The sequence below is a fragment of the Moellerella wisconsensis genome (assembly GCF_022592395.1).
GTDB lineage: Bacteria > Pseudomonadota > Gammaproteobacteria > Enterobacterales > Enterobacteriaceae > Moellerella > Moellerella wisconsensis.
The window spans coordinates 2,422,199-2,537,541 of record NZ_CP093242.1; the positions used below are offsets into that span (position 1 = coordinate 2,422,199).

A 115,343-nucleotide genomic window follows, 5' to 3' on the forward strand; every position below is an offset into this window, starting at 1 on the left:
CTACTCGAATAGTTTTATTATCATTAAATAAATAGGTCATCAATCTCTATCCAATTATAAATAATTTTATTAATATATCTTCAACTTGACTATCTATATGTATTGCTAGTAATTCATTTTTTTCTTTCCATACTTTCCATAATTCTGAATTTTTATTTAATTCAAAATAACAACAATTATTTTTTGGTGTTAATTCTTCAGGAAAATGATCAATTAAAATAATATCTATACCAGAAAGCCCATTGTTAACACAAGCAGCGATATCACTATTCCCAGCAATCTTCAACATTGCCGGTAATTTATCACGCAGTTCTAGTTTACTGCGTTTACATTCAATCTCTAAAATAAATTTACAATGTGAAATTTCAGATTTATTTAAAATATTGGCTCTGATTAATCGTCGAGATGTATATAAATGATAATCTAAAATTATTTCGCTCAAACTAATATTTTGACGATCTTTAAGATAATAATTAAGATCATCAATAACATTATTTAGCAAAGTATTTCTATTAATAATATTCCAAGCCGGATACTTTTTAGCGATTTTAAACTCACAAGAAAGCAGAGAGTTAGCTATAGAAATAAAAGTAAAATATAATTCTTTTAAAGTTATATTATTTACTCCCTTATATTGCTCTAATATTGTTAGCCCAGAATTTAAACTATTAAACCATAAAGTATCTTTTGTTCTTATTATAGTATGACTATGATCATTATTATTTAATCGATTAGCTAGTTTTATTAACTTAGCCGAAGCTAAAAAATATATATTTTCTATACTGCGTATTAAATAACCACTTACTTTAGTATTTAAACATAAAGGAATATAGTTTCTATCTAATACAATACTATTGTCAGAATTAACATTCTCGATCTTAACAATAGGTAATAATGCATAATTATCCAGTTCATCATTCTGTTTAATTAAAAAAATATTTAACTTTGCCAACTCTATATTACAATATTCTCGCTCAACTCTATTATTATCTATAATATTTTCCTCTACTTTAAGATAACGAAATTCCTGAGTAGTGGAAATTTGCTGTTTTTTAATATCTTCAAGATGAATAGCCAAGTAAATAACTTTTCCACTATCTTCTGGCATCAAATCTAAAGTAATAGCATGATTTAAAATAAATGGTGTTCTATCTGGAAAAATACCTTTAGCTGCAATAACTTTAACTTTTCCAATATGATATAGAGAATCATCAATTATCAACTCACTAATACCATAGTATTCAGGAAAGCTTTGTTTAATAACTTCGCGACAATATGACTCTAAATAATGAGTATTTTGCTGAAAATGCTGTGGATTAAGAAACATTCCCTCTTGCCAAATAACTGATAATAAATTATACATTCTCTCACCATTAATTTTTAATTGACACAACAGTTCCATCTAAATGAATTGCTACTCTAGCTCCTTTCGACGAATATAAACGCACTTTCTTTTTATTAGCTGAACTTCTATAATTTGAAAATTCAACAATAATAGCGATATATTGAGTTCCTTCAATTAAAGGTAATGTAATTTCTTTTTCTGAAGATGGATATATACTAGGAATAATCCGTTTAGATAACAAATCATTTTTTAATAAATCATCATCTTTATGATATAATTCAATGAAATTTCTTTCATCAAAAATCACATTATCTTTTAATTGATAGATTCTTAGTGTTACAGGTGCTGGTTGATTATTAATTGTTGGATTAATATTATCTTCAGCCCTAATACTAACCAATAATATGCCGCCTGTTCTAAACAAATCAATTAGACTACAACTTGAGATAAACAATCCAGAAACCAATAAAATAATAATGATTTTTATTTTTTTTATCATTGTATATTTCTATCTAGTATTTTAGATAACAGTTCACTATGAAAGCATGAAGTGAAATTAGTCTGTAAATTATCATTTTTCATTTGTCGATAATAATAACTTTTATAAGCCTTCCAAAAGTCTGGAGTTAAATTAAAAAAACCGGGTTTAAATATAGAAAAATAAGTTGATTCAATATTCTCTGGCGATAAATCCAATATTAATTTATTAACAGAAATTGCTATTGATTCATTTATCATTTTAATAAATTCAGATATAGAAATATTTCTATCATTAAACAATAACATTATCGGATCTTTAGATTTAACATATTCATTATCTAAAACAGAAAATGGATCTTTTAATATACCTTCATTATCTTTAGGTTCTACAGAATGTATTTCCATGCTATTTTCTGGTTTATAATTAAATATATCTTCCCGTATATTAGCATCCATATATAGAGTGTCAGCAATACTTTCAGCATTATCTTTATATGATAATGGATTAGGTACTTTATCTTCAAATGGATCATCTTCAAATAAACCACTACCTAAACTAGGTGTTTTTTTTGCTAAATTATTTTTAACCTTAACTGCTGAGTCAATAAGAGGCGCATTATTACTTATGGTATCTATATTGTCACTATTCAATTCAAAGCAAGATATTAATAATTGATAATCAGAAATTTTAATGACATCACCATCATTTAATATCATTGAATTATCCTTTCCTAAAGGAAATTCATCATTATTAATAAAGGTTCCATTAGTACTATTATCTGTAAGTTGATAACCTCGATCATTCTTTTTTATTGTGGCATGGATACCGGATATCGTACGATGACTATCATTTAGCTGTAAATTTACGCCGATCGAACGACCAATGATACCGCCTTCATCAGGGAGGTTATATTGCCATTGCTGTATGGATTCACCTTCGGGATGGCTAATAATTCGAATGATCAATCCCATTATGTCATACCTTTTTATCTTAATTAATATTATACAAATGAGTTCTGTATTTATTATATAACTCAGTTCATTTAGCTAATAATAACTACGGCAGATTTCAATAAAAATTTAGTCTAAAATCAGAATAGAAGGAAAAAGATAAAAAAATGACTATTTTTAATAAATAGCAATCAATATAATCTAAATAGGATTTTTATAACGAGATTTGAACTTTTTGCTTGTTTATTAAGCCGAGAAAGCAATTAACTGCCAACTGTCTTTTTTGTCTAACTCTATTATTTTTATAAAATTTTTCAATAAGAACAGAAGATATGTTCATCTTAATATTAATCTGTACATTCATTTTAAAATAAAAATTAGATGTTTGATAGATTAGTTTTATACGTTGCGGATCATTTAGCCATTCACTATATTGTTTTTCCGTTTCTATATTTATAATAACATTAACTCTATCTGCATATTGAAAACCATACTTTCCTAATAAACTATCCACACCTAAAACATGATTAATTAGACCCAATTTTGTAAGACTTTCATGCTCTAATAATACAGTTTGAGGGACCGCATATTCTAATTTAATGGGAATTTTAAAATAACTTTCTAACCAAAGAGCTAAATGAGCTATTTTTTTATTGTTTGGTGTTACTATTCCAATACCTCGATAATCTAAACTTTGGCATTCAGTAATGGTCTTCCCACCTAAACCATTCAATAAAAGATTAATTTTCACTATTTCCTGACTATATTTTCTCTTATCATATAAAAGACACCAATCATATTTAAACAGACTTTTAAATAACAAATTAAAATATATTTTTTCAAATATAGTTAAAAATTCCTCTACAGATTTATGATCATATGAAGATGATGATTTAATGCCGACCAAAGACATTTCTCTGGGTAATACTCCCTCACACCCCATTAATGCAGGTATTGATTGAATTTTATCTCGATCAATCTCAGACAATATTCCTTCAATAATTTGATTAAATTCGTTAGAGTTATTCGGTAAATCAACATCTGTCTTTGTTAATTTATTTTTCCATTTTGATATCAATAAATCTATCGCTATTTCTATACTATTTCTGTGATGGTTTGGCATCCTACTTTTCCTAAATAATCAATTTTTCTATGTATAACTCCTTCTGTATGAATACTTAACTGAATAAAAACTGTATCATCTGTTAAACTAGCTAAAAAATGCTGTAATACTTGTCCTAAAAAAGAAACTCCGCCCCAATCCTCAGTTAAATTTAATGTCACCACTATTTTAAAACCAGAAAAATATAATCTATTCTTCCCAATCTTTACAGGAGAAACACATCGCTTAGACGATACCTGATGAATACTTTTTATTAATGTTTTCAATTGATGGTTGTATTGCCTATCATACTGTAATAACCATTGCTGCAATTTTTCAGCAGGATTATCTGCCGCTAATAAGCTAGTTAAATTAGCACGAAAATGCGATAGGATAGTCAATATTGCATCGCTATCTTGATGGATCATCTCGCCGATTAATGGTTTAGTTTTTATTTTAAGTTTACCAGTAAAACCAAGGGTATCCATCGAACTTAACTCACTGTATTTATGCATTTCAGTCGCTTGCTTATGCTGAGTAACCTGTGCGTTAATTTGCCATATCCGGGTGCCTCCCTGGATATTATTACTTCCCGAGACACTTAGTTCTGCCATTCCTACTGATTTTTGATGGCTAATATTCCATCTCCAGTCATAAGCTAAGCTCGAAGGATGATTAATTTCATCATAGCTTTCGCGATATAATTGAGGAATATTAAATAGTGAATCACTAGTAATATCTTGTACATTATCAATCGAATGTAATAATAAGTCTTTCTGTGGATCTAAAAACAATTTATAATTTTTTTTAGTAAAATCAACAGCCATAGGTTCAGATAAATAAGGAAATAGATTTATTCCCGCGCAAGAAAATAAGCTTATATTGTCTTTATTTACCTGATTAACTAGCTCATCGGGCCAGCAAGAGAAATAAATTATAATTGAACATTCATGATCATTTATATTCTGTAAACTCTCAGCTAAATTTAATCTAAAAGAGAGATATCTTGCCGGGAATAGAAAGGCATCATGCAGTAATGTCCAGCCGGGGAAACTGGTATTATTTTTATTATTTGCAACAAGCTGGCTGATATCTTCTGCAACAAGTGCTGATTTAACTCGTTTTGTTTGATGATTTTTAGCTTTCACTTCAAAACCAATACTATCTAATGACAATAAATCATATAAACGCCAAATGATATTATCATGACCATTTAAATGAAGATTTAATTCAGAAATATTATACTGAGAAATATTATTTCCTTTATCTAACAAAGAAATAGTTAACTGTACAGCGCATGCAGCCGTAGGGTACTGACTAAATGGCGGTGATAACCAACTAACTGAAGTTAATTCAATTGGATATATCGTTACTTCAGTGGCTTGACGAAATATAATTTCTTGTCCTTGCTTATTGTTACCACTGAATAAGCTTCCCTGTGCAATTTTTTGTCCTGCAATCATTTTTGCATCTGGGATAAACTCCATCATACATATTGCTGGGGTTGGGCATAAATAATGAGGATAAATAAGTCCTAACATGTGCTCTGTAAACTCAGGATAATGATCATCTAATCGTTGTTCAATTCTAGCATTAAGATAAGCGACACTATCAATTAAATATTTTATTTGTGGATCGGTAATTTCTTGATGATTAATCCCTAATGCATCGGCTGCCTCTGGATATTCCTTAGCAAAGTTATATAGCTCATTCTGCAAATGGGTTATTTGCTTTTCAAAATAAGCTAATATCGATTCACTCTTCATAATAATCGATAACTTCCATTTGGCTAGCACTGAAATCAAGCTGTGAATCTAACGTGATAAAATGTCTATTATTATGCCCTTTTAATCCGGCTTTTATAATAAATCTTAATAATTTCTCTTTATATGCATCTTCTGCTAAAGCCACCTGAACCCATGAAAATCGAGGCTCGAAATATTCTAGCAATTGCTCTATTTCCTTAATAATAACCCCACCGTTATATTTACCCTGTGATCTGGCTGGATTATTAATTCCATAATTTACGATACTACGGCTTAATATTGGAGATAAATTTTTTTCTGACCAAATAGGTGCCTTTGCATTAATCAGATGAGAAATATTCTCGATAATTTCATTTCTAATTTCATCTTGTGCCGTACTTTTTTTGCCTGTTAATAAACGATTAATTAATCCCATTATATTTACCCTACATCTTGAGCTGCCAATGATACGGCAATTTGAATATCTGATTCATTTATTTCATATTGGTATTGTGGTCGTAAATTAATCTGGCACAGATAACGCGTCGGATCATCCGGGTCAGCTTCGATAGCTACCGCACATTGTTTTAATGGGTAATCAGCCATAATACTTTCTTCGCCATAATCTACTTCGCTCACATATTTTTTTAACCATTGTTCAATACTCTGTTTACAGTCATCAATAGTGTCATATAAACCAATATGATTACGAATACGCATTTTAATAAAATGCGCGAAGCGACAAGCAATTAAATTTGTTTGTAGCATCGACAATTGGCGATTATGTTTATAGTTTAGCTTTTGCACCGAGTAATTACTGAAAAATCCTTTTTGTCCTGATAAATAAATCGACGAAAAGGGAATAAAACCTTGCTCCGCCCAAAAATTTTCTTGTTCGCTGGGAATATCTATTTTTCCTATTATCGGCATGCCATTATTAAGTGATTGAATAATCGCACCATTTCGCCCATTTTCATCATAGGCTCGCAAGAAACCAAACCAACTAATACGCTCAAATTCACGAATGATATTCATACACAGTAAATATGCTGAATTACCCCATAATATTTGGCATGGATCGTTATCCGTATAAAAAATAAAGCCCATTACTTGTGTTTGATAATTTTTGCGTAAAATAAAATCCGGGAGCGTCAAATACAAATATTTCGCACTCGCATGCTCCCGTAATAAGTGCCACAAAGTATAATCTTCACTTTGTAATATTCGAGCCATTTTATTTAGATCAATCCATTGATTATTATTATTATCTCCTAAAAAAGTTAGATCACAGCTTAATACGATTGGACATAATGATTGTTCACCTAATTCAGCTAGTCGTTGCGCAGTATAGAGATCATCATATTCATCATCAGCATTAAATTTTAAACGATGATCAATTAAAACTAACCCAAACGGTAATCCCCCAGCCGTATTTAATTCTTGATGATAAATTAAATGAAATAGTCGGGTTTGTTTAATACTAAAAGCTGTGTTTAATTCAAAGGCCAATGGCTGCCAAGAATAATCTAATAACTTAATATTAACCCGCTGCTTAGCAACCGGAACATTAACTAACTCAAAAACACTCAGCCAACTAGCTTCCAGCCGGAGAAATTCAGTATGGTTTATTACTGCTGTTAATTGCTGGCTACAAAGAATATCAATATGGTATATCAGCCGGTTAATCGCCGCAGTTAATAAGATATTATTCGGAGGATATTTATCTACTCTCCCCGAATATGTCGGTATTTGCATGCCCTAGCCTATTAAACTAATCTACTAATTAGGTATTGTTGCAACCATTCTTAATGAGGTAGTCAACTCTTCCATTTGTAACCATGGACGAATATAAGCCACCGCAGAATAAGCCCCCGGGCGCCCTGCTTGTTCCTCCACCATTATTTTCGCTTCCACCAGCGGATGGGTAGCCTTGGCTTCATTACCGATAGCATTGGGATTAACATATTGATGAATCCAATTATTCAGCTCTTTTTCAACATCGGCAGGAGAAAGATTAGAACCAATTCTGTCACGACCAATCATCTTTAAATATTGTGCAACACGGCTACTGGCTAAAGTATAAGGTAAACGGGCTGCAATTGCGGCATTCGCTGTAGCATCAGGATCAGTATACGTTTTTGGCTGATAAGTGGTTTGCGCGCCCATAAATACGGCATAATTAGAGTTTTTATAATGAACTAATGGCATAAATCCTAGATCACTCAACTCTTTTTCACGCTCATCAGTCAAATTAACTTCTGTCGGACATTGTTGCACCAAATCATTACCATTATTACGATAGACAAAATTTGGTAATGACTCGACTTTCCCGCCATTTTCAGTCCCGCGGATCGCTGTACACCAGCCATATTTAGTATAAGCTTGGGTTAGTAATAGACCATATTCATAAGCCGCATTACTCCAAACAAAATCTTGTTCGCTATCAATAATAGGGATTTGATGCTGATTGGTAGCTAGCTCTTCAAAATGAAATGAATTAACACTACAACTATTCTTACCGTAAGGTAAACGCGCCAAAGTTCGAGGCAAAGTCAACGCAACATAGCGAGCTTCATCACTTTCTCTAAACGCATTCCAGCTTGCATACGCTGGCGATTCAAATCCTGCAGCAACAGGTTTTCCATCAGTAAACTTATTGAAGGTATCAAAATCAAACATAGCTGAATTAGCTGCGGCAATAAATGGTGAATGTGATGCGCTTGCAACTTCGCCAATATAGCGTAAAAGTGCTACATCCTCATCGCCATAGCCAAATTCATAGTCGCCTAATAAGGCGCCATAAGGCAATCCACCCGCGGTACCAAACTCTTCTTGATAGACCATTCCAAAAAAACGGCTACGATCAATAGCTGGCGCATTTTCAAATTGGTCGAGCAACTCGTCTTTAGTGAAGTCAGCTAATCTAATTTTAAGTTTGGTGCCTAATTCACTGTTTTTAATTAGTTTCTGTAACCCTAACCAGCTACCTTCCAGTTTTTGAAACTCTTTATTTTTCATGACAGAGGACAGTTGCAATGAAATTTGCTCGTCGATAGCAATAATGGCTTTTTCGATAGTTAAGGTTAAGTTTTTATCCCAAATTACCGTGCCATCTAAGGCTTGTGAAGTCAGTGTCGACATCAACATTTTCGTCGAATCTACAGGCGTTTGCAGCGTGGCATTAATTGCTTTATCCAGAAAGCTGACCTCTTGAATACTTTCTGTAGAGGCAATAGATGCGGATAAATGTTCTGTTGTCATGCATCTGTCCCCTTAGGAAGACCCAGCTCAACGGCTAATTGTTCTATCGCGCTGCTATTTTGTAGAATTTCTTTTAATAATTTTTCTAAGTCGCTTGAACGATCTGCTTTACTTAATAATGTTTTTAATTGATTTCGTGTTTCTAATAATTTTTTGAGCGGCTCTATTTGTTGAATTAAATTTTCAGGATGAAAATCATTAATAGTATTAAATTTCAAATTAACTTCAAATTCACTACCATCCTGAGATAGTTTATTATCCACTTTGTAGCTTAATTCTGGACCCACTTGAGACATCACTGAATCAAAATTATCTTTATCAATGCCCATAAATTCGCGTTTTTCCGCAGCGACTTTCTGCATGGGATCTTTATGCCCTGAATAATCCCCAACGACACCAATAACAAAAGGTAATTCTTTGGTTTCAACAGCACCATTAGTCTCAACATCATAAGTAATGCTGACTCTATTTTTTATAATACGTTTATGTTGTGAATTTAATGACATAGCAATCCCTAGCTATTTATATTCTAAATATACTGACTGTCTAATAATCAAGCACAGCGTTTCGGATTATCGCAATTTCAGCTCGATAATTATTGGCGAATATAGTAATAAATATAAGTATTAATAAAGGAGCCAATAATGACTCCCTTCAATGTTTTACTTATTTAGCACCTGACAGTAATTTACCTTGCGATAAGTTATAGGTCACAATTCCGCCTTCTTTTAATTCGCCGCCTTCTAACTCATAAGAGTGCTTTTGAGCAACTTCAATATAAGATAGAGTGATCATTTCATGAGGCTGACTACCATCATAACCGCTAACATTGTAAGAAATTAAACGGGCTTTAGATAATTTGATTTGAAAATAGACTTTAGCGCCAGAGCCATCCGCTTCAGGTTTAGTAAATGCTATTTCTACCGTTTTACCTTCTTTACCTGGGTTGAAAAGATAAGATAATAAATCTTCTGAGGCACCATCAATTTGTTTCGCGATACTGATAGGCTGAATTGCAACCATACCTGAATCTGCGTTATTACCATTACCAATATCCATAGCAACATTACGCGCTGCCCCCCAGTTATACGATTCAATAGCAAACCAATTTTCGCCATTTAATCCAACAACTGTTGCGCCGCCTTTAACGTCAACGCCTTCAATACGCATATAAATACTAGCCATAAATAACAATCCTTATTATTTTAATCAATCATTACCAACGCAGTGCTGATTTATCTTCAGCCGGTTGGCTATCCTTTTTGGTCATATCCCCAGTTAAGGGGTCTTCTGTTAATGTAGTTTCAATATTTACTGTTTGATAATATGCAGGTTGAAACTCATTATTAATATCACGAGCATTTTGCATCAATGTTGCTGTTACCTTAGGTAATTCAACCCATTCAGTTTCATTAACACCAGTGATATTAAAAATTCGCTCTATAAAATTATCATTTTTATCTGCTAATATTTCCTGCCATAATTCTTTTAAAGATAATTGTCCCCAACGAATTGACTTTTCAATTAAAAATGAAATAGGGCTATGAGGTTCATTAATTCTAAAATAATGAGCAATCTCTCTTAGTTGCAGGAAAGCTAATTGCCGAGATTTACATTCAAAATTTGAATTGTCATTTATATTACTACTATTCAATCCTATAAAGCTATTAGCTGATTTTACTTCTTTATAATCTAATGAGTTATCTATAATTTGATTATCGCTAATAATATTATTAACTTCTGGCTCTATAATAGAAGCTATAATTCCCTGTGAAATATTATCTAATCCTTTAATATAAGACTCAATTATTTTTATAAAAAATAAAAAACTACTTTTATTTTTCTGATATTCTGATTTGTTCAATATAGTTTGAATATGATGTAAACTTTTAACACACAATAATAATGTCTGTTGTTTTTGCCTAATAACCTGTTGTTCTTGTTTAACTGTCGATACTAAGCTCTGTTTTAACGCAGCACTTTCACCTCTTCTTTCAGCTTGAGTATATTGATAAAAACTCACTCTACCAACAAAGGGACTCAACATAAAAGGCGTATAGTATAAGCAGCTTTCTATACTGTCGCCCAAAAATAACTCTAATTCTTTATATTTTATTTGTTCACATTCCAGACTGTCTTTTTTATTTGAATTTTCAATATTCGGTTGCAGACTCTCCCATTGTTCTGTCAGTAATATTTCTAGCCATGACAAACTTAATTGTAATGATTTGAAGGAAGAGTCTAAAACTATCTGGCTACATAAAAACCAACCAATCAAACTTAAATCTCGAGCTTTATATTTAAAAATGGATAATAATTCTTCTGATAGTTTATTCCAATGCGATATATTTTCCTTATCTAATATATCTATTTCATCCTGTTGTGGATTTGAAATTAATTTTCTCAATGAAGTTTGTGATATATTAAATAAATTCCTTAATGGGCGATATAAAACATTATCTTCTTTTAGATAAACACCCTGTGGTGAATTATTAGTAATTGGCACTAATAATAATTCTATATCATCAGACTTTATTAACATTTATAATACTCTATTAGAAAATTAAACTATTTATTCATCAGGAACACTCTCCCAGGTTAAACTTATTATCGACATAGAATATTAAGTCTTTACTTTTATTTTTAATAGCTACAATAAAAAAGGCTGAATTTCATAAATTCAGCCTTCAACTAAAAAAATCTATTATTTAGCCACAATAACCATTGCCGGTCTTAATAAACGACCATTCAATGTATAGCCTTTTTGCATTACATCCATCACGTGGTTTGATTGATGTTCAGCAGATTCAACTAAAGTAATTGCTTGATGTACATCTGGATTAAACGGTACATTGGCTTCGGCTACAACCTCCACACCAAATTTAGCCACGGTATCTAAAAATGATTTCAGTGTAAGCTCTAAGCCTTCAATCATCGGCTTAGAGGCTTCATTTTCATGATCTACCGCTTCTAATGCACGTTCTAAGTTATCAATCACCGGCAATAATTCATTTGAAAAACGCTCTAACGCAAATTTATGCGCTTTTTCAACATCCATTTCTGCACGACGACGGATATTTTCCATCTCAGCTTTTGCTCGTAAGATCTCATCTCGCTCACGTTTTTGGGATTCTTCAAGCTGCTTTTCCAATTCAGCAATACGCGCCAAATCTACATTCTCTGCCGCTTGAGGATCTTCCTGCTGTGTCTCTTGCTGCTGCTCAACATGATCTTTGTGAGATTCTGTTTGCTCAGTGGCTTGTTCATCATGTATGTTTTGGTCTTTACTGCTCATGAATATCTCCGCGTATTTAGCATTATTCCCATATCAGGTTATTATGGGGATCAAAAATAGGGAATCAAGGGAAGTGATGTTATGAGAGGACAAAAATCGTGCTAACAGATACAATTATTGCTGAAAAACACTTTAATTCTATAGGGATAGTCGGACATCCTCGCCATCCCGAAGCCCTTGCGACCCATGAGCTTTTATATCATTGGTTAATTTCTAAAGGCTATCATGTCATTATCGATCAACAAGTCGCCAAAGAACTCAATTTAAACGATGCTATAACCGGTAGCCTCACGGATATTGGACAAATAGCCGAATTGGTTGTCGTGGTTGGCGGGGACGGTAACATGCTGGGTGCGGCGCGGATTTTATCTCGCTATAAAAATAAAGTTATTGGTATTAACCGAGGAAACTTAGGTTTTCTGACCGACCTTGATCCCGACAACGCCTTACAACAACTATCAGAAGTGCTGGATGGTCATTACCTTGAAGAATCGCGCTTTTTGCTAGAAGCGCAAGTAATTAAACAAGGACAAAAAGCGAGAAAAAGTAATGCAATCAATGAGATTGTGCTGCATCCGGGCAAAATAGCTCATATGATAGAATTTGAAGTTTATATCGATGATCGTTTTGCTTTTTCTCAACGCTCTGATGGCTTAATTATTGCTACTCCTACTGGCTCTACAGCCTACTCTTTATCTGCCGGCGGCCCTATTTTAACCCCAAATCTTGATGCGATTGTTCTTGTCCCAATGTTTCCACATACTCTCTCATCTCGCCCTTTGGTTATCAGTAGTAATAGTAGTATTCGATTGAAATTCCTACGTAATAATATTGATTACGAAGTCAGTTGTGACAGCCAAATCATGCTACCAATCCAAGATGGCGAAGAAGTATTAATTAAACGTAGTAATAAAAATTTAAATTTAGTTCATCCTAAAGATTATAATTATTTCAATACATTAAGCTCAAAACTAGGCTGGTCGAAAAAAACTTTTTAATTTTTTAATCCGTCCCTCTTCACTGTATAAAAAAACAGTTTATACTGTATGCATAAACAGCGTGTAATTATACACAGGAGAGACTGAGATGCTGACCCAATTAACTATTTCACATTTTGCTATTGTCCGCGATCTTGAAATTGATTTTCGCAGTGGCATGACAGCCATTACCGGTGAAACAGGTGCAGGAAAATCCATTGCTATCGACGCTTTGGGACTGTGTTTGGGTAACAGAGGCGATAGTAATATGGTTCGTCCCGGTGCCAATCGTGCAGATATTTGTGCTCGCTTTTCATTAAATGATGCACCATCTGCACATCAGTGGCTGATTGACCATCAATTAGATGACCATAATGAGTGTTTATTACGCCGGACTATCTCTGCAGATGGTCGCTCTCGTGGCTTTATTAATGGTACTGCCGTCCCTCTCTCTCAATTACGCGAACTTGGTGCCTTATTAATCCAAATTCATGGCCAGCACGCCCACCAATTATTATTAGATGGACGACATCAAAAGTTCTTATTAGATGCCTATGCTAATCAACAACCGTTATTAGCTGAAATGCGTTACGCTTGGAAAAATTGGCATCAAAGTTGTCAAGAATTAGCGCTATTTCAACAACAAATGCAAGAACGTGAATCACGTAAGCAACTGCTTGAATACCATTTAAAAGAATTAGATGAATTAGCACCATTGCCCGGTGAATATCAAGATATCGAACAAGAATATAAACGATTGGCTAATAGCGGGCAATTCTTATCATTAGGGCAAAATACAATAGAAATGCTTACTGATAATGATGATAGCAATATCATTTCAATGTTAAATACAGCTAAGCAAGAGATGGCAGAATTGATCTCAATCGAACCAAAATTTGAGAATTTGCTCAATATGCTCGAAGAGGCTGCTATTCAAGTCAGCGAAGTCAGTGATGAACTAAGACACTATTGTGATCAGTATGAACTTGATCCTAATCGTTTATTTGATTTAGAACAACGCTTATCAAAACAAGTAAGCTTAGCGCGTAAACATCATATATCTCCAGAGGAGCTGCCGGCACTTTATCAGCAATTATTAGACGAACAACAAAAACTGTTGAATCAAGATGATGATTGCCAACTATTGTCCGACCAAGTCAAAATATACCACCAAGCAGCACTTGATATTGCTGAAAAATTACATACTGCCAGATTACAGTTTGCCCAAGAATTAAGTGAATTAATAACATCGAGCATGCATCAACTATCCATGCCACATGGTCGATTTACAATTGATCTCAGCTTTGAACCAGAACATTTACAAATTGATGGTGCTAGCCGCGTCGAATTTAATGTCACCACTAATCCAGGGCAACCTCATCAATCACTAGGTAAAGTTGCTTCTGGCGGCGAACTATCACGTATCGCACTTGCGATACAAGTAATTACTGCTAAAAAAATGGATACACCAGCGCTTATTTTTGATGAAGTCGATGTTGGTATTAGTGGTCCAACCGCAGCTATTGTCGGAAAATTATTGCGCGAACTCGGAGAGTCAACACAAGTTATGTGTGTTACCCATTTACCACAGGTCGCAGGTTGTGGTCATCATCATTTTTATGTTAGTAAAGAAACAAATGGGCTCGAAACAGAGACTCATATGCAATTGCTTGATAAAAAACAGAGATTACAAGAGCTAGCGCGATTATTAGCTGGGGGACAAGTTACTAAAAACACATTAGCCAATGCAAAAGAATTGCTAGCAGCATAATATTTGACAACCTTTTCTTCTCCTTGTGGTCAGAGAGACAATGAGGAAAGGTTTTCAATTGAATCAATGTCGATTATCATTGATGTTCTGACTCCACAAGGAATGAGATAACCATGCGTTATAAACTGTTAACTGCTGCTGCAATGTCACTCGTTTTAATGACTACAGGTTGTTCTATGATGGAACGTCTTGTTTATCATCCTGATATTAATCAGGGAAATTATCTTACTGCGAATGATGTTGCGAAAATTAAGAAAGGGATGACTCAACAGCAGGTTGCCTATACGTTAGGATCACCAATGCTGACAGACCCATTCGGCACACAAACGTGGTATTACGTTTTCCGCCAAGAGTTAGGCCATGATCCTGTAACTCAAGAAACATTGACTCTAACTTTTGATAATAGCGGTGTTTTAACCGATATTAAAAATGAAAAAAATCTTGCTGCGCAAAAAGCGATGGAAGATAAGTTAGCTCAACAAGCACAAAATAAAGAATAGTGATATGTATTAGTCATCAGTATAGGAACCGGATTGTAGATATACGATTCGAAACTATTCCAGTACAGTAGCAGTACTTTTTCTCGCTAGTAACGTTACTAATGACAAAAAATTAAAACCAGACATAGTTAATACTGTCTGGTTTTAATTATCTATCTAGTAAATTTATCACTAAGCTAGATTGTACAATTAATTTCATTGTAAATAAACTTAGGTTGTAAACAGGCTAGAACAGTAATCCAAGATTACGAATGTTTTTTCTCTTCTTTCGATCTCTCTGCTCGCTGACGACGTAATTCTTTAGGATCAGCAATCAGTGGTCGATAAATCTCTATCCGATCACCTTCTTTAACTGCATCTGTCAGCTTGACGGCTCGACTATATATACCCACTTTATTCTTTTTAAGATCAATATCATCACGTAAAGATAAAATACCTGAAGCAATAATTGCTTGTTCAACAGTTGCGCCTTCAGCCACAGTAACATGTAATAAAAATTGCTTATCCGGTAATGCATAAGCGACTTCAATATTTAACTTAGACACGATAAACTTCTCTTGCTCGTTGAGTAAATGCTTGCACCATATTTCCAGCTAAGTCTTTGAAGATTTTGCCAAAAGCTAATTCAATCAGTTTATTAGTAAATTCAAAATCTAAACTAAATTCAATTTTGCAAGCCTCTGAGCTTAATGGGGTAAAAATCCACCCGCCCGTTAATTTCTTAAAAGGCCCCTCAACTAATTGCATTCGAATACGTTGACTATCTTCTAATAAATTGCGAGTAACGAATGTTTTGCTGATCCCCGCTTTAGAGACTTCAACCGCTGCCGTCATTTCTTCAGCCGATTGACTAATCACTCGGCTTCCAACACAGCCCGGTAAAAATTCCGGATATGAGACGACATCGTTTACTAATTGATACATTTGTTCCGCGCTATAAGGCACTAACGCAGAGCGGCTGATCTGTGGCATATTTGTTCCTATCACCAGAAATTAATTTTATTATATCATTGTTAATTAGCGAAACAAAAAGCAAAACCTAGACTGTGTAATAATCACACAATTGGAAAAATATCCTTACACAGAGATTTCTTTAAGCACAAGTTGCAGTATAATGGCGGAATTATGACAAAGAAAAAAGCCCATAAACCCGGTTCGGCTACTATAGCCATGAATAAACGTGCACGCCATGAATACTCTATTGAGGAGGAATTTGAGGCGGGATTAGTGCTGCAAGGCTGGGAAGTAAAATCGCTACGTGCCGGTAAAGCCAATATTAGTGAAAGCTATGTTTTGCTAAGAGATGGTGAAGCCTTTTTATTTGGTGCAACAATCACACCAATGCATGTTGCTTCTTCTCACGTTGTTTGCGATCCAACTCGCACGAGAAAATTATTACTTAACCAACGAGAGTTAGATTCGCTTTACGGGCGAGTCAATCGCGAAGGTTATACTGTTGTTGCACTTTCAATGTATTGGAAAAATGCCTGGAGTAAGGTTAAAATAGGCGTTGCTAAAGGTAAAAAAGACCACGATAAGCGCTCTGATATCAAAGAACGTGAGTGGCAATTAGATAAAGCACGTATAATGAAACATTCTGGACGCTAAGCCCTAGCTTTTTAGATGAATTTTCTGTTATACTTGCAAAATAGTACTTGGGGCTGATTCTGGATTCGACGGGATTTGCGAAACCCAAGGTGCATGCCGAGGGGCGGTTGGCCTCGTTAAAAGCCGCAAAAAAATAGTCGCAAACGACGAAAACTACGCACTAGCAGCTTAATAACCTGCATAGAGCCCTCTCTCCCTAGCCTCCGCTCTTAGGACGGGGATCAAGAGAGGTCAAACCCAAAAGAGATCGCGTGAATACCTTGTCTGGGGTTGAAGCGTTAAAACTAATCAGACTAGTTTGTTAGTGGCGTGTCAATCCGCAGCTGGCAGGCGAATGTAAAGATTTGACTAAGCATGTAGTGCCAAGGATGTAGTAATTTCGGACGGGGGTTCAAATCCCCCCAGCTCCACCAAATTATCTTCTAAGGACGTCCAAAGAAGACTGAAAAGCCCGCTAACTCAATGAGTTGCGGGCTTTTTTATGTCCTGCGCAGTCTGATGTCACCTAATTAAATCCAATCATCTTAGGCACCTTGATAGGCACCTCGCAAACCTTTATAGTTTTTGAGGTGCCTAAAAACAATGGAACATCAAAAATGGCAAGACAAACCAAACCCTTATCAGTAAAAGAGATCGACGCAGCAAAGCCCAAACAGAGTGATTATGTCCTCTATGATGGCGATGGATTAGAGCTATTAGTTAAATCCAATGGCAGCAAGCTGTGGTCATTTCGCTATACTCGCCCTATCACTAAAAAACGCGCTAAAAAGAGCCTAGGAGCTTACCCCGCAGTCAGCCTTGCTGATGCGCGTCGTTATCGCCTTGAAGCTCACACACTGCTCGCTAAACAGATAGACCCACAAGACCACCATAAAGAACAAATCCGTAACAGCTTAGAAGCTAAGACAAATACCTTTAAACTCGTTGCTGAACGTTGGTGGGAAGTGAAGAAGTCCACTGTAACAGAAGACTACGGTAATGACATTTGGCGCTCACTTGAACGAGATGTATTTCCCGCCATAGGCGATATCAGCGTTACCGATATCAAAGCACATATATTGGTTCAAGCAATACAACCTGTTCAAGCCAGAGGTGCACTAGAAACCGTTCGTCGCTTATGTCAGCGTATCAACGAAGTGATGATCTATGCTCAAAATACTGGCTTAATTGATGCCGTACCGAGTATCAATATTGGCAAGGCTTTTGAAAAACCCAAGAAAAAGAATATGCCAAGTATTCCCCCTGATCAGCTACCAAAGCTCATGCAGACAATGCGTACAGCTAGTATTAGCCTATCTACTCGATGCCTGTTCATGTGGCAGCTACTCACCATCTCGCGCCCTGCTGAAGCCGCTGAAGCTCGTTGGGACGAAATCAACTTTGAGACCAAGGAATGGAAGATACCGGCTGCTAGAATGAAAATGAACCGTGAGCACACTGTTCCATTATCTGACGCTGCTTTGGCTATCCTAGAGCTAATGAAACCATTAAGTGGTAATCGTGAGTTTATCTTCCCTAGCCGTATCAAGCCTACCCAGCCAATGAACAGCCAAACCGTCAATGCCGCACTAAAACGCGCTGGATTCGGAGGTGTATTGGTTTCTCACGGTCTTCGCTCAATTGCAAGTACCGCACTCAATGAGCAAGGCTTCCCACCTGATGTGATTGAAGCCGCCCTAGCCCACGTTGATAAAAACGAAGTTAGACGTGCTTATAACCGCAGTGATTACTTAGAGCAAAGACGACCAATGATGCAATGGTGGGCTGATTTTATTGAGGAGGCCGATAGGGGGAGTATTATTGATGGTGGGATCAGGGGGATGTCGCTAGTTGGATAATTTGTGTACCAGCTCAAATCTGAGCGGGTACAATAATAGTACAGAGCTAGGTATCATTTAGACGTCAGCTCTGCTCTGTGCTGTGAGTTCAAGAGGTCATTGTCTGAAGGCTCTGCCAGCTCGTTATTGTCCCATTTCGTGTTTTGGCTCGTTAGCTCAATCGAGAATTCTCACTCCTGCTGCCAGACAGATTCTTACCTATTTGCCTATGTTTGGCCTTACCAGAAATCGACTAACAATGTATGGGTATACAGTTATATTTAAATTTAGGCATTTTTGTACGATTTTAACACAGGATTAGTGCGCACCAATTCCATTCTAAATAAATAAAGCTTTATAAAATCAATTAACTATAGAATCTTAATTTTAGTTAATAGGTTTGAAAAACGAGTATGTGCGTTTTTCCAGATGGCGTATTTGGCAGAAAGCTGATAACTTATTTGTATACAGATAGTTAACCGTGCGCATTTTTACTGGTCTACCGGGGTAAATGCGCATGCGCATGAATAAAATATTAGGCCTATACAACATACTGCCATCACCATCGGGAATAAATATGACAGACGAGAAAGCAATAATCGTAGTTGATGCTGGTCACCTCGTTTCACCAATCGGTGAACTCAATGCGCAATTAGAGGGGTATCTCGTAAACGTTGGGCTCCCTGTTAATGATGTTGTTGCACCAATAGCTGAAAGAAAAAAGGTCATTGCACAACTCGCTGATGCTCTGGAAATACTTCCTCACGCTGATCGTGGAAAAGCCCACTACCTATCGCGCTTTACGATTGCAATAGCTGCTGGGCTTTTTGATGGCGCGCTAAATTATCTTTGGGACGAAACCGTCAGGGCTCTTCGCCGCCAAGTCATTAGCTTTGATATTCAATATTTTTATTCGGTTGCCGAGAAAATCAGCTCCCGCTACAAGTCGCTTTCAAAGCCAGAAGAAATCGATCAAGTTAGCGAGCATGATCTATTGGAAGGGTGCCGCCGAATTGGGTTGGTAACTGATGTTAACTACCAACGATTAGAGCATGTTAATTACATGCGCAATCATGCAAGTGCTGCACACCCAAACGACAACGAAATCGATGGCTACGAAATGCTTGGCTGGCTGGCGACATGTCTTAAACATGCCATCACCGCAGAGCCAGACCATTCTCTAATTTCCATCAAGCAACTTCTCCAGAACATTCGTACGGTAGCCATCCCAAGTGGTGACTTTTCTGTAATCTGTTCTGATTTAGCAAAACAACCGCAAGAGCGGATTGATGACTTCCTCTGGACGTTATTTGGTATATACACGGATGATAAATCAGCTCAGCATGCAAGAGATAATATTGAGGGCATTAGTCCGGACGTCTGGATTGCTGCAACCGAAGACAGAAAATACGAAATTGGCGCCAGATTCGGAATACTCCGAAAAAATGGAGAGGTCGCGAAGAAGGATGCCTGCCAGAAATTCTTGGAAGTAGTGGGTGGTCTCGCATACAAAGATGAAGACAGCCTTGCCGGCGAACTGATAGAAAAGCTTGAGAACCTCTATCGTGCGCACTTCGGATCAAACAATTTTTATAACGAATATCCCCATGCAAAAGCACTGAATGATAGTTTGCCCGCGACAGGAAAAATTCCCCGTGCGGCTCGGGCAATATGGGTCAAGGTAATTTCCATTTGCTATGTCGGCAACGGGCATGGATACAGGCAAGGAGTGGACGAGCAAGCCCTCCCGTATTATCAAAACTACATAAGTAATTTCACCGAAGGAGAAGCGGTCGAATTCATCAAACTCTTCTTAGAACCTGAATTTGCCAGCCCGCTATCACGAAGCACCCCAGATAAACGAGCCCGTGATTTGGCAACGATCCTGAAGACCAAACACACAAACGTTCATTTGCAGCGAGCGCTCGATTTAATCATTACAGCCCCCGCGAAGACTTTGTATGGTCTTTACAACACGACAGACTTCAAGAATGTTGTTCCAAATCTTCCAGCCTAACAAATCGTTCCAGAGAACTTCGAAAAAGCGTAGCTTTTTGAGGTTGTTGACGAAGCGGGATAAAAGCGCGGTTTTTCCCGCTTCGTGTTATCAGCCGAAAATCAATAAATTGATTTTCCTTGTTTATTTCAAAACCCCTAACGACTGCTGGCAAACATAATATGTTTGTCAGCAGTCTGAAAAAGCGTAGCTTTTTCTTTACCCCTGAACTCATGCGTTATGTTTAAGAGGTTAGTTTGAGCGGTATAAAAATAACTTTTGCTTATGATAGCAATGGTATCCGTGTGGATGCGGAGTCTTATGGGGCTCTCCCTATAGCTCATCCTCTTATAAGTCCAGATAAAAATGCTGAAGCGTTTTTGGAGCATGTGAATGGATATAAGCGTGAAAGCTACGGCAAACAGCAATTCATCCTGTCCATTTCCCCTAAAACAGAACAGTTAATATTAAATTTTCCCCCTAATTTTTTCAGGAACCATTTAGAAAATTCTAATTCAATATCTTTTTAACTATTTTTCATTCTAACCGTCTTTTCCATTGCTTTTTTAACCAAATTATTATCTTCTCTAGACCAATCCATTATTGTTCTATATAAATTCTCATACTCTTGCCCTACATAGTCATCTTCTTTTTGTAACGTCAGAATATAATTTCTCAATTCCAACTCTATAGCTTTCACTGCTATACTCTTTTTTTTCCATTTTTCATCTCTAGGCTGGCGTTCAAGTAACAACATGTATGCACGCTGTTGTATATCAACCATATATTTGTTACGTAATTTTCCTCCTTTTCTGCCAGCTTCAGTTCTTTGCTTGCTTAATCGATTTACTTCTTTGCTATAATTACTGAAGAGACCCAAACCAAAACACTCGCTTAGCATCTCAATACTTTTCAATAAAGATCGGATAGCAATAATTTTCAGATCTGCTAAGTCACTGTTATTACAACGCATTGCTAATCTATAATTAACACTTGACCAATAAATCCTGTCTAGCAAAAAGTCATTAACTCCTGTGTGCATATTTATTATTTTGGTATCTCTGCTTAAACACAACCTTTCGTGCAATTTGAATTTACTCCGATATTTTAAAATGCGTTCATATAGTTCACTGACTTTACCCTCTACACGATGATCTAGATGTATGTAACCAGCCCTATATAACTCACCCATTAAACCGATTGTGTCAGGCTCTAGAGTTACTAACATACAAATTGCATCATCTTTCGATTTTTTTGTTAATCCTCTCCAACCTTTATCTATTTCTTCAAATAATTGCCTCTGCTTAAAATGTACCTGTCGTTTTGCCTCATCAAAAAACACATTATAATCAATCACTTAAAAAATCCCGAAATAATAAATTAACTTAAATAGCAGAATTTTTGCTTGCTGTATATTTACTTTCTCTGATATCCATTAGACTAAACACACTTCAGATATCTCCTCAATAAAAGAGTGGAAAATACAATGAGTTCACCCAAGATCAAGATATTACGACTACCATATGTGATTCAACGGATTGGGATCGCACGGTCAACCCTATACGACTGGATAAACCCAACATCACCAAGGTATGACCCAACGTTTCCTAAACAAAAAAAATTAGGGAAGCAATCTGTTGGTTGGATCGAATCCGAAATCAACGATTGGTTACTTCAACGAGAGTCAACTTAGCTAGTCATCATTTTATCATTAACGATATTAATGTTTTATTGAGAATGTTTATTATTGTGAAGAAGTTAAAGAAGTAAAACCAAAACAGGCCTAAAATATCGAATATTGACTATTCAATAACGTTAAAAATTATTTATACAAAACTTAAGAGAGGATAATTATCATGTCTCAACGGATAACTATTACTGTAAAAAATGAAAACAGTTTAAAACAGATAGATGAGTACTGCTGTAAGCATAAAACTTCACGTTCATCTTTAATATCCAGTATATTAAAGAGTGCTTGCCCATTACTTTCAGAGATAAACCAATACACTCAATTAACTAACGAGCTTGAAAGTAAATTATTTTCCCCAGATAAATCTTCAATGAATTATCAAGGAAAAGCATCGACATTTTCTTTAGCTGAACATCTTTTAGATATATGGCAAACGCACATAATAGAAAAAGGTGTCATTATTGATCAACATGCTTATCCTCATGCATTTAAAAGTCCTAAAGTTGGTCTCAAAGAAAAAATAAGCATTCAAGAAGAACTAGAGCATTATATTAGCGAACCCAACATTAAGAAAGCCATCTTTATTTATACTGATAGGCATGTTCACTATAAGCTACATAAAGCAGGTGGATTATCAAATACAATTTTAATTAAAAATACTGAGTATAAAAATTACATTTTTGACTTTAATGGGATCATTAACATACCGATGAATGATATTGTTTTTTTTGGCATTGAAGAAGCGATAAAGAAAAGTAAGGTACAGTTAAAACATACCTATGAGGCTTTTATACCGATTTATCACACAAACCATCAGTGCATTCTAATTGGGGTTATTGATAGGAACAATGCCAACAAAAGAATAGACAAAAGCTCAAACACCATAATCATAAACCCACTATAACAGGTCATTAATACGTTTTTTGATACCTAAGGGAATAAAATGAGCCATTATGCATACATCCGAGTAAGACATGATGACACTGATGCCTTAGCAAATCTTGAGCAATACACACAGGAAATTGTCACGTTTTGCCCTGAGGTTAAGGATAATATCATCATTGAACGTCAACCATTGCTTGATGTGAAACTTCCTCCACGACAACTTATGGAACATATTGACCATATTTTAACACCAGAAGACACTTTAATAACAAGGAGTCTCTATGATATAGGAAATAATACTCAGCAGGCTGCACAGATTTTATCTCGATGCCACGAACTTGGTATGGCTGTTATCAGCCTTAATCAGTCTATCACGAATATATTTGAGCAGAAGTTTTTCTTGCTAGACGTGCTGAATCTATTAAATGATTTAGAAGAAAGCTATGAAGTACTAAAACTAAGCAGGCGACATTACATTTCGTTATCCCAAAATAAGTCATTAGGTCGACCAGCAGGAAGTAAGTATAAGGATTATATTTACGATCTGAAATGCAAGGGATATAAACAACGCGAGATAGCAAATAAGCTTAATATTAGTCTTTCAACTATAAAGCGCCACTGGAATAAAGATATTTTCGAATAGGACTAACTCCAGAGTCATTAATTAATAGAAAATGCAGTTACAGTGCGACTCTAAATATAGTTTTCGTGTTGGATAGGTATTATATATACCATCTATCATAGTTAGCAAACAATAAAGACTATAGGGGAAACTTATTATATAAAAACACCAAGGAGATGACATCCGATTTAATAAAAACTATTTTAAATCTTATTAACCAAATCATGAAAAAGGGATAACACAGATCCTTTACTTTATCCCTATATTACTTTAATCATATTAAAGGGTAAGTTAATATTGCCCTAGGAAATACTCATGTCTAAAAATGAATATAATGAATTTTATCTAGAATGCATTTCTGATACATTGAACTATGCTTTAAAGGAATACCCTCGTATCACGGTAATACGAGTTGACCTTCACTTTCCGCCTATTATCGATAATGGAGATATGCCGACATGTTTCCCTTATTTAGAAGGAAGTCCTATATCCCGATTTACTGATTCCTTAAAGGCTAAACTTAAGCACGATCAACACCGTAAAAAGCTTCAAGGTAAACGTACTTTTGAAAACAACATGCGTTATATGTGGGTAAAAGAAATTGCAACCGCGACACTCCCTCACTACCATGTATTTTTAGTCTTCAATAAAGACGCATACTACCATTTAGGGGACTACAATTTGTTCGAGCCTAGTTTACGGACCATGATCACCACAGCTTGGTACAATGCATTACAGCTCGAATTTGATCCTTCTTTTGATACAGGCACATTGGTACACTACCCAGAAAACTGCCGATATTGCTTAAATAAACTTTCATCATCATTTTCTGACGATCACCAATTAGTCATGAAACGATTAAGTTATTTAGCAAAAGAATACTCAAAGCAGTACAGTCCTGTGAGTCGTAGTTTAGGGCGTAGTCAGTATTAATAATACTTATGGTGGCCTTAGAGCCACCTATACAATAATCGATATTAGTAGCTACTCATACGGTGGAGCTAATACCTCACGATTACCATTGTAGTCTTGTTCACTAACTATGCCTTGTAATTCTAGCTGCTCTACAATCATTGCGGCTCTGTTATAACCGATCCGGAACTGCCGCTGGATCCCTGAAATAGAAACGCGCTGTTTTTCTACAACATACTCAGTTGCTTGATCAAATAATGGGTCAAGTTCTTCCTCTGCCACATCTTCATTCTGGGCATCCCCATAAAAATTAAGATAACTCGCGCTTCCCCATCGTTTACAATAATCGACTGTATCCCTGATATCTGAATCACTCACATAAGTACCTTGGATCCTAGTAGGTTCAGATAAACTCGGTGATGCGAATAGCATATCCCCCAAACCAAATAGTGATTCTGCACCATACTGATCAAGGATTAAATTAGAGTCAGCCCTAGATGATACAGAAAGAGCAATACGAGTAGGGATATTAATTCGAAGCTGTGAACCGATACTGGTGGATAAAGGGCTGCGAGTCGTTAGAATTAGATGAATACCAACCGCATGACCTTGCTGGCTCAATAGAACTAACATTTCCCCTATTTGTTTATACTCGCCAATGAGTTGAACGTAATCATCAACACAAACAATAATTTCAGGCTCATAGCCTAAATAAGGATGCTCACTATAATTCTCATTAGGACGCCAGAAGGGATCAGGTATAGGCCTACCTAACTCTTTCGCATTTGATATTACCTTATTGTATCCACTCAAATTACGTTGATTTAACGCTCCAAATAATTTTTGTCTACGCCTTGACTCATTAACCAAAAACGTTAATGGCTTTATTGATTCAACGGGATCAGAAGCGGAAGGAAATAATAAGTGGGGTATTTCGTTGTATAAACTGAGTTCAAGCTGGCTTGTATCAAACATCACAAAGCGAACTTTATCCGGCGAGTTTCTGTATAAAATGCTCATTATCAAGGAATGCATTAACATTGACTTGCCTGAGCGCGTCACACCTGCAATAAGTAAATGTGGCATTTGAGCTAGATCCCAGCCAACTGGATCCCCTATAATATCTTCTCCTAACATGATAGAAAGCGAAGACAACCCATTGTTTCCGCACCATTGATTAAAGCATTCAACAAAAGGCACCGCTCTACGATAGGTATTGGTCACGCGCAATCCGATATAAGGTGTACCCGCAATAAAATCAATAACTTTTATATCAATGACACTAAGGGAACGACACAATTCTGGCACTACCGCTGTCACTTGAGAGGCTTTTATCCCTCTGCCCAGTTCGATTCTAAAGAGTGTAAATGTTGCACCTTCATCATAACCGACAACCTCACCTCTTATTTGGTATTGCAGAAAGCAAGATTCAATAGCACGGGCCATAGCTTCTAGCTCTTGAGGTGACCAACAAAGCTCTGAGGTATGAATAAACGGTTGTGCCATAAAGTCCTCCCATCAAGGCGTGTTAGTTCAGCAAATTAGAGTAACCTTCGATATCTCAGCGATTACCCATCACCCCAACTGATATTTCTTAAAGTTCTCAGCTTGCTCCAGCACACTTTTATACACCTCATCATTAGCCACTGGAGGGAAACCATAACGGTGTAATAGCAGGATAAGGTCGACCTTTAGCTTCGCTTTAATATCTTCCCGGTTGCTCCAGTCAGGATATTGTGTGCTGTCATCAACAATCAGCTTCATATCCTTAGCCAGCGCCAGCATTTTGTCGTCATCGTAGGTAAAATCGTATTTCTGACACATGTGCTGCAAAATATCGAGGAAAGCTTTCTCCTCCATATCGATGCCAATATCCTCAAATGACATCATTTCCGCCTTGATGTCATAAATCATATCCGCCATTTGTGCCGTGAAATCGTCGAACTCTTCACCATTGAGCACATCATTCTCTTTACGTTGGTTATACTGCTCAACTAAGGCTTGGAATCGCTTGGAGAAATTGATCCCTTGGAGTTGGTTGACCTTTTGGAAATCACTAATGGCTTTTTGTAGCATCTTTTGCAGCAGCTGCATTTTGGTATTCGGCAACTTGATTTTGTTGATGCGAGCCATGTATTCATCATCAAAAATATCGATGGTTTCCGCTTTATCATCGCCCAAAGTAAAGATCTCTTCTACCCCTTCGGCTTTGAGGGCTTCGGCTATCATTTCGCGCACTTTTTGGTTCATCTGCGCCGTATCGGGGGCATCACCTTTCGTTAATTTATAGACGATAGAACGTACCGCGAGATAAAAATGGATGTACTCACGTTCATCTTGGGTGATATCTTCGCTGCCCACACACACATCATAAGCGGCTTTCAATCGCTTCACTAAGCCCATAAAGCGCAGTTCAGTTTTCTTAGTTTGCAAAATAAATTCTGCTGCTCTATTAAGGCAGTCTAATTGCAATGTTGGCGAACCTGAAAAGTAATCACGGCTATCGAATTTATGGAATACCTGTGAAAGCAAATTGAGGTGGTTACGCACCTCAACAATGGATTGCTGAACATCTTCAAAGTTAGACTTATCCGCTTTCGAATACATCGCCAGCGCCATGTTCATGCGGCTCTTAATACCAATATAGTCAACAACCAGCCCTTTTTCTTTCCCTTCAAAACGACGATTGACTCGGGAAATAGTTTGAATAAGGTTATGCTTTTGCAACGGCTTGTCGATATAAATGGTATCCAGCTCAGGCACATCAAAGCCCGTCAGCCACATATCCACTACGATGGCGATTTTGAAGTTGGATTTCGGGTTCTTAAACTGTTTATCTAACTCTCTGCGGTAGTCTTTCGTTCCCAGTAAGTTGTACATCGCCTCATGGTCATCTTTCCCACGGGTCATCACCATGTTGACCATCGGCAAACGCATCAATTCGCTTTTCTCTTGCTCAGTGAGTGTCGCACCGTCGATTGCCTGTTTTTCCTCAAACCACTCAGGCCGTTGTAATTTCAGGCTCTGATAAAACGCATAAGCAATGTCACGACTAGCGCAAACCACCATTGCCTTGCCTTTGATGGTAGAGCCTTCTTCCACTCGCTTTTCATAATGCTGTGCAAAGTCTTTCGCTAATGCATCGATGCGGTCAGGATCACCCAAAATGGAGTTCATATTCGCGGTGGCTTTTTTGCTTTCTTCTATCTGATATTCGCTGGTGCCTTGGGCTTCACATTCTTGATAATAGCGTTCGATCTCATCCAGTTTGCTATTATCAAGGGCAATTTTAGCCGCACGCCCTTCGTACACAATGCGCACGGTGATCTCATCATTCACTGATTCGGTCATGGTATAGCTATCGATAGTTTCACCAAAGACATCTAAAGTGGCGTCGATAGGCGTCCCCGTAAAACCGACGTAAGTGGCATTAGGCAGTGAATCATGTAGATATTTAGCAAAGCCGTAGGTCTTTTTAACCGTACCGTCTTCTTGGTTGATGATAATTTTTTGGTCGAGGTTGATTTGGCTACGGTGGGCTTCATCCGAGATACAGATGATATTACTACGCTCAGAAAGCAGTTGAATATCTTCGGTAAATTTATGAATGGTAGTGAGGAATACCCCACCACTGGCACGCCCGGCAAGCTTGTCGCGTAAATCTTGGCGACTGGTGACTGGCACAATAATTTCATCGCCAATAAAGGCTTTTGCATTGCAAAACTGTTTTGCTAGCTGTTCATCAAGATCGGTTCGGTCGGTGATTAAAATAATGGTCGGGCTGGCGAAATCAACACTCTTCATCAATAAGCGAGCTAAAAATTGCATGGTGTAGCTTTTACCACAACCTGTTGCGCCAAAATAGGTGCCCCCTTTACCACTACCTCCGATATTTTCACCGCCTGCGCTTATCTGTTTACGCTCTTTTTCGATGTTGTAATACAGCTTACGAGCCGCATAATACTGGGGATAACGGCAGCACACTTTGACTTCATACTTGCTGGTATCAGGGAAGAAAATAAAGTTTTTCAGTACGTCCAATAAACGAACGGGATGAAATAGCCCTTCAATCAGGGTATACAAGCCATTGATGCCTTGTTTTTCCGTTGATTCGTTGCCGCTGACTTTGCGCCATGCATAGTAGAATTCATAAGGGGCAAACAGGTTACCCATTTTGTTATTCACACCATCGCTGAGAATACACAAGGCGTTATAAACAAACAGTTTAGGAATATCGCGACGATAACGCACGCAAAGCTGTGTCCATGCATCAAATAAACTCGCCTCTTCCCCACGCACCGCCGATTTAAATTCAAACACCACCAGCGGTAACCCATTGACGTATAAAATTGCATCAGGGATGCGCAGTTGTACTCCACCATTCCGCGCTTGGCCTTCTATTTCTAACTGGTTAACTAACCGATAGCGATTATTATCTACCACGGATAGCATGTCTTCCCCTGCAAATAACCTCGCCAATTGGTCAGATAAAGTTTGGGTGTCCATCAATTCGATATACAGGTCTTTTTGGTTGCGGTCTTCGCGCTTGAGTAAGAAGCCGTTGCTGAGCCAATGACAAAAAGTTTTATTGCTTTGATACAGGTCACTGGCAGGCAGGGCCTGTAGCTGATGGATAATAGAATTAATTTCACCGTCCGTGATGCCATCCGCTTGATACTGTTTGGCGAGATACTGGCGCAAATCATCCACGATCAACACGTCGCTATTGTCTTTGCGCGGGATAGTATTGCCGAAATAATGCGGATAGCAAGTTTGCCCTGCATTGTTTGCATGTTGTCCTAGCAGTTCAATAATCGCCTGTTCCAGTTTGGCTTCAGTGAAGATATGGCTCATGTCAGTGGCTTCTTTTTGTTTTTAGCAAATTAGTTTTTATCGAGTTGTTTTAATTAAGATAGTTTAATTGATTCGATAACAAAAACCGCCTCACGACAATAAAAGTGTGAAGCGGTCACATAAATTAAATAAGCGTTTCTTCTAGATTGTCTATTTTTATCTCACTCAAAGACAGCTCGCCGGAGATCAGTTTAGGGAGGAGTGTGTTTCGGATATTTTCTAACGCCACCCTCTCTTTCGCATTTAACGTTACTTTATTAAGATAACGTTTAATTGTAACTGTATAGTTCTCAATCACCTGAGTATTAGGTATAACCATTGAGATACCCTTAAACGTTTTCTTACTAATTTCTGCAAAGGTTGTACCACCAGCAATTCCTTTAATTTCATCCATCGAAGAATTCAACCAATAAAGGATATATTCCTGTGAAAGCCTTTTTGTTGTCGTAATTGCGATGTATCCCTGATTAACCGCGACTGGAATTTTTGCCATAGCTAGGTAACCAATAGGTGCTCGTGAAGACATCAATACCGTATCAACAGGAAGTAATCCGGATGTAATTTTTTTTAATCCAAGTCCAGTGATTTTCCGCTCAGTATCAAGCATTATTTTCTCTTGGCTACCGGAAAGGTCTTTTGGAGATGTCCAGTGAATATTCCCATCCTCCCAAAAATCTGGATTTGCAGTGCTTGGGGTAGAACCACCTTTTACAGTAAGTTCATCATCTACTGTTGATACTTCCCAACCCTTAGGCACCCATCCCCCAAGTCCTAACGCAGACTCTGCACATTCTTCAAAAGCATTAGGAAATAATTGACGAATATCCTCCGGTAACGGCTTAAAATTATCACTTTCACGCACCGCTTTACGCACTTCAACCCGGCGCAGTAATTCATCAGAGAAATCTAAATCCTGCTCAAAAAAACCGGCATCCAGTGCGTTATCAACCACAGGGTCAAAGTCCACAAACCATGATTTAAATAGAGTTTGTGCCATTTGCTCTAGCGTTTGGTTGATTTGACTATTTAGTTCTATTTTATTACTTAAACTTAGAAGGCATCGATCGATCTGAATCTGTTCTTGATAAGGTGGCGCAGGAATTTCAAAATTTGGAATATCCGAACATTTTAAGCTATCAAATACAGCACCTGGATTTTTATATTTACTAACTTCATCCCACCAAATAGGGCTATTTACAGCCCATCGTAAATAACCAGGATGAATAATTTCTGGATTAGGACGTAATAAAACTAAGTTTTGACCTAATGCAAATTTTGCTCCTTCAGGTACATAAGCCGTTTCTCCAGGATTACATCTTCTAGAAAGAATAATATCACCAAATGTAGGGTTAGCTTTGACAGTCCAGAGATTGAAATCATCTTCTGAAATAAGTCTTGGGTTTGCTGAAAAATCTACAGCTCCATTTTTCATCTGTGGAATACCAATATACGGAATTCCATTATCTGTTGCTTTCGGAGTTTTATGTACACAGTCAATTAAACTAACTCCAAGATTTTTCAAACTATTTAGAGGCCATTTATTCCCCATAACCCAGCACCTCCATATTTTTACGGATCGCTTTATCTAATTCTGCCGCTTCATCCATCTGGCGATAAAGGGTTTGGGTCAATTCCTGCATCTTGGTTTCAAACGCCACACCGTCATCTTCAACCTCCGCAGCGCCCACATAGCGCCCCGGCGTTAATACAAAATCATTGGCCTTGATATCGTCAAGAGTAGCCACCTTGCAAAAGCCCGCCTTATCTTGATACTGCTCAATACCGATTTCTTTGGCAGCAATACGACGTTTCAGTTCGCTTTCGCTACTGCGCCATGCATGGAAAGTATCGGCGATAGTGGCGATATCTTGCGCAGTAAGCTCTTTTTGGGTACGGCTGATCATAGTGCCGAGGTGACGGGCATCGATAAACAAGGTTTCCCCTTGGCGATCACGATAACCATATTTGGCGCTGGCTTGTTTACTTTTACTAATAAACCATAAGCAAACGGGGATTTGCGTGGTAAAAAAGAGCTGGCCGGGTAGTGCAATCATGCACTCAATACGATCATCTTCGATGAGTTTTTGGCGAATTTCCCCCTCACCGCTGGTATTAGAACTCATCGAACCGTTGGCTAACACAAACCCCGCAACACCGTCTTCACTAAGCTTAGACAACATATGCAAGATCCACGCATAGTTAGCGTTGCCCGTTGGTGGAGTACGGAAACCGGCAAAACGTGGGTCGCTGGTAAGCTCGGCTTCATTACGCCAATCTTTTAAATTAAATGGCGGATTCGCCATAATAAAATCGGCTTTCAGATCAGGGTGTTGGTCGGCAAAAAAGGTATCCGCAGGGCGTTCGCCTAAGTTGCCCGTTAGCCCCCTCACCGCCAAGTTCATTTTCGCCAGTTTATAGGTGGTGCTGGTGAGCTCCTGCCCGTAAATCGCAATATCTTTGCTTTTCCCTTGGTGGCTTTCGACAAATTTCAACGACTGCACAAACATACCGCCCGAGCCGCAGCACGGGTCATACACTTTACCTTGGTAAGGTTCTAACATTTCCGCCAGCAGGGTTACTACTGATTTTGGGGTATAGAACTCACCGCCGCCCTTACCTTCACTTGCCGCAAAGCGCCCTAAAAAATACTCGTAAACGCGACCAACCAGATCCTCTTCCCCTACTCCACACTCCGTGGCGAGGGTATTGATGTTTTCAATGCTGTCGATAAGTGAGGCGAGCCTTTTCGGCTCAAGCCCTTGGCGTGAGAAATAGTTATCGGGTAATGCGCCCGTCAGCGATGTGTTGCTTTTTTCGATGGTGGATAATGCGGTATCAATAATGACTGCAATATCGTCTTGCTTCGCACGCTCTTGGACATAAGACCAACGAGACTTTTGCGGTAAAAAGAAAACGTTATCTTGTTGATAGAAAACGTCCATATCGACAAAGGCTTCCTGACCATTTTTGATTAATTCGCTACGTTTGGCTTCGAATTTATCACTGATAAATTTCAGGAACACCAAACTAAGCACCACATGTTTATATTCGGACGATTCAACGCTACCACGCAGTTGATTAGCGGTATCCCACAGGGTTTCTTCAAAGCCTTTGGTTGGTTTTTTCGCGGGAGATTTAGCCATGTCGATAGATTCTCTTTTCTTATCAGTTATTATCGGCAAGCACAGAGCTAGTGTCAGTTATTTTTACGCTAACTGCCGATAATGTATACAAAATAGGTTTGGATAAGATTATCGCATAAAATCAGGTCGGTTTGGGCGGCAAAAGTTAAATTATATCAACCTTTTTCGCCCAGTACTCATTGTTCAGAAGGAAAAGGAGAAAACTGGTAATCTACAATATAAGCGCCAATAGGTCCGGTTTTTGTTGTGACCCATACCATACCTGTGTTTTCTTTAGTTTTCGATTTTGGATTACTAATACAAAGTAATTTCCATTGTTCAGTATAGGTTTCCTTTATCCATATACCGTGGTCACATCGACCAAATCGGCTAGTACTAGGGGCTGTTGATCTTTGTGCTTTTTTTGAACGGCATGGTGATGTTGTATAATTGATTTCGCCAAAAATTAACAATACAAATAGTCACCATGCCAAGAACAATGTTAACAGAAAAACAGTGGGTTACGCTATCCCAACTGATGAGAAATACTCGACGGGTTTATAATAAATACGAACATAGAATGACGTTTGAAGGCATTCTATATCGAATGAGAACGGGCTGCCCTTGGCGAGACATTCCTAAAGCATTTGGTGAATGGAATACAATTTTTAGACGATTTAATCTTTGGTCTAGAAAAGGGATAATTCATATTTTATTCAATGAATTATCACGTATATCTGATAGCAAATATCTCTTCATTGATGGCACAATTATACGAGCACATCAACATGCTACAGGTGCAGCAACAAAAGAAAATGAAGAAATAGGAAAAAGCCGTGGAGGAAATTCAACGAAGATCCATCTCGCAGTAGATAGTCACGGTTACCCAGTTAATTTTGAACTTTCAGACGGTCATCGAAATGACATTGTTTTTGCAGAAGAACTAGTTGAAAACAGCCCAACATGTGATTTCACAGTAGCGGATAAAGGTTATGACAGTGAGAAATTTCGGGCTTATTTAACGAATATAAAAGGGTCGACGGCAATGATACCAAGGCGAAAAGTGAATCTATTAAACAATGATCATATGGACTGGGAGCTTTATAAGGTAAGGCATTTTGTTGAAAATGCGTTTGCGCGGATAAAGCATTTTAGAGCTATATCAAGTCGACATGATAAATTAGCAAGAAATTACTCATCAATGGTCGCTCTTTCATTAATCATGATGTGGATACCAAAATACCGATGAGTAATTTTTATACAAAGATCAACAGCCCCTAGGGCCCGGTGATGTGATTTCATATTCAGTTTGGTAGTGAATTGTTTTGTTTGTTAGTAAATATGCCAACACATCAAACGCAGGAACGATGAATACAAGAGCCATAAGTCCAGACCAGAGAAAGTTTTTAAATGCATGCTTTAGTGGGCGACGTAAAATGCTCCAAACCCCACTAATTACACTTACAATGGCAGCAAACGTAATAGAAATAGTCCATTTTGGAAACCATTCAAACATAACAGTTCTATGGCCTAATATTAGTGACCAATACATGAATGCTATCCAGATGACAACCGGAACAACAATCCAGTAAATAGACATTGTTTTGTTCTTGTTGACCCGACTGTATGATTTGAATTGATGTTCCATATATTCAGCAATAGTCTAATACCTTATACCAAAAGTTTAGCATAACAAACTATGCTGATGAAGCCATTCCATAATTTATCTACTCCATATTTTTATTTAACATATATTTAAAGCATTATATATTGTTTAAATAAATTACGTATAACATAGGAGATATTCATGAGTGAGTTACTAGGAAAAGCAATTAATTTTTTATCTGAAATGCTATCAGGAATGGTTTCTAATGGAGAATTGAGCAGCTCTCAGGCTATTTTTATTGTTTCTTTTACGATACTACTACTGGCTGCCATCTGGAAAGCCAAAGAAATAATTACCTTTTTAAAAGGTATGAAAAATTCAAAATTAGATGAGTATAATAATATGCTCAAAAATTACCCACTCGATGAGGATGATAAATTTTTTCTTAAATCGAATATATCAAACATTATTAGATATCGTATATCTGGCATTTCAGACTCAGGCATGCAACACATCGTGTTTAGGTTAGCATTTCAACATCAAGAACTAATTTCACCCCGTTTTTTTAAAAAATTCCGGACATTTTTATCCATTGAAAATGGAATAATGACATTCAATAAAGGACTAGGCTTCAGGTTTGAATGCTTTATTTACGGTTTATTTTCTATACAATACCTTGTACTTTCCTTCTTATTTATGGCTTTATCTATTTATAAAGGGGGAAGCATTGAACAATCACAGCATTTCATTTTATATGCAATGAGTTCATTACTTTTAATTTTATTTGTCAATTTCTTCAAGATGATACCAATGCCAAAAGAGTGCCGTTTGTTATCCCATATATTGGATACTCAAAATAACCAATAGAAGCCTTATTTTTGAGTATACAAAAGAAAAATTTAACTATTTTAATTTTGCTGAATATTTGCCTCTGTAAAATTAATAAGTGAAATAATAATCTACAATATTGAACTGGCTATTCCCTTTTTTGAAAAGCCAGTTCCCCCTGCAATATTAGTCATATTTAGATCTACACTGTGCTAATCACTATACTTACAAAAAATCTCAGATATATATTATCTCCTTGAATAACTATAATTTTCTTTTATTTCAAGGAGTAATATGTCTCAAAACTTTCAGTTTAAAACCATCCTATCTACTCTACCTCATTCATTCCAAACCTCTTTTTTCAACCAACTCAACCACCTAATTAACTACTCCCCCACCATCGGCCTGATGGGTAAAACAGGGGCTGGAAAATCCTGCTTAATCAACGCCCTATTCCAATCTGCCCTATCGCCCGTCAGTAATGTCTCTGGCTGCACACGACAAGCTCAACGCTTCAGTATGACGATGAAGAGCCATACGCTCACCTTTGTTGATTTACCCGGCGTGGGGGAAAGTATCGAACGAGATAAAGAGTACCACCAGCTCTATCGTAACTTATTACCAGAACTGGATTTAATCATCTGGGTACTCAAGGCCGATGATAGAGCATGGTCTTCTGATGAACAGTGTTATCGCTTTCTCACTGAGCAATGCAGTTATCAACCTGAACATTTTCTATTCGTGCTAAACCAAGCAGACAAAATAGAGCCCTGCCGCCAATGGGATGAACTATCCCACCAGCCATCCGCTGAACAAACGGCTAACTTAGAATTGAAGCAACAAGCCGTGGTAACAGCCTTTAAGCCGCATCATCCGGTGATGACGGTTTCTGCGGCAGAAGGTTTTCAACTCACTGAATTAGCAGATCAATTAATACAGGCGTTACCGGCACAAGCCAGCAGCGGGGTAGCTAGGCAACTGGACAACACTTATCGGACGCAATCTGTAGAAACTTCGGCACGTAACGATTTTGGGCAATGTGTCAGTGATATTGTTGATACTTTAATCGACATCATTCCGTTGCCACCACTGATAAAAAGTACGATTGGTACGGTCAAAAATAGCATCGTCTCCGTCGCTAAATCCCTGTGGAGCCTGTTCTTTTAACTTCTTAAATTAACACAACATTGATGACATCAAGCGCCACTCCTTAACGGGGTTGGCGCTTTTTATTTCTTTTTATTGGAGTATCAACTTATGAGTAACACAACTGAATCTGCTATCACAATGGAATTAGTCCCTGATGAACAACGCCTTGATTTTTGGTTCAACCATTTTGGTGCAGTGAAAGGCTGGGCTACCTTTGAAGTGGTGATCTTCACCACGATGGGTCAATTCTGCGATGAGTATCATGGCGGTTACTGGGAGTATGGCTCGCTTAGTAATGGCGGTGCCTTTATCTACCCCGATATCAACATGGACACCTTAACGCTATTTAACATGCACAACGGCAATGAAGCCACGGTGAGCCAAGAAGCGGCAGGGATTGTGGTGTGTCTGATCCTGTACAGCATCTGGTCATTCCAAACAGAAAGCGAAGTCATGTGCGACCGCTTTTATCAGCTGCGCGACTACGCTGCACAACATCCCGAATCCGCTGCTATTTTCCATTTAATTGATTAATCAGGAGTCTATCATGAGTTTATTAGCTTCGCGTTTTGGTTCAGCTAACAGTATTCGTCGTGACCGTCCACTGACCATTGAAGAATTATTTCGTACTGTACCGAGCATTTTCTCCGAAGATAAGCACGATTCTCGCAGTGAACGCTATACCTACATTCCGACCATTACCTTGTTAGATAGCCTGCAAAAAGAAGGCTTCTATCCGTTCTTTGCCTGCCAGACTCGGGTGCGTGATATCAGCCGTCGAGAGCACACCAAGCATATGTTACGACTTCGACGCCATGACCAAATCACTGGCGTACAAGTTCCTGAAATTATTCTGCTTAATAGCCATGATGGCTCAAGCAGCTATCAGATGCTGCCGGGACTCTTTAGAGCCGTGTGCTCTAACGGTTTGGTGTGCGGTGATGTATTAGGAGAAGTGCGTGTCCCCCATAAAGGGGATGTGGTGGGTAAAGTGATTGAAGGGGCGTATGAGGTACTCGATACATTTGAGCAAGTGGCTGAAAAACGCGAAAGTATGCAGTCGTTATTGTTACCGCCACCCGCCCAGCAAGCCTTTGCTGAAGCGGCTTTGACCTACCGCTTTGGTGAAGAGTTCCAACCTGTCACACGAGAGCAAGTTCTACAGCCTCGACGCGTTGAAGATAAGAAAGAAGACCTCTGGACAGTGTACCAACGTCTACAAGAAAACCTGATTAAAGGAGGATTATCTGGTCGCACTGCAAAAGGTAAACGTGCCCGAACTCGTTCGGTGAATGGAATTGATGGTGATATTAAACTCAATAAAGCCCTGTGGGTGATGGCCGATACTTTATTTAATCAACTCGCCCCTCGCCAACCCAACTAATTTTCCCGCCCTGACAGGTTGTGTCGTTACGCCTTACTTTCTTATCGTTCAAATAAAAAGCATAACGTTATTTATCAATGAATTGCTTATAGTGATTTTTCATTAAAATGCCTAATGAAAATTATTCCCAACAGACATAACCTGTCAATCCCCTAAGTTAAACTCCCTCATTCCTGTAATTTCTAACTGTCTGTTATTGAGAGCAATACGTTATGTTTCAGACCAACCGAAAATATGACCGCATGGCTGTGCGACTCTCTGCGTTGATTGCCCGCTTAATGGCAGGAGAAAGCCTTGTGCTCTCATGTTTAGCCCAAGAGTTCAATGTTTCTGAACGCACGTTACAACGGGATTTACGTGAACGTTTGGCTTATCTGGGTGTAGAAGGTCGACAAGGTTGTTATCGCTTGCCTATCAATACGCTAAAAGCATACCGAGACAAAGATGTTCTTACCTTTGTGAAACAGATTGGAATGACTCGGCTGTTTCCGGGGCTAGACAGTCGCTCGGGTTACTGTTAACCCAACAGCCTCATGCACCTTGTTTGATTTGGCATCATGCCCATAAGATTTCGGCTTTGCATGCCGACCATTTCTATCAATTGGTGTATGCCATTACCAGTAAGCAATCTATTAGCTTACTTACACCTGAGCGTCGTTTTAATCCGCTACAACCCTATCAACTGATTTACCGTGAAGGCCAGTGGTATTTACTGGCTGAATATCACCAGCAAGTGCATGTCTTGTTGTTAGATGATATCCAGCAAGTTCAGCCACTCAATACTCCCTTCACACCGAAACACGCAGTGATGCAACTGTCACAACAAAACAGTTTTATCGCGGCCTTACCGCATTTTAGATTGATATCACAATTACTTACCTCTCTTCCATCCCACAAAGAAAGGAGCCGACTATGACGTTATTAACCCCACTAGCATCACATCCAACACATTGCCCTCACTGTTCTTCTGAGCAAGACATCATTGCATGGGGTACGGGCTGGATGTGCCGCGATTGCGGTCACGAATGGATCATGCCTATTCAAAATAACCACCATACCGTGAATTCATCATCACATAAGGAAGCTTAAAAATATGAACACCGTTTCACACTTACAACTGGGTTTAGAACGCATCGCTATTGTTATCAGTATTTTGTTATGCCTTTGGATCACTGGCGCATTGTTAACATATTTCCAGCTTATCGCCCTCATCATGAACCCGTATGGGATCACATTGATGTACTTCGTTTTATATCTTTTGGCTTTGGTTATCCCACAACTCTTGGCGCAATTGGGCTTATGGGTTTTGAGTGCCTTTAAGGGGGTTGATTATAAAATCCATTTCAACCCCAAATTAATTGCCATTATCTCGTCCATCATTATCGGATTAGCCCTCTCTAGCCTACTGATTATCATGTCATCCGGTTGGCTATACGGTTTTACTGAAGGTATCGCCACCACGATATTACTGGTTGATTTGCTTATCGCCACTGGCACTGCCTTTTATCTTCATCGGCGAATTCGTCACTGGATTTCAGTGCGACTAAACCGTCAGTCATCACATTAACCATGATCAGCAATTTTTGTTGTGGATACCTTATTCACCATTCACCCGATAACCACCGAATACGCCATATCAGGGAAAGCCAAGCACCCATTAGACGGTGTTCATCAAGCGTCAATCTGACGTTTCTATTTATATTGATAGGAATTTATAATGAAAAAATATGTAGTTGTAACTGTATTGGCCTCACTGTGGTTGATGACATCACCCGCCTCTGCCACCAGCCAGCCCCTTAAAAATACCATTTGGGAATATAAAGGCGATGGCGGTAAAACCTTATGGCAAGTGTGTGGAAGCCAAAACAGTAGCTGTAGGATTGTGGGCTCAACCAAGCATTATGTTGCTGTACTGAATCATAAATCCGCGTCAGGTTGCGCATTTGGTGATTTTTATATTGTGGCAAGAACCGATGGAAATTGGCAACAACGCGATACAGGCACTTGTAGCCCTAATGCCTATGTCCAAAAAGGATACATTAATAACGGGCAATATTCGTCAGTTGATATTGGTGTCAACGGTACTATCGTCAAACGCTATCCGATAGGTTACTGGAACCAGCAAAAAGAATTATCAGGTAAAAAACGCCCACATTGGAAAGAAAAAGACCGTACTAAAGGTGGATTGCAAACCAATCAACAATAAATAACATTCTCGCTACCGTCACTTGCTGTAGCGGGTATGATAAAAGATAACTAAAGGTAACGTAATGAATAAGATAAAAAGCCTATTTGCGATAGGGCTATTGGCAGTGAGTACATTTAGTTTGGCTGAAGAACAACAGCGTTATGCAAGCATCACACATACGAGTTCAAATTTTATTAACCAAGGCTACTGTGGTTATTCATTTACCCTCGATAATGGTGGTAGCCATATGGCTCTAGACCACGCGGAGTTTGGTGCGCTTGAACTAACGCTGCGAATGAAAGATAGGCAAGGAAAAGTATTAGGGGATACAGTATTGGAAGTAGAACCTTTTGGCGACTCTAGCGCCACTCGTGCCACTTTTGCAGGATTAGAAATACCTTGTGAAGATGTTGCTGAATTTGAAGTGATTAAAGCGCTGGAAGATCAGAACGGGCGTAAGGTTGAATTACCGTTATCGATCTTTGAGGCTAGTAACCCAAAGTTAGCAAAAATGTCGGTGGCAGGGAAAAAATAATAATTTTTTAGTTATACACCAAAGAAACCAGTGGCAGATTGAATGATCTGCCATTTTTTTTGATTAGTCGGCTTTGAGCAAAGAGCTTAAGTTAACCAATTATTTTCTCAAAACATTGTATAGAAAATAATAGGTTAAATTGAGTTTTATAAAAACTCCTTGTTTACCTTATAAGAGCGGCTATTATAAACACATATCCACATTGTAGAAGTTGAGGTAAGAATGCAAGGATTTTGGGAAATTTTCGGCAGTGCGCCTTTTATAGCTATAGCTTGGCTCTGTACAGTCATCAGCTGCATCTATGCCTTTATTCAAAAAAATAATGTGAGCAATATAAAACAAAAATTCAATGATCTAAACGTTATACATAACACTGTAATGATTCAAAACAGCACTCTTCAGCAAAAGAACGTGGCCTTAGAAGTCTCCAATAATGAATTAAAAATCCAGAATACAAACCTTGAACAAAAAATAATCAAAATTGAGCAAAACGATATTCATGATAACTATCAAGAAGTGCATCAACATGGCCAAAGTAATTTTAACCAAGGTGTCATAAAAGGCGACTTTATTTACAATAAATAAGAGTCCTAGGCTTATCTATGTGCGAAACAAGAATTGATATCCAAAAAATAGAAGGTGACTTCTACAATATGGCAGCCCCAGAAAATAATGTTGACTCAATTATAAACATTATCATTGGTGATATTGCATCCACTAAGGTGAAAATTGACCGTAGCGATCGTTCTTTTCCCGCGAATGTTACAACAAAAATCAACCACAATCTGCTTAATAGCAGACGTAGAATAATCTTGCAATACAAATCATACTCTTCTCATATTGAAAGAGCCTATATTCTTGCAGAACAAAATATAATCAATGGAAAACAATCAGCTATGGAATTGCTAAATGAAATGTATTGCAATTCACTAGAAAAACATGGGATCGACTCTTTTGAACCTGACATAACAAAAGTACGACAACATGCTGATGAAATCATCAGCGATGTAATTAAGCAACTCAGGAAATTCGTTTATAGTTCAGCTAATGTAACTCAATACAAAGAACAAGTAGAAATTGGCATAAATGTTGTTGTTGCGCATGCCTTTGTTGAGTGTTGTGTCTTGGAGAATCCTAACCATGATACCGATTAAAGGCTCTCATCCAAAAATGAACGTACTCTATATAGGTGGCTTTATTCTGGAAAAGCTTCATGAGTGCAAAAAAAAGCGCATGACGATCACTCAACTAATGAAAATTGGGAATAAAGAGCTCTCAGTTTCTGTAGACCACATTATTTTAACATTAGACTGGCTATATATTATTTCAGCTATCAGTTACAATGAAAAAGAGATTTTTATCAATGAAGCTACTTAGGTTTCTCTTGGAAATAGACGGAAAAGAAATACGAGAAATATTATTTCTCAATAACTTAAATATAATTACAAGTAAAAAGAAATCTGATGAGCCGGGAAATAGCGTTGGTAAATCAACTTTAGGCAGAATTCTTGACTATTTGTTTGATGGTTCAATTAAACCCATCTACATTGATGAGGAATTTCAAACACCTAAAAAAGAAATTGAACAACTTTTTACTAATAGTGAAGTATATGCTTCACTAGAATATTTAGGTTTAGACAATCAACATACTGTTATCAAACGTAGACTTTCTGCAAATATAGATCTACAAAGTTATATTTTAAATGGACACGAAGTAAAAAGTAAAGAGTATATTTCTCACATTATGGCCAGTATTTTCAATGTATACTCTGCTAAACCAACTATCAGAAAACTTGCCCCAAAATTTTTTAGAACAACACAGCACCGTATGACAAAAACAGTCAATTTTGACAACAGTCAAAACGTTTCAAAGTCAGATATCAATACTGTTTTTTTATATTTATTCAACTTTAATGACACTGAAATTCTTAGTAAAGTCCATAAACTAAAAACAACTATCAAGCGTTATGAAAAAAATCTAATAGCATTCAATAGTGTAATTACTCAAGATAAAATAGTTGGCTCGATATCTAAAATAAAACAAGAAATTGCCAAATTAGAAAAGACACTTTTATCATCTGAAAAAGGTATCGACAAGCTAGAAATTGTATCTAGAATCAATGCGATTGATGATGAACAAAACTGCTTATCCGATGAAATTTTATCTTTAGACTTAAAGATAAAAAACATTTTGGAAACCAATAAAATACTTAAGAATAATGAACAGCTACATTTGCTAGATGAACTACAAGCAATTTATGAGTACGCATCGGTTAAAATAGAATCTACACTTGAAGATTATCAACAAGCTCTTGAGTTCCATGCCCATCTTCTAAACACTAAGCGTGAATTCGTTTCTCATGGATTAGATAAGCTTCAAGAGGAACATGCAAAAGCAATAGTTAAATTTAGTCAACTTAAAAATCAAAAACTGAACCTTTTCGACGAGCTCAAGTCAAAAAGGAAAATAGAAGAACTTTCTGATACGATTAAAGAAATTGGCAATTTAGATAAAGAATTAGCAAAATTAACTGCCATTATTGATAAAAAAGATGACATCGATTCAAAATTAGTAATTGAAAATCTACGCTTAACTGAGTTGTCAAAGGAACTAGAAAAAGAGCTTACTAGCGTAACCTCTTTTGAACAAAAATATATAGAAAATTTTAAAGATTACACTCTTGATTTTTATGGTGTTAAATACAATTTTAGCCTTCATTTAAACCAAGAAAAAGGCGAATGTTCCCCTCACGTAGATGATGTCGAATCAAACAACGAAGGGGGATTAAAGAGACTTGAAGTTGTTACGTTCGATCTGGCATATATAAAGACAGTTTGTGATGAACACGCGATGAGGCCTAACTTTGTACTGCATGACTCTATTGATGAAATCGACATCCAGTACATCCGCAAAGTTTTTGATGAGTCGATTAAACTATCAGGGCAACACATTGTATCAATGTTGTCTGATAAATTAGTTCAAAAAGATTATCAGAAATATAAGCCTTACATCATTCTTGAACTATCTCAAGATAACAAATTCTTCAAACTGTAACATTCATGGCTACTAAATTAGTAGCCTTTTCTGTAATGTTACTATTTACAGAATATCAGCAACTGAAGCAAAGTAGTAATTTCTATATAAACTGATAAAATGCAAAACCATATGTATAGCTATCCCACTAATATTAGCGTCTAAAAATCAATCAAAATATTTTTAGGCACCTTATTAGGCACTTTTGAAAAGTTGAATTGAACATTAGCACTATAAAATCATTTAGTTAAGCGACGAATTCAGACTCCCCCAGCCCACCAAATTATCTTCTAAGGACGTCCAAAGAAGACTGAAAAGCCCGCTAACTCAATGAGTTGCGGGCTTTTTTATGTCCTATACTGTCCCTATTTTATCCCACCCAAACTAATTCCTTTAGGCCCATTAATAGGCCCAACGAAAAGAACTAACATCTTTGTTGGGTCTAAACGCATGGAAATTTTTCATGGCAAGAAAAACTAAGCCATTGACCGATACCGAAATCAAAGCAGCTAAACCGCAGGACAAGGACTATCAGCTGTATGATAGTGATGGACTCAGGCTGCTAATCAAATCTAGCGGAAGCAAGTTATGGCAATTCCGTTACTACCGTCCTTTGACTAGTCCTGATATAGGTTGACAACTTTTCAGGGATAAAACGCGCGATGAACCTCATTGGGCGTTTTATAATTTAATGATAAATGCGGTCGCCTTTCATTATACAACTACATTGATTCTTCGACTAACTTTCTTGCCTGCTCCAAATTACTCGGCTTGATTAGTAAATACTCCATTTTCAATATTCCATTGACCCGTAAGTACGGCATCAGTTATCGTGAGCTTAAGGAAATGCTGGCAGAGCGTGGTGTCGATGTCGATCACTCTACCATTTACCGCTGGGTTCAACATTATGCGCCACAATTGGACAAGAAACTCCAGTGGTATTGGTATAATTCCCTCCCCCTCAAACCTAGTCTCTCAATCTCTAGTGAAGGTTTCTGAAGGATAGCGCATCGAAAAACAAAACGGCAAACACACGCCAAGCCAATACTGGATGAGTTTTACGAATGGATGACAACTCAACGATTGATAGAATCTAGCCCATTGGGTAATGGCCATAAAATACACCCTGGAGCAATGGCCTAAACTCATTCGTTCTATCGATGACGGTCACTTATCTATCGACAATAATCGGGCAGAACGCGCAATTAAACTGCTGATCATAGGCAGAAAAATTTAGCTCTTCTCAACCAATCCAAATGGCGCGGAAGCGAGTGCGATGCTTTACAGTATCGTCGAGACCGCGAAAGCCAAAGGGCAGTGATGTGACAACAACTATTAAAACAATATGTTAGCAAAGTTGAGCGGATAGTAACTTGACCCAGAATAGTCTTTAAACCGCACGTATAATGCATGTGCAGTTGAAGAATAAAAAAGCTCACTCCAGCCCTCCGGGCTTTTCGCCTTATATTCCCACTTGCACTGGGCGATGGTTTACGGTGGATCTTGCTAAATAAGCTTGAAACTTTTCCAATCTAAAATTGGTTAGTTAAATATTACTAGTCAATATAAATACTCAATACCATTCTGTTATCTAGCTATTTATTTTTAAGCGACCAAGTTAATCACAAAATATAAAAATAATTTAATATTCGCTCTTATTTACATGCATCTTTCAGACCTGCTTTACAGGATTTCTGTAATAATTCAGTTGATTTTTTTTCATTAAAATCAACACCTTCACCATCTCGATACATTTTTCCCAACATAAACATCGCTGAGGGATGGCCTTGATTGGCTGCTTTCTCGAACCATTCAGCTGAAATGATATAATTTTGTCTTACGCCAATTCCATCGTAGTACATTAAACCTAAATAATTTTGAGCATCTTTATTACCTTGCTTCGATGATTTTTCAAACCATTTTATAGCAGTCTCAAAATTTTGTTCCACGCCATGACCATTAAGATACATATCCCCCAAAAATACTTGCGCATCTTGATTACCTTTTCCTGCCGCCATAGTGAGCCATTTTTTAGCTTTTTTATAATCCTGCTTTACCTCTTGTCCTAAATAATAACTGACACCCAGTAATACTTGCGCTTTAATATCCCCTTTTGCCGCCACACTTTCAACTTGCTTAATAGTTTCCTGAGGTATGGCGGCTAAGCTAGTATTCATTACGATGAATAGCATAAAAATCATTAAAAAAATCGAGTTTATCATTCGCTTTAAGAGTATTTTCATTTTGTTATTAATATATCGCTTTAATAAAATTATTCGATGCTATCAAATATAACAAAATCATTACGTAAAGAAAACTATCAAGCCAGAGCAGCATGGGATAACCGCTAGTTATATAAATTATTTTTCACTTCCTTAATTAAATTAAAATCATCATTTATACTTTATAATAACTGAAGTAATTAAATAGTGGCTCAAAACCTAACCGTCGATATAGTTCAACCCCATAAGGTGACGATTCTAAATAACAACAGGTGATCTTTTTTTGTAGACACAAATCTAATACATAACGAATTAAATACGTCGCATTACCTTGTTTTTGATGATCAATATGTGTAGCAATATCATCTAATCTTGCCATTTTATTATGAATAGTTAATGTCAATGAGGTGACAGGAAATTGAGATTTAATTAATACAAAATGGTAAATCTCTATCTTCTTATTGAGTATATTCTGATGATATTCAATATATTGGTTGATGATATGAAGGTCATCAATTTCCTCACCTAAAAAAGCACTTTTAAGGGGTTGTGCCCACAATGATAAATTATCATTGACGAGCCTAATCACTAGAGATTTTTCTTCCTGCCATTGATTTTTTTTCGTGTATTTATTTAGTGCTAATCCCATTGCGGTTGTCATACTATCAGCTTTATAGCTACCACAAGTTAATATCGGCAATAAAGATGATATTGCACTGTCCTTTATAACCAGACAGTAAGCTTTATTTTTTTCATCAAAAACCTCCTGTGCTGCATGTAAAGTTTTTAGATTTATTGGTGCTCTTATAAGAATAAAATTAAAAATAGATAGATCTATCGAGGTTAAATAGCACTCTACTGAAGAGTTAATAACTTCATGCTTTTGGCAAAGAGATACCCAAAATAACTGCTCAATATCAAAATAATTTTTTATATTTACCATAATATGGTCATCGCTCCCAACTACCACTATTACAAATAAACACCTAAGTAATATTAATAGATAAAAATATATCTTATATGTTTGATTTACTATCATACACCACACGACACTCATAAAACGACAATATAATTGCAATAAAAACACATAATATCAGACAAAATTTATTTTATCTTGCGGCCTCAATTTGTTATAACCTATACCATAGTCTACTAATGAACATTTTTTATAAAAAACGGCTTCTTTATAAAAAAATCAATATAATTAATATATATAATCAGATTGAATTTAACTTATGATTGATGTTTTCATAAGAATGATCCCGTTTACCTTTCATTTAAAGCATTAAGAATAAAATAAAAAGTATTAATACAAAGATTACCCACTTATTTCATTGATTATCTTTGTCTCACTCACAGCAATTAGTTAATTAAATAACATGAAAAAATTAGAATATTTTTTAAAAATAATACGAACCAGCATTATTAGCGATAAAAATTACTTAACCAAAAAATTCATGAGAAAAATCAAGTACACACCGAACTTTGATTTCCCTACCAGCTTTAATGAGAAAATAAACCATCGAATTTTATATGATAGAAACCCACTATTTACTCAATTAGCAGATAAACTATTAGTCAGAGATTTTATAAAACAGAAGATTGGTGAAGATTATTTAGTCCCACTACTAAAAACTTATACTAAAACTCAACAAATACGATTAGATGAACTACCTGAGCAATTTGTACTAAAATGCAATCATGACAGTGGTAGCAGCATTATTTGTCATTCTAAGCGCCATTTTGATTTATCTAAAGCTACAAAAAAGCTTGATTTTTACCTTATGCGTAATTTTTACTATATTACGCGTGAAAAACACTATAAAGATATTAATGCTAAAATTATTTGCGAAAAATATATTGATTTATTTAGTAATAATAACCGCATGCTGACGCCAGAAACGTGTAGAATTCACTGTTTTAACGGAGCACCCCATTATTCTGAAATTGATTTTTCTGATGAAAATGGCAATGAATTTATTAATATTTATGATCCTGAATGGAACCTACAATCAGTTACGCTTGGATATCCTAATATGCGTCATAAGCTCCCTCAGCCAACGTTATATTCCAAAATGCTTGAGCTTGCTAAAATTTTAGCTGAAGGGTTTGATTATTGTCGTGTTGATTTCTTAATATCAGAAAATAAGATTTACTTTAGTGAATTAACATTTACACCTAATGCCGGACGCACTCCTATCGAACCAATATCATGGGATTATAAACTAGGCTCCCTTTGGCAACAGAAAATTTATACCGCTAATTAAAAAGTTATTGATTAACAATCAAAGCTTATAAATAAATGTGAATATTTATAAATAAAAAGGGTAGTCAAATAAAATGACTACCCTTTTCTATACGAATCAATCCAGTTATATATTTAACTAACCAGAATATGACTTTTACGTCGGACACTTGCAATCAGCATATAAATAGCCGTTGCGAGTAAAACCATAAAGAAAAAGTCCATTAATCCATTATTCTGAGCTATAAATCTACCGGCGCCGACAGGCCCAACTGCTGACCCAATGCTGTAGCTAAATAACATAACTTGAGTTGCCGCGACAATATAAGATGAGTCCAGATTATCGCATGCCAATGTAATAGCGATTGGATAAAGTGCAAAAGATGACATACCCAATAATGCCAAGGCAATAACCATGACTAAATAATCATCTGATAAATAAATCATCCCCATAGCAAAAACACCTAGCAAAGAAACCATAGCTAACAGTAAAGTTTTACTCATTAATAAGGACAATTTACTAATAACTGGCTGAATAACCATACCACCTAAAATAATAGCAGCCATCAAAACTCCCACCTGTTCAGTAGAGTAATGACCTTCTATTAATGATAATGGCATTAGACCATAGATAGTCCCCATCACAACACCGGATACCATACAACCGATAATCGCAGGTTTACTTAATTTACTGATTTTCTTGAGTGATAAACGATGATGCGTTGCACATGTAGGTTGTCCTTGACGTAAAAATAAAGGAGGCATAACCGCTAATAACAAAAGCCCTAACACTGCAACAAATGGGATAAGACCCTGGGTACCAATGACACCAATCACTAATTGTCCCACCGTTGTTCCGCCATAAAGAGCCGTCATATAAAAACTCAGACGTTTTGCTCGTTCCTTAGGGCTATCACCAATTAATAACCACGACTCAACCACCACGAAAATACCAGCAACAGCAATACCTGCAACTAAGCGAATCGGTAGCCAAAATTCAATTTTCGGAGCTATAGGCAACGCAATGACAGTAACTGATAGCATTAATAAAAAGCTAACAAATGATAAACGATGGCCAATTTTGGCGATCACTGGTTCAATCAGCATAGAACCAATAAGTAACCCAATATAATAAATACTAGCTAACCAGCTGGCATAACTTGTATCAATAGCAAAATTCCCCATGGATAAAGGAATTAAACTCATTAAATAACCGGAAGCAATAGCAAAAATAGTTAAGCCAGCGACAGGGACGAAAGCACTGTCATTGGTGCGCATAGCAGAGGCCTGTTTCACGACCATCTCTCCACTTTAAAAGTAATTACATGCGCTGCATCTTCATCGGGGGAATGCCATTAGGCCTTGTAATTCACACTGAGGAACAGTATAAATTCCGGCGACTGGAGCAGAATAAATAAAAGCTCAATAGCTTAATTGCGCGCAATATAGATCTTTCTATACATAAATTACAATGAGAAAATCTAATGCTTATAAGCAAAAATTTTTATATTGGATTTTAACTTAATTAATAAATTTTATTACCCATCTTAAAAAAACAAACATTACCAATGAAAACAAAACATTACAGATTACTAACTGATTGTTTATATGCTATAGATAGAGTCATGATTATCAATAATTAAGATATGCCCCTGTCAATTTAAGCTAATAAAACTTATATTTTCTTACAATTATACTAGCGGCCTAAGTATTTACTTTTTTTCTGATTTTAGAACAGAGAAATATTTTTATCTTTTATGAGTATTAAATAACCTTCTTATTATTTTACTCACTATTACGATTAAAACATATTATGATCTGGTTATCGATACTATATAGCTACACTGTCATAGTTGTACTGGCACTTAGATATGCGAATATTTAGTCACTTTTATTGAATAATCAACCACATAATTACCTTAATATATGATTATGCGCACAGAATTATAATTTTATTCATCATCTCTTTGTTTTTTATTCTATTATTATCATTAATTAGCACTTCACTAAATTAATTATACATAATTATGTTTCATAAATAATATAAATATGTTTTATTAATAAATGAAAAAATAAAACAACCCATGGGGTTTTAAATATCAAAATAATCAGATGAAATACTATCACTAACAATTAATATTGAAAATAGCACAATGGGAATTGAAAACTATAATTATAATAATTAACAAAATAAATTCAATAGATTAAAGTTGAAACATCATCAACAATGAAAATAAATTAATTAAATACATTATATAGATTTGATTATTATAAATAATAAAAACTATATTCACCTAATGGATTAGATACTAAATAAGGACGGTTTTATGGAAAAAATTTTTAATTTTATAGACTCAAATAATCGTAAGTCAAAGAAATCAATCGCATTATCGGGTATCTGTGCCGGAAATACTGCTCTCTGTACCGTAGGTAAAAATGGAAATGACCTGCACTATCGTGGTTATGATATTCAAGATTTAGCGGGAAAATGTGAATTTGAAGAAGTCGCCTATTTATTAATTCATGAAAAACTTCCTAATAATGCTGAACTAATTTGTTATAAAAATAAACTTAAATCTCTACGGGGCTTGCCCGCTAATGTCAAAATAACACTGGAATCGTTACCCGCAGCAGCGCATCCAATGGATGTTCTTCGCACTGGTATCTCTGTAATTGGCTGTATTCTTCCAGAGAAAATCACACATCCACACTCTGAAGCTCGTGATATTGCTGATAAATTGCTCGCTTCATTGAGTTCAATATTATTGTATTGGTACCACTTTAGTCATCATGGAAAACGTATTGAAACGGAAACTGATGATGATTCAATAGGAGGCCACTTTCTACATCTTTTACTCGGAAAACCTCCATCATTAGAATGGGTTAAACACATGCATAGCTCTTATATTCTGTATGCAGAACATGAATTCAATGCATCAACCTTTTCTAGCCGAGTCATTGCTGGAACGGGAAGTGATTTTTATTCTGCAATCACAGGAGCAATCGCTGCGCTTCGTGGGCCAAAACATGGAGGAGCAAATGAAGTTTCACTCGAGATTCAACAACGATATCATTCCCCAGAAGATGCCGAGCAAGATATTTTATCACGACTACAACAACAAGAAGTTATTATTGGTTTCGGTCATCCTGTATACACGCTAGCTGATCCTCGCCATAAAATAATTAAATCAATAGCCTATAAACTATCGCAAGAAACTAATAATCATAAACTGTACCAAATAGCCGATCGCATTGAAATGCTCATGGCTCAGCAAAAAAATATATTCCCAAATCTCGATTGGTTTTCTGCTGTTTCCTATCATTTGATGGGGATCCCGACAGCGATGTTTACTCCACTGTTTGTCATTGCACGTACTGCCGGGTGGGCGGCACATATTATCGAGCAACGTCTTGACAATAAAATTATTCGCCCTACTGCACATTATATTGGTCCTGACAATCAGCCATTTATTGCTCTAAAAGATCGCTCTTAACTCCTAAAATAGGAATAACTATGCCTATGCCAAGCACGTGCAATGAAAATAAATATGATCAGGTTATTGTTGATATTGTTGATTATGTAACCCAACAACCTGTTATTTCAGAACTTGCCTATGAAACCGCCTATTACTGTTTTTTAGATACGCTTGGTTGCGGTATGGAATCGCTCGAATATCCAGCCTGTCGAAAGCTATTAGGGCCAATTATTCCGGGAACCATTGTTCCTAATGGGACTAAAATCCCTGGAACCCAATTCCAATTAGACCCAATACAAGCAGCATTTAACATTGGGGCAATGAATCGTTGGCTAGATTTCAATGACACTTGGCTGGCTGCAGAATGGGGGCATCCCTCTGATAACTTAGGAGGTATTCTTGCTGTAGCAGATTGGTTATCACGCGAAGCCATCACAAAAGGGCACGCTCCTCTTACAATAAAAAATGTGCTAACCAGTATGATCAAAGCCCATGAAATACAAGGATGTATCGCACTAGAAAATGCCTTTAATGAGGTTGGTCTCGATCACGTTATTTTAGTTAAGGTTGCTTCAACTGCCGTAATTGCAGAAATGCTGGGACTCAATCGAGAGCAAATACTTAGTGCTGTTTCTCTCGCTTGGCTCGATGGCCATCCGCTACGCACTTATCGTCAATCCCCCAATACCGGCACCCGAAAATCATGGGCGGCAGGAGATGCTACAGCTCGAGCAGTACGGTTAGTCCTTAAAGTTCAAAAAGGAGAAATGGGTTATCCCAGTGCCTTAACAGCCAAAAAATGGGGCTTTTATGATGTGCTATTTAAAGGACAGCCATTTAAATTTCAACGCCCCTATGGCTGCTATGTAATGGAAAATATCTTGTTTAAAATCTCTTTTCCCGCGGAGTTTCATGGCCATACTGCCATAGAGGCTGCACTGCAAATATATAATCAATTAAAAGAACAAGGAAAAAATAGCGATGATATTCATTCAGTAATAATAAAAACTCATGAAGCATGTTTACGAATTATAGATAAACAAGGCCCATTATATAATTCAGCCGATCGTGATCATTGTATTCAATATATGGTAGCGATTTCTCTATTATATGGCAGATTAACCGCAGCCGATTACAGCGATACCATCGCAGCTGACCCACGAATTGATATCTTACGGAAAAAAATAAGTTGTACCGAGGAACCTCTATTTACACAAGATTATCATGATCCTGATAAACGTTCGATAGCCAATGCGATGTATGTTATTTTAAACAATGGTGAACATTTAGATGAAATAATTATTGAATATCCATTAGGCCATGCTCGTCGTCGTAAAGAGGGGATTCCGCTATTATTAAAAAAATTCAGGGTGAATATGGCGCGTCAATTTCCAGAGGCTCAGCAACAACAAATATTAGCCATGTCATTAGACCGCCGATATTTAAATAGTATTCCAGTAAATGAATACCTTGATTTATTAGTTATTTAATAAATATTAAGTGCCAATCAAAGTAATAGCGATTGGCACTATTTTAAATAAACTAGTCATTAATATTATTCAATTCTAGTGACCGAGTTTCTCTGTATTAATGTCGGGCAATAAATTAATGATTGAGCATATATTTCATCACCGCGAGATATAGCCAAAGCCAATTCTGTAGCTTTTTCAGCCATCATTTGTATGGGATAACGGACTGTAGTTAATCGAGGATGAATATAGCGCGCAATTAAAACATCATCAAAACCAACCACAGACATTTGCTGTGGCAACGCTATTCCATTCTCATCAAGTACCGACATGGCGCCTGCCGCCATAAAATCGTTATAAGCCACTACAGCGGAGATATTCAAGGATTTAGTCAATAAATTGGTCATCGCTTCTTCCCCTCCTTCTCCATACGGTGAACCGTACTCAATCATATTTTTTGAATAAGGAATATTATTATCTTTTAACGCGTCAAGATAACCTTGTAGTCGTTGTTCCGCATCTTCAATTTGATGGTTTGATGATATATAAGCAATATTCTTATGACCATAATTAATAAGATGTTCTGTTGCTAAATATGCGCCTTGATAATTATTAAGTGAAATACAACGCTCAGAAATTTGTGGAATATGACGATTAATTAGCACCATACTCGGCACTTCAGTGGCATAATCTATTAATTGTGTATCAGATAATGCTTTTGAATGGATAACCAAAGCATCACAGCGGTTATTAATTAATAATTCTATCGATTGGCGTTCTTCTTCTGCATTATGATAGCCATTACAAATCAAAATATGTTTACCATAACGATGGGCTACACCATCAACAGCTTTAACTAACGTACCGAAGAACGGATCCGAGACATCATTAACCAAGACACCAATTGTATGACTATTCTGACTTACAAGCGCTCTAGCAGCGGCATTAGGACGATAGCCAAGTTTGCTCATCGCTTGTTTTACAACAATAATTGATGCTTTGCTGGCTTTAGGTGATTCATTTATTACGCGTGAAACGGTCGCTACTGAAACACCTGCTTCCCGTGCAACATCTTTTATCGTTGCCATATTATGCCTCTTTGACAAATAACTCTATTAACCAATACATGACTTATTAATCCAACTATTTAGTCATAATCAGCATATGATTATATCACTGAAAAAACGATAAAAAACAATTCACTATTCGCTATAATATACCATAATAGCTAATTGATAAGTAAAATTGACAGATATTTAATAGCAAAAATTAAACGCGCTATTTAACGCGTTTAATCGGTAATTTCGGCCAACAATTATGGTAATTAGAAATGAAATTGATAGCTTGTGGAATTATGATAGGTTTTATTGGCTTGTTGTATGCCTCGATATCTTTGATCCCATTCAGGATGATTCGGTCCATCCGGTAAAAATTGTGTTTCCATAGCTATACCGAAGTAATTCGCATATTCATGTGATTTTCCGCGCGTTCCTTGTAAATAATTTCCACTATATAACTGCATGCTTGGCATCGTTGTCGCAATATCTAAGCGAACATCATCATCGGGAGAAAATAACGAAGCAATAATTGATTGGCCATCTGTTTTCTCTGTATCCAAAATCAGCGGATGATCGTAACCTCCTACCCGCCGTTGTTCGTCATCTTGTAAAAAATTACGGCCAATACGCCGACGCTGACTAAAATCAAAATGTGTTCCAGTCGTTTTTCGCCATTCTCCGGTTGGGAGCCCCTCAGCAGTTAACGGTAAGAATTGAGGTGCATAAAGCTGTAAATCATGTTCTAAACAAGTTCGAGTCGAATTCTCACCAGCTAAATTGAAATAACTGTGATTGGTTAAACTTACAGGGCAGTGTTTATTTGTTTGGCTGGTATAGGTAATAGTGACTCGATTATCATCCGTCAGACAATACCCTACAAAGACCTGTAAATCCCCGGGAAAACCTTGATCTCCATCTGGAGATAAAAGTGAAAATAAAACCTCATTTTGATTTTTTTTCTCTATTTTCCATTGACGATAACTGAAGTTATCAATTCCACCATGCAAACAATTAGGTGCTTGATTAATTGTTAAAGTAAATTCTTCACCCTCTAAAGTGAATTTTCCATGCGCTATTCGGTTAGCAAAACGACCAACGGTTGCACCCAGATAAACTTGCTGTTGTGATAAGGCTGATAATGATGGTGCTCCCAATAAAACATCTCTTGCTCCTGATTTTAAGGGAAGTATGCAACTCAGCCAAGTTGCACCAAAATCAGTAAGCTGTATTTTCATCCCGCCACGATTAGTCAGTGTGATAATTTGAGAATTAATATCTTCCATAAGAGCACCTGTTCTTAATTAACAACAATTGACGATGAATAACAAAATAAGTCGGGTAATAAATTATAGCGTATCGATTTATTTCAGCTAAAACTATTCACTATAAACACCCGCACCTGCACTCGGCTGACAAACATAAATTTCAGCCTGCAATCCGGTTGCTGTATGATAATTAGCGTCGATAGCTTCAATCACAGAATCGACTTTATCTTGCTTCATCAAGGCCACGATACAACCGCCAAAACCACCGCCGGTCATTCTAACACCGCCTTCATCTGCCAGTACCGCTTTAACAATATCCACTAATGTATCTATTTCTTGCACGGTAATTTCAAAATCATCACGCATAGATATATGCGATTGCTGCATTAATTGGCTTAATAATGGTAAATTATTGTCGGTTAATGCCTTCGCAGCAGCTAAAGTCCGAGCATTTTCACTGATTACATGTCGAGCACGCTTCGCCACTATGCTATCTAACTGACTGGCTTTTTTTACAAACTCATCCTCTGTGATATCACGTAGCGCTTTAATTCCTAATATTCTAGCGGCTTCTTCACATTGCAAACGACGAGTATTATATTCGCTATCAACTAATCCACGCTTTTTATTAGAATTAATAATCATCACTACTAAATCTTTTGGAATAATAACAGACGAGGTTTCTAGCGATCGGCAATCAATTAATAATGCATGCCCTTGCTCTCCACAAGCTGAAATTAATTGATCCATAATACCGCAATTACAACCAACAAACTGATTTTCTGCTTGTTGTCCATTAAGAGCAATCTCTTGTTGGCTAATATCTAATTGATAAAGTTCTTGAATAGTCTGACCAATAACAACTTCTAAAGAAGCGGAAGAACTTAGCCCCGTACCTTGAGGAATATTACCACTCACACTAATATCACAGCCGCCGAAATGATAACCACGGGCTAATAAAAACTTTATCACGCCACGGATATAATTAGCCCACATTTTATCGGCTAAAAATTCAATTTCTTGGTCCAAATTAAATTCATCGATTTCATTACCATAATCAACAGCAACAACCCGAATAATATTATCATCACGCTTCGCAGCTCCGACTAATGTTAGATAATTAATCGCGCAAGGTAGAACAAACCCATCATTATAATCTGTATGTTCGCCAATCAAATTCACACGTCCCGGCGCCTGAATAAACACCTGCGGTGAATAATTAAATGATTGAATAAACGATTGGATCACGTTCTGTTTTAATGTACTCATTAAAGTATCCTCTGATTAACGGTATAGCTCCCCCCAGCAAGCAAGATACTGACGAATAAGCTATGAATTTATCTAGATTCGGGGTTAACTCATCAATTTAATTTTGTTGTTTATAGTGGATATCGCTGACTGAACGCAATCTCTCTGCCGCTTGTTCCGGTGTTAAATCACGTTGCACTTCTGCTAACATTTCATAACCCACCATAAATTTTCGTACCGATGCGGAACGTAATAAAGGTGGATAGAAAATAGCGTGTAATTGCCAATGTTCAGTATCGCGACCATCGGTAAAATAAGGTGCAAAATGCCATCCCATTGAATATGGAAATGCACATTTAAACAAATTATCATAACGGCAGGTTAATTTTTTCAGCGCTAACGCCAAATCTTCTTCCATCGCCGCGGTTAATTTTTCCATTCTCTTAATCGGCAATTTAGGCAATAACATGGTTTCAAACGGCCATGCCGCCCAATAAGGAACCACCGCAACCCAAAACTCGGTTTCAACCACTACACGTTGGCCATCTTTTAATTCGTCAGCCACATAATCGACTAATAAATTCGTCCCATGCTGCTGATAATATTCCTGTAGATAATTATCTTTTCTGGCTAATTCATTAGGAAGAAAATTACTGGCCCAAATTTGTCCATGGGGATGAGGTTGAGAACACCCCATCATTTCACCTTTATTCTCAAATACTTGAATCCACAAATAATCATTACTAAGTTCTTCAATTTGTTGCTTCCATACAGTAATGACATTCTGAATTTCACTTACCGGCAATTCAGCTAAGGTTTTACTATGATCGGGAGAAAAACAGATCACTCGACTCAATCCACTCACAGCTTGCGTTTGAAATAAAGGCGATTGATGTTCTGGCTGCTGGCTTTGTTGCGGTAATAAAGCAGAAAAATCATTTTGAAAAACATGTGTATGAGGATAATTAGGGTTTTTTTCACCTGATATCCTCTCATTTCCAGGGCATAAATAACAGGTAGGATCATACGAAGGTAAAGTAATCGCACTCGGTTTTTCATCCATTCCACTCCATGGACGTTTAGAACGGTGTGGAGAAACTAATATCCATTGCCCTGTTAGCGGATTATAACGACGATGTGGACAATCTGACGGATTAAACTTTATTTTCTCCATAACAACCTCTTTTAATCTATTAATTTTGCAATAAAAATTAAGATAGATGCCCTACTGACTCATAGAATAACGATGCTTATTCATATCGTTATGCCTAAAATCATGGCAAATGATTATTTTATTCTCTGATACTGGAAGCAGTATATCCTGCAATTTATGGATATTCTGTGATCTCTCTCGCGTTAGTGTAAACGTTTACACGGAAGGCGAGAGTAAATTAATTTTCTATTTATTCATAGAGTTATGATTAAATGGAAAAATATATTAATAAAAGAAATATCGTTGATGTATCTTTTAATACAACACACCAACGATTTGAATATGAGGGGGGGTTGATCACAGGACTTATTTAATAAATATATCAATGCTTATAATTTTCATCGTAAGGATCTAAATGCGTCATAACATTTAAAATTTGTGGGTGCTCTAATAAACGATCTCTCACATTCACTGCAATATCGTGACCACACTGAATGCTGAGAGCACCATCAACTTCTAAATGTATATCAACCAAATAATAATCACCTGATTTTCTGGTTTTTAAATCATGAAATCCTTTAATTTCAGGTGTTTCTTCAAGGATCTGGCGAATTTCAACTAATGTCTCTTCATCAGCGCCTTTATCCATCAAATCTTGCATCGATTGATAAGTAAAAGTGTATCCCATACGGCCAACAAATGTTCCCACGATCAATGCCGCGATTGGATCGAATATTCTAAAACCACATAAACTACCAATAATACCTATGGCAACTACTAATGAAGATGCAGCATCAGAACGTGCATGCCATGCATTGGCCACCAACATGCTCGAATTGACTTTTTTAGCCACATTTAGCATATAACGAAATAATGTTTCCTTTGCAATTAAAGCACTTAATGCAGCAACCAGAGCAATACTATGAACTTCGGGGATCAGTTCAGGAGCTATGATTTTTTGTACCGCAGACCAAATCATACCGATACCCACAATCGATAAAATAATCCCCAGAATCAATGAAGCTCCATTCTCATAGCGAAAATGCCCATAAGGATGATCTTCATCGGGTTTCTTATGACTTTTCTTATTTGCAATTAATACAACAAAATCAGCAACTAGATCAGACAGTGTATGAATACCATCAGCAATTAGCCCCTGTGAATGAGAAAGAACACCAATAATAATCTGCCATAAGGATAAAACTAAATTTACAGCAATACTAACCAAGGTACTTTTCTTGGCCGCGTGGAATTTTTCAGTTTGTAATGAAGCGTTATCCTGACCTGACTCAGTTGACATGTTATGTTTATGCATAATTTATATTCTATATAGTAAATTTAAATCATTATCATTTAAAATTGTATTTATAAATCAATAAATTAAACAATTTTATTTAGAGTCAAAGATACTGCCACAATGATAACTAAAAGTCTTCATTTATATAATTAGCTAAATTCTTATTACACAATCAAATAGCCTAATACAACTATGTTACAAGTAAAAAACTTCTCCGGCACTATGATATCTCTGAGATATCGCTGAATATTTAGCACATTATTTTAATATAACTCACTGATTTTAATATCACTGATACGAATTAAATATATTTAAAAATGAATTATTCAATAAACTCAATATAAATTTAATTATCTGATTAAGACTATATTAATTGAAATAAAAAATATGTTACATTTTATCCGATAAGTTTTGTGACTATTCACAGTATAACTAATTAAATTTGCTATAATACATCGTAATAAAAACAGCTAACGAGGCCTTTATGTATAAAACAATTTTAGTTCCTATTGATCTTCTTGAAGATGATTTGAATCCAGAAATTATCAAACATGTCGAGCAGTTGGCTAAATTAGGCTCACCTAAAATTCACTTTTTATCGGTGATCCCGAGCGTCGAGTTATTTTTTGGTATTGAAGTGGCTATTTTGCCTGAAAGTCAAAAAGACTCAGCGGAACGTTCTAAACTGGCATTTCGTGCCTTAGAAGAAATTATTAAAAATATTAATATTCCAGATGAGCATATTGTTTGTAATATTGGTATCGGTTCCGCAAAAGATGAAATTTTAAGTTATGCCGCTGATATCAACGCTGACTTAATCGTTATCGGGTCTCATCATCCAAGCACAACAACCTATTTATTGGGCTCAACAGCGTCGACTATTGTACGCCATGCTAATACCTCAGTATTAGTTATCAGATAATTGTTGCGCTACGATAAAAATATCGTGCCCATAAATTAATAATTAGGTTAATTAACCGGAACTGTTCATAAAAAAGCTCTGGCATAACATTGATTAAATCTCATCACGTTAACCAGAGCCTATATCATTTATTCATGATTATTTTTTAACTGAAGTAGATAAACTATCTTCTGCTGACCATACGCGATATTTCACATCCATATCTTTTGGTGCATAAACCACAATTGGTAACTTACTGTTATAACGAACAAAAGCTTCATCACCTAAATTAGTAGTTACAAAGCTTTCTTTTGGAGGCTGGTCACCACAACCCATCATTGTAGAAGCTGGACCTTTAACTTCTTCGAGTTGATAATAATCATACCCCCAACCCTGTAACTCTTTTTTATCTAATTCGCCCATAAACCATTGCTTATTACAGTCTACTTTCAGTGTCTTACCGATAACTAATTCAACCATATAATCATTTTCATTAGATTTTGGTTGTAATTCAATTACATGGCGTGTCATTCCAGCTTCAGCTTTAGGATAAGGCGCAATCTTTTCTAATTGGTTTTCAGCTATAGCACAAGAAGAAACTAAAACAGCAGCCATCAGTGGAAAAATCGTTTTTTTCATTATTTCATCCTATTGCTTAATAAAAGAATACATAACTCTCCTTTAGAGGCTGTAATCATAGACTAAGTTCAATCCTTTTTAACTCAACATAATCTTAATTACCTGCAATTCAGCTTACCACATGAATATATTATTCTAATAATTAAACTTACTATATAAAAAATACAAGAACAAATTTAAACTTAAGTTTCAAATAGTTATATTTCTGATTTTGTCATTTTAATTAAAACCATTAAAATATGTGTAAAAAACAGACAAAAACAAGGCGATAAAATGTTCTACTGTTATAATGAACTTGAGGCTTAATATTTTTTAGGAGGTACGAATATGTATTCTACAAATGATAATTTAGTTTCAGAACTTAAAGCAGCGCACCCTCGATTTCAGTCTTTATGCGAAAAACATGATCAACTAGATAAACAAATTATGGTTCTTGAAGGCCCGTCAGGGGCTGGCTATAACCTACAAGTAGTGAAATTAAAAAAAGAAAAACTTCATCTAAAAGATAAAATGCAAAAAATAATACAGCAGTCACAATATTTAAAGTAACCTAACTTACCATACTTTAAGCTTATCTAATCTTTATATGAATGGCATAATTTGTTGAATCATTATGCCATTCATAGCAAAACGCCACGATCTCACTGAATACCTTTACATTATCTAGCTTTATTCTTACGTTAATAAAAGGTATATTAAATACATCATTGACTAATGTAGGGATATTTAATGAGAGGAAAACGGGTTCAGCGAGAAATAAAAACAATCAATAAAATGATTAAGCTGTATGAAAACTCACATCCTGCATCTATAGAACAACCTAATTTATATCAGGATCTCTACACATACGCAGTTAAACGATTAGATAAATGCCGCTATGGCGAAAATAAACCAGCCTGTAAACAATGCCCTGTTCATTGCTATCAACCCAAAATGCGCGAACAAATGAAACGTATTATGCATTGGTCCGGACCAAAAATGATTATTTTTCATCCAATATTAGCCATCAAGCACTTAATTGATGATAAAAAGCCCGTACCCGAATTACCAGTAAGAAGAAAAAACAATTAATACATAAAATAAATTACAGTCTCAATTTATTTTAACTTAGCTATATAATGATGATTATTTATCATTAACTACATTCTCTTTCTTTTCTACCTTTACCAATTTTCCTTCTCCATTATCTTTAATAACAGATAATTTCTTTTTCATTTTGTCATCGAGAACTTCCGATTGACCTAAAAATTTGCCACCTTTACTAATAGAGATATTTTCACAACAGCAAGTACCTGATAGCTCACCTTCATCTTGAATTTCAAGATTGATACAACTGCATTTACCTTGAACTTTACCATTGATAGTTACATTTTCGGCTTCTATTTCACCTTCCATTCCGCCTCCTTTCATAACTTGAGCAATACCTCCAGTAACATAAAGATTTCCTTTAAAGCAGCCCCAAATTTTTATATCACCTTTAACCCGTAGTGTTCCTTCAAAATGGCTATCTTTGGCAATTACAGTAATTAACTTGACACTGTCAGTAATTTTTTTAGGCTCTATTATCATATCTTCAATAGGCTTTACTGCTACTTGATTTTTTCTACCTAACATTAAATTTATAACCTTCTGTCTTAAAAGAGGAATAAATACTCCTCCAACGAATAAAATGATAAAAAAGATACACATCATCGAAAATGGGATAAAGAAAGCGAGAATAAAAAACCATCCTCCCCATAAAAACCATAAGCATAAATTTTTATGTTTATTAATAATAATTACCTAATTACATTTATTGTTTAGCTTAATTTAAAATAATAGCAGCGGCTTAAAATACTTGATAAGGCAATAAACAGTATAATTTGTCGGTTTCTCTGCTACTCATATCAAAAAAACATCTAATATCCCTATATTTAGGCTGGTCTTTACAAAATGACACATTAGAATCAATTAACTATATAGACATAGGTCAAATGTAATAAATTTACGTAAAAATAAATCAATTATTAACACCTAAAATAAACAACACATTAGAATAACTGATAATTAACATCAACCATATAAATAAATAACCTTAAATAACAACAACTAAATAATAAACCTTCCACTCAACTGGTAATTGAAAATTATAAATAAAATAGTTCAATTATTATCTTTTTTTAGACTGCAGTATTTAAATAGTATTTTTGTTTCAAAATTACATTTAAATAAAGAGTTTAATTAAATAAATCAATCGATAGGATTTATTTTTAAATATTAAAATATAATAAATAACGCAATAGTTAATTTTATATTAACTATTGTAGTTATTACGATCTAATTGCTCGTTAATTAAATCCTATTAGTAGCTTAATTACGATTAGTTAATTAATTCGATGGTGTATTTAGTTTGTATATAGATAAAAATTTTTTTATTTTATATTTTCAGTTGTATAGAAATAGAACAAAAAAAATCTGATAGCTAATAAAATACAAATATAAGCTAATATTGATAGCAAATAACAGAAAACAACTCGAAAAAAACGATCTAATCAATTAAATAACTCGCTTTTTATACATCTGGAAACATTTACTAATACTTTGAATTATTTTATGACATAAAAAAAAACACTCTATATAATTTTCTCACATTGCCGATATCAATAATTAAAGCATGGTCTAGCCAATGCGTTCCATAGTGTTTACTGAAAACATTATGCTTTTTTAGCAAAAAACTATATGAGAGATGTTTATGAAAATAAATGATGATAATAATGATAACTATATTAGTAAATTGCATTTCTATGAAACTAAAAATCACGCCATTATCAATAAAAACTCCAAAGGACTACTGATAGTTACTAAAGGTTCAATAATTTGGCAGGCACCTGCATCAACAAATCAACTTAATGAAAATGATATTATTTATTTAAAACAAGGAACTTATGCCCTACAAAGCAAAGAAAAAGAAAGTGAATTACTTTGGATCCCGTTAAATGATAATTTCTTACGTGATTACTTGAATAAATATGGCGATATATTGAGCGAAATAAAACGCTGCGATGAAAGTCTAAGTGACGTAATAAAATTCACCAATACACCATTGTTATTAGAAACATGTCATAGTTTACTTTCTTTTTTAACTCATGATTGCCCTGAAACACTAATCAACTTACGATTATCTGAACTAATGTTATTACTGTCTTATAGTGATAAAGGTTCTGAATTAATGTCTAATTTACGTCAGTTAAGTAATAGACAAGCTGAGCGGTTACAAATATTTATGGAAAATAATTATTTAAAAGAATGGAAGCTCAATGAATTCTCTAAAGAGTTTGGAATGGGTTTAACCACATTTAAAGAATTATTTAACTCAGTTTATGCAACATCACCAAGAGCTTGGATTAGTGAAAAAAGAATTATGTATGCTCACCAATTACTGATCAATACAGATATGAGTATCGTTGAAATATCGATGGAAGCTGGATTTTCAAGTCAATCTTATTTTACTCAAAGTTATCGTAAACGATTTGGGTATACCCCTAGTCGCTCTAGGAACACTAGCGACTAAAATTGATAAAATATTACCAGAAAAATAATATTTAAAATGCCCTGTCAGTTATAAAATAGCATAAGACAGATTGCTATCACTGACAGAAAGGCATGATATATGAATAATATTATAAAATTATTAAATGAATACACGTCAAGTTCCGACAATAAAAATAGTAAGAACTATTGCATTTCATTATCTAATATAGAAAAAAAAACACATACACAGCAATTACATTTATTAAAACGAATATTTGGCCGCCATAAATATGATTTGTTTATTTATTCCGACTTTTACCTAAATAGAATAAAATATCCTTTCACAAAATCAGAGTTGCATCAAATAATATCTCACACTTCAGATTTTAAACGGCTACTGATCAACGATATTGATTTATCTGATAAAAATTTATTTATAAATTATTGTTTAATTCCTATAATAACTTGGTTAATTAACAATAAATACCCAGAATTACCCGATTTAATTAATAAATATATTATAGTTAGCACAGAAGAAAAACAATATTATATATTAAGTCAATTAGAAGAATATCAAATGATTAATAAAGATATATCTATTATTTCATTAAAAAAAGAACGAATTCATCAAGAATTAGAATCTATATTCTCACGTTTTGAACAAGATGGTTCTGAATTTTTATGCTTGATAAATCGACAATATGATTTTGTTAATTTAAATCTATTACATAATATACCAATCGAACTAGAGGAGGCCTGGCAATATCTATCTCAACCCTATAGATCTAGTAATGACTTTTCAATGTTAGAAAATTGGCTATCATCCCATCAAATAAAGACTTATTGTAATCACTACATTTGGTCTAACTAATATGTAAAAATAATTGAAAGTGTCAGGGGATATATACCTGACCTTAGCGTTACTTTTATTCTATTAATTAAAAATATAATTTATCGATAACAACAAAAAAGCCAGTCATATTAACCGGCTTTATAATTACCAAAGTAATTTCTTTCTATTCTACTTTTAATACTTTTAAATCAATTATCGACATTGAGTTCGGCGCTATCTGCCCAGGTATACCATCAACACCATATCCACCTTCGGGTTTGATATACACTTTGACCACACCGCCAACACCGGCTTTTTGTATAAAGCTATTTAGCGGTATAGGCAATTTTTTATATGGTAATACGACGGGATTATCTTCTTTATATAATACAGTCACAGTCCCATCAGTCAACTGTTCACGCATAATAAAACTAATCTGTTTATTATCGATATTCTTGATCGGCGTTCCTTTCTGCAATATTTTAAAATACGTGTTTGTATCTAATTTGTTATATTTATTTTTTATCAGTCTAGCAATTATTTGCTGATTCTTCTTTTTATTTTGTTCACTAATAGTATTATCATTCGGCTTAGTTACTGTTGGTAATGAGGAATTTAAAGTAACTTTAGGGGCTGATTGAGCGCCTGACTGAACAGCAGCACCTTTCTTAAGCCATTCATTTTCTAATTTCAACGCTGCTAGCTGAGATTTCAAACGGTCAAATTCAGAGGTTTGAATTGAACCATCGACTAATGATTTTTGTTTCTGAAGTTCAAGATTTAATTTATTAATATCTTGCTTCGCAGCCGTAAGTTGTTGTTCAAATGATTCATTTGCTTTTTTCTTTTCATTAACCTGCTGCTTTAATAACTCTATCGCCGCACTTTGAGCCACAAACTGGGTATTAACTGCTTTAAGTTGATCCTTTTCCTGATTCAGTAAATTAATAGTATGTTTAGCTTTAGTCAATTGATTCACTAATTCTTCTACATCATTACTTCCAGCTTGCTTTTTCGCTGTAATATCAGCTTCAAGCTGACGATTTATCTGCATTTGCTGCTGGATACGCTGAGTCAACGTAGTATTGTTGGCAATAAATTCATCCAGTTGCTGACGCACTGCCGCTTGCTCCGCTTGTGCTTGGGTCAATTCAGTTTGTTTTTTCTGTAATGCCTGCTGCTGCTCGGCCAAATTGGCGCTCAATGTTTTCACTTGTTGATCGGCATTGGCGGTCAACGTTTTGCGTTGTTGTTCAATCTGTTGCTGCAACTTGGCAATATCGGCTTGCGCCGTCGCCAGCTGTTTTTCGGCCTGTACGGCACCTTTTTCTCGCTCGGCCAGTTGCTGACGCACTGCCACTTGCTCCGCTTGTGCTTGGGTCAATTCAGTTTGTTTTTTCTGTAATGCCTGCTGCTGCTCGGCCAAATTGGCGCTCAATGTTTTCACTTGTTGATCGGCATTGGCGGTCAACGTTTTGCGTTGCTGTTCAATCTGTTGCTGCAACTTGGCAATATCGGCTTGCGCCGTCGCCAGCTGTTTTTCGGCCTGTACGGCACCTTTTTCTCGCTCGGCCAGTTGCTGACGCACTGCCGCTTGCTCCGCTTGTGCTTGGGTCAATTCAGTTTGTTTTTTCTGTAATGCCTGCTGCTGCTCGGCCAAATTAGCGCTCAATGTTTTCACTTGTTGATCGGCATTGGCGGTCAACGTTTTGCGTTGCTGTTCAATCTGTTGCTGCAACTTGGCAATATCGGCTTGCGCCGTCGCCAGCTGTTTTTCGGCCTGTACGGCACCTTTTTCTCGCTCGGCCAGTTGCTGACGCACTGCCGCTTGCTCCGCTTGTGCTTGGGTCAATTCAGTTTGTTTTTTCTGTAATGCCTGCTGCTGCTCGGCCAAATTGGCGCTCAATGTTTTCACTTGTTGATCGGCATTGGCGGTCAACGTTTTGCGTTGCTGTTCAATCTGTTGCTGCAACTTGACAATATCGGCTTGCGCCGTCGCCAGCTGTTTTTCGGCCTGCACGGCACCTTTTTCTCGCTCGGCCAGTTGCTGACGCACTGCCGCTTGCTCCGCTTGTGCTTGAGTCAATTCAGTTTGTTTTTTCTGTAATGCCTGCTGCTGCTCGGCCAAATTAGCGCTCAATGTTTTCACTTGTTGATCGGCATTGGCGGTCAACGTTTTGCGTTGTTGTTCAATCTGTTGCTGCAACTTGGCAATATCGGCTTGCGCCGTCGCCAGCTGTTTTCCGGCCTGCACGGCACCTTTTTCTCGCTCGGCCAGTTGCTGACGCACTGCCGCTTGCTCCGCTTGTGCTTGGGTCAATTCAGTTTGTTTTTTCTGTAATGCCTGCTGCTGCTCGGCCAAATTAGCGCTCAATGTTTTCACTTGTTGATCGGCATTGGCGGTCAACGTTTTGCGTTGCTGTTCAATCTGTTGCTGCAACTTGGCAATATCGGCTTGCGCCGTCGCCAGCTGTTTTTCGGCCTGCACGGCACCTTTTTCTCGCTCGGCCAGTTGCTGACGCACTGCCGCTTGCTCCGCTTGTGCTTGGGTCAATTCAGTTTGTTTTTTCTGTAATGCCTGCTGCTGCTCGGCCAAATTGGCGCTCAATGTTTTCACTTGTTGATCGGCATTGGCGGTCAACGTTTTGCGTTGCTGTTCAATCTGTTGCTGCAACTTGGCAATATCGGCTTGCGCCGTCGCCAGTTCAGATTCTTTAATTACATTATTATTAGTCGCTAATGATAATTGTTCAGTTAGCGCATTAATTTTTTGCTCTGTTTCTGGAGTGTCTGATTTGGCAACTTTTGTTAATTGAACTTCTAGCAGATTTATTTTTTCATTAGACTCAGATAGTAATAATTTGATTTTTTCAATTTCAGCTGACTTTAATAACAGTTGTTTTTTTAATTCATCAATAGTTTGATATCTAGCTGATATTTTATTCACTAGCTCTTTATCAGTGAGTAAATTCTGGTACCAAATTAGCTGACCCACACCTTGGGCTACACCAAAATTAAATAATGTCGAAAATCTCCGCTGACCGATAATCTGCATAATATTTTCACGTTGCTTAGCCGTCATTTTTTGTGATGGCGTAGGCAATATGACTGAAGATAAAGAGGTAAATAAGTTTAGTGGATTATAAACAACATTGTATTTACCATAATCACGCAATAGATAATCGGCAGACCATTGATTTGGTGTAAATAAGACCGATGCTGAAGTTAAATAATTCACAGGAACTGTAGCGCCTGATATTTCAGATTTAGAAGGATCAATAATATTATATTCTGATTTATTCTCTATTTTTTGCTCAGTTGGACTCAATGATTTAACCGCTGTGGTATTTCCTATATTTGTCGCTACAGCTTTCTGCTCTGTATCTTTATTATACTTAACACCACTTTTAGTGACCGCAGTCTTTGTTTTTTTATTAATCAGTTTAGGCTGCTTATTTTTCTTTCCTGCTTCTTTTGGAAGTTGAGAAAATAACTCATCATAAGATCGTGTCTCAATCGGGATTTGCTTAACTTCATCATGTTTTTCAAGCTGAAGATAGGCATCAAAATCATTGATAACACTATTAAATTCTTCCGCCTGAACATTTGAGGCTAGCGATATTATTGCCAGAGAGATGCACAATCTTAAGTTAATTCTCATAATCCACTAATCTTTTCCAAAGTTGATTCAATAGAAAGTACAGAGTTGTAACGTACTTTAGCGCATAAAACTTTTGTTTTAGCTTCTATCGCCATTTTCATCAATTCGATAGTATCTGGGCTAGCAGTAGATGCTATCTGTTTATATAACCCATTAATTTCACTAACTTCTTTAAATGAACCTACTAAATGATCATAATCTTTTGGGGAGAGCACTTTCAATGAATTTAATTCTTTAATACAAGAATCTAAATTAGAGAAGGACGCTGGCTCTGTCAGCATTTTTGATGAATCATCATTACTAGCCGTTTGATCAATTATTTGCTGTACTTGAGCTCTATTTTCAGCATCAGCATTATCATACATAGGCTGTTTTTTTTGGACTGGTGGCATATCCATCGCAGAAGAAGGTGTTTTTGGTCCCCATAGCGAATTACAACCCGAAAGAGAAATGATACCGGTGGCAAGCAAAGCCGCCGTTAAGATTTTCTTTTTATTTTTAGAAAACATAATGTTACCTTATCCAACGATTGAGTCAGCTAAATATTATCGATAATATTTACTTAGTCTAAGCTAAATCAGATTTTTTTTCTATCTATCCATCAATAAAACAAGGGTATACATCAATTATTTATTCATTACAGAGCTGTTATCTATGAATCTTTCACTTAACACATATTTACTCAACATAAGAGTATGCAGTTGGTATTTTAACGTTTATAAGATACCAATAAATTTAATTATAAACAAAAATAATAATCATTAATTAAATTAATTATATCTCCTTAACTAAAAGTTACATTATTCGCTTTATACTTTATAATAAAACGATATCAATTTATGAATATCATTAATTGGCAGTAAATATAATTTTTATATTTATATTTTAATTTCTTTTGTGGTGTGATAATTTATTTATCTTCGATAGCATCGATTTACCGCTTTTATATTAATATGAATTTTAATAGGGGTAGCATATGAAAAAATCAATTATTAGTTTAATTGCAGTTTTAGGTATCTCCACAGCCTGTTATGCCAATGCAGACCAAAAAATAACACCCACTAGTACGCCAGAAAATATGACTTGCCAAGAGTTTATTGACTTAAACCCTCAGGCGATGACCCCTGTAGCTTTTTGGCTATTAAATAATGATACTGTATTTAAACAAGGTGATTATGTTGCATTGCAAGAATCAACAATTGCTGAGACACCTAAAATTTTAGAGTTCTGTAAAACACAGCCGACTAAAAAATTAGCTGAATATAAAAAATAAATAATATCGCTATTAAATAATAAAATAAGGGGGAGATATATTATCTGCCCCTTATTTATTCTATTAAGCAATAATCTCTTAAATTTGTTATCTGACTGACTAATAAATAAAAAAATACCTGATAAAACATCAGGTATTTTTAATTATAAATTCATTTACGATTAAGCTTTAGTTGGTCGTAATGCTGGGAATAAAATCACATCACGAATAGTATGACTATTAGTAAATAGCATTACCATACGATCAATACCAATACCCAAACCAGCCGTTGGCGGTAAACCGTGTTCTAATGCAGTAATGTAATCTTCATCATAGAACATCGCTTCATCATCGCCTTCATCTTTTTGACGAACCTGTTCAGCAAAACGCTCCGCTTGATCTTCTGCATCATTTAACTCTGAGAAGCCATTACCAATTTCACGACCACCTATAAAGAACTCAAAGCGGTCAGTTATGAATGGATTATCATCGTTACGACGAGCTAATGGAGAAACTTCTGCTGGGTATTCAATAATGAATGTTGGTTGGATCAAGTGACTTTCAGCAACTTCTTCAAATATTTCACACTGAACACGACCTAAGCCCCAAGATTTTTCCACTTTAATACCGATAGACTCAGCAATAGCTACCGATTTTTCCATATCATCTAAATCAGCAATATTAGTTTCTGGGCGGTATTTGCAAATAGCTTCTCTCATGGTTAATTTAGTAAATGGCTGACCAAAATCAAATTCCTGCTCACCATATTTAACCACTGTCGTACCGAGAACTTCTTGCGCTAATGTACGGAATAACTCTTCTGTAAGATCGATTAAATCACGATAATCGGCATAAGCCATATAGAGTTCCATCATAGTGAACTCAGGATTATGGCGTGGTGATAAACCTTCATTACGGAAGTTACGGTTAATCTCGAATACACGCTCGAAGCCACCGACAACTAGACGTTTTAAATACAGTTCAGGAGCGATACGCAGATACATATCAATATCTAACGCGTTATGATGGGTCACAAATGGCCGAGCAGTTGCACCGCCAGGAATAACTTGCATCATTGGCGTTTCTACTTCCATAAACGCCTTGCTTACCATAAAGTTACGCAATGAAGATAATATTTGAGAACGGATCTGGAATGTTTTACGTGATTCTTCATTCGCGATCAAATCTAGGTAACGTTGACGATAACGGGTTTCCTGATCTGAAAGACCATGGAATTTATCCGGTAATGGGCGCATAGCTTTAGTCAACAAACGAACATCATTACAATGAATAGTTAATTCGCCCGTTTTAGTTTTAAATAATCGACCTTTAGCACCAAGAATATCGCCTAAGTCCCATTTTTTAAACTGTTCGTTATAAATACCTTCTGGCAGATCATCACGAGAAACATAAAGCTGAATTTGACCGCCCATATCTTGGATAGTCGCAAATGATGCTTTACCCATAATACGGCGAGTCATCATACGACCAGCAATAGCGACCTCGATATTTAATGCTTCAAGCTCTTCTGCTGTTTTATCATCGTATTGGCGATGAAGTTGCTCTGAGATGACATCACGGCGGAAATCATTAGGGAACGCGATACCCTTATCACGCAACGCGCTTAATTTTTCACGACGAGCTTTAAGCTCATTATTTAAATCTGGCGCTTGTTCCGCACCCTGTTGTTGTTGAGACATTTTTTCCTCACAGGCCAGCTTTAAGACTGGCTTCAATGAATTTATCTAAATCACCATCCAGTACGGCTTGCGTGTTACGCGTTTCCACACCAGTACGTAAGTCTTTAATTCGGGAATCATCCAATACATAAGAACGGATTTGACTTCCCCAACCGATATCGGATTTATTTTCTTCCATCGCTTGTTTATCAGCATTTTTCTTTTGTACTTCTAACTCATACAATTTTGCTTTCATCTGGCGCATAGCCTGATCTTTATTTTTATGCTGAGAGCGATCGTTCTGACACTGGGTCACTGTATTGGTCGGAATATGGGTGATACGCACCGCAGATTCTGTTTTATTCACATGCTGCCCACCAGCACCTGATGCACGATAAACATCAATACGCAGGTCTGCTGGGTTAATTTCGATATCAATATCATCATCAACTTCAGGATAAATAAACGCTGAACTAAATGAGGTATGACGGCGGCCACCAGAGTCAAACGGGCTTTTACGCACTAAACGGTGCACCCCTGTTTCTGTTCTTAGCCAACCATAAGCATACTCACCAATAATTTTGATGGTTCCTGATTTCAAACCGGCAACATCACCGTCCGATTCTTCAATAATTTCTGTTTTAAATCCCTTGGATTCAGCCCATCGTAAGTACATACGCATTAACATACTTGCCCAATCTTGAGCTTCTGTGCCCCCTGAACCCGCCTGTAAATCGAGATAGCAATTAGCGCTATCGTATTCACCTGAGAACATACGACGGAATTCTAGCTGATTAAGCTTTTCTTCTAATTGCTCTAATTCAGCAATCGCTTCATTAAAGGTGTCTTCATCTTCAGCTTCAACCGCTAATTCCAAAAGCCCTTCAACATCTTCGATACCTTGAGTCAATAGATCAATCGTTTCGACAATAGCCTCTAACGATGAGCGCTCTTTACCAAGCGCTTGGGCTCTTTCAGGTTCATTCCAAACATCAGGCTGTTCTAGCTCGGCGTTAACTTCTTCTAATCGTTCTTTCTTTGCATCATAGTCAAAGATACCCCCTCAGAACCGATGTCCGTTCAGACACGTCCTGAATTTGGTTTTTGACCGGGTTAATTTCAAACATTATATTTCCGCGTCTTACGTTGAATAATATGAATTAATTTCAAACCGCCTATTATAGCGGAATTGATGCCGCGTTTATATACCTGACCGTAATCTATGACGGCCTAATGAGGTGTCTAATCTGGCCAAATATGCTGGATTAACAATTGCACATTACGATTTCCACGGTATTCATTTACATCAAGTTTATAAGCTATCTCTGCTGTCTTAATACTATTGTCTGGCCACTGAGCTGGATCAATATTAAACATAATACCATCAAGCATCGGACCTCCCTCAATCGGTTCCAACATCAGTTTTAAGTGTTTTCCCCCCACCAATCGCTGCTGTAAGATCTTAAATTTTCCATCGAAGATAGGCTCAGGAAAAGCTTGTCCCCACGGGCCGCCTTCGCGGAGTAACTCGGCCATTTCTAGGCTCAATTGTGAAGAATTGAGTGCGCCGTCACTCCATACCACACCAGATAAATCTGCTGGGTCTATTAGCTCCGCCATTAATTGACAAAAATATTGATTAAAAGCGCTAAATTTATCTTCTTCTAAAGAAAGCCCGGCTGCCATCGCATGCCCACCAAATTTCAGCATCAATCCAGGATGCAAGGTATTTAATCTATCTAGTGCATCTCGCATATGTACGCCTTGAATTGAACGCCCAGAACCTTTTAGTATTCCATTACCCGCAGGAGCGAATGCTATTACCGGCCGATGAAAGCGCTCTTTTATTCGAGAAGCCAAAATACCGACGACACCTTGATGCCAGTCTTTATGATAAAGCGCTAATCCATTCGGTAATATATTATCGGAATATTCAATTTTACTGAATAACGCCATAGCTTCTAGCTGCATTCCTGCTTCAATTTCTCTGCGGGTCTGATTTAAACTATCGAGTTCGTTAGCCAGTTCACGGGCATGAGCAATATCGTCAGTTAATAATAGAGCAACGCCTATCGACATATCATCAAGTCGCCCTGCCGCATTCAGCCGTGGGCCAAGCGAAAAACCTAAATCATTGGCAACTAAGCGATATGCTTCTCGTTTTGAAACCTCTAGCAACGCTTTTATCCCAACACAACAACGGCCTGCCCTAATCCGATTTAATCCTTGATGGACTAAAATACGATTATTAAAATCGAGAGGGACAACATCAGCAACGGTTCCCAGCGCGACTAAATCGAGTAATTCCGCCAAATTAGGAATTGCAATTCCTTGTTGTTCAAACCAATCTTGTTGCCGCAATTCAGCACGTAAAGCCGACATTAAATAAAATGTTACCCCTACTCCAGCTAATGCCTTGGAAGGAAACTGGCAATCTGTAAGATTAGGATTAATAATAGCTTCTGCTGCTGGCAATACCGAACCCGGCAAATGATGATCAGTAATAATAACTTTAATATCATGCTGATGAGCTGAATCAACACCATCATGTGATGAAATACCGTTATCAACGGTAATAATTAAATCAGCTCCTTTTTTAACCACTTGCTCAACAACTTCGGGGCTCAGACCGTAACCGTCCTCAAAACGATTCGGCACTAAATAATCTAAATTACGGTATCCCATTAATTTAAGCGCGCGGATAGCGAGTGCTGTACTGGTTGCACCATCAGCATCGAAATCGCCAACAATTACAATTCGCCAATGCGATTTTAATGCCGTGATTAATAATGAAATGGCCGGTTCAATACCACTAAGTGTCCGATAATTGAGTAATCCTGCCGCTTTGCGATCTAGCTCGGTGCTATTTTTAATACCACGACTGGCATAAATACGTTGCAGTACTTCAGGGATGTCAGCAGGTAAATCAACCTGCGCCTCAGATAATCGACGGCGTAAATAAGTTTCTGTCTTCACGTTATATATTATTTATTATCCAGTGCATTAGCTAAAGCATCTGCGGATAAATATCCTGAAATTAATTGACCATCATCGAGTAAAATTGCTGGCGTTCCAGTCAAACCAAACAATTTACCTACTTGCATATGGCGGGAAAAATCAATTTTACAATTATCAATCATCGCAACTGATTCACCTTTAAACGCATCTGTTAACGCTTTTTGCGGTAACGCATTACACCAAATCGATGCCATCTGTTTAGCTGATTCATGCTGCAAACCTTGGCGAGGGAAAGCCAAATAACGCACCGTGATCCCTTTATCATTCATTTCGTTAACTGATGAATGAAGTTTTTTACAATAACCACAAGTAATATCAGTAAATACAGTGACCACATATTTTTCTTTTGGTGCTTTAAATACAATCATTTCATCTTTAAGGTCATCTATTTTTTTCATCAATGACTTATTAGTGATATTGGTTGGTGTTTTAGTACTAATATCATAAATAGGTCCTTCCAGTAGATATTTACCATCATCGGTGACATAGACTACTCCATTAGCGGTCACTACTGTATTTAATCCAACAATAGGCGAGGGCTTAATTGATTCTGCTGTCATATTGTATTTTTTTAAAGCAGTTTCAATCGTTTTATCATTAACTGATGCGATGCTAGTAAAAGATGCGAATAATCCCGCTAATAATAATATTCTTTTCATTAATATTTCCTTAATCCCCAAAGATCAGCCTCTTGGGTGATGTTCTTCATGTAATTTACGCAGCCTTTCGGTCGCAACATGTGTATAAATTTGCGTGGTTGATAAGTCGCTATGGCCTAACAACATCTGAACCACACGTAAGTCGGCACCATGATTTAGCAAGTGGGTAGCAAATGCATGCCGCAAAACGTGAGGTGATAATAATTCTGCATCGATATTGGCTAATATCGCATAGTGTTTTATACGATACCAAAATGTCTGACGAGTCATTTGTGTACCGCGCTTGCTCGGGAATAACACATCATTGGTACATCCATTCAATAAAATAGGACGACTCTCAGTCAAATATTTTTCAATCCAGAATATTGCTTCTTCGCCTAATGGAACTAGCCGCTCTTTATTTCCTTTGCCCATGACGCGAATTACGCCTTGCCTTAAACTAATATCAGCGAAAGTTAAACCAACAAGTTCCGATACACGCAAACCACAAGCATATAGCACCTCAAGCATGGCTTTATCCCTTAACTCAATCGGATCTTCAATTGCCGGAGCATGCAGTAAACTCTCTACTTGCTGTTCACTTAAGTCTTTAGGTAATCGCTTGGGAATCTTAGGTCCTGATAGCGCCGCTGATGGATCATCCGCTCGCATTTTTTCTCGATAAAGGTATTGGAATAATCTGCGCATAGTGCTCAGTAACCGAGCTGAACTCGCCGCTTTGTAACCACCATCAACACGCTCAGCTAAAAAAGATTGTAAATCAATAACCTGGACATTTAAAAAATCTAACTGATGAAGTTCCAACCACTGATCAAGCGTCTGTAAATCATTGCGATAAGAGGCTAATGTGTTCTCTGCTAAATTTTGTTCCAACCAAATAGTATCAAGAAATTGCTCGATAACTGGATTGATCTCTTTTTTTACGTTATTAGCCAATACTGCCTCCAATATGCATACTATTTCTATCCCTCGAATGCTCTAACCAAAATCCCTAAAATTACTGGCTTACTCCGGTAAATGAGCAAGCTTTTTGTCTTTATCCCAAATAGGGCGGTGAAAAATAGGGTATGAAAAATAAGCCTTGTATATTATGCCTTAAAACCTTCATTCTGTTACAATACCCTTCTCGTATAATGAAAACTACAGCAAAAGTAAAATGAAGATAGGTCTTTTTTACGGTTCAAGCACCTGTTACACAGAAATGGCTGCTGAAAAAATTCGTGATATTCTCGGCCATGATTTCGTTGATTTACATAATATCCGAGATACAGCCCCTGAAATGATGGAGCAATATAATGTTCTCATTTTAGGCATCCCTACGTGGGATTTTGGTGAAATACAAGAAGACTGGCTAGAAATTTGGGAGGCACTCCCCAATCTAGACTTAGCTGACAAAATTGTTGCGATGTACGGCATGGGTGACCAAGTTGATTACAGCGAATGGTTTTTAGATGCTTTAGGTATGCTTTATCATCATTTAAAACCTTCTGGCGTTAAATTTATTGGCTTTTGGCCGACCGAAGGGTATGAATTTGATAGTCCAAAACCTTTAACTGAAGATAAAACTCAATTTGTTGGATTAGCCTTAGATGATGTTACTCAGTTTGAACAAACTGATGAACGAATAGCTCTCTGGTGTATGCAGATATTAAAAGAAATGGAAGCATTATTATAATGCTTCCATTGAGCGATAACTATAATTAACTCTATTATATAAACTCAAAAAACTAGGAAAAAAGGATGTAAAACCTAGTTTTTATATATAATAATTAAATACATATTTCTAAAAACCATTATTATACGAAAGAAAAAATGAATAAGTTTTTTCATAAAAATTACTTAGTTACTTAGTTACTATTTTTTACTTCTACTACTTAACACATCTTATGAAAATAGATAAAACAATTACTATCGAAATGAATAAAATGATTGATATTAAAATAAATAAATTACTATTGAAATAAAGTTATTTTATATTACTGTCTTTGCATTGCTATCTTTGGTACCTTTTTATATTAACACAATCCCATCACAATGATAGATTAAAAGGAAACATTAAGATAAAGTCCAAAAAAAAAATTAAAACATGATTGGTTATATTTAATTATTTATTTTTTATATAAACAAACCCATTCTCAACCTATTGATAAAAAAGATTAAATGATAGTTATCTTAAAATAAGACTTTAATTAAAAAAATAATATATCTTTACTAATAATACGCCAATAACTTAATTGATATTACTTAATAAAAATTCTATTTTTAAGCTATTGGCATTCAACAATAAAAATCAAATAAATTATTATATATCAGGATATTGTAATAATAACTGATTTAAATTTCGCCAATCGTCTTCTGATATTGCATCAGCTGCAATCCATAATTTTATTTTTCTAGGTTTACCTTGTAATGCACTTAACGTTAATAAAATACCAAAGCGAGTACACCATGGAGGAGTGATAATACTCCATTCATTTTTCTTCCATTGGACTTTATTCCCATTAGTAAGAACAATTATTCCTTTGTATTTATTAATGTTTTTTTGACTTTTTGCCCAACTCGCAATAGTCACCATTAATAAAGGAAGCCAAATAATAGAGTTACCTGTCGGCCACGGAGCCAGTAATAACACTAGCCCCAGGACACAATGTACACAGGTAGAAAAAAGCTGAGCCATCCATGATATGGATAAATTAGATTTCCACAGGACCACGGTCTTTATTTCTTTGTTGAATTAGTTTAATCATATGATAAAGCTCATCATCGTCAGGACGACCATGGTTCATCAACCAATTGAACAGATCGGGATCTGCACACTCCAGCAAACGAATAAACTGGTGTTTTTCATTATCGTTTAATCCATCATACTCATGTTCAAAAAAAGGCATGATTGAAATATCTAGTTCTCGCATTCCTCGACGACATGCCCAGTGGATCCGCGCTTTATTATCAATATCCATTTATTCGATACCTTCTATTATCGATCACAACAAACCAGTCTTACTTTGTCATTTTTCTTATTAGATTAATAGGTTACCACATTCAAAACATGACATGGGTGACAATTCTCTATCTTTTTAACATTTATTGATTTTTTTCAATCAGTTATTTTGTTAAAAAAATTAATAAATAGCTGAACATCATAATAACTACTTGCATTGTTATCCAGCTATTTTAACATGAACACAGTTTTTCTCTTACCCGCTCAACAGGTGATGTCATGAATTTCCAAATACCATTTTCACATCAAATTCCTATAAGCTATCAATCCCTACCTTTAACCTTAATTTCTCTCGAAGATTGGGGGCTGGTTAATATCACAGGAGCTGACTCTGAGAAATATTTACAAGGACAAGTAACCGCTGATATCGCAGCACTGGCATCTCACCAACATACCCTTAGTGCGCATTGTGATGCCAAAGGTAAAATGTGGAGTGATTTAAGATTATTCCATCGTGGTGAAGGCTATGCTTATATAGAGAGAAAAAGTGTCATTGAGGGTCAGTTAGCCGAGCTGAAAAAATATGCGGTTTTTTCTAAAGTTTCTATGAGCATTGATAATGACTCAGTCATGTTGGGTATTGCAGGCCTCGGCGCTAGACTCGCACTTGAACACAATTTTTCTTCATTGCCTGACGACGAAAATCAAGTTATTACCATTAATGATAGTTTAATTCTGCATTTTTCGCTGCCGAGTGAACGTTTTCTCATCATTACAACGCCAGCTGAAGCCGAGAAATTAGCCAATACGTTAACCTCTGCACAGCGCACCGATAGTGCGCAGTGGCTATCATTAGATATCGAAGCGGGATTTGCTATTATTGATGCCGCTAACAGCGCGCAATTTATTCCGCAAGCAACTAATTTACAAGCATTACCTGCCGGAATTTGCTTTAAGAAAGGATGTTACACCGGGCAAGAAATGGTCGCTCGAGCTAAGTTTCGTGGTGCTAATAAACGAGCAATGTATTGGCTGAAAGGTACCGCTACAAACGTCCCAGTCGCCGGTGATGATCTTGAATGGCAACTAGGGGATAAATGGCGCCGTACTGGAACCGTATTATCTGCAGTTCGTCTGAATGATGAAAGTATTAATCTACAAGTAGTTATGAATAACGATATGGAAGCAGAAAGTGTATTTCGGGTTAAAGGTGATGAGAATAGCCATCTGACTATTCAACCACTGCCTTATTCGCTAGATGAAGAAAAATAATAATATCGGAGCAATCAATGACATCAGCAATATTAGAAATACCTGAGAATACATTAAACTTTGGCCCTTTTACTGAAGTTGTTCAATTTTTAATGGAATTAGATAAACTCAAATGCGTTTATCGTAAAACCGAATTATTAGACAATAGCCGAAATGAAAATACAGCTGAACATAGTTGGCATTTTGCAATGGCAGTCATGAGTTTTGCCCCCTATGTTAAGGGTATTGATACTACACGAGTACTAAAAATGGCACTGCTTCATGATGTGGTTGAAATCGATGCTGGGGATGTCATGGTTTATGATATCGCAGCACGTGAAGCGATTCATGAGCAAGAAATTAAAGCCGCTAATCGTATTTTTGGGCTGTTACCAGAACCGCAACAAAGTCAATTTTTAGCGCTATGGCAAGAATATGAAGCAGGAGAAAGCCAAGATGCACAATTTGCCAATGTGATTGATCGCATTATGCCAATCTTAATGAATTTGCATAATAATGGCCAAAGTTGGGTGCAAAATAATATTCGTCTTGAACAAGTGATATCACGTAATAGCTTTATTGAACAAGCATTTCCTGAATTATGGGAATATTTACTGCCTCAATTAAAACAAGCACAGCAGAAAGGTTGGTTATTATAGAATTAGGAAAATAATAACGAGCAAAGAGTGATACAAAATAATTATGCTATTATCCAGCTAATTTCGGTTCAACGCTAAATAAGATACTGAATAGAATCGAATCGAATAAATAAGCCTGCCGATTGTATTAAGAACGGCAGGCTTATAGCTCAAACATCAAGCTATATGTGGCTAGTGATTATACTCATCGATAGGCACACAAGAACAATGTAAATGCCTATCACCATAGACATCGTCCAGGCGTTTAACCGCTGGCCAATATTTATTAGTTTTTGTCTGTATGGTTGGAAATACAGCAATTTCGCGGCTATATGTATGCGTCCATTCTTCTGCTAATTCCGTCTGTATATGCGGTGCATTAACTAACGGATTATCGTCCAACGGCCATTCAGTACTCTCGACTAAATTAACTTCCACTTTGATTGCTAACATCGCGTCGATAAAACGATCTATTTCTACTTTACTTTCCGATTCTGTCGGCTCGATCATTAATGTCCCGGCAACTGGAAACGACATTGTTGGCGCATGGAATCCATAATCAATCAGTCGTTTTGCTATATCCAATTCTGTAATTCCAACCTGTTTTTTAATCGGGCGCAGATCAACAATACATTCATGAGCCACGTAGCCATTAGAGCCCGTATAAAGGATCTCATAATCATGTTTTAAACGGGTCGCAATATAATTAGCATTTAAAATAGCCACTTGGCTAGCTTTTCGTAAACCATAAGACCCCATCATACGAATATACATCCAACTAATTGGCAAGATAGATGCACTTCCAAAAGGAGCTGCTGAAACAGCACCTTGATGTGTCAAAGTCTCTAACTCAACGACTGAATGCCCCGGAACAAATGGAGCCAAATGTTGTTTAACTGCAATGGGGCCCATACCCGGCCCACCACCGCCATGCGGGATACAAAATGTTTTATGCAAATTAAGGTGTGAAACATCAGCACCAATAAATCCCGGTGTTGTCAAACCCACTTGAGCATTCATGTTTGCACCATCTAAATAGACTTGGCCATTATGCTGATGAATAATCTCACAAACTTCTCGAATACTCTCTTCATACACTCCATGAGTTGAAGGATAAGTCACCATAACGCAAGCTAATTCATTACTATGCAGTTCAGCTTTTTCTCGCAAATCAATCAAATCAATATTACCGGCATCATCACAACGCACGACCACAACATCCATCCCCGCCATTTGAGCTGAGGCAGGATTTGTTCCATGGGCCGATGCGGGAATAAGACAAATATTGCGCTGATTTTGTTTATTATGTTGATGATAACGGCGAATTGCGAGTAACCCCGCGTATTCGCCCTGTGCCCCAGAATTCGGTTGCATACATACTGCATCATATCCCGTTAACTGAACTAACCAATGGGATAGTTGGGCTATCATTTGCTGATACCCTTGAGACTGAGCTACAGGGCAGAATGGATGCAGTTCGCCAAATTCAGGCCACGTTATCGGCAACATTTCAGCCGCAGCATTTAGCTTCATGGTGCAAGAACCTAAAGGGATCATCGCTTGATTTAACGCCAAATCTTTGCGCTCCAAGCTATGCATATAGCGCATCATATCCGTTTCGCTATGATAACGATGAAAATTTGGGTGGGCCAAAATAATATCACTGCGGCGCAAATTGGCAGGCAATGAAGAGTTCTCAGCCGCGGCTTGCTTATCTAAAGTATCAATATCGAGCAACTTATCTTCGCCAGTTAAAACGGTATATAACTCAATTAGATCGGCTCGTGTCGTGGTTTCGCTAAAAGTAATACCCACCGCATTATGAATATCGGTTCTCAGATTCAATTGATGTTCTTCAGCTCGCATCAGCACCGCGGCTTTGTCTTCGACTTCAATAGTTAAAGTATCAAACCAGTGCTGATGTTTTAATTTCATACCCGCATTTTTAAGTGCCAATGCGAATATATCGCATAAACGATGAATTCGCTCAGCGATCCGTTTTAATCCTTCAGGTCCATGATAAACGGCATACATTGCAGCAATATTGGCAAGTAGAACCTGAGAAGTACAAATATTTGAATTAGCTTTCTCTCGGCGAATATGCTGTTCACGTGTTTGCATCGCCATACGCAGTGCAGTATTACCGGCTGCATCGCGTGACACACCAATTATGCGTCCCGGCATAGCACGCTTAAATTCATCACGACAAGCAAAAAAAGCGGCATGAGGGCCACCGTAACCCATAGGAACACCAAAACGCTGGGCAGACCCAAAAACAATATCAGCACCTTGTTTTCCTGGTGGTGTTAAACACACCAGTGTCATTAAATCTGCGGCCACACACGAAATAATTTTCTTTTGTTTAAGCCGTTGCATTAATTCCGTGTAATCATGAACTTCGCCAGTAGTTCCGACCTGCTGTAATAACGCCCCAAAGATATTTTCATGCTCTAAAACTTTGTCAGCACTATCAACAATTATCTCAAAACCAAAAGTTCCAGCGCGAGTACGTACCACATCTAGAGTTTGAGGATGAATATCATCAGCCACAAAAAAGCGCTCAGCCTGTTTTAACTTACTCACTCGTTTGGCCATCGCCATCGCTTCTGCTGCTGCCGTTGCTTCATCCAGCAAAGAAGCGGATGCTAAATCAAGCCCAGTAAGATCAATAGTTAGCTGCTGAAAATTAAGAAGGGATTCTAATCGACCTTGTGAAACTTCAGGTTGATACGGAGTATAAGCAGTATACCATCCGGGATTTTCTAATAAATTACGCAGTATAACCGGCGGTAATATGGCAGGCGTATACCCCATACCAATATAACTTTTATAACGTTTATTCAGTGAAGCAATCGCTTTAAGTTCAGCTAAAGCCTCTTGCTCTGTTGCCCCTTCCCCAACATATGGCGGCTCAGATAACAAAATATTTTTAGGTACAATTTTATCGGTCAGTTCATCCAGTGATTTTGAACCAACAACAGCTAGCATTTGATTAATCTGCTGTTCGGTAGAGCCAATATGGCGTTGGATAAATTCAGTACGGTTCTCTAATTGGCTTAACGTGGTAGTCATGCGTTGATATTCCCGTTTTTTAGTTGATGAACTGTAATAACAGACGGATATCCCTAAAATATTTCATTTAATCGTGCCGAAGGCAGAATGATACTTGTGTTTCATACGCGCGATTTTTATCGATAAATCAGGCGATCGGATATCCAAATATCAGAGGCGTTAAATAGAGTGACAGCAATATAATAGGAATGAATGATAATAAAAAAGCTCCACAATCAACGATAATGGAGCCTTCAAAATTATTCTTCTTCAATTAGCGCTAAATAGACATCGGCATCTAATAAATTAGCAATTTCAGCCTCATCGCTGGCCTTAATCCGAAAAATCCACCCTTCTTGATACGGTTGTTCATTAACTAACTCAGGAGAATCATTCAGCGTTTCATTAACCGCAATAATTTGCCCCGATAACGGTGCATAAATATCAGATGCTGCTTTTACGGATTCAACCACCGCACACTCTTCGCCCATATTGACCTCAGCACCCACATCCGGCAAATCAATAAAAACCATATCACCCAGAGTTTCTTGTGCATGAGCCGTGATACCAACAGTAAATTCACCATTACCTTCAGCACGTAACCATTCATGTTCACTTGTATATTTTAATTCTGCTGGAGCATTACTCATCACTTATCCTCACTGTATTATCAATTCATAATTCTAAACTATCATACTCGAGCTCATACCAGAGCCTGACCATTACGCACGAACCCCGGTTTTACTACCTCTACCGGCATTTCTCGATGACGAATTTCAACAATAGCCTGACGTTTAATTCCTGCAGGAACACGAGCCAAACCGATACTGAAACCTAATGTTGGGGAAAATGAGCCGCTAGTAATTACACCTTGTTGTAATTGCCCCAAATCATCGGTAAATCGAACAGGTTGCCCGCTACGTAAAATACCTTTTTCTCGCATCACGATACCCACCAACAGCTCGGTATCGTGCTGGCGTAATTTTTCCAACGCTTGACGACCGATAAAATCACGATTCTCTGGCTGCCAAGCAATAGTCCAGCCCATATTAGCCGCTAATGGTGAAACAGTTTCATCCATATCTTGACCATATAAGTTCATTCCCGCTTCTAAGCGCAAAGTATCTCGAGCCCCTAATCCCGCCGGTTTAACTCCCGCTCCCAATAACTGATGCCAGAACTCAACAGCTTGTTGTTTAGGTAATGCAATTTCATAACCGGCTTCACCAGTATATCCAGTGGTAGCAATAAATAATTCACCGGTTTGTATTCCATTAAAAGGAGGTAAATTGGCAATAGCTTGGCATTGTGAGGGAGAAAGTATAGATTGGACTTTTTGGGGAGCTTGCGGGCCTTGCACTGCGATTAACGCTAAATCATCCCTGACCGTAACGGTAACTGGATAACTGCTAATGTGTTGATTTATCCATGTAATATCTTTTTCTCGAGTTGCTGAGTTAACCACCAATCGATAATAATGATCATCTAAGTAATAAACAATTAAGTCATCAATTACGCCACCAGAAGCATTCAGCATTGGAGAGTACAGTGCCTTTCCATTGACTGTTAATTTATTAATATCGTTGGCCAACAAATAACGCAAAAATGAACGACAGCCTTCACCATTAAGATCGACTATCGTCATATGAGATACATCAAACATTCCCGCATCGGTTCGCACTTGATTATGTTCATTAATTTGTGAACCGTAATGTAATGGCATCATCCAGCCGTGAAAATCGACCATCTTTGCGCCATTCGCGACATGTTCATCATATAACACCGTTTGTTTTGCCATGACTTTCCTCTTTCATTCTTTATATGAATAGGGACATCTTAAATGCGATAAATTGCTATTATGACAAACAACTATTATCACGGATTAATTGCTTTTTTGGCGATAATTGATGCCTTAGTGGTATACCCATAACACAAACGATACCTTCAGTTTAAAACTAGCACTGATTTAAGTTATAAACCATAAATAAAAATAAGGCTAATAAATCTATGTATTACTAATAGATATAAAGATTATCTAGTATTTTTGATTAATAAATTGAAGGTGATCACTTTATAGACCGAAATACACCCATAAAAGTGAGCGTTATCACGATATGAAGTTATGCCTATGCCACTAAATAATAAATTTTAGAGAATTCAATAATTAGTAAATATAATGCGAAGGATTTATTGATTAGTTTTTTTCAATTATATAGCAGCAAATCTAGAGGATGAAAAATAGAATTAATAACTGACCTCATCTAGAGATCAGTTATTATTAAGATAAGAATTATTATTTAGCGGCAAGTAACGGCATTGACGGAGCTAAATCACCGATGAGAGGAATTGAACCTGACGCACTAACTGAGTCATTATTACTTTTCATAGCGCTAATTTGGCTAATTAAGCTATCGGCATCACCGGTCGCTGTTTTCATTGGCGTCACAATAGCTTCTTTTTTCGGTTCTTCTGCGGTAAATGCGGCGATCAGTTTATTTTTGGCTTGTTTCAACAAATTTAAACCTACTTCTTCCAGCAAATTAATCGCTTTTTTAGTAAATTCTTTAAAGATTTTTGATTGAACAACTGATTTAGCCATACTTTTAAGTGTATTAAAAAATCCAGACATAAATATATTCCTTTTATTAGTGTATAAATTCCATTTATTAATTTTTCATTGCTATTATGCGTTAATGGCAATAACGCTAATCTAATGTTTTTATTGTTTTATATCAATTAAAACTCAGGCCATTTTTTATTAATAAGGGGCGCTTTACTATTTTTTTATAACTTAACAATCTAAAATAGCTGCTAGGGGAATATAATTTGAGATATATTATCACCAAGTAACGATCAATCACGTTACTTGGTGTCGATATACTTATTTTGATAGCCAACCAATCTGATCAGCTAAATAATGGCGTCAGCCTCAAGTAGAACACTATTATTTTGGCTCTTCTTAGCCTTTTGTTCTACTCGCGCTCTTCAATTATAGATAATTGTTGCAACCATTCCGGCATATCTGAGAGCCCCATAGCATGATTCAATAACTGAGGTTTTACGCCAGGTAAATTATCAGCTAACAATAAACCTAAATCACGCAATAATTTCTTGGCCGGATTATTGCCATCAAATAACTGTCTAAATCCTTGCATACCCGCGAGCATTAGCGCAGCACTATGTTTACGACGTCGTTCATAGCGGCGTAGATATAAATATTGTCCGATATCTTTGCCTTCACGGTGCAAGCGTTTTAATTCACCAATCAACTCGGCTACATCCATAAATCCGAGGTTAACTCCTTGCCCAGCTAATGGATGAATCGTGTGGGCCGCATCGCCTAATAAAGCCAAGCGCTGAGCCGCAAAATTGCGCGCATAGCGTCCAACCAGTGGCACTGTAAAACGTGAGCTTGTCAGCTGGCATAATCCCAAGCGCATATCAAAAGCTACACTTAATTCTCGTTCAAACTGTGTGACATCGCTAATTTTACGTTGCTCCGCCAACGGTGCAGGAATAGACCAAACAATAGAGCATAAATGCGGGTCACTGAGCGGTAAAAAAGCTAAAATTCCATCACCATGAAATGCCTGACGAGCCACTCCACCATGAGGCTGCTCAGTACGAATTGTCGCTACTAGCGCGGTATGCTCATAGTCCCAAAAGGTTAATGGAATATCGGCGTGGGTTCGTAGCCACGATTGCGCACCATCCGCTCCAATCACTAACCTTGCGGTTAATACTTGCTCATCGCTAAGTGTAATAAATGCCTCGTTCTCTCCCCAGTGGATCTTCTCGATAGCAGCGGGTGAAATTATCTGCACATCATCACATTCTAAAACACGTTGCCATAATGCGTCGCGGATCACTCTATTTTCAACGATATGACCTAAATGAGTACTTGATGCTTGTTGTGCCGAAAAATGAATACGTCCAAAACTGTGATTATCCCAAACTTCCATTTCTGTATACGGACTTGCTCGCATGGATTTAATCCGCGACCAAACGCCAAGATGTGTTAGTAGTTTTTCACTGGCGGCATTAATTGCCGAAACTCGCAGCTCTGGCTCTGACTGTGGATCAAAATTCTGTACCGATGGTTGGTGTTCAATTACCGCAATCCGTAATCCACTGCCGGTTAAGCCACACGCTAAAGCTAAACCAACCATTCCACCACCAGCGATAACCACATCAAATGATTGCATACTGATAAGTCCTCTTAATTTTGTGGTTATTGATGCGCAACCCAACCCAATGTTTGTCGGGCCAGTATATCACGCGCTGGAGGTAACATTTCCATTGCCATTAAGCCAATATTTCGGCCAACCACTAATGGAAGACAACGATTAGCAAACAGACGAACCAATCCATCGGTCATGCCGATCGTTCTCTTTCTATCATCATTTCGATGCTGTTGATATTGGTTTAATACCGCGAATGACCCAATATCTTGCCCTTGCTCTGCTGCTTTAGTCACATTTTGAGCTAACTGAATAACGTCTCTAATGCCTAAATTAAACCCTTGACCAGCAATAGGATGAAGCGTTTGCGAGGCATTTCCCACTAAAGCAACTCGGTGGCTAATTTGACGAACAGCTTGACGTAAAGACAGCGGATAACAAGTACGTTTTCCCACATAATCAATACTGCCCAAACGCCAGCCAAAAGCCGTTTGTAATTTTTGCTTAAATTCAGCGTCATTCCATGAATTTATGGCATCCATGTTCTGGTTACTATGACACCAAACTAATGAACTTCGCCCTTGAGACATTGGCAATAAAGCCAAGGGACCAAATTCAGTAAATCGTTCAAAAGCACGGCCCTGTGGATCCTCTGCTGTTTTCACATTAGCAATAACCGCAACTTGTTGATAATCATCCTGTTGCCACTGAATATTACACGCATGGCCTACGGCAGATTGAGAACCATCGGCAGCAACCAATAATTCACCCTTAATCATTTGGCCATTATCCAGCGTCACCGAGACTTGCTGGGCAGTTCGAGAAATAGAGGCAACTTTGGCTGGACAATAAAGCGTTACTCCGGGGGCATGTTGTAGCAACTTAAATAGTTGTGATCCTGCATCATGCAATTCAATGACATTGCCAAGTTGTGGAATTTGATAATCATGCGCATTAATATTAACGAAGCCCGCATGCCCGCTGTCTGAAACATGAACATGAGTAATCGGTGTAACATAAGAAGCCAGTGCAGACCAAATGCCAATCTGCTCAAGTCGCTTGCAGGTTTGATACGCTAAAGCTATAGAGCGGGCGTCAAACCCGGGATGTTGTTGATTTGGCAGCGATGCTTCGACTAACGAAACCTTTACCTTTCCTTGACTCAAGGCAGAAATAGCTAATGCAAGCGTTGCGCCAGCCATTCCACCACCGACAATAATCATGTTCATTATTTGTTCTTTACCTTATATACCCATCATCATTCAAGCGCACTCGTGTCTTAATTAAAGCTTAAAATTAGCACTTAACACCAATATTACTAACCGGGTATATGACTTATTAATTTTTAACCTGTGCCATTAATGCTTCTATTTCATCGGCATCTTTAACCACTGTTGCGGTTAAATTTTCATTACCATCTTTGGTAATAACAATATCGTCTTCAATACGAATACCAATTCCACGATATTCATGCGGAACATCCGCATCTGGAGCAATATATAAACCAGGCTCAATAGTTAATACCATTCCCGGCTCTAAAATACGGTCACGATTTGAACCATAATAACCGACATCATGCACATCTAACCCCAACCAATGACTTAATCCATGCATGAAAAATGGCTGATAAGCTTTGCTTTCAATTAGTTGCTCAACATCACCGTGTAAAATACCCAGCGCTACTAAACCTTCGACTTTAATCCGCAAAATTTGTTGCGTTACTTGGCTAATGCTGGTTCCTGGGCGATATAATTCCAATGCCGTATTTAAGGCTTTCAGGACAATTTGATAAATTTCACGCTGAGGACGACTAAATTTACCGTTTACGGGAAATGTACGTGTAATATCACCGGCATATCCTTGATATTCAGCCCCCGCATCAATTAAAACCATATCGCCATCCTTCATTTTACTTTCATTTTCAGTGTAATGAAGGATGCAAGCGTTATCTCCGCTACCAACAATGCTATTATAGGAAGGATAACGAGCACCATGGCGAGTAAATTCATATTCTATCTCGCCGGCTAATTGATATTCAAACATACCCGGTTTACAGGCTTTCATCGCTCTAATATGTGCTAAGGCGGAAATCTCTCCCGCTTTACGCAATAATTCAATTTCAGCATCTGATTTAAACAAACGCAATTCATGCACTATCGGACGCCAGTCTATCAATGTAGATGGCGCTTTAAGATTGCGGCGACTGCCTTGGCGTAAGCTCTCTAACGCTGAAAATACCAATTTATCCGCATATTCAAATTCACCTTGCGCATGGTAAACCACATCAAGGCCATTAAATAACTGATATAATTGATCATTAATTTCATCAAATGGCAGTGCTTTATCAATCCCCAGTTTTTCTGGTGCAGCATCTTGGCCAAGCCGTCGGCCAAACCAAATTTCAGCCGTTAAATCTCGCACTCGATTAAATAATACACTATGACTATGTGTCTCATCACTTTTAATCAGCACTAACACGGCTTCAGGCTCACTGAATCCTGTCAAATATAAAAAATCACTATGTTGGCGATAAGGGTATTCAGAATCCGCATTGCGCTGAGCTGGCGGCGCTGAAAATATAATTGCCGCACTGGCTGGCTGCATCTGAGCCAATAATGCTCTTCGACGGGACATAAATTCTTGTTTGTTCATATACCCTCTCCTGCCTGTAATTTTCTGATGAGACTGCATTGATGCTATCTAGAACCCATAAGTTAAGATAGCTTGGTGCTAATAACTGATCTGGAGGATTAAATACAGCGGGAGCTGCTAACTAATAAACCTTTCAGCCATTAACTAATCGCTCCCGTTACTTAAATATATTCGCTAGATTAATGCAATGTTGGTTTTTGATTCTCTATGGCTGTTGGCGAACTTTTGCCCTCAGTTAATGAGATATAGCACAACTGTACCGCTACGCGAACATATTCAAGAACTTCTTCTAGCGCTTGCTCTAGTTCTTCTTGATCTTCATCTTCGTCATATCCCAACATGCCAATATTGCGCAAATCAGTAATGATTTCATTAATTTCTTTCTTATCGGCTAATTTTGGCTGTAATACACCAACTCCCAATAAGAAATGATTAGCCCAGCCAGACAGCGCATCCGCTCTATCAAAAATAGAGGCGTTATCATCAGGAAGAAATAAAGAAAAATTAAATTCGGTATCATCAAGAGATTCAAACGTATAATCGTATAGCTCTCTTAATGGTTCAGCTAATATATGGGAAAAAGCCAGTCCATCGTTAGCCAAATCATGTACTAATGTCTTCCAGCTGTGGTCGCGATTCCCCCCACAAATTAAGCCGGTGATCAGCCCATGAATTTCCGCCGCAGTGAGCGCCACAGATTGCTGTTCAAGTAATTTATCGAGCGATTCATAATTAGGTAAAGTTTTTTGTATTGACATGTATTTTCGTCACGTTAGCGGTAATAATTCATGATATGCTACCATCAAGGATAGTCGCTATACCAGATAACCCTATAATTAGTCTGTTTTTTCAGCGTAGATGGGTATTATAGCGGAATTTACTTCGATATACGCCGAACATTTAACTTTATTACGGTGTGTCCTATTTACGCAGGGAGATATCATGTCTGCACAACCGGTTGATCTTCAAATTTTCGGGCGCTCGATGCGGGTTAATTGCCCTCCCGAACAACAAGAAGCGCTGCTTTTAGCAGCAGACGAACTAGAACAACGCCTACAAGATTTAAAAAATCGTAGTGGTGTAACCAATACTGAACAACTTGTTTTTATTGTCGCGCTGAATGTATGTCACGAATTAGCACAAGAAAAGACAAAAACGCGTGATTATGCTTATAATATGGAAGAGAAGATTAAAATGTTGCAGCAGACTATAGAACAAGCGCTGCACGACCAAGTGCGCATTACGGAAAGACCTGTGGCGCATATAGAATAATTTCGTTTGAAAATCATACACTAGTAAATAAAAAAGTATTAAATTTAGGTTGCTTTCTCAGTCTAGTTTCATACAATAGATGTATAGAGTTGCTGTATAGCACTCCACCAAATTTCTCTGAGATGTTCGTCAACGGGCGAGTCCCCTGAGCCGATATTTCGAAAGAAAAGAATGTAGTTGATGCGCTGGTGAGCATGCCTGGAACGTTCAGGAAGCCTAAAGGTTGCGATGCTGCGTTCACCTTGAACCAAGGGTTCAAGGGTTACAGCCTGTAACGGCATCTTGGAGACCCAAATTTTAACTAGTAGATTAAATAGTTAAATCTTCGCTTTATTTATCTACTATTCAACTTGTCCTATCCAACCCACCGTTAAATATATCTTAGCTATTACTCTACCCTATCGTCATCTATCAGTTTTCTCTCTTCAGCTATTACCAGCTATACTAGGATCATAACTTTCTAGCTCCTTCATCATACTGGGCTCTATTCTATGCTTGAGAACGATGTTCAACTCAGAAAAAGTATCCGCCAACAAATAAGGCAAAAACGCCAGCAATTAACTAAAAGCCAGCAACAGCAGGCGGCTCAATATATTAGCCAGCAAGTTTTAACTGATCCCAAAGTTCAGTCCGCTCAAACTATCGCGTTATTTTTATCTTTTGATGGCGAAATCGACACTATGCCGTTAATCCAGCAACTTTGGCAGCGAGGAAAACAAGTTTATTTGCCAGTCTTACACCCTTTTAATCGACACAGTTTATTATTTTTAGCCTATACGCCAACAACTCAACTGATTAAAAATCGCTTTAATATCCAGCAACCAGCACTTGATGTCCAGCAAGTATTACCGCTCAATCAATTAGATATTATGCTGATCCCGTTAGTTGCTTTTGATCTTATTGGCCAACGGCTAGGAATGGGGGGAGGATTTTATGACCGGATCTTAGCCGGTTGGCAGCAAAAGGGATTTTATCCGATTGGGCTAGCACATCAATGCCAACAAGTGGATAAATTACCCTCCGCTACTTGGGATATACCGCTGCCAGAAATAATTACCCCTCAAAAGATTTGGCGATGGTAATAAAAAAATGCATTAAAAGACCAAACGTTAACTCGATTTATAACCACACAAAAAAGCCGGCACTGAACTCATCCTCAATGCCGACTTTATTCAACGTTAACTACTTTTCGTATTACATTTCTAATCACATATTATCGCAGTCAACACCGTGACAAGGCGAAAAATAACCAATAAATTTAGAACAATAAGCGAGCACGGATTGTTCCTGGTAACTGTTTAAGCTGTAGCAGCGTTTCGCCCGTTTGTTTTGGTTCTTGCGTTGTAATATCAATGACCACATAACCAATATTTCCACTAGTACGCAGATATTGACCAACTACGTTGATATTATTTTCCATAAACACTTGGTTTATGCTGTTCATCATGCCGGGGCGATTTTCATGAATGTGCAGTAAACGGTTAGTATCATCGCCATGTACCGGCAATGAAACCTCAGGGAAATTGACTGCAGATAACGTCGAGCCATTATCTGAGTACTTCGCTAATTTACTCGCAACTTCTAAGCCGATATTTTCTTGTGCTTCGACGGTTGAACCCCCGATATGCGGCGTTAGAATAACATTATCGAACTTAATTAATTCAGAAATGAATGGATCATTAGGATTGTCGTTGCTTGCAGGTTCACTAGGGAAGACATCCACTGCTGCACCGGATAAATGTTTGCTTTCTAGTGCTTCGCTCAACGCGGGAATATCAACCACGGTTCCACGAGAAGCATTAATCAAAATTGAGCCCGGCTTCATCAACTCAAATTGTTCTTTCGCAAACATATTTTTAGTAGAAGGGGTTTCTGGAACATGTAGAGTGACTACATCGCTCATATTTAGCAGCTCTGCTAGCGTACGGACTTGAGTTGCATTACCTAATGGCAGTTTATTCTCGATATCATAAAAATAGACATCCATACCGATACTTTCTGCTAATATGCTCAGTTGCGTTCCTATATGCCCGTAACCAATAATCCCCAGTTTTTTACCTCGCGCCTCATAGCATCCTTTAGCTTGTTTATCCCAGATACCACGATGAGCTTTCATATTGGCTTCAGGAATACGACGCATCAAGAGTAATAGTTGACCTAATACCATTTCAGCCACAGAACGAGTGTTGGAGAAAGGCGCATTAAATACAGGGATACCGCGTACTGCGGCTGCATTTAAATCAACTTGGTTAGTACCAATACAGAAACAACCCACTGCAACCAGTTTTTCTGCTACCGCAAAAATTTCTTCAGTAAGATGAGTTCGAGAGCGGATCCCTACAAAGCGTGCATCTTTAATCGCTTCTTTTAATTCTTCTTCCGATAATGCACCTTTATGATATTCGATATTAGTGTAACCCGCAGCACGTAGATTATCGACAGCGCTCTGATGTACACCTTCTAATAATAAAAATTTTATTTTGTCTTTCTCTAAAGATACCTTGACCATTTGCCCTACCCTATCATGCTTAAGTATTTGTGACGTTCAGGAGTGATATAAACAACATAACAAAAAACAGCATAGTATCAATACAATCGATTGCTTCCTCTGTAGGATAAATAACAGTAAAAAAGAAGTTATACGAAATAATATGAAACTAGATAAGATAAAATCAGGATTTAGACAATTGCAGAATGATTTATGTGATATATATCACCAAAATAGCGGGTTAATAAATAATTAAAATATTTTTACGATAAGGTTTTAATAGATAAATCGGTTAACTATAGGTATTCAATAAATTCAAAAATAATCCGAAAGTTAGTTTAAAAAAAAACGCCCAATCAAAATTAGGCGTTATGATACCAATCGCTGAAGCTTATAATGACCGCAATACAAACATCATAGTAAATTATGCTTTAATTGTTTTCACGCCTTCGCTAGTACCCATAAGTACGATATCCGCACCTCGATGAGCAAATAATCCGACAGTCACTACGCCGGCAATTTGATTGATTTTTTGTTCTAATTCCTGCGGATTAACGATCGCTAGATTATGTACATCCAAGATTACATTGCCATTATCCGTCACCACGTTCTGACGATACTCAGGCATTCCACCTAGTTTAACTAATTCACGAGCTACATAGCTGCGTGCCATTGGAATGACTTCTACCGGTAATGGAAAATTACCTAAAACATCCACTTGTTTGGATTGATCGACAATACAAATAAATGTCTTGGCAATCGCGGCTACAATTTTCTCGCGAGTTAGTGCCGCACCACCACCTTTGATCATATTCATATGGTGATCAACTTCATCGGCGCCATCAACATAAATATCTAATGAATCCACTTCATTACAATCAAAAACAGGAATACCCAACGCTTTTAATTTCTGGGTGGAGACCTCAGAGCTTGATACAGCTCCTTCGATTTGGCCTTTCATCGTAGCCAATGCATCAATAAAATGCGCAGCGGTTGATCCGGTACCAACGCCAACAATTGTTCCTGGTTTGACATATTCTAATGCTGCCCAACCAACTGCTTTTTTTAATTCATCCTGAGTCATATTTAGCCTTTCTGTGTAGGTAAGTTGATATATCTAACAGGGTCGAAGCTACATCAAGTGGCTTCACTTCGATAGAGCAATTATTCTAATATCGCGTTTAACTATACTAATTTGAAATATACTGACTTGAACTATGCTGATTAGTATAAACAATATTTCAAGTGTTCTGGTGAAAATTATGGCATAGTAAAAATAGAGTACCAACAGAATAAAATAGAATAAAAACAAACTATAGAAAGGAGAGTTCTGAGATGAAGCGTCCTGATTATCGCGCGCTACAGGCACTGGATGCAGTCATCCGCGAGCGAGGATTTGAACGGGCTGCCCAAAAGCTGTGTATCACGCAATCCGCTGTATCACAACGGATCAAACAATTGGAAAATTTATTTGGTCAACCGCTGCTGGTAAGAACCGTTCCGCCACATCCTACTGAACAAGGGCAAAAACTGCTGGCGCTATTACATCAAGTTGAATTACTTGAAGAACAATGGCTTGGCGATGAAAATGGCGGTTCTACTCCGTTATTGCTTTCTTTAGCTGTGAATGCTGATAGCCTCGCAACTTGGTTATTACCGGCATTAAATCCGGTGTTAATCAATAGCCCCATACGCTTGAATATTCAAGTTGAAGATGAAACACGGACGCAAGAAAGATTACGCCGTGGTGAAGTGGTTGGCGCGATAAGTATTCAGCCACAACCCTTACCAGGCTGTTTAGTCGACAAACTTGGGGCTTTAGATTATCTGTTTGTAGCTTCACCTCAGTTTGCTCAGCGTTACTTTCCGGGCGGTGTCACCCGTACAGCGTTATTAAAAGCCCCTGCGGTTGCTTTCGATCATCTTGATGATATGCATCAGGCTTTTTTGCAACAAAACTTTGGATTATCACCGGGCAGTGTTCCTTGCCATATCGTTAATTCTTCTGAGGCCTTTGTCCAATTAGCTAAACAGGGATCGACCTGCTGTATGATCCCGCATTTACAAATTGCCAAAGAATTAGATTCGGGCGAATTAATCGATTTAACGCCGGGGTTATATCAACGACGGATGCTTTATTGGCACCGTTTTGCACCAGAAAGTCGGACTATGCAGAATGTTACTGACGCCCTGCTAAAAACAGGACGCCATATGCTAAAACAAGAGTTAGATCAAACAGCTGAGGCTTAGCGCTTCAGTTCAAAAATAACATCGACCTGATCGTTAAAATCGATACTCTGCTGCTGGTACGTTTCATCAACATCAGCTTGAGTTACCGGAGCTCCAGCCATTTTCATGCTGTAATTAACCCGAGGCATTGGATAAGGGGCAGCATCTGGGGCTCGGTAACTAATACTGTATACCGGGCCTAACTGCACTTTAAAGCCACTAGCTAAAGCATTTGCCTGTTCGATTGCATTTTTTATTGCTTGTTCACGTGCTTGCTCACGATATTGCTGTGGATTACTTACGCCAAACTGTACAGAATTAATTTCATTCAAGCCGGCTTTAAGTGCACCGTCTAATAATGTATTCAGCTGATCCAGTTTTTTAACTTTAACTTCAACCGAACGTACTGCGGTATAACCTACAATTGATGATTTCTGGGTATCTTTATTGTATTCATATTTTGGCTGAGTACGTACATTAGCAGCATCGATATCTTGTTTTTCTATGCCATTCTGTTGAAGAAACTCAAAATATTCAGCTACACGTTTATCTACCGCACTTTTTGCCTTCGAGGCATCTTTGTTTGAAACCTCAACATTAATATTCAACGTCGCCATATCTGGCTCCGCCTTAATAATCGAGTTACCCGAAGTAGTAATATGAGGCCCTTCAGGTAACGCATTAGCCTGAGTAAGCAGAGGCATTGATAGACCAGCAATCATGGCCGCAACAGCGAGTGATTTCAATTTCACAGCATCTCCTGAATTACATTAGTTAGGATAACTTTTTACTGTGTGTCCGATTACTCATACTCTCAGCGAATATTGATATAAATAAGAATGAAAGCCACTAAAAATCGGATAACGACAGTATTTGATAGAATATGTAAATAATAAATAGCGTTAATTACATTAACATACTAAATGTAAAGATAATCTCAGATTAATAAGAAATTTTCAGTGCTGAATACCCTGTATTGCTAACTTAAATGCAATCAACCACATGACGCTTGCCACAAAAATATTAATAATACGCTGTGAGATAGGCCGACTAAGCAGAGGAGATAATCCAGCTGCTAACATTGATAGCCCAAAAAACCAAACTAATGATGCCGTTAATGCGCCAAAAGTAAACCAAGAGCGCTGTGTATACTCAAGCTGGCCACCTATGCTGCCTAAAATAATTAAAGTATCCAAATAAACATGGGGATTAAGCCAAGTGACTGCCAGTAAAATGAAGATCACCCGTTGACGACTAGTCGGAGCTATCTCCGCTTGCACTACAGTGAAATTATTTGATAATGCAGCTCGAGCTGCGCAAAATCCATACCATGCAAGAAAGACTACCCCACCCCAAGTAATAAATGTCATCAATAAATCAGACTGATTTAATAAAGCACTGCCACCAAAGACCCCAACAGCAATTAAAATCATATCACTCAACGAACATAATGCGGCACTCATTAAATGAAATTGACGACGGCTACCTTGTTGTAAAATAAAAGCATTTTGTGGTCCTAATGGCAATATCATGGCCGCACCAAGAAATAATCCCTGTAAATATATAGTTAGCATTTTTATCCCCAAATATAGTTTTCTCGAGCTGATATTAAGGATAAATTAATATTAGATGAAGTTAATAATTCTAATATCTCATTAGATTTACTTATATAGATACTAAAAAAAACCGACATCCGTAGGACATCGGTTGAGATTTTAAATTTATTTATTAAGCATCTGAAGGCTGTTTTTTTGCTGCAGCTTGTGCTTGTTGATGTAAGTAAACATCCATTTGAGGGAATGGGATCCCAATACCGTGCTTGTCTAACGCACGTTTAAAGTTTTCCATTAAATCCCAATAAATAGGCAAGGCATCTGCATTTGATGACCAATAACGAACCACATAATCCAATGAAGACGGGCTCATTTCATTTAAACGAATGGTTACACCTAAATTATGTAATACTCGATTATCTGCCGCAACGATATCGCCCAGTACTTTTTTTACTTCATCGATATCAGAATCATAGGCAACACCAATAATCATTTGAGTACGACGATTTGGCTCACGACTGGTATTGATAATATTATCGTTGAGCATTTTACCATTAGGAATAACAATAATACGGTCATCGGCTGATTTTAAAGTTGTCGAGAATATTTGTACGTATTGCACAGTACCTTCGACGGAACCCGCAATAATATATTCGCCAGCACGAATAGGTCTGAATACCACCAACAGTACACCCGCAGCAAAGTTACCCAGTGAATTTTGCAGCGCTAAACCTACAGCTAAACCGGCCGCACCAATCACCGCAATCACTGACGCCGTTTGTACGCCAATTTTACCTAAAACAGCAATTAGAGTGAATGCAACGATAGCATAACGAACAATAGCAGATAAGAAATCACTAACCGTCTTATCGATGCCACGTAATGTCATTACGCGCTGAATTCCTCGACCAACCCATTTTGAGATGATTAAACCGATAATTAGGATGACAAAAGCAGAAACAATATTTACCACATATTGTAAAAGCAACTCCTGATTATCAGCAAACCAACCCGTCGCTTCATTGAGAGCACCTGTTACATCATTACTATTCATTAATTAATCACCTTAGAAAATCATGGTTTAAATATTATATACTTCTTGTTACTGATCAAAGGATAGCTGTTTTTTGATTAAATTGACAAATTAAACTTCATTTTACATATGCAAAACTACCAGTATTAGCGAGGACAAACTGACTGTAATCACTGAGCATAAGCTGAAAATCTTCAATACCGCAAAAAGCAACACTTTCATTATCGTAATAGCTCATACCTTCTTCCAAATCATCGGTCTCAAAAACCAATTGATTTGCTCGGATCATGATTTCTTCATCATCCATTAGCAAAGTATATTCATGCCCAATCTTCTGCCACTGTTTATTGCTACCTTTAATCTCTGAAAATGCATTATTTATCTGCTCAATGATAGATAGATCGCCTTTCACTTCTTCATTTAGCCAATAACCAATAGCCTCATGATCCATGGAAAATTTTGCTGATATCACCCCGGTGAGATCCTGAAAAAATTCATAATCCATGTAATTCCCCTTTATTAGCGTTGAGCCTGCTGTATAGCGTGAAAATATTCGCTACATACTCGATATTCACAGTCTATCGAACGGGGCGAAATTTTGTCGGCGTTATAACATAACTTTATCATTCACTGCCCGGTTTATTTTCACCCATTCGCTTAACGGGCTATAAAACTATTACCTTTACAAAATAGTATATCTCAAATTCTCACGCTAAAACGGAAGCATCAGCAATAATCCAGAGAGTTTATTTATCTCACTATTCATCAGCAAAAAAAATACCGCGCATTAAAAATGAGCGGTATTGCTGTATAAATGAACTCAATCTTCCAGAGTAAATTTATACGCTAGTTTGGAAAATCACTTTATCCGCTTTGTCAGTATATTGCTGCAATTGATCAAAGTTAAGATAACGATAGGTATCTTGTGCCGTTTCATCAACTTTATCCATAAATTTCAGATACTCTTCTGATGTTGGTAAACGACCCAATAATGATGCTACCGCAGCAAGTTCCGCAGAAGCTAAATATACATTTGCTCCAGTTCCTAAACGATTAGGGAAGTTACGCGTCGAGGTAGAAACAACCGTTGCACCATCTGCAACTCGTGCCTGATTTCCCATACAGAGTGAACAGCCAGGGATTTCAATACGCGCACCACTTTTACCAAAGATGCTGTAATAGCCTTCTTCAGTTAGTTGTGCTGCATCCATTTTAGTCGGCGGGGCAACCCATAAACGAGTCGGTAACTGCCCTTTATGTTGATCCAACAATTTCCCTGCAGCACGGAAATGACCAATATTAGTCATGCAAGAACCGATAAACACTTCATCAATTTTTGTATTCGCCACATCGGATAATAAGCGAGCATCATCAGGATCATTAGGCGCGCATAAAATAGGCTCTTTGATATCATTAAGATCTATCTCAATCACTGCTGCATATTCTGCATCAGAATCGGCTTCTAATAACTGAGGATCGGCTAACCAATTTTCCATACCGATAATACGGCGTTCTAACGTACGGCGATCACCATAACCTTCCGAGATCATCCATTTGAGTAACACTATATTAGATTGTAGATATTCAATAATTGGCGCTTGATCTAACTTAATAGTACAACCGGCAGCAGAACGTTCAGCTGAAGCATCAGCAAGTTCAAAAGCTTGCTCTACTTTTAATTCCGGCAAACCTTCAATTTCAAGAATTCGACCAGAGAAAATATTTTTCTTACCTTTTTTCTCTACTGTCAATAATCCTTGCTTGATGCCATATAATGGAATTGCATGCACTAAATCACGTAGTGTAATTCCCGGCTGCATTTGCCCTTTAAAGCGCACTAATACCGATTCCGGCATGTCTAATGGCATTACGCCTGTAGCGGCGGCAAATGCGACTAATCCAGAACCGGCAGGGAATGAAATACCGATAGGGAAACGAGTATGAGAGTCTCCACCGGTACCGACAGTATCTGGCAGCAGCATACGGTTTAACCATGAATGGATAATCCCGTCGCCTGGACGCAGCGAAACCCCTCCACGATTCATAATAAAATCAGGCAATGTATGATGTGTCGTGACATCTACAGGTTTAGGATACGCTGCAGTATGGCAGAACGACTGCATAACTAAATCAGCCGAGAATCCTAAACATGCCAAATCTTTCAACTCATCTCTCGTCATTGGCCCAGTAGTATCTTGTGAACCGACAGATGTCATCTTAGGTTCGCAATATTCGCCAGGACGGATCCCTGTGCGACCACATGCTCGCCCTACCATTTTTTGAGCTAAAGAGAAGCCTTTATCACTTTGTGCAACGGCTCTTGCATGGCGGAAAATATCCGAAGGAGGAAGCCCTAATGATTCACGCGCTTTAGTGGTTAATCCACGACCGACGATCAGCGGGATACGTCCACCGGCACGAACTTCATCAATCAATACATCTGTTTTTAACTCAAATGTTGATAATAATTGGTTAGTTTCGTGATCGCGAATTTCGCCTTTAAATGGATAAATATCAATAATATCACCCATATTCAGCGCAGAAACATCCGCTTCGATTGGTAAGGCACCGGCATCTTCCATAGTATTGAAGAATATAGGCGCAATTTTGCTGCCTAAAACCACACCACCACCACGTTTATTAGGTACATAAGGGATATCATCCCCCATAAACCACAATACAGAGTTAGTCGCTGATTTACGTGAAGACCCCGTACCCACAACGTCGCCCACATAAGCCAGTGGGAAACCTTTTTCAGCTAACGCGTTAATTTGTTTAATTGGCCCCACGGCACCCACTTCATCAGGCTCAATACCTTCACGTGGATTTTTCAACATAGCTAACGCATGCAAAGGAATATCAGGACGCGACCAAGCATCTGGTGCCGGAGAAAGATCGTCTGTATTAGTCTCACCGGTCACTTTAAATACGGTAACAGTCAGTTTTTCAGCTAATTCTGGGCGTGATAAGAACCATTCGGCATTCGCCCATGATTCCATAATTTGTTTAGCGTATGCATTTCCCGCTTTCGCTTTCTCTTCAACATCATAGAAGCTATCGAACATTAACAGCGTGTGGGAAAGTGCTTTTGCAGCGATAGGCGCTAATTTTTCATTATCCAGCGCTTCGACTAATGCATGAATATTATAACCGCCCTGCATAGTTCCGAGCAGTTCAATCGCTTTTTCGGGAGTAATTAATGGAGAAGAAGCCTCGCCTTTCGCAAGTGCAGCCAAAAAGCCCGCTTTAACATATGCGGCTTCGTCTACGCCAGGGGGAACGCGGTTTATTAACAGATCTAACAGAAACTCTTCTTCACCTTGCGGTGGATTTTTCAGTAACTCAACCAGCTCTGCAACTTGTGCGGCATTTAAAGGTGTAGGGACAATCCCTTGAGCTGCACGTTCGGCTACGTGCTCACGGTATTCTTTTAGCACGACTATCTCCTCGCTTCGTTTTAATTTATATACCCGGCTGTCTGCACCTTCTTTATTTATTCAAAGTTAGTGCCAGGTCAGAGGAATTTGCTCGCATAATCTCAGTAGTAATAAAATTATGCCCAGCTACGGGCTTTCAGCATAGCAAAGTTTAACCCCAATGTTAAATTTTTCACAAGAAAGCAACATTGAATGACTAATTTTAAACTTTACCTATCTTTTAGACCGACTTTTCAGTTCAAAACACTATTTATGGGTGAAAGAAAATCGTAAAACCCTACTTTTTATAGTCTATTTATTGGCTTTAATCATCAACTATCATCGATTTCTTTCAGCTTCATCACAGTTCATCTAACAATTAAGAGGTTATTCCCAATAAATTGTATTGAGGCACATATTTTGAACATAAATAAAATAAAACCCATATTATTTTATTTATCCCGAATTCAGATTAATTAATTAGCATGTAAGTGAGCTATCAAGAAAATCACTAAGTTTTAAATTTTAGGGCGAAAAAAAATGGCCTCTGTTTCCAGAAGCCATTTGAAATTTTTAGCATTCAAAAGAAATTAATATTATTTCTTTTTCTTCGCTTTAGCATTTGGTAGGTCAGTGATGCTGCCTTCAAAGATTTCTGCAGCCATACCAATTGATTCATACAACGTTGGGTGAGCATGAATAGTCAGAGCGATATCTTCAGCATCACAACCCATTTCGATTGCAAGACCAATTTCACCCAGTAATTCACCACCGTTAACACCCACGATAGCCCCACCAATAATACGGTTTGATTGCTTATCAAAAATCAGCTTAGTCATCCCTTCTGAACAATCAGAAGCAATTGCACGGCCTGAAGCTGCCCATGGGAAAGAGGCTACTTCGTAACTGATATTTTTCTCTTTAGCTTCTTTCTCAGTCAAACCTACCCATGCGACTTCAGGTTCAGTGTAAGCAATAGAAGGAATAACTTTTGGATCAAAGTAATGTTTCAGACCAGAGATAACTTCTGCTGCAACATGGCCTTCATGCACACCTTTATGAGCTAACATTGGCTGACCAACGATATCGCCAATCGCAAAAATGTGCGGTACATTAGTACGCATTTGTTTATCAACATGGATAAAGCCACGATCGTCAACTTCAACGCCCGCTTTACCTGCATCCAAACCTTTACCATTTGGTACACGACCGATAGCAACCAGAACAGCATCATAACGCTGAGGTTCTGCTGGCGCTTTTTTGCCTTCCATCGTGACATAAATACCGTCTTCTTTTGCCTCAACCGCAGTAACTTTGGTTTCCAGCATCAGATTGAATTTTTTGCTAATTTGTTTAGTGAAAACTTTAACAACGTCTTTATCCGCTGCAGGGATCACTTGATCAAACATTTCAACAACATCAATCTGAGAACCCAGGGCATGGTAAACCGTACCCATTTCTAGACCAATGATACCACCGCCCATAACTAACAGACGCTCAGGAACTTCTTTCAGTTTCAGTGCATCTGTAGAATCCCAAACGCGTGGGTCTTCATGAGGAATAAATGGTAATTGAATAGGACGAGAACCGGCGGCGATGATGGCGTTATCAAAGTTAATCGTTGTTGAACCATTTTCACCGTCAACTACCAGCGTATTAGCACCAGTAAATTTACCCGTACCATTAACAACGGTCACTTTACGGCCTTTCGCCATACCAGCTAAACCGCCCGTTAACTGAGTTATAACTTTATCTTTCCACAGGCGAACTTTATCAATATCGGTTTTAGGCTCGCCAAAAACGATACCGTGCTCAGCTAATGCTTTAGCTTCTTCAATTACTTTAGCAACATGCAACAACGCTTTAGAAGGGATACAACCAACATTCAGACAAACACCACCCAAGGTAGAATAGCGTTCAATTAAAACAGTTTCTAGACCTAAGTCAGCACAACGGAATGCCGCAGAATATCCTGCTGGACCTGCACCAAGTACCACGACTTGGGCTTTAATTTCAGTACTCATCATGACCTCTTATTGTTTTGTCCGGCGGGTCAGACAAAAAATCGAGTTATTCCACCGAGACGTACATACTGTAAGCAGTTTACAGAATTGTTAACACCCTGAAAAGGATCATTACGTGACGGAACTCTCAACCTGTTGGACAAACAGAAAAAAATTCTGCCACATGCTAAATAAAGTAGGCCGGCATATCAGCCGGCCTAATTAATTACATGACCAGTCGACGAATATCACTCATCAATTCACCAACGCGAGTGATAAAACGAGCACCATCGGCGCCATCAATCACACGGTGATCAAAAGAGAGAGACATTGGCAATGTCAGACGAGGAACAAACTCGTTGCCATTCCATACAGGTTTCATCGCTGAACGCGACAGACCCATAATTGCCACTTCTGGTGCATTAACAATTGGTGCAAATCCGGTTGTACCGATACCACCAAGGCTAGAGATAGTGAAACATCCACCTTGCATATCAGCAGCTGTCAGCTTACCTGCACGCGCTTTTTTCGAGATTTCCATCAATTCGCGAGACAGCTCAACGATACCTTTTTTGTTCACATCTTTAAAGACAGGAACAACTAAACCGTTCGGAGTATCAACTGCAATCCCGACGTTGATATATTTTTTCAGGAACAAACGCTGAGCATCTTCAGAAATTGAGCTATTGAAACGTGGCATTTCTTCTAATGCACGAGCAACGGCTTTCATAACAAAGACCAATGGAGTGATTTTCACGCCCAGTTGTTTTTTCTCTGCTTCTTTATTTTGCTGCTTACGGAATGCTTCAACTTCAGTAATATCAGCATCTTCCATCAGCGTAACGTGAGGGATCATCATCCAGTTACGGCTGAGGTTTGCGCCAGATATTTTCTGAATACGGCCTAATTCAACTTCTTCGACTTCACCAAATTTGCTGTAGTCGATTTTTGGCCAAGGCAACATACCCGGAATACCGCCACCAGTAGCTGCCGCTGGTGCTGCTTCCGCGCGTTTAACTGCATCCTTAACGTAAGTTTGGATATCTTCGCGCAGAATACGGCCTTTACGCCCAGTACCTTTAACTTTTGCCAAGTTAACACCAAATTCACGCGCTAAACGGCGAATAACCGGTGTTGCATGAACATAAGCATCATTTTCAACAAATTCATTTTTACCATCAGCAGCTTTCGCGGGTGCTGATGGTGCAGCTGCGGCAGGTGCCGACGCAGCTGGAGCTTGTGCTGCTGGTGCTGATGGCGCAGGTGCCGCACCGACAACTTCAAAGCTCATAATCAAAGAACCGGTTTTAACTTTATCGCCAGCAGCAATTTTAATTTCTTTAACTGTTCCAGCAAATGGCGCAGGCACTTCCATTGAAGCTTTATCACCTTCAACAGTGATAATTGACTGTTCAGCTTCAACTTTATCGCCAACTTTAACCATGATTTCAGTGACTTCAACTTCATCATCACCGATATCAGGAACATTTACATCTTTAACAGCTGATGCTGCAGGTGCCACTGAAGCAGCAGGGGCTGGAGCTTGTGCTTCTGGCGCAGAGCCAGAACCAGCAACCTCAAACACCATAATCAGTGAACCGGTTTTAACTTTATCGCCAGCAGCAATTTTAATTTCTTTAACTGTACCTGCGAATGGTGCAGGGACTTCCATTGAAGCTTTATCGCCTTCAACAGTAATTAATGATTGCTCTTCAGAAATAACATCGCCTACTTTCACCATAATTTCAGTGACTTCAACTTCATCATCACCGATATCAGGGACTTCAACTTGTTTTAATTCTGCGGCAGCCGGTGCTGCTGATGCAGTAGCAGGTTGTGCGACAGGTACCGCTTCAGCTGCGCCCGCTGCAGATTCAAAAATCATGATCAATTTGCCAGTTTCTACAGTATCACCAACGGCAATTTTGATTTCTTTAACCACACCCGCTTCTGGCGATGGGACTTCCATAGAAGCTTTATCACCTTCAACAGTAATCAGTGATTGTTCAACTTCTACTTTATCACCAACTTTGACCATAATTTCGGTGACTTCAACTGCATCAGCACCGATATCTGGTACTTTAATTTCAATAGACATTAATAATTACCTCTTATGCCAGACGTGGGTTAACTTTTTCAGGGTTGATGTTGTATTTTTTAATCGCGTCTTCAACGACTTTAACATCAACTTCACCACGTTTGGCCAGTTCGCCCAGTGCCGCAACAATCACATATGAAGTATCGACTTCGAAATGATGACGTAAATTTTCACGGCTATCAGAACGACCAAAACCATCAGTTCCTAATACACGATAATCACTTGCTGGTACGAAAGTACGAATTTGTTCAGCAAACAATTTCATATAGTCAGTAGATGCAACAGCTGGCGCATCATTCATTACTTGTGCAACGTATGGAACGCGTGGTTGCTCAGATGGATGCAGCATATTCCAACGTTCACAATCCTGACCATCACGAGCAAGTTCAGTAAATGAAGTTACGCTGTAAACATCAGAACCAATGCCGTATTCGCTTGACAGAACTTCAGCGGCTTCACGGACATGACGCATCATTGAACCAGAACCTAACAGCTGAACTTTACCTTTCGCGCCGTCGATAGATTGCAGTTTGTAAATACCTTTACGGATACCTTCTTCAACACCTTCTGGCATCGCAGGCATATGGTAGTTTTCATTCAGAGTCGTGATGTAGTAATACACGTTTTCCTGTTTGTCACCGTACATGCGCTCTAAACCGTCGTGCATAATAACCGCAACTTCATAAGCATAGGCTGGGTCATAAGAAATACAGTTAGGAATAGTCAGTGATTGAATATGGCTATGACCATCTTCATGCTGTAAACCTTCGCCATTCAGCGTCGTACGTCCTGAAGTACCACCGATCAGGAAGCCGCGCGCTTGTTGGTCGCCTGCTGCCCACAGTAAGTCGCCAATACGTTGGAAGCCAAACATTGAGTAGTAAATATAGAATGGGATCATCGGCAAGTTATTGGTGCTGTAAGAAGTTGCAGCCGCTAACCAAGATGAACCTGCGCCCAGTTCGTTAATACCTTCCTGTAAAATCTGACCTTTTTCGTCTTCTTTATAATAAGCGACTTGTTCGCGGTCTTGTGGAGTGTATTGCTGACCATTCGGGCTGTAAATTCCGATTTGACGGAACAGACCTTCCATACCAAAAGTACGTGCTTCATCAGCAATAATTGGGACTAAACGGTCTTTAATAGATTTGTTTTTCAGCATAACGTTCAATGCACGAACGAAAGCGATAGTAGTTGAAATCTCTTTAGACTGTTCTTCCAGTAATTGACTGAAATCTGACAGCGCAGGAATATCTAATTTTTCATCAAAATGTGTACGACGAGCTGGTAGATAACCGCCTAATGCTTGACGACGCTCATGCAGATACTTGTATTCTGCAGAATCTTTATCAAAGCTAATCAATGGCAGTTTTTCAAGTTGATCATCAGAAACAGGAACATTGAAACGATCACGGAATTGAGAAACACCTTCCATGTTCATTTTCTTCACTTGGTGAGCAATGTTTTTACCTTCTGCTGTATCACCCATACCATAGCCTTTAACGGTTTGAGCAAGAATTACAGTTGGTTTACCTGTTGTCTCTTGTGCTTTTTTGAACGCTGCATAAACTTTCTTCGGATCGTGACCACCACGGTTCAACGCCCAAATTTCATCATCAGTCATATCTTTAACTAATGCTGCAGTTTCTGGGTAACGATTAAAGAAATGTTCGCGAACATACGCGCCATTCTTAGACTTGAATGTCTGATAATCGCCATCCAGGGTTTCGTTCATTAATTGGATCAATTTACCGCTGGTATCTTTACGCAGTAATTCGTCCCAACGATCGCCCCAAAGAACTTTAAGAACTTGCCAGCCAGCACCGCTAAAGATACCTTCTAGCTCATTAACAATTTTACCGTTACCTGTTACTGGGCCATCAAGGCGCTGTAAATTACAGTTAACCACAAAGACCAAGTTGTCCAGTTTTTCTCGAGTTGCGATAGTGATCGCACCTTTTGATTCTGGCTCATCCATTTCGCCATCACCAAGGAAAGCATAAACAGTTTGTGCTGTGGTATTTTTCAGGCCACGATGATTCAGATATTTCAAGAACTTAGCCTGATAGATAGCATTTAGTGGACCTAAGCCCATAGATACTGTCGGGAACTGCCAGAACTCAGGCATTAATTTAGGGTGAGGATAAGAAGACAAACCTTCACCGCCAATTTCTTGACGGAAATTATTCATTTGGCCTTCAGTCAAACGACCTTCAAGGAATGCACGTGCATAAATCCCTGGGGAGATATGTCCTTGGAAGAACACTAAATCGCCGCCATCAGTTTCATTGTGTGCACGGAAGAAGTGGTTGAAACATACATCATACAGCGTTGCTGAAGACTGGAACGATGCCATATGGCCACCCAGTTCCAAATCTTTTTTAGACGCACGCAGAACTGTCATTACCGCATTCCAACGAATAGCAGAACGGATACGACGCTCTAAATCCATGTCACCTGGATACGCAGGCTCATCTTCGACAGGAATTGTGTTGATATAGTCACGACTACCAACAGAGCCAGCGGCAACACTAACACCGCCTTTGCGAGCTTCATTCAACACTTTATCAATAATATACTGTGCGCGCTCAACACCTTCTTCACGGATAACCGATTCGATCGCCTGTAACCAGTCGCGAGTTTCGATCGGATCCACGTCATTTTTCAACATATCTGACATGGTGTATTCCTTATCTGTTATTTGTTTTAATGTTTAATGGAGCCTATCTTCTCGTGGTTCTCTACAATATAAAACACGAGAAGATAGGCCCTGCTGTTTTGTTGCTGCTTATGCTCTAATGAGCAGTAGCAGTAATGCAGACGCAGCAGCCAGGATCTGCATCACTAATTTAATTCGGGATGTTGCTGTAATCGACGTAATGAACGTTCACGTCGAGTTTGCTCTCGGCTAATATCTAATAAGATATCTTCAATAAATGCCAAATGACGATGAGAAGCTTCACGAGCTTGCTCCGGCTCACGTGCCACAATTGCTGAAAATATCTGTGCACGATGTTCACTTACTGCGGAATACATCTCTTTACGGGTATAAAGAAATTCAAAATTCTGGCGAATATTTTGCTCTAACATAGGCACCATGCAGCGTAATAAATGTAATAAAACTACATTGTGTGCAGCTTCGGTGACTATCAGTTGATATTGCAAAACGGCGTCTGACTCAGCGTTTAAATTACCAGTACCCTGTGCCTGCTCGATGAGATGATAACTTTTACGGATACGATCCAAATCTTCATCAGTACCTCGTAATGCCGCATAATAGGCAGCAACGCCTTCTAAAGCGTGACGAGTCTCTAGTAGATCGAACTGGGATTCAGGGTGGCCAGCGAGTAATTCAGCCAAGGGATCACTGAAACTTTGCCATAGATTTTGTTGGACAAAAGTACCGCCACCTTGTCGGCGCAGTAGCAGCCCTTTAGCTTCTAATTTTTGAATAGCCTCACGCAAAGATGGCCGCGAAACATCAAACTGTTTTGCCAGTTCCCGTTCCGGAGGCAGCTTTTCACCCGGGCGCAATGTCCCTTCGAGTATCAAATGTTCGAGACGTTGCTCAATAACATCAGATAACTTTGGTTGGCGAATCTTACTATAAGCCATAATTTGCAGTAATCATTTGTGAGTAAATATTGATTTTGAATTACCTAGAGTCAATTGGTAATACCAATTTATATTACATATCGATAAAGTAACAAAGTATTCACCAACTGTCCATAAAGACCTTGTGACAAATCATAAAATCCTGCAAATTTTAACAATTTTTTTTAAACTTTAGCATAAATTGATAACTATATGATCGTTGCTTGAGGACGAACATTTAACAGTTTTTTGCTTTTCAAACGTCTAAATAAGCAAACTGAAGCGATACAGCCAACCAAATTCAAAATTAAAATGCATCAAATGCGAATAAATAGTCATTTTCAACCTGATTATTTATCAAGTTTAATAGATGGTAAAAATTTAATTATCTCAAAACTAATTTCATGACAAAAAAATAATAAGCACCGTTATTGATGCGAACAAGAGCTCAAATAAATCACTATAGTTCATCTATTTTAAAACTAAACAGAAAAACAACTTACCAATTTGTATTCAAAGAAATCTCAGAGTTGTCATCTATAGCTACTATCTATCCGTTTGAAATTTAACTTTATACTTCAGATTAAATGATTAGCTAATAAATAAAATTATAACAATTGATAACATATATGCTCCATCAATATCCAAAACTTAATAGAGCATAACCCCTTACAAAAATATCAAACGAAACGCATCGATAGATCAATCGCTCGGATATGTTTGGTTAATGCACCAACTGAAATAAAATCAATTCCAGTCTGTGCAAATTCAGCGATTGTATCCAAAGTTACATTTCCCGATACTTCAAGCGCAGCAACGCCACTGTTTAATACCACCGCATCCTTCATCATGATAGGAGTAAAATTATCTAGCATAATAATATCGGCACCTGCCCTAATTGCTTCAAGTAATTCATCTAAATTTTCCACCTCTACTTCAATCGGTACTTCAGCATGTGCTTGACGCGCACAATAAATTGCATTGTTAATTGAACCCGCTGAAATAATATGATTTTCTTTGATTAAATACGCATCCGTTAAACCTAATCGATGGTTCTGCCCTCCACCACACAACACCGCATATTTTAATGCTGTACGCAATCCGGGGATGGTTTTACGAGTATCCAATAATTTAGCGTGAGTTCCCTGCAATAATGCGACATATTGCGCAGTTACTGTCGCTACAGCAGAAAGTGTTTGTATAAAATTCAGTGCCGTTCGTTCACCGGTAAGAAGAATTTGAGCAGAGCCAGTAAGTTCGCATAAGATTTGATTTTCAATCACTGGCTCACCATCAGTGACTCGCCAATCAATCAAGATATTTCCTCCTAGCTGACGAAAGACTTCAATTAACCATTGTTGACCACAAAACACTCCATTTTCTCGGGTAATAATTCTAGCCGTTACCTGCTGATCCGATGATAATAATTGTCCCGTAATATCATAATGATAATCAGTAGATTGCCCGAGATCCTCTTGCAATGCGAGCGTGACTCTAACTGGAATATCTCGCTCTAACTGCGCCATTAATATCTGTTTTCTTTGTTCAGTATCGTAACGTCGTATAGTCATTAATAACTCCTAAGAACATCCATTTTAGTAATCAATATCAATTTAGCATTTATTTAGAAATTTATTGCTCGATTCATACACTATATCGCCTCGCACAAGACAGGCTGTCTACTAATTTAAGTAACTTTGAATCATCTTAAATCATTAAAATGTGAGCTAAAATAAACTTTTTAGTTCTACTTTGGCTATAAGACATTTATTAGTATTGTATATCTTCTATCAGTAGAGGTAACATTTTGATAGAAGCTCTTCATATGATACTGAGCAATATGATTTAAAGGATCCCAAAAATGAAAATACATAATGGCTGGATAACTGGAGTAACACATATCCCCTCCCCTCATTATGATCAACGCCCCGTCAATGTGGTTCCCTCATTATTGGTTATCCATAATATTAGTTTGCCCCCAGGGCAATTTGGTGGCCCATATATCAATCAACTTTTTACCGGAACACTTAATCCGACAGAAGATCCTTTTTTTGATCAAATAAAAGGATTAAAAGTTTCTGCCCATTGCTTAATCCGCCGTAATGGTGAAGTTATTCAATATGTTCCTTTTCAATTCAGAGCATGGCATGCCGGTATTTCCTGTTATAAAGGGCAAGAAAAATGCAATGATTTCTCTATCGGTATAGAATTAGAAGGTACAGATTTTCAACCATTCACTAACCAACAATATTTAGCTTTAGCTAAAGTTACACAACAGTTGTTAATTGAATATCCTCTTATTAGAGGAAATATTACTGGTCATAGTGATATAGCTCCTATTCGAAAAACAGATCCCGGCCCATACTTTTATTGGGATTATTTTAATTCATTATTAAAATAATAATTAACTAGCCCACTAATATTAATTAAATTTAATGGGTTAGCCAATTCTTCAATAAGATATAATTAAAAACAATATAAAACTCCAATATGGAAATATTAAACTAATAAAACACTCAAAAAAACAGCCATTAAAAATAAGACTCGCATTTTAAAGTAAAGGAGTCGATAAAAAAATATAGTGTTTTAATATTTTCTCGAGTGGCTTCACAAAATAAATAATATACTAAAAAAAACAATAGTATTTATTAGGGAACTGATCGCATTATTATCTTACAGCGATTATTTTATCGGCCAGATGCTACATAATAAAACACCCAAAAACGAGGAGTGTCATTTTATGTATCAAAAAGGATTTTCATTAATAGAAATCATGGTCGTCATTGCAATCATTTCCATTTTAAGTGCTGTGGCAATTCCTGGCTATCAAACTTATATGCAAAAAGCGGCAATGACCGATGTACTACAATCTTTGCTACCTTATAAAAGTAATATAGAACTTTGTAGTATTGATGAAGGTGATTTTAGCAAGTGCGATAGTGGGAAAAGTACTATTCCAAATGACATAAAAGGAAAATACATCACTAAAATAGCAGTAAAAAGTGGGGTTATTACATTAACCACTAAAAAAATATTAAACGGTCTCACCATCACATTGACACCTCAATTACCTAGTACTGTAAATGTTTTTCAATGGACAGTGGCTTGTGTTATTGATGCCAATGAAAAAGTTAAAAGTATATGTGAAAAAACACTTAAATTCTAATAAGGAGTTATTAAATGGCTAACAATAGAAAAGACATTCATTTAGTATATAAAGAAATTAAAACCATATGCGATAAACATTTCATTATAATTATTGAGCTAACTCATAATAAATTATCTATCGCTGCAACTAAAAAACCTAAAGATGAAATATTATCGACTTTGAAATTTATTGCCGGAGTTTCTATTTGCTATGACCTGTGGCCTAAGGAAAAAATAGACCATCATTTTAATAATTATTATGAAGAGGCCAATGAAGAAGAAGTAGCTTATCAACCGACGCCAAATGAGCATGCAATGTCTTCATCCCCTGCAGTAGCTTTTGTCGAGGACATGTTAACACTAGCAGTGAGAAAACGTTCTTCTGATATTCATCTCGAACCCTCTAAACAAGGAATGAAAATTCGCATTCGGGTGGATGGAAAACTACACTATCTTCCCGCTCCGGCTTATGAGATTAATGCAGAAATAATCGCAAGGTTAAAAATTCTCGCTAAACTTAATATCGCAGAAAAACGCCTACCACAAGATGGTCAATTCAGTTGTTTTTTAGACAAACAGAACTTTAGTATTCGCTTATCCACCATGCCAACACTGTATGGGGAAAAGCTGGTACTACGAATTCTACATACCCAGCTAAAATATACCTTAGATCAACTAGGCATGCCGGAGAGCCTTTTACAGCAGTTAAAAGATACTTTAAGTTCATCCCAAGGATTGATTTTAGTAACAGGCCCAACGGGAAGCGGCAAAACTATTACATTATATAGCTCCCTTGAATCAGTCAATAATTTACACCGTAATATATCAACTATCGAAGACCCAATAGAAATACCTATAAATGGGATCAACCAGATACAAGTTAATGAAAAATACAGTTTGGGTTTTGCAAATATTCTCCGTTCTTTACTCAGACAAGATCCTGATATTGTCATGATTGGTGAAATTAGGGATGAAGAAACTGCAAAAATCGCAGTAAGAGCAGCACAAACAGGTCACTTAGTACTTTCTACCCTGCATACTAATGGAACAATAAATACCGTCAGTCGGCTAGAGCAACTTGGTATTGCCCCCTCACTTCTAGCATCCTGCGTTAAAATTATTATTGCTCAACGTTTAATTAGAATGCTTTGTACTCATTGCCGACAGCAAGAATCTCAGCCTATTACTGTTAGCCACGATAAAAAGAATATCGAAATAGTGCACTGGAAAGCCAAGGGCTGTGAACATTGTTTTTCTGGCTATATTGGCCGAACAGCAATTTATGAATTTATTACTCATCATGAATTGGATTCACTGGTAAATAACCCCCATACAGATCATTCCATTATCTATGATAAATTATTTGATTTTGGCTTAAATTTAGTTCAACAAGGAGTAACGTCACTACAAGAACTTTATTCAATAACAGGAAAAAGTGAATGAAATTAATCTACCAATATCATGCAATAAATTCAAAAGGAGATATAATTAATGACATAATATCCTCAAATAATAAAAAACAAGCTTATCTACTAATTATTGATAAAGACTTAATTCCATTAAAACTAACATTTAAAACAATAAATTATTTAAACCATGAAAGCTTAGCTTATAGAGTTACCTTTTTCCAGCAAATAAGTATATTAATGCAATCAGGTATTTCATTACTTAATAGCTTACAAATTATAGTTAATAACTGCAATATTATTTACTGGAAAATAATTATTTCTGATATTATAGTAGATATTAAACAAGGAATATCTCTTTCTAATAGCATGAAAAAACATCCGCTACTATTTGATAAAATAATTATTAATTTAGTTATAATTTCAGAAAAAACAGGTAACTATGATGTTACTTTTGATAAAATATTTAATTTATACAATAAAAAAAGCATTGTTAAAAAGAGAATTATTAAGTCATTAAATTATCCAATAACTCTTTGCATGTTTTCTATGTTAGTGATTTTCATTATGTTAATTTATGTATTCCCCCAATTTCAATCTGTTTATGAGAATTTTGATAGTGAACTTCCCAGCGTCACACAAAACTTGATATTAACATCTAAACTTATTGAAAATAATCTACTAACTATTTTTTTGTGCATAATTATAACAATTAGCACTCTATTTTTTTTAAAACGAAAAAATAAATCTTTTGATTTAGCTATACAATGGGTTTTATTGAAAACACCAAAAATAAACACATTAATTAAATTAAATCAATTACAGCTCTATTTCTCAATTTTGTCGACAACATTACATGCTGAGCTTTCATTATTAGATAGTCTAAAATGTACAACGTCAGCATTAACTTACACCTATTATCAGCAAGAGACTTATAAAATTTATGAGCGTATTATTTTAGGTTACTCTTTTTCACAATCATTAAAAGATAACAAATTGTTCCCGGAGTTATGTTATCAACTGATTTCAATCGGTGAGGAGTCTGGGAAACTACCTCACTTCGTTCATTATTTGAGTAATTATTATGAGGAACAGTACATTCAAAAAACAGAAGGACTCTTAAAAAGTATGGAGCCAATTATTATGCTA

105 protein-coding genes, 2 other RNA genes and 3 pseudogenes (2 of these 110 running past the window's edge) are annotated in these 115,343 nt (G+C 37.4%); 49 read left to right on the forward strand and 61 right to left on the reverse strand.

What is annotated here, in order from left to right:
- From icmH to grpE, 13 genes are all read right to left on the reverse strand, one after another.
- Positions 1-40, reverse strand: partial view of a type IVB secretion system protein IcmH/DotU gene (gene icmH / locus MNY66_RS10625; protein ID WP_241500814.1) — the start only. Its footprint begins 752 nt before the window's first position; 40 of the gene's 792 nt are visible here — the first part of the coding sequence; its start codon is at positions 38-40; the stop codon falls past the left edge of the window.
- A gap of 6 nt (positions 41-46) precedes the next feature.
- Positions 47-1,363, reverse strand: coding sequence for a type VI secretion system baseplate subunit TssK (tssK, locus tag MNY66_RS10630; protein ID WP_241500815.1), 1,317 nt, complete (start codon positions 1,361-1,363; stop codon positions 47-49).
- 10 nt (positions 1,364-1,373) lie between these two features.
- A complete protein-coding gene (gene tssJ, locus MNY66_RS10635; protein WP_241500816.1) occupies positions 1,374-1,844 on the reverse strand; it encodes a type VI secretion system lipoprotein TssJ in 471 nt (156 codons plus the stop codon).
- Positions 1,841-2,797, reverse strand: a complete 957-nt coding sequence (locus MNY66_RS10640; RefSeq protein WP_241500817.1) for an FHA domain-containing protein — start codon at positions 2,795-2,797, stop codon at positions 1,841-1,843. Before MNY66_RS10640 ends, tssJ begins: the two co-directional genes overlap by 4 nt.
- Positions 2,798-2,990: 193 nt before the next feature.
- Entirely contained in the window at positions 2,991-3,899 is a 909-nt protein-coding gene (locus MNY66_RS10645; RefSeq protein ID WP_241500818.1) for a type VI secretion system baseplate subunit TssG, read from the reverse strand.
- Entirely contained in the window at positions 3,872-5,644 is a 1,773-nt protein-coding gene (tssF, locus tag MNY66_RS10650; protein WP_241500819.1) for a type VI secretion system baseplate subunit TssF, read from the reverse strand. The genes MNY66_RS10645 and tssF overlap by 28 nt, the downstream gene beginning before the upstream one ends.
- Positions 5,634-6,059, reverse strand: coding sequence for a type VI secretion system baseplate subunit TssE (tssE, locus tag MNY66_RS10655; protein WP_053907957.1), 426 nt, complete (start codon positions 6,057-6,059; stop codon positions 5,634-5,636). The genes tssF and tssE overlap by 11 nt, the downstream gene beginning before the upstream one ends.
- A gap of 5 nt (positions 6,060-6,064) precedes the next feature.
- Complete coding sequence (locus MNY66_RS10660; RefSeq protein WP_241500820.1) at positions 6,065-7,378, reverse strand: type VI secretion system contractile sheath domain-containing protein; 1,314 nt, start codon at positions 7,376-7,378, stop codon at positions 6,065-6,067.
- 24 nt (positions 7,379-7,402) lie between these two features.
- Positions 7,403-8,884 carry a type VI secretion system contractile sheath large subunit gene (gene tssC, locus MNY66_RS10665; RefSeq protein ID WP_047257447.1) on the reverse strand — a complete coding sequence of 494 codons (1,482 nt, stop codon included), beginning with the start codon at positions 8,882-8,884 and terminating at the stop codon, positions 7,403-7,405.
- Complete coding sequence (gene tssB / locus MNY66_RS10670) at positions 8,881-9,390, reverse strand: type VI secretion system contractile sheath small subunit (RefSeq protein ID WP_047257446.1); 510 nt, start codon at positions 9,388-9,390, stop codon at positions 8,881-8,883. Before tssB ends, tssC begins: the two co-directional genes overlap by 4 nt.
- 160 nt (positions 9,391-9,550) lie before the next feature.
- Positions 9,551-10,069, reverse strand: a complete 519-nt coding sequence (locus MNY66_RS10675; RefSeq protein ID WP_047257445.1) for an Hcp family type VI secretion system effector — start codon at positions 10,067-10,069, stop codon at positions 9,551-9,553.
- A gap of 31 nt (positions 10,070-10,100) precedes the next feature.
- The gene (locus MNY66_RS10680) at positions 10,101-11,426 is read right to left on the reverse strand and encodes a type VI secretion system protein TssA (RefSeq protein WP_241500821.1); all 1,326 of its coding nucleotides are present in this window, start codon (positions 11,424-11,426) and stop codon (positions 10,101-10,103) included.
- Positions 11,427-11,588: 162 nt separating this feature from the next.
- Positions 11,589-12,179, reverse strand: coding sequence for a nucleotide exchange factor GrpE (grpE, locus tag MNY66_RS10685; RefSeq protein ID WP_047257443.1), 591 nt, complete (start codon positions 12,177-12,179; stop codon positions 11,589-11,591).
- A gap of 116 nt (positions 12,180-12,295) precedes the next feature.
- On the opposite strand from grpE, the gene nadK reads away from it, so the two are divergent.
- The 3 genes from nadK to bamE all read left to right on the forward strand — a co-directional run bounded on the left by nadK (position 12,296) and on the right by bamE (position 15,427).
- On the forward strand, positions 12,296-13,177 hold the full coding sequence (gene nadK, locus MNY66_RS10690; protein WP_156171086.1) for an NAD(+) kinase: 882 nt from the start codon (positions 12,296-12,298) through the stop codon (positions 13,175-13,177).
- A gap of 88 nt (positions 13,178-13,265) precedes the next feature.
- Positions 13,266-14,927: a DNA repair protein RecN gene (gene recN / locus MNY66_RS10695; RefSeq protein WP_241500822.1), complete on the forward strand. Its 1,662-nt coding sequence runs from the start codon at positions 13,266-13,268 to the stop codon at positions 14,925-14,927.
- Between the two features lie 113 nt (positions 14,928-15,040).
- Positions 15,041-15,427: an outer membrane protein assembly factor BamE gene (gene bamE, locus MNY66_RS10700; RefSeq protein ID WP_047257440.1), complete on the forward strand. Its 387-nt coding sequence runs from the start codon at positions 15,041-15,043 to the stop codon at positions 15,425-15,427.
- Between the two features lie 245 nt (positions 15,428-15,672).
- Here the strand turns inward: bamE and MNY66_RS10705 are convergent, their stop codons facing one another.
- On the reverse strand, positions 15,673-15,972 hold the full coding sequence (locus MNY66_RS10705; protein WP_047257439.1) for an RnfH family protein: 300 nt from the start codon (positions 15,970-15,972) through the stop codon (positions 15,673-15,675).
- Entirely contained in the window at positions 15,965-16,399 is a 435-nt protein-coding gene (locus MNY66_RS10710; protein ID WP_047257438.1) for a type II toxin-antitoxin system RatA family toxin, read from the reverse strand. The genes MNY66_RS10705 and MNY66_RS10710 overlap by 8 nt, the downstream gene beginning before the upstream one ends.
- 153 nt (positions 16,400-16,552) lie before the next feature.
- Here MNY66_RS10710 and smpB point away from each other — a divergent pair, with 153 nt between their 5' ends.
- From smpB to MNY66_RS10735, 5 genes are all read left to right on the forward strand, one after another.
- Entirely contained in the window at positions 16,553-17,035 is a 483-nt protein-coding gene (smpB, locus tag MNY66_RS10715) for an SsrA-binding protein SmpB (RefSeq protein ID WP_047257437.1), read from the forward strand.
- 49 nt (positions 17,036-17,084) lie between these two features.
- Positions 17,085-17,448: a transfer-messenger RNA gene (ssrA, locus tag MNY66_RS10720) on the forward strand.
- Positions 17,449-17,631: 183 nt separating this feature from the next.
- Complete coding sequence (locus tag MNY66_RS10725; protein ID WP_241500823.1) at positions 17,632-18,873, forward strand: integrase; 1,242 nt, start codon at positions 17,632-17,634, stop codon at positions 18,871-18,873.
- A 556-nt stretch (positions 18,874-19,429) separates the two neighbouring features.
- Positions 19,430-20,869 (forward strand): hypothetical protein, encoded by a 1,440-nt coding sequence (locus MNY66_RS10730; RefSeq protein WP_241500824.1) that lies wholly within the window; start codon positions 19,430-19,432, stop codon positions 20,867-20,869.
- Positions 20,870-21,105: 236 nt separating this feature from the next.
- Positions 21,106-21,378 carry a hypothetical protein gene (locus MNY66_RS10735; RefSeq protein WP_241500825.1) on the forward strand — a complete coding sequence of 91 codons (273 nt, stop codon included), beginning with the start codon at positions 21,106-21,108 and terminating at the stop codon, positions 21,376-21,378.
- Here the strand turns inward: MNY66_RS10735 and MNY66_RS10740 are convergent.
- Positions 21,375-22,205 carry a hypothetical protein gene (locus MNY66_RS10740; protein WP_241500826.1) on the reverse strand — a complete coding sequence of 277 codons (831 nt, stop codon included), beginning with the start codon at positions 22,203-22,205 and terminating at the stop codon, positions 21,375-21,377. The genes MNY66_RS10735 and MNY66_RS10740 overlap by 4 nt on opposite strands.
- 129 nt (positions 22,206-22,334) lie before the next feature.
- On the opposite strand from MNY66_RS10740, the gene MNY66_RS10745 reads away from it, so the two are divergent.
- From MNY66_RS10745 to MNY66_RS10760, 4 genes are all read left to right on the forward strand, one after another.
- Positions 22,335-22,541, forward strand: a complete 207-nt coding sequence (locus tag MNY66_RS10745) for a helix-turn-helix transcriptional regulator (RefSeq protein ID WP_195569419.1) — start codon at positions 22,335-22,337, stop codon at positions 22,539-22,541.
- 163 nt (positions 22,542-22,704) lie between these two features.
- Positions 22,705-23,442 (forward strand): hypothetical protein, encoded by a 738-nt coding sequence (locus MNY66_RS10750; protein ID WP_196718997.1) that lies wholly within the window; start codon positions 22,705-22,707, stop codon positions 23,440-23,442.
- Between the two features lie 39 nt (positions 23,443-23,481).
- Complete coding sequence (locus MNY66_RS10755; RefSeq protein ID WP_241500827.1) at positions 23,482-24,066, forward strand: recombinase family protein; 585 nt, start codon at positions 23,482-23,484, stop codon at positions 24,064-24,066.
- Positions 24,067-24,360: 294 nt separating this feature from the next.
- The gene (locus tag MNY66_RS10760; protein WP_196718998.1) at positions 24,361-24,978 is read left to right on the forward strand and encodes an inovirus Gp2 family protein; all 618 of its coding nucleotides are present in this window, start codon (positions 24,361-24,363) and stop codon (positions 24,976-24,978) included.
- A 51-nt stretch (positions 24,979-25,029) separates the two neighbouring features.
- Here the strand turns inward: MNY66_RS10760 and MNY66_RS10765 are convergent, their stop codons facing one another.
- The 4 genes from MNY66_RS10765 to MNY66_RS10780 all read right to left on the reverse strand — a co-directional run bounded on the left by MNY66_RS10765 (position 25,030) and on the right by MNY66_RS10780 (position 32,954).
- Positions 25,030-26,463, reverse strand: a complete 1,434-nt coding sequence (locus MNY66_RS10765; RefSeq protein WP_241500828.1) for a DNA translocase FtsK — start codon at positions 26,461-26,463, stop codon at positions 25,030-25,032.
- A 69-nt stretch (positions 26,464-26,532) separates the two neighbouring features.
- Positions 26,533-29,811 (reverse strand): type I restriction endonuclease subunit R, encoded by a 3,279-nt coding sequence (locus MNY66_RS10770; RefSeq protein ID WP_241500829.1) that lies wholly within the window; start codon positions 29,809-29,811, stop codon positions 26,533-26,535.
- Positions 29,812-29,935: 124 nt separating this feature from the next.
- The gene (locus MNY66_RS10775) at positions 29,936-31,360 is read right to left on the reverse strand and encodes a restriction endonuclease subunit S (RefSeq protein ID WP_241500830.1); all 1,425 of its coding nucleotides are present in this window, start codon (positions 31,358-31,360) and stop codon (positions 29,936-29,938) included.
- A complete protein-coding gene (locus MNY66_RS10780) occupies positions 31,350-32,954 on the reverse strand; it encodes a type I restriction-modification system subunit M (protein WP_241500831.1) in 1,605 nt (534 codons plus the stop codon). Before MNY66_RS10780 ends, MNY66_RS10775 begins: the two co-directional genes overlap by 11 nt.
- Before the next feature lie 466 nt (positions 32,955-33,420).
- Between MNY66_RS10780 and MNY66_RS10785 the strand changes: the two genes are divergently transcribed.
- The 16 genes and pseudogenes from MNY66_RS10785 to MNY66_RS10860 all read left to right on the forward strand — a co-directional run.
- Positions 33,421-34,182 carry an IS5 family transposase gene (locus tag MNY66_RS10785; protein ID WP_241500832.1) on the forward strand — a complete coding sequence of 254 codons (762 nt, stop codon included), beginning with the start codon at positions 33,421-33,423 and terminating at the stop codon, positions 34,180-34,182.
- Positions 34,183-34,740: 558 nt separating this feature from the next.
- Entirely contained in the window at positions 34,741-35,406 is a 666-nt protein-coding gene (locus MNY66_RS10790; RefSeq protein ID WP_241500833.1) for a hypothetical protein, read from the forward strand.
- Positions 35,407-35,661: 255 nt separating this feature from the next.
- A complete protein-coding gene (locus tag MNY66_RS10795; protein ID WP_241500834.1) occupies positions 35,662-36,534 on the forward strand; it encodes a GTPase family protein in 873 nt (290 codons plus the stop codon).
- A 90-nt stretch (positions 36,535-36,624) separates the two neighbouring features.
- The gene (locus MNY66_RS10800) at positions 36,625-37,050 is read left to right on the forward strand and encodes an antirestriction protein (protein ID WP_241500835.1); all 426 of its coding nucleotides are present in this window, start codon (positions 36,625-36,627) and stop codon (positions 37,048-37,050) included.
- Between the two features lie 13 nt (positions 37,051-37,063).
- Positions 37,064-37,900 carry a DUF932 domain-containing protein gene (locus MNY66_RS10805; RefSeq protein WP_241500836.1) on the forward strand — a complete coding sequence of 279 codons (837 nt, stop codon included), beginning with the start codon at positions 37,064-37,066 and terminating at the stop codon, positions 37,898-37,900.
- Between the two features lie 212 nt (positions 37,901-38,112).
- Positions 38,113-38,421, forward strand: coding sequence for an HTH domain-containing protein (locus MNY66_RS10810; protein ID WP_241500837.1), 309 nt, complete (start codon positions 38,113-38,115; stop codon positions 38,419-38,421).
- Between the two features lie 23 nt (positions 38,422-38,444).
- Positions 38,445-38,816 (forward strand): WYL domain-containing protein, encoded by a 372-nt coding sequence (locus tag MNY66_RS10815; RefSeq protein WP_241500838.1) that lies wholly within the window; start codon positions 38,445-38,447, stop codon positions 38,814-38,816.
- The gene (locus MNY66_RS10820; protein ID WP_241500839.1) at positions 38,813-38,989 is read left to right on the forward strand and encodes a hypothetical protein; all 177 of its coding nucleotides are present in this window, start codon (positions 38,813-38,815) and stop codon (positions 38,987-38,989) included. The genes MNY66_RS10815 and MNY66_RS10820 overlap by 4 nt, the downstream gene beginning before the upstream one ends.
- A gap of 4 nt (positions 38,990-38,993) precedes the next feature.
- Positions 38,994-39,467: a hypothetical protein gene (locus MNY66_RS10825; RefSeq protein WP_241500840.1), complete on the forward strand. Its 474-nt coding sequence runs from the start codon at positions 38,994-38,996 to the stop codon at positions 39,465-39,467.
- 150 nt (positions 39,468-39,617) lie between these two features.
- A complete protein-coding gene (locus MNY66_RS10830) occupies positions 39,618-40,106 on the forward strand; it encodes a hypothetical protein (RefSeq protein WP_241500841.1) in 489 nt (162 codons plus the stop codon).
- A 64-nt stretch (positions 40,107-40,170) separates the two neighbouring features.
- On the forward strand, positions 40,171-40,623 hold the full coding sequence (locus MNY66_RS10835) for an IrmA family protein (RefSeq protein ID WP_241500842.1): 453 nt from the start codon (positions 40,171-40,173) through the stop codon (positions 40,621-40,623).
- Between the two features lie 222 nt (positions 40,624-40,845).
- Entirely contained in the window at positions 40,846-41,208 is a 363-nt protein-coding gene (locus MNY66_RS10840; protein ID WP_241500843.1) for a hypothetical protein, read from the forward strand.
- A 17-nt stretch (positions 41,209-41,225) separates the two neighbouring features.
- Positions 41,226-41,777 (forward strand): ABC-three component system protein, encoded by a 552-nt coding sequence (locus MNY66_RS10845; RefSeq protein ID WP_241500844.1) that lies wholly within the window; start codon positions 41,226-41,228, stop codon positions 41,775-41,777.
- Complete coding sequence (locus MNY66_RS10850; protein ID WP_241500845.1) at positions 41,764-42,000, forward strand: ABC-three component system middle component 6; 237 nt, start codon at positions 41,764-41,766, stop codon at positions 41,998-42,000. The genes MNY66_RS10845 and MNY66_RS10850 overlap by 14 nt, the downstream gene beginning before the upstream one ends.
- A complete protein-coding gene (locus tag MNY66_RS10855) occupies positions 41,987-43,678 on the forward strand; it encodes a DUF2326 domain-containing protein (RefSeq protein ID WP_241500846.1) in 1,692 nt (563 codons plus the stop codon). Before MNY66_RS10850 ends, MNY66_RS10855 begins: the two co-directional genes overlap by 14 nt.
- Before the next feature lie 442 nt (positions 43,679-44,120).
- Positions 44,121-44,276: pseudogene (locus tag MNY66_RS10860) on the forward strand (integrase arm-type DNA-binding domain-containing protein); the annotation flags it as partial.
- A gap of 25 nt (positions 44,277-44,301) precedes the next feature.
- On the opposite strand, the pseudogene MNY66_RS10865 reads toward MNY66_RS10860, so the two are convergent.
- Positions 44,302-44,469 (reverse strand): annotated as a pseudogene (locus MNY66_RS10865) (integrase core domain-containing protein); the annotation flags it as partial.
- Entirely contained in the window at positions 44,420-44,563 is a 144-nt protein-coding gene (locus tag MNY66_RS18185; RefSeq protein ID WP_435371753.1) for a hypothetical protein, read from the reverse strand. The gene MNY66_RS18185 and the pseudogene MNY66_RS10865, both read right to left, overlap by 50 nt.
- A gap of 117 nt (positions 44,564-44,680) precedes the next feature.
- Between MNY66_RS18185 and MNY66_RS10875 the strand changes: the two are divergent.
- Positions 44,681-44,972 (forward strand): annotated as a pseudogene (locus MNY66_RS10875) (IS66 family transposase); the annotation flags it as partial.
- A 340-nt stretch (positions 44,973-45,312) separates the two neighbouring features.
- On the opposite strand, the gene MNY66_RS10880 reads toward MNY66_RS10875, so the two are convergent.
- Together MNY66_RS10880 and MNY66_RS10885 are read right to left on the reverse strand one after the other, a co-directional pair.
- Positions 45,313-45,849, reverse strand: a complete 537-nt coding sequence (locus MNY66_RS10880) for a tetratricopeptide repeat protein (protein WP_241500847.1) — start codon at positions 45,847-45,849, stop codon at positions 45,313-45,315.
- A 205-nt stretch (positions 45,850-46,054) separates the two neighbouring features.
- Positions 46,055-46,822, reverse strand: a complete 768-nt coding sequence (locus MNY66_RS10885; protein ID WP_241500848.1) for a GNAT family N-acetyltransferase — start codon at positions 46,820-46,822, stop codon at positions 46,055-46,057.
- A 436-nt stretch (positions 46,823-47,258) separates the two neighbouring features.
- On the opposite strand from MNY66_RS10885, the gene MNY66_RS10890 reads away from it, so the two are divergent.
- The gene (locus tag MNY66_RS10890) at positions 47,259-48,146 is read left to right on the forward strand and encodes an ATP-grasp fold amidoligase family protein (RefSeq protein WP_241500849.1); all 888 of its coding nucleotides are present in this window, start codon (positions 47,259-47,261) and stop codon (positions 48,144-48,146) included.
- A gap of 113 nt (positions 48,147-48,259) precedes the next feature.
- Here the strand turns inward: MNY66_RS10890 and MNY66_RS10895 are convergent, their stop codons facing one another.
- Positions 48,260-49,402, reverse strand: coding sequence for an MFS transporter (locus MNY66_RS10895; RefSeq protein ID WP_241501887.1), 1,143 nt, complete (start codon positions 49,400-49,402; stop codon positions 48,260-48,262).
- Positions 49,403-50,451: 1,049 nt separating this feature from the next.
- On the opposite strand from MNY66_RS10895, the gene prpC reads away from it, so the two are divergent.
- Together prpC and MNY66_RS10905 are read left to right on the forward strand one after the other, a co-directional pair.
- Complete coding sequence (gene prpC, locus MNY66_RS10900; RefSeq protein ID WP_241500850.1) at positions 50,452-51,618, forward strand: bifunctional 2-methylcitrate synthase/citrate synthase; 1,167 nt, start codon at positions 50,452-50,454, stop codon at positions 51,616-51,618.
- A 20-nt stretch (positions 51,619-51,638) separates the two neighbouring features.
- Positions 51,639-53,090 (forward strand): bifunctional 2-methylcitrate dehydratase/aconitate hydratase, encoded by a 1,452-nt coding sequence (locus MNY66_RS10905; protein WP_241500851.1) that lies wholly within the window; start codon positions 51,639-51,641, stop codon positions 53,088-53,090.
- 65 nt (positions 53,091-53,155) lie between these two features.
- On the opposite strand, the gene MNY66_RS10910 is transcribed toward MNY66_RS10905, so the two are convergent.
- From MNY66_RS10910 to MNY66_RS10930, 5 genes are all read right to left on the reverse strand, one after another.
- Complete coding sequence (locus MNY66_RS10910; protein WP_241500852.1) at positions 53,156-54,157, reverse strand: substrate-binding domain-containing protein; 1,002 nt, start codon at positions 54,155-54,157, stop codon at positions 53,156-53,158.
- A 236-nt stretch (positions 54,158-54,393) separates the two neighbouring features.
- Positions 54,394-55,410, reverse strand: coding sequence for a galactose-1-epimerase (galM, locus tag MNY66_RS10915; protein ID WP_241500853.1), 1,017 nt, complete (start codon positions 55,408-55,410; stop codon positions 54,394-54,396).
- A 93-nt stretch (positions 55,411-55,503) separates the two neighbouring features.
- On the reverse strand, positions 55,504-56,661 hold the full coding sequence (gene galK, locus MNY66_RS10920; RefSeq protein WP_241500854.1) for a galactokinase: 1,158 nt from the start codon (positions 56,659-56,661) through the stop codon (positions 55,504-55,506).
- Between the two features lie 97 nt (positions 56,662-56,758).
- Entirely contained in the window at positions 56,759-57,814 is a 1,056-nt protein-coding gene (locus MNY66_RS10925) for a UDP-glucose--hexose-1-phosphate uridylyltransferase (RefSeq protein ID WP_241500855.1), read from the reverse strand.
- A 361-nt stretch (positions 57,815-58,175) separates the two neighbouring features.
- Positions 58,176-59,108, reverse strand: a complete 933-nt coding sequence (locus MNY66_RS10930; RefSeq protein WP_047257324.1) for a cation diffusion facilitator family transporter — start codon at positions 59,106-59,108, stop codon at positions 58,176-58,178.
- A 466-nt stretch (positions 59,109-59,574) separates the two neighbouring features.
- Here MNY66_RS10930 and MNY66_RS10935 point away from each other — a divergent pair, with 466 nt between their 5' ends.
- A complete protein-coding gene (locus MNY66_RS10935) occupies positions 59,575-60,012 on the forward strand; it encodes a universal stress protein (protein WP_047257325.1) in 438 nt (145 codons plus the stop codon).
- Positions 60,013-60,150: 138 nt separating this feature from the next.
- Here MNY66_RS10935 and eco read toward each other — a convergent pair whose 3' ends face one another.
- A complete protein-coding gene (gene eco / locus MNY66_RS10940; protein ID WP_047257326.1) occupies positions 60,151-60,630 on the reverse strand; it encodes a serine protease inhibitor ecotin in 480 nt (159 codons plus the stop codon).
- 327 nt (positions 60,631-60,957) lie between these two features.
- On the opposite strand from eco, the gene MNY66_RS10945 reads away from it, so the two are divergent.
- Complete coding sequence (locus tag MNY66_RS10945; protein ID WP_241500856.1) at positions 60,958-61,179, forward strand: DUF465 domain-containing protein; 222 nt, start codon at positions 60,958-60,960, stop codon at positions 61,177-61,179.
- A gap of 180 nt (positions 61,180-61,359) precedes the next feature.
- Complete coding sequence (locus MNY66_RS10950; RefSeq protein ID WP_047257328.1) at positions 61,360-61,701, forward strand: nitrous oxide-stimulated promoter family protein; 342 nt, start codon at positions 61,360-61,362, stop codon at positions 61,699-61,701.
- Between the two features lie 54 nt (positions 61,702-61,755).
- Here the strand turns inward: MNY66_RS10950 and MNY66_RS10955 are convergent, their stop codons facing one another.
- The gene (locus tag MNY66_RS10955) at positions 61,756-62,244 is read right to left on the reverse strand and encodes a bactofilin family protein (RefSeq protein ID WP_047257329.1); all 489 of its coding nucleotides are present in this window, start codon (positions 62,242-62,244) and stop codon (positions 61,756-61,758) included.
- Positions 62,245-63,361: 1,117 nt separating this feature from the next.
- Between MNY66_RS10955 and MNY66_RS10960 the strand changes: the two genes are divergently transcribed.
- Together MNY66_RS10960 and MNY66_RS10965 are read left to right on the forward strand one after the other, a co-directional pair.
- A complete protein-coding gene (locus tag MNY66_RS10960) occupies positions 63,362-64,180 on the forward strand; it encodes a helix-turn-helix transcriptional regulator (RefSeq protein ID WP_047257430.1) in 819 nt (272 codons plus the stop codon).
- 99 nt (positions 64,181-64,279) lie between these two features.
- Complete coding sequence (locus MNY66_RS10965) at positions 64,280-65,011, forward strand: hypothetical protein (protein WP_241500857.1); 732 nt, start codon at positions 64,280-64,282, stop codon at positions 65,009-65,011.
- Between the two features lie 145 nt (positions 65,012-65,156).
- Here MNY66_RS10965 and MNY66_RS10970 read toward each other — a convergent pair whose 3' ends face one another.
- Together MNY66_RS10970 and MNY66_RS10975 are read right to left on the reverse strand one after the other, a co-directional pair.
- The gene (locus MNY66_RS10970) at positions 65,157-68,633 is read right to left on the reverse strand and encodes a hypothetical protein (RefSeq protein ID WP_241500858.1); all 3,477 of its coding nucleotides are present in this window, start codon (positions 68,631-68,633) and stop codon (positions 65,157-65,159) included.
- A complete protein-coding gene (locus tag MNY66_RS10975) occupies positions 68,630-69,142 on the reverse strand; it encodes a hypothetical protein (protein WP_047255269.1) in 513 nt (170 codons plus the stop codon). Before MNY66_RS10975 ends, MNY66_RS10970 begins: the two co-directional genes overlap by 4 nt.
- A 467-nt stretch (positions 69,143-69,609) precedes the next feature.
- On the opposite strand from MNY66_RS10975, the gene MNY66_RS10980 reads away from it, so the two are divergent.
- The gene (locus tag MNY66_RS10980) at positions 69,610-69,906 is read left to right on the forward strand and encodes an HdeA/HdeB family chaperone (RefSeq protein ID WP_047255270.1); all 297 of its coding nucleotides are present in this window, start codon (positions 69,610-69,612) and stop codon (positions 69,904-69,906) included.
- A 161-nt stretch (positions 69,907-70,067) separates the two neighbouring features.
- On the opposite strand, the gene lysS is transcribed toward MNY66_RS10980, so the two are convergent.
- The 5 genes from lysS to xerD form a co-directional block, all read right to left on the reverse strand.
- Complete coding sequence (gene lysS, locus MNY66_RS10985; protein ID WP_241500859.1) at positions 70,068-71,585, reverse strand: lysine--tRNA ligase; 1,518 nt, start codon at positions 71,583-71,585, stop codon at positions 70,068-70,070.
- Between the two features lie 7 nt (positions 71,586-71,592).
- A protein-coding gene (gene prfB / locus MNY66_RS10990; protein ID WP_156170983.1) for a peptide chain release factor 2 occupies positions 71,593-72,691 on the reverse strand; the annotation gives its coding sequence in 2 pieces (ribosomal slippage) (positions 71,593-72,615 and positions 72,617-72,691; 1,098 coding nt in all).
- A 115-nt stretch (positions 72,692-72,806) separates the two neighbouring features.
- On the reverse strand, positions 72,807-74,540 hold the full coding sequence (gene recJ, locus MNY66_RS10995) for a single-stranded-DNA-specific exonuclease RecJ (RefSeq protein ID WP_241500860.1): 1,734 nt from the start codon (positions 74,538-74,540) through the stop codon (positions 72,807-72,809).
- 8 nt (positions 74,541-74,548) lie between these two features.
- Entirely contained in the window at positions 74,549-75,241 is a 693-nt protein-coding gene (gene dsbC, locus MNY66_RS11000; RefSeq protein WP_047255274.1) for a bifunctional protein-disulfide isomerase/oxidoreductase DsbC, read from the reverse strand.
- Positions 75,242-75,265: 24 nt separating this feature from the next.
- Positions 75,266-76,177, reverse strand: a complete 912-nt coding sequence (gene xerD, locus MNY66_RS11005; protein WP_047255275.1) for a site-specific tyrosine recombinase XerD — start codon at positions 76,175-76,177, stop codon at positions 75,266-75,268.
- A 220-nt stretch (positions 76,178-76,397) separates the two neighbouring features.
- On the opposite strand from xerD, the gene fldB reads away from it, so the two are divergent.
- Positions 76,398-76,916 carry a flavodoxin FldB gene (gene fldB, locus MNY66_RS11010; protein WP_047255276.1) on the forward strand — a complete coding sequence of 173 codons (519 nt, stop codon included), beginning with the start codon at positions 76,398-76,400 and terminating at the stop codon, positions 76,914-76,916.
- A gap of 627 nt (positions 76,917-77,543) precedes the next feature.
- Here fldB and MNY66_RS11015 read toward each other — a convergent pair.
- Positions 77,544-77,954, reverse strand: a complete 411-nt coding sequence (locus MNY66_RS11015) for a protein YgfX (protein ID WP_047255277.1) — start codon at positions 77,952-77,954, stop codon at positions 77,544-77,546.
- On the reverse strand, positions 77,935-78,201 hold the full coding sequence (gene sdhE / locus MNY66_RS11020; RefSeq protein WP_047255278.1) for an FAD assembly factor SdhE: 267 nt from the start codon (positions 78,199-78,201) through the stop codon (positions 77,935-77,937). The genes MNY66_RS11015 and sdhE overlap by 20 nt, the downstream gene beginning before the upstream one ends.
- A 260-nt stretch (positions 78,202-78,461) precedes the next feature.
- Here sdhE and ygfZ point away from each other — a divergent pair, with 260 nt between their 5' ends.
- Positions 78,462-79,454 carry a tRNA-modifying protein YgfZ gene (gene ygfZ, locus MNY66_RS11025; protein WP_241500861.1) on the forward strand — a complete coding sequence of 331 codons (993 nt, stop codon included), beginning with the start codon at positions 78,462-78,464 and terminating at the stop codon, positions 79,452-79,454.
- A gap of 17 nt (positions 79,455-79,471) precedes the next feature.
- Positions 79,472-80,092 (forward strand): HD domain-containing protein, encoded by a 621-nt coding sequence (locus tag MNY66_RS11030; RefSeq protein WP_241500862.1) that lies wholly within the window; start codon positions 79,472-79,474, stop codon positions 80,090-80,092.
- A gap of 171 nt (positions 80,093-80,263) precedes the next feature.
- On the opposite strand, the gene gcvP is transcribed toward MNY66_RS11030, so the two are convergent.
- The 8 genes from gcvP to MNY66_RS11070 form a co-directional block, all read right to left on the reverse strand.
- Complete coding sequence (gcvP, locus tag MNY66_RS11035) at positions 80,264-83,143, reverse strand: aminomethyl-transferring glycine dehydrogenase (RefSeq protein ID WP_241500863.1); 2,880 nt, start codon at positions 83,141-83,143, stop codon at positions 80,264-80,266.
- A 239-nt stretch (positions 83,144-83,382) separates the two neighbouring features.
- On the reverse strand, positions 83,383-83,772 hold the full coding sequence (gene gcvH, locus MNY66_RS11040; RefSeq protein WP_241500864.1) for a glycine cleavage system protein GcvH: 390 nt from the start codon (positions 83,770-83,772) through the stop codon (positions 83,383-83,385).
- A gap of 53 nt (positions 83,773-83,825) precedes the next feature.
- Positions 83,826-84,920 carry a glycine cleavage system aminomethyltransferase GcvT gene (gene gcvT / locus MNY66_RS11045; protein WP_241500865.1) on the reverse strand — a complete coding sequence of 365 codons (1,095 nt, stop codon included), beginning with the start codon at positions 84,918-84,920 and terminating at the stop codon, positions 83,826-83,828.
- 495 nt (positions 84,921-85,415) lie between these two features.
- Positions 85,416-85,751 carry a hypothetical protein gene (locus tag MNY66_RS11050; RefSeq protein ID WP_047255284.1) on the reverse strand — a complete coding sequence of 112 codons (336 nt, stop codon included), beginning with the start codon at positions 85,749-85,751 and terminating at the stop codon, positions 85,416-85,418.
- Between the two features lie 343 nt (positions 85,752-86,094).
- Entirely contained in the window at positions 86,095-87,327 is a 1,233-nt protein-coding gene (gene ubiI, locus MNY66_RS11055; protein ID WP_241500866.1) for an FAD-dependent 2-octaprenylphenol hydroxylase, read from the reverse strand.
- A 26-nt stretch (positions 87,328-87,353) separates the two neighbouring features.
- Positions 87,354-88,532: a 2-octaprenyl-6-methoxyphenyl hydroxylase gene (ubiH, locus tag MNY66_RS11060; RefSeq protein WP_047255286.1), complete on the reverse strand. Its 1,179-nt coding sequence runs from the start codon at positions 88,530-88,532 to the stop codon at positions 87,354-87,356.
- A gap of 109 nt (positions 88,533-88,641) precedes the next feature.
- Positions 88,642-89,955, reverse strand: coding sequence for a Xaa-Pro aminopeptidase (gene pepP, locus MNY66_RS11065; protein WP_047255287.1), 1,314 nt, complete (start codon positions 89,953-89,955; stop codon positions 88,642-88,644).
- 179 nt (positions 89,956-90,134) lie between these two features.
- Positions 90,135-90,713 (reverse strand): YecA/YgfB family protein, encoded by a 579-nt coding sequence (locus MNY66_RS11070; protein ID WP_047255288.1) that lies wholly within the window; start codon positions 90,711-90,713, stop codon positions 90,135-90,137.
- A 184-nt stretch (positions 90,714-90,897) separates the two neighbouring features.
- Between MNY66_RS11070 and zapA the strand changes: the two genes are divergently transcribed.
- From zapA to MNY66_RS11085, 3 genes are all read left to right on the forward strand, one after another.
- The gene (gene zapA, locus MNY66_RS11075; protein ID WP_047255289.1) at positions 90,898-91,227 is read left to right on the forward strand and encodes a cell division protein ZapA; all 330 of its coding nucleotides are present in this window, start codon (positions 90,898-90,900) and stop codon (positions 91,225-91,227) included.
- A 111-nt stretch (positions 91,228-91,338) separates the two neighbouring features.
- Positions 91,339-91,520, forward strand: a non-coding RNA gene (gene ssrS, locus MNY66_RS11080) — 6S RNA.
- A gap of 198 nt (positions 91,521-91,718) precedes the next feature.
- Positions 91,719-92,309 carry a 5-formyltetrahydrofolate cyclo-ligase gene (locus MNY66_RS11085; RefSeq protein ID WP_047255290.1) on the forward strand — a complete coding sequence of 197 codons (591 nt, stop codon included), beginning with the start codon at positions 91,719-91,721 and terminating at the stop codon, positions 92,307-92,309.
- Positions 92,310-92,485: 176 nt separating this feature from the next.
- Here MNY66_RS11085 and serA read toward each other — a convergent pair whose 3' ends face one another.
- Together serA and rpiA are read right to left on the reverse strand one after the other, a co-directional pair.
- The gene (serA, locus tag MNY66_RS11090) at positions 92,486-93,736 is read right to left on the reverse strand and encodes a phosphoglycerate dehydrogenase (RefSeq protein ID WP_047255291.1); all 1,251 of its coding nucleotides are present in this window, start codon (positions 93,734-93,736) and stop codon (positions 92,486-92,488) included.
- 403 nt (positions 93,737-94,139) lie between these two features.
- A complete protein-coding gene (rpiA, locus tag MNY66_RS11095; protein ID WP_047255292.1) occupies positions 94,140-94,799 on the reverse strand; it encodes a ribose-5-phosphate isomerase RpiA in 660 nt (219 codons plus the stop codon).
- 251 nt (positions 94,800-95,050) lie between these two features.
- Here rpiA and MNY66_RS11100 point away from each other — a divergent pair, with 251 nt between their 5' ends.
- Positions 95,051-95,965 carry a LysR family transcriptional regulator ArgP gene (locus MNY66_RS11100; RefSeq protein ID WP_047255293.1) on the forward strand — a complete coding sequence of 305 codons (915 nt, stop codon included), beginning with the start codon at positions 95,051-95,053 and terminating at the stop codon, positions 95,963-95,965.
- Here MNY66_RS11100 and MNY66_RS11105 read toward each other — a convergent pair.
- The 10 genes from MNY66_RS11105 to nadC all read right to left on the reverse strand — a co-directional run bounded on the left by MNY66_RS11105 (position 95,962) and on the right by nadC (position 111,212).
- Entirely contained in the window at positions 95,962-96,696 is a 735-nt protein-coding gene (locus MNY66_RS11105) for an oxidative stress defense protein (protein WP_047255294.1), read from the reverse strand. The genes MNY66_RS11100 and MNY66_RS11105 overlap by 4 nt on opposite strands.
- A gap of 204 nt (positions 96,697-96,900) precedes the next feature.
- Positions 96,901-97,518 carry an arginine exporter ArgO gene (gene argO, locus MNY66_RS11110; RefSeq protein WP_047255295.1) on the reverse strand — a complete coding sequence of 206 codons (618 nt, stop codon included), beginning with the start codon at positions 97,516-97,518 and terminating at the stop codon, positions 96,901-96,903.
- Positions 97,519-97,672: 154 nt separating this feature from the next.
- Positions 97,673-98,551 carry a small-conductance mechanosensitive channel MscS gene (gene mscS, locus MNY66_RS11115; protein ID WP_047255296.1) on the reverse strand — a complete coding sequence of 293 codons (879 nt, stop codon included), beginning with the start codon at positions 98,549-98,551 and terminating at the stop codon, positions 97,673-97,675.
- Between the two features lie 97 nt (positions 98,552-98,648).
- A complete protein-coding gene (locus MNY66_RS11120; RefSeq protein WP_047255297.1) occupies positions 98,649-99,035 on the reverse strand; it encodes a YacL family protein in 387 nt (128 codons plus the stop codon).
- A 334-nt stretch (positions 99,036-99,369) separates the two neighbouring features.
- Positions 99,370-101,967 (reverse strand): bifunctional aconitate hydratase 2/2-methylisocitrate dehydratase, encoded by a 2,598-nt coding sequence (gene acnB, locus MNY66_RS11125; protein ID WP_047255298.1) that lies wholly within the window; start codon positions 101,965-101,967, stop codon positions 99,370-99,372.
- A 575-nt stretch (positions 101,968-102,542) separates the two neighbouring features.
- Positions 102,543-103,970 carry a dihydrolipoyl dehydrogenase gene (lpdA, locus tag MNY66_RS11130; RefSeq protein ID WP_047255299.1) on the reverse strand — a complete coding sequence of 476 codons (1,428 nt, stop codon included), beginning with the start codon at positions 103,968-103,970 and terminating at the stop codon, positions 102,543-102,545.
- Between the two features lie 205 nt (positions 103,971-104,175).
- A complete protein-coding gene (gene aceF, locus MNY66_RS11135) occupies positions 104,176-106,047 on the reverse strand; it encodes a pyruvate dehydrogenase complex dihydrolipoyllysine-residue acetyltransferase (RefSeq protein WP_047255300.1) in 1,872 nt (623 codons plus the stop codon).
- A 13-nt stretch (positions 106,048-106,060) separates the two neighbouring features.
- Positions 106,061-108,727 carry a pyruvate dehydrogenase (acetyl-transferring), homodimeric type gene (gene aceE, locus MNY66_RS11140; protein ID WP_047255301.1) on the reverse strand — a complete coding sequence of 889 codons (2,667 nt, stop codon included), beginning with the start codon at positions 108,725-108,727 and terminating at the stop codon, positions 106,061-106,063.
- Positions 108,728-108,891: 164 nt separating this feature from the next.
- Positions 108,892-109,662: a pyruvate dehydrogenase complex transcriptional repressor PdhR gene (gene pdhR / locus MNY66_RS11145; RefSeq protein WP_047255302.1), complete on the reverse strand. Its 771-nt coding sequence runs from the start codon at positions 109,660-109,662 to the stop codon at positions 108,892-108,894.
- Between the two features lie 659 nt (positions 109,663-110,321).
- On the reverse strand, positions 110,322-111,212 hold the full coding sequence (gene nadC, locus MNY66_RS11150; protein ID WP_047255303.1) for a carboxylating nicotinate-nucleotide diphosphorylase: 891 nt from the start codon (positions 111,210-111,212) through the stop codon (positions 110,322-110,324).
- Positions 111,213-111,502: 290 nt separating this feature from the next.
- Here nadC and ampD point away from each other — a divergent pair, with 290 nt between their 5' ends.
- From ampD to MNY66_RS11170, 4 genes are all read left to right on the forward strand, one after another.
- A complete protein-coding gene (gene ampD, locus MNY66_RS11155) occupies positions 111,503-112,042 on the forward strand; it encodes a 1,6-anhydro-N-acetylmuramyl-L-alanine amidase AmpD (RefSeq protein ID WP_047255304.1) in 540 nt (179 codons plus the stop codon).
- Between the two features lie 339 nt (positions 112,043-112,381).
- Positions 112,382-112,807 carry a prepilin peptidase-dependent pilin gene (ppdD, locus tag MNY66_RS11160; RefSeq protein ID WP_241500867.1) on the forward strand — a complete coding sequence of 142 codons (426 nt, stop codon included), beginning with the start codon at positions 112,382-112,384 and terminating at the stop codon, positions 112,805-112,807.
- A gap of 14 nt (positions 112,808-112,821) precedes the next feature.
- Positions 112,822-114,231 (forward strand): ATPase, T2SS/T4P/T4SS family, encoded by a 1,410-nt coding sequence (locus tag MNY66_RS11165; RefSeq protein ID WP_047255306.1) that lies wholly within the window; start codon positions 112,822-112,824, stop codon positions 114,229-114,231.
- Positions 114,228-115,343, forward strand: partial view of a type II secretion system F family protein gene (locus MNY66_RS11170; RefSeq protein ID WP_241500868.1) — the 5' portion only. The gene runs 78 nt beyond the window's last position; only the first 1,116 of its 1,194 coding nucleotides appear in the window; it begins with the start codon at positions 114,228-114,230; its stop codon lies off the right edge, out of view. Before MNY66_RS11165 ends, MNY66_RS11170 begins: the two co-directional genes overlap by 4 nt.

Excerpts from the sequence above, each read along its gene's own strand:
- MNY66_RS10885 (WP_241500848.1), bottom strand. The coding sequence starts at position 46,822 with ATGGTAAATATAAAAAATTATTTTGATATTGAGCAGTTATTTTGGGTA.
- bamE (WP_047257440.1), top strand. The coding sequence starts at position 15,041 with ATGCGTTATAAACTGTTAACTGCTGCTGCAATGTCACTCGTTTTAATG.
- prpC (WP_241500850.1), top strand. The coding sequence starts at position 50,452 with ATGGAAAAAATTTTTAATTTTATAGACTCAAATAATCGTAAGTCAAAG.
- MNY66_RS10675 (WP_047257445.1), bottom strand. The coding sequence starts at position 10,069 with ATGGCTAGTATTTATATGCGTATTGAAGGCGTTGACGTTAAAGGCGGC.
- MNY66_RS10840 (WP_241500843.1), top strand. The coding sequence starts at position 40,846 with ATGCAAGGATTTTGGGAAATTTTCGGCAGTGCGCCTTTTATAGCTATA.
- MNY66_RS10880 (WP_241500847.1), bottom strand. The coding sequence starts at position 45,849 with ATGCTATTCATCGTAATGAATACTAGCTTAGCCGCCATACCTCAGGAA.
- aceE (WP_047255301.1), bottom strand. The coding sequence starts at position 108,727 with ATGTCAGATATGTTGAAAAATGACGTGGATCCGATCGAAACTCGCGAC.
- MNY66_RS10905 (WP_241500851.1), top strand. The coding sequence starts at position 51,639 with ATGCCTATGCCAAGCACGTGCAATGAAAATAAATATGATCAGGTTATT.
- MNY66_RS11070 (WP_047255288.1), bottom strand. The coding sequence starts at position 90,713 with ATGTCAATACAAAAAACTTTACCTAATTATGAATCGCTCGATAAATTA.
- MNY66_RS11120 (WP_047255297.1), bottom strand. The coding sequence starts at position 99,035 with ATGGATTATGAATTTTTTCAGGATCTCACCGGGGTGATATCAGCAAAA.
- MNY66_RS10845 (WP_241500844.1), top strand. The coding sequence starts at position 41,226 with ATGTGCGAAACAAGAATTGATATCCAAAAAATAGAAGGTGACTTCTAC.
- MNY66_RS10755 (WP_241500827.1), top strand. The coding sequence starts at position 23,482 with ATGAGCCATTATGCATACATCCGAGTAAGACATGATGACACTGATGCC.
- MNY66_RS10930 (WP_047257324.1), bottom strand. The coding sequence starts at position 59,108 with ATGCATAAACATAACATGTCAACTGAGTCAGGTCAGGATAACGCTTCA.
- pdhR (WP_047255302.1), bottom strand. The coding sequence starts at position 109,662 with ATGGCTTATAGTAAGATTCGCCAACCAAAGTTATCTGATGTTATTGAG.
- mscS (WP_047255296.1), bottom strand. The coding sequence starts at position 98,551 with ATGAATAGTAATGATGTAACAGGTGCTCTCAATGAAGCGACGGGTTGG.
- MNY66_RS10660 (WP_241500820.1), bottom strand. The coding sequence starts at position 7,378 with ATGCAAATACCGACATATTCGGGGAGAGTAGATAAATATCCTCCGAAT.
- MNY66_RS10895 (WP_241501887.1), bottom strand. The coding sequence starts at position 49,402 with ATGCGCACCAATGACAGTGCTTTCGTCCCTGTCGCTGGCTTAACTATT.
- rpiA (WP_047255292.1), bottom strand. The coding sequence starts at position 94,799 with ATGACTCAGGATGAATTAAAAAAAGCAGTTGGTTGGGCAGCATTAGAA.
- MNY66_RS10775 (WP_241500830.1), bottom strand. The coding sequence starts at position 31,360 with ATGGGGAATAAATGGCCTCTAAATAGTTTGAAAAATCTTGGAGTTAGT.
- MNY66_RS10760 (WP_196718998.1), top strand. The coding sequence starts at position 24,361 with ATGTCTAAAAATGAATATAATGAATTTTATCTAGAATGCATTTCTGAT.
- MNY66_RS11050 (WP_047255284.1), bottom strand. The coding sequence starts at position 85,751 with ATGTCTGGATTTTTTAATACACTTAAAAGTATGGCTAAATCAGTTGTT.
- MNY66_RS10825 (WP_241500840.1), top strand. The coding sequence starts at position 38,994 with ATGAACACCGTTTCACACTTACAACTGGGTTTAGAACGCATCGCTATT.
- MNY66_RS10925 (WP_241500855.1), bottom strand. The coding sequence starts at position 57,814 with ATGGAGAAAATAAAGTTTAATCCGTCAGATTGTCCACATCGTCGTTAT.
- ubiH (WP_047255286.1), bottom strand. The coding sequence starts at position 88,532 with ATGAACATGATTATTGTCGGTGGTGGAATGGCTGGCGCAACGCTTGCA.
- MNY66_RS10725 (WP_241500823.1), top strand. The coding sequence starts at position 17,632 with ATGGCAAGACAAACCAAACCCTTATCAGTAAAAGAGATCGACGCAGCA.
- MNY66_RS10795 (WP_241500834.1), top strand. The coding sequence starts at position 35,662 with ATGTCTCAAAACTTTCAGTTTAAAACCATCCTATCTACTCTACCTCAT.
- zapA (WP_047255289.1), top strand. The coding sequence starts at position 90,898 with ATGTCTGCACAACCGGTTGATCTTCAAATTTTCGGGCGCTCGATGCGG.
- galK (WP_241500854.1), bottom strand. The coding sequence starts at position 56,661 with ATGAGTACATTAAAACAGAACGTGATCCAATCGTTTATTCAATCATTT.
- MNY66_RS10800 (WP_241500835.1), top strand. The coding sequence starts at position 36,625 with ATGAGTAACACAACTGAATCTGCTATCACAATGGAATTAGTCCCTGAT.
- MNY66_RS10955 (WP_047257329.1), bottom strand. The coding sequence starts at position 62,244 with ATGTTAGGTAGAAAAAATCAAGTAGCAGTAAAGCCTATTGAAGATATG.
- MNY66_RS10835 (WP_241500842.1), top strand. The coding sequence starts at position 40,171 with ATGAATAAGATAAAAAGCCTATTTGCGATAGGGCTATTGGCAGTGAGT.
- MNY66_RS10950 (WP_047257328.1), top strand. The coding sequence starts at position 61,360 with ATGAGAGGAAAACGGGTTCAGCGAGAAATAAAAACAATCAATAAAATG.
- dsbC (WP_047255274.1), bottom strand. The coding sequence starts at position 75,241 with ATGAAAAGAATATTATTATTAGCGGGATTATTCGCATCTTTTACTAGC.
- pepP (WP_047255287.1), bottom strand. The coding sequence starts at position 89,955 with ATGAACAAACAAGAATTTATGTCCCGTCGAAGAGCATTATTGGCTCAG.
- MNY66_RS10810 (WP_241500837.1), top strand. The coding sequence starts at position 38,113 with ATGTTTCAGACCAACCGAAAATATGACCGCATGGCTGTGCGACTCTCT.
- tssC (WP_047257447.1), bottom strand. The coding sequence starts at position 8,884 with ATGACAACAGAACATTTATCCGCATCTATTGCCTCTACAGAAAGTATT.
- tssK (WP_241500815.1), bottom strand. The coding sequence starts at position 1,363 with ATGTATAATTTATTATCAGTTATTTGGCAAGAGGGAATGTTTCTTAAT.
- MNY66_RS10710 (WP_047257438.1), bottom strand. The coding sequence starts at position 16,399 with ATGCCACAGATCAGCCGCTCTGCGTTAGTGCCTTATAGCGCGGAACAA.
- ygfZ (WP_241500861.1), top strand. The coding sequence starts at position 78,462 with ATGAATTTCCAAATACCATTTTCACATCAAATTCCTATAAGCTATCAA.
- ampD (WP_047255304.1), top strand. The coding sequence starts at position 111,503 with ATGAAAATACATAATGGCTGGATAACTGGAGTAACACATATCCCCTCC.
- MNY66_RS11085 (WP_047255290.1), top strand. The coding sequence starts at position 91,719 with ATGCTTGAGAACGATGTTCAACTCAGAAAAAGTATCCGCCAACAAATA.
- MNY66_RS10855 (WP_241500846.1), top strand. The coding sequence starts at position 41,987 with ATGAAGCTACTTAGGTTTCTCTTGGAAATAGACGGAAAAGAAATACGA.
- lpdA (WP_047255299.1), bottom strand. The coding sequence starts at position 103,970 with ATGAGTACTGAAATTAAAGCCCAAGTCGTGGTACTTGGTGCAGGTCCA.
- MNY66_RS10910 (WP_241500852.1), bottom strand. The coding sequence starts at position 54,157 with ATGGCAACGATAAAAGATGTTGCACGGGAAGCAGGTGTTTCAGTAGCG.
- MNY66_RS10965 (WP_241500857.1), top strand. The coding sequence starts at position 64,280 with ATGAATAATATTATAAAATTATTAAATGAATACACGTCAAGTTCCGAC.
- MNY66_RS10960 (WP_047257430.1), top strand. The coding sequence starts at position 63,362 with ATGAAAATAAATGATGATAATAATGATAACTATATTAGTAAATTGCAT.
- MNY66_RS11165 (WP_047255306.1), top strand. The coding sequence starts at position 112,822 with ATGGCTAACAATAGAAAAGACATTCATTTAGTATATAAAGAAATTAAA.
- MNY66_RS10765 (WP_241500828.1), bottom strand. The coding sequence starts at position 26,463 with ATGGCACAACCGTTTATTCATACCTCAGAGCTTTGTTGGTCACCTCAA.
- nadC (WP_047255303.1), bottom strand. The coding sequence starts at position 111,212 with ATGACTATACGACGTTACGATACTGAACAAAGAAAACAGATATTAATG.
- MNY66_RS10970 (WP_241500858.1), bottom strand. The coding sequence starts at position 68,633 with ATGAGAATTAACTTAAGATTGTGCATCTCTCTGGCAATAATATCGCTA.
- tssJ (WP_241500816.1), bottom strand. The coding sequence starts at position 1,844 with ATGATAAAAAAAATAAAAATCATTATTATTTTATTGGTTTCTGGATTG.
- MNY66_RS10770 (WP_241500829.1), bottom strand. The coding sequence starts at position 29,811 with ATGAGCCATATCTTCACTGAAGCCAAACTGGAACAGGCGATTATTGAA.
- grpE (WP_047257443.1), bottom strand. The coding sequence starts at position 12,179 with ATGAGCAGTAAAGACCAAAACATACATGATGAACAAGCCACTGAGCAA.
- MNY66_RS10785 (WP_241500832.1), top strand. The coding sequence starts at position 33,421 with ATGCCAAGAACAATGTTAACAGAAAAACAGTGGGTTACGCTATCCCAA.
- lysS (WP_241500859.1), bottom strand. The coding sequence starts at position 71,585 with ATGTCTCAACAACAACAGGGTGCGGAACAAGCGCCAGATTTAAATAAT.
- serA (WP_047255291.1), bottom strand. The coding sequence starts at position 93,736 with ATGGTCAAGGTATCTTTAGAGAAAGACAAAATAAAATTTTTATTATTA.
- argO (WP_047255295.1), bottom strand. The coding sequence starts at position 97,518 with ATGCTAACTATATATTTACAGGGATTATTTCTTGGTGCGGCCATGATA.
- MNY66_RS10890 (WP_241500849.1), top strand. The coding sequence starts at position 47,259 with ATGAAAAAATTAGAATATTTTTTAAAAATAATACGAACCAGCATTATT.
- MNY66_RS11100 (WP_047255293.1), top strand. The coding sequence starts at position 95,051 with ATGAAGCGTCCTGATTATCGCGCGCTACAGGCACTGGATGCAGTCATC.
- tssF (WP_241500819.1), bottom strand. The coding sequence starts at position 5,644 with ATGAAGAGTGAATCGATATTAGCTTATTTTGAAAAGCAAATAACCCAT.
- MNY66_RS10790 (WP_241500833.1), top strand. The coding sequence starts at position 34,741 with ATGAGTGAGTTACTAGGAAAAGCAATTAATTTTTTATCTGAAATGCTA.
- MNY66_RS18185 (WP_435371753.1), bottom strand. The coding sequence starts at position 44,563 with ATGTTGAACCCAGCGGTAAATGGTAGAGTGATCGACATCGACACCACG.
- MNY66_RS11030 (WP_241500862.1), top strand. The coding sequence starts at position 79,472 with ATGACATCAGCAATATTAGAAATACCTGAGAATACATTAAACTTTGGC.
- gcvH (WP_241500864.1), bottom strand. The coding sequence starts at position 83,772 with ATGAGTAATGCTCCAGCAGAATTAAAATATACAAGTGAACATGAATGG.
- MNY66_RS10980 (WP_047255270.1), top strand. The coding sequence starts at position 69,610 with ATGAAAAAATCAATTATTAGTTTAATTGCAGTTTTAGGTATCTCCACA.
- recN (WP_241500822.1), top strand. The coding sequence starts at position 13,266 with ATGCTGACCCAATTAACTATTTCACATTTTGCTATTGTCCGCGATCTT.
- MNY66_RS10830 (WP_241500841.1), top strand. The coding sequence starts at position 39,618 with ATGAAAAAATATGTAGTTGTAACTGTATTGGCCTCACTGTGGTTGATG.
- tssE (WP_053907957.1), bottom strand. The coding sequence starts at position 6,059 with ATGGGATTAATTAATCGTTTATTAACAGGCAAAAAAAGTACGGCACAA.
- MNY66_RS10680 (WP_241500821.1), bottom strand. The coding sequence starts at position 11,426 with ATGTTAATAAAGTCTGATGATATAGAATTATTATTAGTGCCAATTACT.
- MNY66_RS10945 (WP_241500856.1), top strand. The coding sequence starts at position 60,958 with ATGTATTCTACAAATGATAATTTAGTTTCAGAACTTAAAGCAGCGCAC.
- MNY66_RS10750 (WP_196718997.1), top strand. The coding sequence starts at position 22,705 with ATGTCTCAACGGATAACTATTACTGTAAAAAATGAAAACAGTTTAAAA.
- ubiI (WP_241500866.1), bottom strand. The coding sequence starts at position 87,327 with ATGCAATCATTTGATGTGGTTATCGCTGGTGGTGGAATGGTTGGTTTA.
- fldB (WP_047255276.1), top strand. The coding sequence starts at position 76,398 with ATGAAGATAGGTCTTTTTTACGGTTCAAGCACCTGTTACACAGAAATG.
- MNY66_RS10730 (WP_241500824.1), top strand. The coding sequence starts at position 19,430 with ATGACAGACGAGAAAGCAATAATCGTAGTTGATGCTGGTCACCTCGTT.
- smpB (WP_047257437.1), top strand. The coding sequence starts at position 16,553 with ATGACAAAGAAAAAAGCCCATAAACCCGGTTCGGCTACTATAGCCATG.
- ppdD (WP_241500867.1), top strand. The coding sequence starts at position 112,382 with ATGTATCAAAAAGGATTTTCATTAATAGAAATCATGGTCGTCATTGCA.
- gcvP (WP_241500863.1), bottom strand. The coding sequence starts at position 83,143 with ATGACTACCACGTTAAGCCAATTAGAGAACCGTACTGAATTTATCCAA.
- MNY66_RS10805 (WP_241500836.1), top strand. The coding sequence starts at position 37,064 with ATGAGTTTATTAGCTTCGCGTTTTGGTTCAGCTAACAGTATTCGTCGT.
- tssB (WP_047257446.1), bottom strand. The coding sequence starts at position 9,390 with ATGTCATTAAATTCACAACATAAACGTATTATAAAAAATAGAGTCAGC.
- MNY66_RS10850 (WP_241500845.1), top strand. The coding sequence starts at position 41,764 with ATGATACCGATTAAAGGCTCTCATCCAAAAATGAACGTACTCTATATA.
- eco (WP_047257326.1), bottom strand. The coding sequence starts at position 60,630 with ATGAAAAAAACGATTTTTCCACTGATGGCTGCTGTTTTAGTTTCTTCT.
- MNY66_RS10935 (WP_047257325.1), top strand. The coding sequence starts at position 59,575 with ATGTATAAAACAATTTTAGTTCCTATTGATCTTCTTGAAGATGATTTG.
- MNY66_RS10640 (WP_241500817.1), bottom strand. The coding sequence starts at position 2,797 with ATGGGATTGATCATTCGAATTATTAGCCATCCCGAAGGTGAATCCATA.
- MNY66_RS10745 (WP_195569419.1), top strand. The coding sequence starts at position 22,335 with ATGAGTTCACCCAAGATCAAGATATTACGACTACCATATGTGATTCAA.
- MNY66_RS10975 (WP_047255269.1), bottom strand. The coding sequence starts at position 69,142 with ATGTTTTCTAAAAATAAAAAGAAAATCTTAACGGCGGCTTTGCTTGCC.
- MNY66_RS10820 (WP_241500839.1), top strand. The coding sequence starts at position 38,813 with ATGACGTTATTAACCCCACTAGCATCACATCCAACACATTGCCCTCAC.
- aceF (WP_047255300.1), bottom strand. The coding sequence starts at position 106,047 with ATGTCTATTGAAATTAAAGTACCAGATATCGGTGCTGATGCAGTTGAA.
- MNY66_RS10645 (WP_241500818.1), bottom strand. The coding sequence starts at position 3,899 with ATGCCAAACCATCACAGAAATAGTATAGAAATAGCGATAGATTTATTG.
- gcvT (WP_241500865.1), bottom strand. The coding sequence starts at position 84,920 with ATGGCAAAACAAACGGTGTTATATGATGAACATGTCGCGAATGGCGCA.
- galM (WP_241500853.1), bottom strand. The coding sequence starts at position 55,410 with ATGGAAGATATTAATTCTCAAATTATCACACTGACTAATCGTGGCGGG.
- sdhE (WP_047255278.1), bottom strand. The coding sequence starts at position 78,201 with ATGGATATTGATAATAAAGCGCGGATCCACTGGGCATGTCGTCGAGGA.
- MNY66_RS10780 (WP_241500831.1), bottom strand. The coding sequence starts at position 32,954 with ATGGCTAAATCTCCCGCGAAAAAACCAACCAAAGGCTTTGAAGAAACC.